99 protein-coding genes and 3 tRNA genes (1 of these 102 running past the window's edge) are annotated in these 115,343 nt (G+C 70.1%); 65 read left to right on the top strand and 37 right to left on the bottom strand.

All coding sequences use genetic code 11. The features are described 5' to 3' along the window. Both AAF430_04040 and AAF430_04035 read right to left on the bottom strand, forming a co-directional pair. On the bottom strand, positions 1 to 341 hold the 5' end (the start) of the coding sequence (locus tag AAF430_04040) for an NAD(P)/FAD-dependent oxidoreductase (GenBank protein MEM7409390.1). It extends 1,189 nt beyond the left edge of the window; 341 of the gene's 1,530 nt are visible here — the first part of the coding sequence; its start codon is at positions 339 to 341; its stop codon lies off the left edge, out of view. Between the two features lie 6 nt (positions 342 to 347). After that, a complete protein-coding gene (locus AAF430_04035) occupies positions 348 to 1,574 on the bottom strand; it encodes an NAD(P)/FAD-dependent oxidoreductase (protein ID MEM7409389.1) in 1,227 nt (408 codons plus the stop codon). Positions 1,575 to 1,687: 113 nt separating this feature from the next. Here AAF430_04035 and AAF430_04030 point away from each other — a divergent pair, with 113 nt between their 5' ends. The 4 genes from AAF430_04030 to AAF430_04015 are packed head-to-tail and all read left to right on the top strand — an operon-like array spanning position 1,688 to position 6,021. Next, positions 1,688 to 1,948: an acyl carrier protein gene (locus AAF430_04030; GenBank protein MEM7409388.1), complete on the top strand. Its 261-nt coding sequence runs from the start codon at positions 1,688 to 1,690 to the stop codon at positions 1,946 to 1,948. Further along, positions 1,932 to 3,284, top strand: coding sequence for a hypothetical protein (locus AAF430_04025; protein MEM7409387.1), 1,353 nt, complete (start codon positions 1,932 to 1,934; stop codon positions 3,282 to 3,284). Before AAF430_04030 ends, AAF430_04025 begins: the two co-directional genes overlap by 17 nt. Continuing rightward, positions 3,281 to 4,573 carry an FAD-dependent oxidoreductase gene (locus AAF430_04020; GenBank protein MEM7409386.1) on the top strand — a complete coding sequence of 431 codons (1,293 nt, stop codon included), beginning with the start codon at positions 3,281 to 3,283 and terminating at the stop codon, positions 4,571 to 4,573. Before AAF430_04025 ends, AAF430_04020 begins: the two co-directional genes overlap by 4 nt. Continuing rightward, positions 4,570 to 6,021: a class I adenylate-forming enzyme family protein gene (locus AAF430_04015; protein MEM7409385.1), complete on the top strand. Its 1,452-nt coding sequence runs from the start codon at positions 4,570 to 4,572 to the stop codon at positions 6,019 to 6,021. Before AAF430_04020 ends, AAF430_04015 begins: the two co-directional genes overlap by 4 nt. Before the next feature lie 21 nt (positions 6,022 to 6,042). Here the strand turns inward: AAF430_04015 and AAF430_04010 are convergent, their stop codons facing one another. From AAF430_04010 to AAF430_04000, 3 genes are read right to left on the bottom strand one after another with little or no spacing between them, the layout of a single operon-like run. Next, positions 6,043 to 6,519, bottom strand: coding sequence for a DUF3261 domain-containing protein (locus AAF430_04010; protein MEM7409384.1), 477 nt, complete (start codon positions 6,517 to 6,519; stop codon positions 6,043 to 6,045). Then, a complete protein-coding gene (locus AAF430_04005; GenBank protein MEM7409383.1) occupies positions 6,516 to 8,909 on the bottom strand; it encodes an MMPL family transporter in 2,394 nt (797 codons plus the stop codon). Before AAF430_04005 ends, AAF430_04010 begins: the two co-directional genes overlap by 4 nt. After that, positions 8,906 to 9,568, bottom strand: a complete 663-nt coding sequence (locus AAF430_04000; GenBank protein MEM7409382.1) for an outer membrane lipoprotein carrier protein LolA — start codon at positions 9,566 to 9,568, stop codon at positions 8,906 to 8,908. The genes AAF430_04005 and AAF430_04000 overlap by 4 nt, the downstream gene beginning before the upstream one ends. A 388-nt stretch (positions 9,569 to 9,956) precedes the next feature. Here AAF430_04000 and AAF430_03995 point away from each other — a divergent pair, with 388 nt between their 5' ends. From AAF430_03995 to AAF430_03955, 9 genes are all read left to right on the top strand, one after another. Continuing rightward, entirely contained in the window at positions 9,957 to 10,676 is a 720-nt protein-coding gene (locus AAF430_03995) for a lysophospholipid acyltransferase family protein (GenBank protein ID MEM7409381.1), read from the top strand. Then, positions 10,663 to 10,941, top strand: coding sequence for a phosphopantetheine-binding protein (locus tag AAF430_03990; GenBank protein MEM7409380.1), 279 nt, complete (start codon positions 10,663 to 10,665; stop codon positions 10,939 to 10,941). Before AAF430_03995 ends, AAF430_03990 begins: the two co-directional genes overlap by 14 nt. Positions 10,942 to 11,022: 81 nt before the next feature. Continuing rightward, positions 11,023 to 12,780 (top strand): AMP-binding protein, encoded by a 1,758-nt coding sequence (locus AAF430_03985; protein ID MEM7409379.1) that lies wholly within the window; start codon positions 11,023 to 11,025, stop codon positions 12,778 to 12,780. Beyond that, positions 12,777 to 13,520: a glycosyltransferase family 2 protein gene (locus tag AAF430_03980; GenBank protein ID MEM7409378.1), complete on the top strand. Its 744-nt coding sequence runs from the start codon at positions 12,777 to 12,779 to the stop codon at positions 13,518 to 13,520. Before AAF430_03985 ends, AAF430_03980 begins: the two co-directional genes overlap by 4 nt. Beyond that, positions 13,517 to 14,470 (top strand): hypothetical protein, encoded by a 954-nt coding sequence (locus AAF430_03975; GenBank protein ID MEM7409377.1) that lies wholly within the window; start codon positions 13,517 to 13,519, stop codon positions 14,468 to 14,470. The genes AAF430_03980 and AAF430_03975 overlap by 4 nt, the downstream gene beginning before the upstream one ends. Positions 14,471 to 14,487: 17 nt before the next feature. Next, positions 14,488 to 14,919, top strand: coding sequence for a hypothetical protein (locus tag AAF430_03970; GenBank protein ID MEM7409376.1), 432 nt, complete (start codon positions 14,488 to 14,490; stop codon positions 14,917 to 14,919). Next, the gene (gene fabG / locus AAF430_03965) at positions 14,916 to 15,647 is read left to right on the top strand and encodes a 3-oxoacyl-ACP reductase FabG (protein ID MEM7409375.1); all 732 of its coding nucleotides are present in this window, start codon (positions 14,916 to 14,918) and stop codon (positions 15,645 to 15,647) included. The genes AAF430_03970 and fabG overlap by 4 nt, the downstream gene beginning before the upstream one ends. Beyond that, positions 15,644 to 17,212 carry a tryptophan 7-halogenase gene (locus tag AAF430_03960; GenBank protein ID MEM7409374.1) on the top strand — a complete coding sequence of 523 codons (1,569 nt, stop codon included), beginning with the start codon at positions 15,644 to 15,646 and terminating at the stop codon, positions 17,210 to 17,212. Before fabG ends, AAF430_03960 begins: the two co-directional genes overlap by 4 nt. Beyond that, on the top strand, positions 17,205 to 17,915 hold the full coding sequence (locus AAF430_03955) for a hypothetical protein (protein ID MEM7409373.1): 711 nt from the start codon (positions 17,205 to 17,207) through the stop codon (positions 17,913 to 17,915). Before AAF430_03960 ends, AAF430_03955 begins: the two co-directional genes overlap by 8 nt. 4 nt (positions 17,916 to 17,919) lie before the next feature. Here AAF430_03955 and AAF430_03950 read toward each other — a convergent pair whose 3' ends face one another. From AAF430_03950 to AAF430_03930, 5 genes are all read right to left on the bottom strand, one after another. Then, positions 17,920 to 18,378, bottom strand: coding sequence for a DUF1203 domain-containing protein (locus AAF430_03950; protein MEM7409372.1), 459 nt, complete (start codon positions 18,376 to 18,378; stop codon positions 17,920 to 17,922). An 89-nt stretch (positions 18,379 to 18,467) separates the two neighbouring features. Further along, complete coding sequence (locus tag AAF430_03945; GenBank protein ID MEM7409371.1) at positions 18,468 to 19,199, bottom strand: beta-ketoacyl synthase chain length factor; 732 nt, start codon at positions 19,197 to 19,199, stop codon at positions 18,468 to 18,470. After that, positions 19,196 to 20,395, bottom strand: coding sequence for a beta-ketoacyl-[acyl-carrier-protein] synthase family protein (locus tag AAF430_03940; protein ID MEM7409370.1), 1,200 nt, complete (start codon positions 20,393 to 20,395; stop codon positions 19,196 to 19,198). Before AAF430_03940 ends, AAF430_03945 begins: the two co-directional genes overlap by 4 nt. A gap of 18 nt (positions 20,396 to 20,413) precedes the next feature. Continuing rightward, positions 20,414 to 21,643: an alpha/beta hydrolase gene (locus tag AAF430_03935; GenBank protein MEM7409369.1), complete on the bottom strand. Its 1,230-nt coding sequence runs from the start codon at positions 21,641 to 21,643 to the stop codon at positions 20,414 to 20,416. Between the two features lie 37 nt (positions 21,644 to 21,680). Next, a complete protein-coding gene (locus tag AAF430_03930) occupies positions 21,681 to 22,862 on the bottom strand; it encodes a cytochrome P450 (GenBank protein ID MEM7409368.1) in 1,182 nt (393 codons plus the stop codon). Between the two features lie 206 nt (positions 22,863 to 23,068). On the opposite strand from AAF430_03930, the gene AAF430_03925 reads away from it, so the two are divergent. Beyond that, on the top strand, positions 23,069 to 23,863 hold the full coding sequence (locus AAF430_03925) for an SDR family oxidoreductase (protein MEM7409367.1): 795 nt from the start codon (positions 23,069 to 23,071) through the stop codon (positions 23,861 to 23,863). Here the strand turns inward: AAF430_03925 and AAF430_03920 are convergent. Then, positions 23,860 to 26,052: a molybdopterin-dependent oxidoreductase gene (locus AAF430_03920; protein MEM7409366.1), complete on the bottom strand. Its 2,193-nt coding sequence runs from the start codon at positions 26,050 to 26,052 to the stop codon at positions 23,860 to 23,862. The two genes, AAF430_03925 and AAF430_03920, sit on opposite strands and share 4 nt — an antisense overlap. A 108-nt stretch (positions 26,053 to 26,160) precedes the next feature. Here AAF430_03920 and AAF430_03915 point away from each other — a divergent pair, with 108 nt between their 5' ends. The 6 genes from AAF430_03915 (at position 26,161) to AAF430_03890 (ending at position 32,003) form a co-directional block, all read left to right on the top strand. Continuing rightward, positions 26,161 to 27,237 carry an aminoglycoside phosphotransferase family protein gene (locus tag AAF430_03915; GenBank protein ID MEM7409365.1) on the top strand — a complete coding sequence of 359 codons (1,077 nt, stop codon included), beginning with the start codon at positions 26,161 to 26,163 and terminating at the stop codon, positions 27,235 to 27,237. Positions 27,238 to 27,340: 103 nt separating this feature from the next. Then, positions 27,341 to 28,012, top strand: a complete 672-nt coding sequence (locus AAF430_03910) for a hypothetical protein (protein ID MEM7409364.1) — start codon at positions 27,341 to 27,343, stop codon at positions 28,010 to 28,012. 2 nt (positions 28,013 to 28,014) lie between these two features. Further along, a complete protein-coding gene (gene hspQ, locus AAF430_03905) occupies positions 28,015 to 28,338 on the top strand; it encodes a heat shock protein HspQ (GenBank protein ID MEM7409363.1) in 324 nt (107 codons plus the stop codon). Between the two features lie 56 nt (positions 28,339 to 28,394). After that, complete coding sequence (locus AAF430_03900; protein ID MEM7409362.1) at positions 28,395 to 29,285, top strand: hypothetical protein; 891 nt, start codon at positions 28,395 to 28,397, stop codon at positions 29,283 to 29,285. A gap of 77 nt (positions 29,286 to 29,362) precedes the next feature. Next, positions 29,363 to 30,136, top strand: a complete 774-nt coding sequence (locus tag AAF430_03895; protein ID MEM7409361.1) for an SDR family oxidoreductase — start codon at positions 29,363 to 29,365, stop codon at positions 30,134 to 30,136. Positions 30,137 to 30,248: 112 nt separating this feature from the next. Beyond that, entirely contained in the window at positions 30,249 to 32,003 is a 1,755-nt protein-coding gene (locus AAF430_03890; GenBank protein MEM7409360.1) for an amidohydrolase family protein, read from the top strand. Positions 32,004 to 32,156: 153 nt separating this feature from the next. Here AAF430_03890 and AAF430_03885 read toward each other — a convergent pair whose 3' ends face one another. Beyond that, entirely contained in the window at positions 32,157 to 32,378 is a 222-nt protein-coding gene (locus AAF430_03885) for a hypothetical protein (protein MEM7409359.1), read from the bottom strand. Between the two features lie 200 nt (positions 32,379 to 32,578). On the opposite strand from AAF430_03885, the gene AAF430_03880 reads away from it, so the two are divergent. After that, entirely contained in the window at positions 32,579 to 34,171 is a 1,593-nt protein-coding gene (locus tag AAF430_03880) for a sigma 54-interacting transcriptional regulator (protein MEM7409358.1), read from the top strand. Between the two features lie 61 nt (positions 34,172 to 34,232). Beyond that, complete coding sequence (locus AAF430_03875) at positions 34,233 to 35,228, top strand: NAD-dependent epimerase/dehydratase family protein (protein ID MEM7409357.1); 996 nt, start codon at positions 34,233 to 34,235, stop codon at positions 35,226 to 35,228. Here AAF430_03875 and AAF430_03870 read toward each other — a convergent pair. Further along, complete coding sequence (locus AAF430_03870) at positions 35,225 to 37,378, bottom strand: STT3 domain-containing protein (GenBank protein ID MEM7409356.1); 2,154 nt, start codon at positions 37,376 to 37,378, stop codon at positions 35,225 to 35,227. The genes AAF430_03875 and AAF430_03870 overlap by 4 nt on opposite strands. Positions 37,379 to 37,562: 184 nt before the next feature. On the opposite strand from AAF430_03870, the gene AAF430_03865 reads away from it, so the two are divergent. From AAF430_03865 to AAF430_03835, 7 genes are all read left to right on the top strand, one after another. Then, positions 37,563 to 38,900 (top strand): cytochrome P450, encoded by a 1,338-nt coding sequence (locus AAF430_03865; GenBank protein ID MEM7409355.1) that lies wholly within the window; start codon positions 37,563 to 37,565, stop codon positions 38,898 to 38,900. Position 38,901: 1 nt separating this feature from the next. Then, positions 38,902 to 39,108 (top strand): ferredoxin, encoded by a 207-nt coding sequence (locus AAF430_03860; GenBank protein ID MEM7409354.1) that lies wholly within the window; start codon positions 38,902 to 38,904, stop codon positions 39,106 to 39,108. A gap of 58 nt (positions 39,109 to 39,166) precedes the next feature. Continuing rightward, on the top strand, positions 39,167 to 42,211 hold the full coding sequence (locus AAF430_03855; GenBank protein ID MEM7409353.1) for an AAA family ATPase: 3,045 nt from the start codon (positions 39,167 to 39,169) through the stop codon (positions 42,209 to 42,211). A gap of 139 nt (positions 42,212 to 42,350) precedes the next feature. Next, positions 42,351 to 43,148 (top strand): Coq4 family protein, encoded by a 798-nt coding sequence (locus AAF430_03850; protein ID MEM7409352.1) that lies wholly within the window; start codon positions 42,351 to 42,353, stop codon positions 43,146 to 43,148. Positions 43,149 to 43,163: 15 nt separating this feature from the next. Continuing rightward, a complete protein-coding gene (locus tag AAF430_03845; protein MEM7409351.1) occupies positions 43,164 to 44,078 on the top strand; it encodes a bile acid:sodium symporter in 915 nt (304 codons plus the stop codon). An 83-nt stretch (positions 44,079 to 44,161) separates the two neighbouring features. After that, the gene (locus tag AAF430_03840; GenBank protein MEM7409350.1) at positions 44,162 to 45,250 is read left to right on the top strand and encodes a PEP-CTERM sorting domain-containing protein; all 1,089 of its coding nucleotides are present in this window, start codon (positions 44,162 to 44,164) and stop codon (positions 45,248 to 45,250) included. A 60-nt stretch (positions 45,251 to 45,310) separates the two neighbouring features. Next, positions 45,311 to 46,195, top strand: a complete 885-nt coding sequence (locus AAF430_03835) for an SDR family oxidoreductase (protein MEM7409349.1) — start codon at positions 45,311 to 45,313, stop codon at positions 46,193 to 46,195. Positions 46,196 to 46,210: 15 nt separating this feature from the next. Here AAF430_03835 and AAF430_03830 read toward each other — a convergent pair whose 3' ends face one another. The 3 genes from AAF430_03830 to AAF430_03820 all read right to left on the bottom strand — a co-directional run bounded on the left by AAF430_03830 (position 46,211) and on the right by AAF430_03820 (position 49,896). Beyond that, positions 46,211 to 46,900 (bottom strand): DUF2490 domain-containing protein, encoded by a 690-nt coding sequence (locus AAF430_03830; GenBank protein MEM7409348.1) that lies wholly within the window; start codon positions 46,898 to 46,900, stop codon positions 46,211 to 46,213. 103 nt (positions 46,901 to 47,003) lie between these two features. After that, positions 47,004 to 48,392, bottom strand: coding sequence for an alginate export family protein (locus tag AAF430_03825; protein MEM7409347.1), 1,389 nt, complete (start codon positions 48,390 to 48,392; stop codon positions 47,004 to 47,006). 163 nt (positions 48,393 to 48,555) lie between these two features. Further along, a complete protein-coding gene (locus tag AAF430_03820) occupies positions 48,556 to 49,896 on the bottom strand; it encodes an MFS transporter (GenBank protein MEM7409346.1) in 1,341 nt (446 codons plus the stop codon). A 161-nt stretch (positions 49,897 to 50,057) separates the two neighbouring features. Here AAF430_03820 and AAF430_03815 point away from each other — a divergent pair, with 161 nt between their 5' ends. Then, on the top strand, positions 50,058 to 50,984 hold the full coding sequence (locus tag AAF430_03815; GenBank protein ID MEM7409345.1) for a class I SAM-dependent methyltransferase: 927 nt from the start codon (positions 50,058 to 50,060) through the stop codon (positions 50,982 to 50,984). A gap of 3 nt (positions 50,985 to 50,987) precedes the next feature. On the opposite strand, the gene AAF430_03810 is transcribed toward AAF430_03815, so the two are convergent. From AAF430_03810 to AAF430_03800, 3 genes are read right to left on the bottom strand one after another with little or no spacing between them, the layout of a single operon-like run. Next, positions 50,988 to 51,827 (bottom strand): class I SAM-dependent methyltransferase, encoded by an 840-nt coding sequence (locus tag AAF430_03810; GenBank protein ID MEM7409344.1) that lies wholly within the window; start codon positions 51,825 to 51,827, stop codon positions 50,988 to 50,990. Between the two features lies 1 nt (position 51,828). Then, positions 51,829 to 52,833 (bottom strand): phytanoyl-CoA dioxygenase family protein, encoded by a 1,005-nt coding sequence (locus tag AAF430_03805; GenBank protein MEM7409343.1) that lies wholly within the window; start codon positions 52,831 to 52,833, stop codon positions 51,829 to 51,831. After that, positions 52,830 to 54,071 (bottom strand): MFS transporter, encoded by a 1,242-nt coding sequence (locus AAF430_03800; GenBank protein MEM7409342.1) that lies wholly within the window; start codon positions 54,069 to 54,071, stop codon positions 52,830 to 52,832. Before AAF430_03800 ends, AAF430_03805 begins: the two co-directional genes overlap by 4 nt. 375 nt (positions 54,072 to 54,446) lie before the next feature. On the opposite strand from AAF430_03800, the gene AAF430_03795 reads away from it, so the two are divergent. The 7 genes from AAF430_03795 (at position 54,447) to AAF430_03765 (ending at position 61,324) form a co-directional block, all read left to right on the top strand. Beyond that, on the top strand, positions 54,447 to 55,463 hold the full coding sequence (locus AAF430_03795; GenBank protein ID MEM7409341.1) for a 3-oxoacyl-ACP synthase III: 1,017 nt from the start codon (positions 54,447 to 54,449) through the stop codon (positions 55,461 to 55,463). A gap of 4 nt (positions 55,464 to 55,467) precedes the next feature. Then, complete coding sequence (locus AAF430_03790) at positions 55,468 to 56,370, top strand: alpha/beta fold hydrolase (GenBank protein ID MEM7409340.1); 903 nt, start codon at positions 55,468 to 55,470, stop codon at positions 56,368 to 56,370. Between the two features lie 13 nt (positions 56,371 to 56,383). Beyond that, entirely contained in the window at positions 56,384 to 58,069 is a 1,686-nt protein-coding gene (locus AAF430_03785; GenBank protein ID MEM7409339.1) for a fatty acid CoA ligase family protein, read from the top strand. Beyond that, on the top strand, positions 58,066 to 59,085 hold the full coding sequence (locus AAF430_03780) for an NAD-dependent epimerase/dehydratase family protein (GenBank protein ID MEM7409338.1): 1,020 nt from the start codon (positions 58,066 to 58,068) through the stop codon (positions 59,083 to 59,085). Before AAF430_03785 ends, AAF430_03780 begins: the two co-directional genes overlap by 4 nt. Beyond that, positions 59,082 to 60,032 carry an ArsA-related P-loop ATPase gene (locus tag AAF430_03775; protein ID MEM7409337.1) on the top strand — a complete coding sequence of 317 codons (951 nt, stop codon included), beginning with the start codon at positions 59,082 to 59,084 and terminating at the stop codon, positions 60,030 to 60,032. Before AAF430_03780 ends, AAF430_03775 begins: the two co-directional genes overlap by 4 nt. After that, positions 60,029 to 61,156, top strand: coding sequence for an ArsA-related P-loop ATPase (locus AAF430_03770; GenBank protein MEM7409336.1), 1,128 nt, complete (start codon positions 60,029 to 60,031; stop codon positions 61,154 to 61,156). Before AAF430_03775 ends, AAF430_03770 begins: the two co-directional genes overlap by 4 nt. Before the next feature lie 78 nt (positions 61,157 to 61,234). Beyond that, positions 61,235 to 61,324, top strand: a tRNA-Ser gene (locus tag AAF430_03765). Between the two features lie 35 nt (positions 61,325 to 61,359). On the opposite strand, the gene AAF430_03760 is transcribed toward AAF430_03765, so the two are convergent. Genes AAF430_03760 through AAF430_03750 form a run of 3 tightly spaced genes read right to left on the bottom strand, consistent with a single transcriptional unit; the run spans position 61,360 to position 66,119 of the window. Further along, complete coding sequence (locus AAF430_03760) at positions 61,360 to 64,491, bottom strand: efflux RND transporter permease subunit (GenBank protein MEM7409335.1); 3,132 nt, start codon at positions 64,489 to 64,491, stop codon at positions 61,360 to 61,362. Further along, the gene (locus tag AAF430_03755; protein ID MEM7409334.1) at positions 64,488 to 65,618 is read right to left on the bottom strand and encodes an efflux RND transporter periplasmic adaptor subunit; all 1,131 of its coding nucleotides are present in this window, start codon (positions 65,616 to 65,618) and stop codon (positions 64,488 to 64,490) included. The genes AAF430_03760 and AAF430_03755 overlap by 4 nt, the downstream gene beginning before the upstream one ends. A gap of 3 nt (positions 65,619 to 65,621) precedes the next feature. After that, positions 65,622 to 66,119, bottom strand: a complete 498-nt coding sequence (locus AAF430_03750; protein MEM7409333.1) for a MarR family transcriptional regulator — start codon at positions 66,117 to 66,119, stop codon at positions 65,622 to 65,624. Positions 66,120 to 66,232: 113 nt separating this feature from the next. On the opposite strand from AAF430_03750, the gene AAF430_03745 reads away from it, so the two are divergent. Next, positions 66,233 to 67,678, top strand: coding sequence for an aspartate aminotransferase family protein (locus tag AAF430_03745; protein MEM7409332.1), 1,446 nt, complete (start codon positions 66,233 to 66,235; stop codon positions 67,676 to 67,678). Here the strand turns inward: AAF430_03745 and AAF430_03740 are convergent. Then, positions 67,675 to 68,334, bottom strand: a complete 660-nt coding sequence (locus tag AAF430_03740; protein ID MEM7409331.1) for a hypothetical protein — start codon at positions 68,332 to 68,334, stop codon at positions 67,675 to 67,677. The genes AAF430_03745 and AAF430_03740 overlap by 4 nt on opposite strands. Before the next feature lie 182 nt (positions 68,335 to 68,516). Between AAF430_03740 and AAF430_03735 the strand changes: the two genes are divergently transcribed. The 7 genes from AAF430_03735 (at position 68,517) to AAF430_03705 (ending at position 82,013) form a co-directional block, all read left to right on the top strand. Continuing rightward, positions 68,517 to 69,941: an HAD-IB family hydrolase gene (locus AAF430_03735; GenBank protein ID MEM7409330.1), complete on the top strand. Its 1,425-nt coding sequence runs from the start codon at positions 68,517 to 68,519 to the stop codon at positions 69,939 to 69,941. 2 nt (positions 69,942 to 69,943) lie between these two features. Further along, the gene (locus tag AAF430_03730) at positions 69,944 to 70,945 is read left to right on the top strand and encodes an NAD(P)H-dependent glycerol-3-phosphate dehydrogenase (protein MEM7409329.1); all 1,002 of its coding nucleotides are present in this window, start codon (positions 69,944 to 69,946) and stop codon (positions 70,943 to 70,945) included. 79 nt (positions 70,946 to 71,024) lie between these two features. Next, entirely contained in the window at positions 71,025 to 72,362 is a 1,338-nt protein-coding gene (locus tag AAF430_03725; GenBank protein MEM7409328.1) for a hypothetical protein, read from the top strand. A 99-nt stretch (positions 72,363 to 72,461) separates the two neighbouring features. After that, on the top strand, positions 72,462 to 77,948 hold the full coding sequence (locus AAF430_03720) for an alpha-2-macroglobulin (GenBank protein ID MEM7409327.1): 5,487 nt from the start codon (positions 72,462 to 72,464) through the stop codon (positions 77,946 to 77,948). Then, a complete protein-coding gene (pbpC, locus tag AAF430_03715) occupies positions 77,948 to 80,302 on the top strand; it encodes a penicillin-binding protein 1C (GenBank protein ID MEM7409326.1) in 2,355 nt (784 codons plus the stop codon). Before AAF430_03720 ends, pbpC begins: the two co-directional genes overlap by 1 nt. Before the next feature lie 76 nt (positions 80,303 to 80,378). Then, entirely contained in the window at positions 80,379 to 81,842 is a 1,464-nt protein-coding gene (gene pap, locus AAF430_03710; protein ID MEM7409325.1) for a polyphosphate:AMP phosphotransferase, read from the top strand. An 83-nt stretch (positions 81,843 to 81,925) separates the two neighbouring features. Next, positions 81,926 to 82,013: transfer RNA gene (locus tag AAF430_03705), tRNA-Ser, on the top strand. Between the two features lie 39 nt (positions 82,014 to 82,052). Here AAF430_03705 and dmeF read toward each other — a convergent pair. Next, a complete protein-coding gene (dmeF, locus tag AAF430_03700; GenBank protein MEM7409324.1) occupies positions 82,053 to 82,967 on the bottom strand; it encodes a CDF family Co(II)/Ni(II) efflux transporter DmeF in 915 nt (304 codons plus the stop codon). A gap of 12 nt (positions 82,968 to 82,979) precedes the next feature. Further along, complete coding sequence (locus AAF430_03695) at positions 82,980 to 83,414, bottom strand: MerC domain-containing protein (protein ID MEM7409323.1); 435 nt, start codon at positions 83,412 to 83,414, stop codon at positions 82,980 to 82,982. Positions 83,415 to 83,594: 180 nt separating this feature from the next. On the opposite strand from AAF430_03695, the gene AAF430_03690 reads away from it, so the two are divergent. The 6 genes from AAF430_03690 to AAF430_03665 all read left to right on the top strand — a co-directional run bounded on the left by AAF430_03690 (position 83,595) and on the right by AAF430_03665 (position 89,247). Beyond that, on the top strand, positions 83,595 to 85,556 hold the full coding sequence (locus AAF430_03690; protein MEM7409322.1) for a multiheme c-type cytochrome: 1,962 nt from the start codon (positions 83,595 to 83,597) through the stop codon (positions 85,554 to 85,556). A gap of 8 nt (positions 85,557 to 85,564) precedes the next feature. After that, positions 85,565 to 86,020, top strand: a complete 456-nt coding sequence (locus AAF430_03685) for a hypothetical protein (GenBank protein ID MEM7409321.1) — start codon at positions 85,565 to 85,567, stop codon at positions 86,018 to 86,020. A gap of 124 nt (positions 86,021 to 86,144) precedes the next feature. After that, a complete protein-coding gene (locus AAF430_03680) occupies positions 86,145 to 87,125 on the top strand; it encodes an FKBP-type peptidyl-prolyl cis-trans isomerase (protein MEM7409320.1) in 981 nt (326 codons plus the stop codon). 185 nt (positions 87,126 to 87,310) lie between these two features. Continuing rightward, positions 87,311 to 88,216, top strand: a complete 906-nt coding sequence (locus AAF430_03675; protein MEM7409319.1) for a formylglycine-generating enzyme family protein — start codon at positions 87,311 to 87,313, stop codon at positions 88,214 to 88,216. A 37-nt stretch (positions 88,217 to 88,253) separates the two neighbouring features. Continuing rightward, complete coding sequence (locus AAF430_03670) at positions 88,254 to 88,856, top strand: hypothetical protein (protein ID MEM7409318.1); 603 nt, start codon at positions 88,254 to 88,256, stop codon at positions 88,854 to 88,856. A gap of 64 nt (positions 88,857 to 88,920) precedes the next feature. Then, positions 88,921 to 89,247, top strand: a complete 327-nt coding sequence (locus AAF430_03665; protein MEM7409317.1) for a hypothetical protein — start codon at positions 88,921 to 88,923, stop codon at positions 89,245 to 89,247. A 33-nt stretch (positions 89,248 to 89,280) separates the two neighbouring features. Here the strand turns inward: AAF430_03665 and AAF430_03660 are convergent, their stop codons facing one another. From AAF430_03660 to AAF430_03635, 6 genes are all read right to left on the bottom strand, one after another. Further along, entirely contained in the window at positions 89,281 to 89,625 is a 345-nt protein-coding gene (locus AAF430_03660) for a hypothetical protein (GenBank protein ID MEM7409316.1), read from the bottom strand. Positions 89,626 to 89,752: 127 nt separating this feature from the next. Beyond that, the gene (locus AAF430_03655; GenBank protein MEM7409315.1) at positions 89,753 to 92,371 is read right to left on the bottom strand and encodes a spermidine synthase; all 2,619 of its coding nucleotides are present in this window, start codon (positions 92,369 to 92,371) and stop codon (positions 89,753 to 89,755) included. A 12-nt stretch (positions 92,372 to 92,383) separates the two neighbouring features. Beyond that, on the bottom strand, positions 92,384 to 93,277 hold the full coding sequence (locus AAF430_03650) for a type II secretion system F family protein (protein ID MEM7409314.1): 894 nt from the start codon (positions 93,275 to 93,277) through the stop codon (positions 92,384 to 92,386). Beyond that, positions 93,277 to 94,119, bottom strand: coding sequence for a type II secretion system F family protein (locus AAF430_03645; GenBank protein MEM7409313.1), 843 nt, complete (start codon positions 94,117 to 94,119; stop codon positions 93,277 to 93,279). The genes AAF430_03650 and AAF430_03645 overlap by 1 nt, the downstream gene beginning before the upstream one ends. Then, positions 94,116 to 95,153: a hypothetical protein gene (locus AAF430_03640; protein MEM7409312.1), complete on the bottom strand. Its 1,038-nt coding sequence runs from the start codon at positions 95,151 to 95,153 to the stop codon at positions 94,116 to 94,118. Before AAF430_03640 ends, AAF430_03645 begins: the two co-directional genes overlap by 4 nt. A gap of 133 nt (positions 95,154 to 95,286) precedes the next feature. Next, positions 95,287 to 96,072, bottom strand: coding sequence for a PEP-CTERM sorting domain-containing protein (locus AAF430_03635; GenBank protein MEM7409311.1), 786 nt, complete (start codon positions 96,070 to 96,072; stop codon positions 95,287 to 95,289). Between the two features lie 305 nt (positions 96,073 to 96,377). Between AAF430_03635 and AAF430_03630 the strand changes: the two genes are divergently transcribed. The 10 genes from AAF430_03630 to AAF430_03585 all read left to right on the top strand — a co-directional run bounded on the left by AAF430_03630 (position 96,378) and on the right by AAF430_03585 (position 106,152). After that, positions 96,378 to 96,749, top strand: a complete 372-nt coding sequence (locus AAF430_03630) for a hypothetical protein (protein ID MEM7409310.1) — start codon at positions 96,378 to 96,380, stop codon at positions 96,747 to 96,749. A gap of 117 nt (positions 96,750 to 96,866) precedes the next feature. Next, positions 96,867 to 97,436, top strand: coding sequence for an RNA polymerase sigma factor (locus AAF430_03625; protein MEM7409309.1), 570 nt, complete (start codon positions 96,867 to 96,869; stop codon positions 97,434 to 97,436). Further along, positions 97,436 to 99,454 carry a pilus assembly protein N-terminal domain-containing protein gene (locus tag AAF430_03620; GenBank protein MEM7409308.1) on the top strand — a complete coding sequence of 673 codons (2,019 nt, stop codon included), beginning with the start codon at positions 97,436 to 97,438 and terminating at the stop codon, positions 99,452 to 99,454. The genes AAF430_03625 and AAF430_03620 overlap by 1 nt, the downstream gene beginning before the upstream one ends. A gap of 61 nt (positions 99,455 to 99,515) precedes the next feature. Then, a complete protein-coding gene (locus tag AAF430_03615; GenBank protein ID MEM7409307.1) occupies positions 99,516 to 99,920 on the top strand; it encodes a hypothetical protein in 405 nt (134 codons plus the stop codon). A gap of 4 nt (positions 99,921 to 99,924) precedes the next feature. Further along, on the top strand, positions 99,925 to 100,809 hold the full coding sequence (locus tag AAF430_03610) for a TadE family protein (GenBank protein MEM7409306.1): 885 nt from the start codon (positions 99,925 to 99,927) through the stop codon (positions 100,807 to 100,809). Beyond that, positions 100,809 to 101,741 (top strand): hypothetical protein, encoded by a 933-nt coding sequence (locus tag AAF430_03605; protein MEM7409305.1) that lies wholly within the window; start codon positions 100,809 to 100,811, stop codon positions 101,739 to 101,741. The genes AAF430_03610 and AAF430_03605 overlap by 1 nt, the downstream gene beginning before the upstream one ends. Positions 101,742 to 101,748: 7 nt before the next feature. After that, on the top strand, positions 101,749 to 102,795 hold the full coding sequence (locus AAF430_03600) for a hypothetical protein (protein ID MEM7409304.1): 1,047 nt from the start codon (positions 101,749 to 101,751) through the stop codon (positions 102,793 to 102,795). Then, the gene (locus tag AAF430_03595; GenBank protein MEM7409303.1) at positions 102,792 to 104,018 is read left to right on the top strand and encodes an AAA family ATPase; all 1,227 of its coding nucleotides are present in this window, start codon (positions 102,792 to 102,794) and stop codon (positions 104,016 to 104,018) included. Before AAF430_03600 ends, AAF430_03595 begins: the two co-directional genes overlap by 4 nt. Next, entirely contained in the window at positions 104,015 to 105,430 is a 1,416-nt protein-coding gene (locus AAF430_03590) for a CpaF family protein (GenBank protein MEM7409302.1), read from the top strand. Before AAF430_03595 ends, AAF430_03590 begins: the two co-directional genes overlap by 4 nt. Continuing rightward, positions 105,427 to 106,152 carry a hypothetical protein gene (locus tag AAF430_03585; protein ID MEM7409301.1) on the top strand — a complete coding sequence of 242 codons (726 nt, stop codon included), beginning with the start codon at positions 105,427 to 105,429 and terminating at the stop codon, positions 106,150 to 106,152. The genes AAF430_03590 and AAF430_03585 overlap by 4 nt, the downstream gene beginning before the upstream one ends. A gap of 117 nt (positions 106,153 to 106,269) precedes the next feature. Here the strand turns inward: AAF430_03585 and AAF430_03580 are convergent, their stop codons facing one another. Further along, on the bottom strand, positions 106,270 to 107,043 hold the full coding sequence (locus AAF430_03580) for a PEP-CTERM sorting domain-containing protein (protein ID MEM7409300.1): 774 nt from the start codon (positions 107,041 to 107,043) through the stop codon (positions 106,270 to 106,272). A 308-nt stretch (positions 107,044 to 107,351) separates the two neighbouring features. Next, entirely contained in the window at positions 107,352 to 108,383 is a 1,032-nt protein-coding gene (locus AAF430_03575) for a DUF4097 family beta strand repeat-containing protein (protein ID MEM7409299.1), read from the bottom strand. Between the two features lie 279 nt (positions 108,384 to 108,662). Between AAF430_03575 and AAF430_03570 the strand changes: the two genes are divergently transcribed. Genes AAF430_03570 through AAF430_03560 form a run of 3 tightly spaced genes read left to right on the top strand, consistent with a single transcriptional unit; the run spans position 108,663 to position 111,072 of the window. After that, the gene (locus AAF430_03570; protein ID MEM7409298.1) at positions 108,663 to 109,238 is read left to right on the top strand and encodes an RNA polymerase sigma factor; all 576 of its coding nucleotides are present in this window, start codon (positions 108,663 to 108,665) and stop codon (positions 109,236 to 109,238) included. Then, complete coding sequence (locus tag AAF430_03565) at positions 109,238 to 109,831, top strand: hypothetical protein (GenBank protein ID MEM7409297.1); 594 nt, start codon at positions 109,238 to 109,240, stop codon at positions 109,829 to 109,831. Before AAF430_03570 ends, AAF430_03565 begins: the two co-directional genes overlap by 1 nt. Next, positions 109,828 to 111,072: a DUF4097 family beta strand repeat-containing protein gene (locus AAF430_03560; protein MEM7409296.1), complete on the top strand. Its 1,245-nt coding sequence runs from the start codon at positions 109,828 to 109,830 to the stop codon at positions 111,070 to 111,072. The genes AAF430_03565 and AAF430_03560 overlap by 4 nt, the downstream gene beginning before the upstream one ends. A 7-nt stretch (positions 111,073 to 111,079) precedes the next feature. On the opposite strand, the gene AAF430_03555 is transcribed toward AAF430_03560, so the two are convergent. The 4 genes from AAF430_03555 to AAF430_03540 all read right to left on the bottom strand — a co-directional run bounded on the left by AAF430_03555 (position 111,080) and on the right by AAF430_03540 (position 114,814). After that, the gene (locus AAF430_03555) at positions 111,080 to 112,309 is read right to left on the bottom strand and encodes an alpha-hydroxy acid oxidase (GenBank protein ID MEM7409295.1); all 1,230 of its coding nucleotides are present in this window, start codon (positions 112,307 to 112,309) and stop codon (positions 111,080 to 111,082) included. A gap of 58 nt (positions 112,310 to 112,367) precedes the next feature. Continuing rightward, the gene (locus AAF430_03550; protein MEM7409294.1) at positions 112,368 to 112,922 is read right to left on the bottom strand and encodes a cytochrome c; all 555 of its coding nucleotides are present in this window, start codon (positions 112,920 to 112,922) and stop codon (positions 112,368 to 112,370) included. Next, positions 112,909 to 114,153 carry a sulfite dehydrogenase gene (gene soxC, locus AAF430_03545; protein MEM7409293.1) on the bottom strand — a complete coding sequence of 415 codons (1,245 nt, stop codon included), beginning with the start codon at positions 114,151 to 114,153 and terminating at the stop codon, positions 112,909 to 112,911. The genes AAF430_03550 and soxC overlap by 14 nt, the downstream gene beginning before the upstream one ends. Before the next feature lie 67 nt (positions 114,154 to 114,220). Next, positions 114,221 to 114,814: a TetR family transcriptional regulator gene (locus AAF430_03540; protein MEM7409292.1), complete on the bottom strand. Its 594-nt coding sequence runs from the start codon at positions 114,812 to 114,814 to the stop codon at positions 114,221 to 114,223. 261 nt (positions 114,815 to 115,075) lie between these two features. On the opposite strand from AAF430_03540, the gene AAF430_03535 reads away from it, so the two are divergent. Then, positions 115,076 to 115,163, top strand: a tRNA-Ser gene (locus AAF430_03535). The last annotated feature ends 180 nt before the right edge of the window (positions 115,164 to 115,343 follow it).

Below are 115,343 nucleotides of genomic sequence, written 5' to 3'. Positions count from 1 at the left end.
GCGTCGAGCCCGAACCCGGGCCACTCCACCCGGTAGCAGGGATCCACGCGCACGAAGTCGCAGCGATCGCGCACCTCGAGGCGTTCGAGGATCCGATGGAGCAAGCCGCCGCCCTCGAAGGCCACGGGTTCACAGCCGCTCACCAGGTGGACCGCCGAATCGAAGCGGTAGCCGCGGCGCCGGAAGGCGTGGGCGTAGCCGCCGGGCCGGTCGTGACGCTCGACCACGAGGACGCGCTGGCCCTGCTGTGCGAGCAGGGCACCCGCGGTCAGGCCACCGATGCCGCTGCCCACGACGACGGCGTCGTAGGTGTCCCGGCGGGCCTCTTCATGAAAGCGCATGCGCGCCTACCGCACCGCGAACTCGGCGGGGTCCCGGTCGAGCAGCGCGTTGTTCACCATGAAGTCGAGCAGGCCCATGCTGTAGGGGTGGGTCGTCGCCTCTCCGGTGATGACCCGCGGCATGTGCTTGCGGAAGTGGAAGTTCATCGGCTTCGAGAACCAGCGGTCGCTGAGATCGTCGCCGATCTGGAAGAGCGTGAACAGCCGACCGTCGTAGAAGTAGCGGACGACGCGGTGCCAGTTCGTGAGCTGTTTGCGCACGTGGGCTTCGTAGCGCGCGAGTGCGTCCTTGCGCTTGCTGAGCAGCGCGCGCGAGAGCGTGTAGGCGCCGTCGAGGCCGATCAGGAGGCCGCTCGAGAAGACCGGGTCGACGAAGCCGAACGCGTCGCCCACCAGCGCCCAGCCCGGACCGAAGACCTGCTGGGTCTGCAGCTGGTAGTTCGTGTAACGCATCACGGGCGTGATGCGCTTCGCCGTGGCGCCCCAGTCGTTGAGCAGCGGGTCGTGGCGCAGCACGGCTTCGAACTGCTCTTCGGCCGTGTCACCGAACTCGCGGAGCACGTGCTTGTCCATCACCAGGCCCACCGAGACGCGGCCGGGCAGCGGGATGCGCCAGCTCCAGCCGTGATCGAGGCGATCGGTGTGGATGACGTTCTCGTCGATCAGCGTGACTCCTTCGAAATGGGCGTGGAGCGCCGCGTCGCGTCGGTCGCCCTCTTCGGTCGGCAGGTCCAGCAGGCGCGCCAGAACCCGGGCGCGGCCGCTGGCGTCGATGATCCAATCGGGCTGCGCGCGGAACCCGCCGGCGGCCAAACTCTTGGCACTCAGCCGGACCCGATCTCCGTCCCGCTCGAGCTTCGCGTGCTCGGGCACGAGGCGCGCACCCGCGCGCTCGGCGGCCCCCCGAATCGACGCGTCCAAGCGGTCGCGGGGGACGTTGTAGGCGTAGAGCGTCTCGGCGCCGCGCACCTCGCCGAACCGGAAGTCGAGCAGCCGATCCTCGGCGAAGCGGAAGATGGCGCCGGGCTTGTAGAGCCCGTACTCCTTGACCTCGTCCTCGATTCCGAGGCGCTTCAGGAACGGGATCACGGCCGGGACGAGGGATTCGCCGACGATCAGCGGCGGGCGCTCGCCCCCATCGAAGACCGTCGCGGAGACGCCCTGGCGTGCGAGGTAGGTGGCGAGAGATGCGCCCGCGGGGCCACCGCCCAGGATCGCGACGTGAAGGTCCATTCGAGCCAGAATAGCCAGGGGCCTCTCTCGGTCCAGTCGGCGGCATGGGGCCGCACGCACCGCGCGCGCCAGCGCTTGCTGGGCACAGCGAGCTGCGAAAACATGGCCCCCCCATGGAAGGCTGGACCCCGGAAACGCTGACCGAGTTGATCCATCGCATCTTGCGGGACGAGCTCCTCCAGTCGAGCGAAGGCTTCACGCCCACGTCGAACCTGGTCGAATCGGGGCTCGACTCGCTGGCCGTGACCCAGCTGATGCTGGCGATCGAAGAGGCCACCGGCGTGTGGACCGACGAGAGCCTGCTGACGCCCGAGAACCTCGAGACCGCAGAGACGCTGGCCGCCTGCATTCACGCGCATGCCTCCGGCGGTTGAGCGGCTGCCCCTGACCGGGGCCGATGCCTTTCTACTCGCTTTCAACGCCGAGACCCGGCGACGCAATCGGGCGAGCCACCTGTCCCAGATCGTGTTGCGGCTGGGGTCCGGCTTCGACGACGCCGGCTTCGAGCGGGTGCTGGCCGACGTGGTGCGCGCGAACCCGATCGTGACGGCGCCGATCCGCCGCCCGGGTCTCCTGGGGACGGGTGCCGCCGAGTACCGCCTCGATCTCGCTGCGCGCGCGCCCGGACCCGAGTTCAGCGTGCACCGGATGAGCGGCCCCGCGCCCGCTCCCGACGCCGTCTCGGTTCCCGCGCAGGTGACGAAGCGGCTCAACAGTCTCCACTCGGAAAAGGTCGGGGGCCTCTTTCACGTGGACGCGCTGCGCTACGACGACGGCGCCACGGATCTGGTGATCACCTGGCTCCACATGCTCCTCGACGGCTGGGGCAGCGAGCGCTTCGTCGAGTTCCTGGAGGCCGTGTACGGCGGAACCAGTGCTGCGGCGGTGCCCGCGGCGGACGCACCCGACGCGCCCCCGGACGTCGCCCTGCCGGCGACGCAGCGCGAGCGCGGTGCGATGGCGATGTCCTGGCAGAACTGGATGTCCAACCTCGGGAAGCTCCGCGTGCGTTCGATCGCAGGCCCCGAGTGCGGCGCCCGGCAGGATCTCGTGGTAGCGCGCAGCCGCTACGACGCGTCCCAGAGCGAGAGCATCACTGGACGCGCGAGTCAGCTCGCGGGCTTCTTGACGCCGATGATCTTCTATCTCGCCGCGGCCATCCGCGCGCACCACGCGGTGCTCGAGAAGCGCGGTACGCCGAGCGAGAGTTACGTGGTGCCGCTGCCGGTCAACCTGCGTCCGAAGGGCGGCGAGGGAGGCATCTTTCGCACCCGGGTCTCGCTGCTCTGGTTCCAGGTCGAGTCGAAGCTCGCAGGTGACCTCGAGGCCCTCCTGCAGGCACTCAAGGAACAGCGGCGCCGTGCGATCCGCACCCACCAGATCGAGAACGGGGTCGCCGCGATGGACTTCGCGCGCTTCGCGCCGAGCCGCATCTACGGCAGCATGGCGCGCCGCGCGCTACGCGGAGAGCTCTGCTCGTTCTTCTTCGCCTATACCGGGGAGTTCTGCCCCGGACTCGATCGTTTCTTCGGCGCGCCGGTGCACGACGGCTACGGCGTTCCCTCGGTGCCGGCGTCGCCCGGGAGCGGCCTCGTGTTCGCGTTGCGCGGCGGTCAGCTGGGCGCCACCCACGTCTACCAGCGCGACGCCTGGACGGACGACGATCTCGGCATCTTCCGCGGCCAGCTCGAACAGGACCTCCTCGGTTGAGTTCGCAGAGCGACGTCGCGGTGATCGGCGGTGGACCGGCCGGGATCGCGGCCGCTCTCGCCGCCGCGACCAGCGGTGCGCGCACCCTGCTCGTCGAGCGCGACGCGGCCCTCGGCGGCAATGCCAGTCAGGCGTTGGTGCACACGATCTGCGGTCTCTACCTGCCCAACCTCGACCATCCCCAGCCCGCCCACCCCGGCTTCCCGTCCCAGTTCGCCGAGGCGCTGGTCCGCGCGCGCGGGGCCACCGCACCCGAGCCCGCCGGGCGCGTGCACTACCTGCCGATCCAGCCGCCAGCCTTCGCCGCGCTCGCGCGACGCGCCTGCGAAGCGGCCGCGCCCCTCGAACTCGCGCTCGGCACGACGCTGCGCGGGCTGACCTGGCCCACGTCTTCGTCGGACGAGGCCGAACTCGAACTCGAGGGCCCGGAGGGCCCGACGACCTGGCGGGCGCGGATCGTCGTCGACACGACCGGCGAAGCGGGAGCCGCAGCGCTCGCGTCTGCCGACACGGTGATGGAGCCGATCGACGCGCTGCAGCGGCCCTCGTTCATCTTCCGGATGCGCGGCGTGGATGCGGCGGGATTCGATGGCTTCGAGCGGCTGCGCATCACGACCGCGATCGGACGAGCGGCGCGCACCGGCGAGATCCCCGAGGCGTGCGAATCGTTGGTCGTGCGCGGCGACGGCCGCCCGGGCTCTCTCTACGCGACCCTCACCCTGCCCCAGCTGGCTGACCGTCCCTACGCGCCGCTCGACGCCGAGTATCTCGCCGTGTTGCACCGGGCGGCGCAGTCCCAGGCCGAAGCGGTGGTCGCGTTCCTGCGTCGCGAGCGCAAGGGGTTCGCACACGCGACGGTCGCCGACTGGCCCGCGCGCGTAGGGATCCGCGAGACCCGACGTGTGGTCGGGCTCGAGGTGATCGAGCGCGAGGACATCCTCGAGGCCCGTGCGCACCCCGACGAAGTCGCGCTGTCGACCTGGCCGATCGAGCTCTGGAGCGACCATCGTCGTCCTTCCTACGAGTACCCGACCGGCCCGGCGTCGATCCCGCTCGGCGCTCTCGTGAGCCGGACCCATCCCCAGCTCGGGATGGCGGGACGCTGCCTCTCGGCGAGCCACGAGGCCCTGGGCGCCCTGCGTGTGATCGGCACGGCGCTGGCGACCGGGCAGGCGATCGGCGTGGCGGCGGCACTGGCCGCCGACTCGGGGACATCGCTCGCGAAGATTGCGTCCGACCGCGTCCGAGACCAAATTGAGGTCTTGGGCGAGGTCGATCCTTTTTCATGAACGTCGTCGACACCCTGCGGCGCCACGCCGAGGCGCGTCCGGAGCACCCGGCGCTTTGCGTCGACCGCGGAGGCTCGTCTGAAACCATCGGCTACGCCGCGCTCCTCGAGCGCGTGGACGCTCGCGCCGCCGCGCTGCGCGACGAGGGCTTGTCGCGGGGGGAGCGCTGCGGCCTGGTGGCGCGGCCCGGGCCGGCCTTCATCGAGACGGCCCTCGCGATCCTCGAGGCTGGCGGGTGCCTGGTGCCGGTCCCCGACGACGCCGGCGACGAGGCCCGCACCCGCTTCGCAACCCAGGCGAAGCTGCACGCCTGGTGCCGCGAGTCCGAGGCGTTTCGCCTCGAGCGGCTGCCGGAAGTCGAGTCCAGTTCGTCCGCAGTCGAACCCGGCTCGTCGGAAGCCGAACCCAGCATCGACGAAGCTGCCTTTCGCGCGCTCGATCCGGCCTACCTGCGCTTCACCTCGGGCACCACGAGCACGCGAAAGGGCGTGATCCTCTCCCACGCCCGGATCCTCGAGCGACTCGACGCCGCGAACGCGGGCCTCGAGATCGGCCCGCAAGATCGTGTGCTCTGGCTGCTCCCGATGGCGCACCACTTCGTGGTGTCGATCCTCCTGTACCTCCGGTCGGGCGCGACGGTGCTCCTGCCCCAGAGTGCGCTCGCGAAACCCGTGCTCGCCTTCGCCGGACGCGAACGCGCCACCGTCTCCTACGCCTCTCCCTATCATTACCACCTGCTCTCGAAGGACGCGTCGGACGCGCGCTTGCCGCTGCGTCTCGCCGTGTCCACCGCCGAGGGGTTGCGGGCCGAGGTCGCCGAGCGCTTCCAGGCGCGCTTCGGGTTTCCCCTGTCACAGGCGCTCGGGATCATCGAAGTGGGGCTGCCGGTCTTGAACCGCGACGAGGCCGCCACGAAGCCCACTGCGCTGGGGAAGCCGCTGCCTGCCTACGACGTGTGGCTGCGCGACGACGAGGGGAAGCGCATTCAGGCGCCCGGAGCGCCGGACCGGACGGGCGAGGTGTGCATCCGCGGCCCCGGCCTCTTCGATGCCTACCTCGACCCCTGGACGCCTTCCGCGTCGTTGCTGGGCGAAGACGGCTTCCGGACCGGCGACCAGGGCTGGTTCGATGCGGACGGCACGCTGCACCTCGCCGGACGTCGTCACAACCGCATCAACATGGCCGGCATGAAGTTCTTCAGCGAAGAGGTGGAGAGCGTGCTGCTCGCGCACCCGGCCGTGCAGGAGTGCCGCGTGTTCGCGCGCACCCACCCGCAGCTCGGTGAGATCCCGGTGGCCGAGATCGTCGCCGACCCGGCCGGCGACGCACCCGACCGAGCCGACCTCACGCGCCACTGCCGCCGGTCGCTGCCGAGCTACAAGGTGCCGCGCGAGTTCCGCGTCGTTGACGCCCTCGCGCGCACTGCGACCGGCAAGCTCCAGCGCTAGCCCGCAGCGTCGATCGGACGGCTAGCCGTTCGCGACGCGCTCGATCTGGACGAACACGCTCTGGTGCGAGCACCCCGGGCGTCGGATCTCGATGCGTTCTCCGGCTTCGGGACGCGATAGCCGTGCGGTCTGCCAGTCGACCCACAGGGTCTCCGGGTCGAGTTGGAGTGCGCCGCCGAGATCCGATTCGACCTTCACGCGCCCGCCTTCCTGGACGAGGGTGAAGAGGGTGGCACCGAACTCGTTCAAACCGATCCCGACCATGCGTCCGCCGCGTCGTTCGACGACCAGCGTGAGTCGCACCTCGACGTCTTCCGCGGTCATGCGCACCTGCTCGCGCACCCGAAAGTCGCCACCGGGGAGCGCTGCCGCGGGAAGCGCGACACCCGAGCACGCCGGCACCTGGGGCAGCCCCCAGGCGGCGCGCAGCGTCTGACAGCCCCCGAGCAGCAGCGGCGCGGCAACCGTGGCGAGGATGCGCACGAGACGCGACTTCATGCCGCGGGTTCCTCCGACGTGGAGCCCGAGCGCGGTGGCTCCGGGCGCAACAAGATGAGGGTCACCGGGGCGAGGACGAAGGACAAGAGCACGCCCACGCCCGTCGTCGCGCCGATCGCGCGCAGCGCGCCGTGTTCGGAGATGGCGAGCGTGCCGAAGACGAAGACCGTCGTCAGGCAGGAGAGCAGCAGCGAGAGCAGGGTGGCGTCGAGGTGGCCACGGCGACCGGCGCTGTCGACGATGAAGACGCCGTAGTCGACGCCCATCCCCATCACCAGGATCAGGCTCGTGACGTGGAGCAGGTTCACCTCGACGCCGAGCGCGGCGAAGCCGGCGAGCACGGTCGCGGCGACGAGCACCGACGGCACGAACGCCGCCAGCACGGGCCGCACGCGTCGGTAGCGGAGCCCCAGCACCAGCAGGACGAGCAGGCAGCCCACGCCGATCTGTTGGAGCGTCGTCGTGCGGAACTCGCGGAAGATCGCGTTCATGAAGCTGCGCTGGTCGAAGACGTGGACGCGCGCCAGGCCATCGAGCTCGGCCTCGAGGGCGGCGACGTCGGTCGCGCCGCGCAGATAGGTGACGGCGGCCGCGCGGTCGCCGAGATCGAGGAGCAGCGGGGTCACCAGAGCGCCGAGGGGCGACGCGCGCAGCGCCTCGGGCGAGAGCGGTTCCGGGGGCGGCTCGGCCAACGCGGCTCGGAAGGGTGCGAGGCCCTCGGGGCGAAAGCCTTCCGCCGCGAACGCGGCTTCGACGCGCTCCGCCGCGTCGGGAATCGCGGCCACCGCGGCGGCGTTGCGCTCTTGCAGCGACGCCGACCACAGGAGCGAGTGCAGCGAGCGGAAGTCGCCCACCCGCCCCGCGGCACGCGCGGCATCGAGCCGCAGCGCGACGGCGTCGTTGGCGGCGATGGCGGCTTCGAAGTCGTCTCCCAGCGCGAAGATCACGCGGCCGGATTCTTCGCGCGCGACGCGGGCGCGGACCCGCTCCTCTTCTGCCCGCAGCTCCGGGTCGAGGGACATCAGACGCGACAGGTCGTCCTCGAAGCGCAGCTGGGGAAGCAAGGTGGCGGCCGCACCGACGCACACGAGCGGGATCCACAGCAGCTGGCCGCGCCGGGAGCGCCAGCGGGTCAGCGCGTTCCCCAACCCGGAGGCCACGCGGGACGCCAGCGCCGGGACCGGGCGCGGGCTGCCGTCGTTCGACAAGAACGCGGGCAACACGAAGAGCGTGACGAGGAGCGCTGACCCGACGCCGAGCGTCGCGAAGATGCCGATCTCGCGGAAGCCCGGGAAGCTGGTGAGGGAGAGCCCTGCGAAGCTCGCCATCGTCGTGAGTGCGCCCACCGCGAGCGAAGGCCAGAGCCGCCGCACGATCGCGCGCCCTGTCTCGTCGGGATGGAGCCGGTAGTGATCGAGCACGTGGATCGAGTAGTCGATCGCGACCCCGATCAGCGACGCGCCGAAGGCCATGGTCACGCCGTCGAGCCGTCCCGTGGTCGCGCGCAGTGCGACGGCGGCGACGAGGATGCCCGTCACCGCCGGGAACACGGCAAGCAGGAAGAAGTGCCCCGAGCGCAGGAACGCGAAGAAGACGAGCGCCACTCCGAGGAAGGATGCGGCAGCGATCCAGTTGACGTCGCGGCGGATGCTGCGCTCGGCGGCGACGGCGAAGCGGTTTGCGCCACTCGCTTCGAGCACGATCGGCCCTTGGGCGTCGGCCGCGACCGCCGCGAAGGCCGCGTCGATGGCGGCGAGCAAGCGGGCCTGGGGCGCCGAGTCGAAGGCCGAGTGGTGGGTGGTGAGGAAGAGCACCGCGTGGTCGCGCTCGCGCGTCACAAAGTGGCCGTCGTGGCTCTCGAGGGGCGGGCGCTGAGCGCCCAGCCGCTGGAGCACCCGCTCGAAGCCGCCGATCGGATCCGCGGGGATCAAGCGCGTTTGCAGCGTGGAGCTCGGCAATGCGAGCGTGGCCTTCAGCTGTCGCGCGCGTTCGCGCAGCGCCGCGTCCTCGAAGAGTGCCGGGACGTCGGTCTCGGGCTGAGACGACAAGAACAGCAGGCGGCGCGGGAAGTATAGCTGGTAGACCTCCTCCATCCGCTCGGGTTCGAGTTCGCCCTGGAGGCGGGCGATCTCCGGGTGTCCCTCGAGTCGCTCGGCGAGCCCGCGTGCGGCCGCGACGGCGTCGTCGATCTCGGGCCCGCGCAGCGTCAGGATCATCGTGCGCGTCAGTTCGCTGTCCGACAGCCGCGATGCCAGGACCGCGATTTCGGCCTCACTCTCCGACGGCAGGAAGTGGGTGACGTCGGTCGAGAGTTCGAGATGGGTGACGGCGTAGGCCGCGAGCAGGGCCACGACGGCGCCGAACGACCAGCGGATCGCGCGATCGGTCATCGCGCGTCGGGGCGATCTCCGCGCGCGAAGACGCGCTCGAGGGTCGCGGGCTCGAGCTCCACGTCGGTGCGCACGTTGTCGAACCAGGTGGTGGTCTTGTCGCCGCCGGTTTCGACGAGCTCCATCTTCGCCAGAGCGCGGCCCTGGCCGTGGAGGGTCACCGACGCGACCACGTCCGAGAGGGGTCGGCCGCGCGGCACCAGCGCGAGGGTCCAGCCGGCGTCGGTGGTCTCGAAGCGGGGTTCGTAGCGCTCGCGCAGCGCTTCGAGGTCGCCGTTGAACAGCACGATGAAGTTCGAGACGACTTGAGCCGCCACCGGATTCGACGAGAGGTCGAGAGCCTCTCCCCCGGTCGCGTCTTCCAGGAAGAAGCGGTCTCCGTCGACGACGAGGCGCGACGGGCTCGGGGCCTCGGTCAGCCGGGCCAGGCGATCGGGCGGCACGAAATAGAGGACGCCGCGCGAGTCCAGCGGCGCGGACAGCAGCGCGAGTTCCTTGCTCTCGCGAAACTCGGCCACCACGCCCGAGGTGCCGGCCATCCCTTGCATCACCCGCTCGAGGGTGGCCTCCACGCCCTCGGCACCCGCCGAGGCGACGTGCAGGGCCACCAGACCGGCGAGAGCCGTCCAGCCTGCGCGCCGGCACCGGACGCTGCGCACGCCCGGCCGGTCGCCGGACGCAGAGTCACCGCACGCAGGAGCGGGGCGCCGCAGAGACACCGGCGATCGCTGGGGCATATCACCTCACGGGCCGGGGCGTGATCCGCACGCGAAGCCGGACGCCGCGGATACTAACGCGTTCCCGACCGGGGTCTTTCCGTCGATTGCCAGAGGAAACCGCCGCACCCTATACTCGATCTCGCAAGTGCCGACCTTGATTGAGGAAAACGCGCAAGCGACGTTGCCCGAGCGACCCGTGCCGCAGATGGAAGACGACGCAAACGAACCGGTTTGGACTCCTGGCGAGCGCGCTCATCCCGCACGTTCTGGGCTCGATCGGGGGCTTTGGCGCGTCCGAGCGGCGATCGGATTCGCGAGCTATTTCCTCTTGTCGATCGGCCTCGGTTGGTGCGTGCTCCCGATCCAGCACGCGTTCGGTCGCTTGCGTGGCGAGAGTCAGCCGGAGCGCGAGGTGCGGTCGCAGCGTTGGGTCCACCGCGCGACCCGCCGCTGGGCGAGGTTGGTGACGGCATTGGGCGTGTTCCAGGCCCGATACGAAGGGTTGGAGCGGTTGACGCGGCGGCCGCTGCTGATCGTCGCCAACCACCCGTCTCTCGTCGACACGCCCGTCCTCACCTGTTGCCTGCCTCAGGCCGACTTCGTCGTGAGTGAGGAGTGGCTGACCAACCCCGTCCTGCGTGAGACGATCCGCCGGTCGGGCTACTTGAAGGCCGAGAGCGGCCCACTCGTCATTCGCGACGCGGTCCGGCGTCTGCGCGCTGGCCGCACCCTCGTCGTGTATCCCGAGGGCTCACGCACTCCGGAAGAGGGGCTGCGCGAGTTCCAGAAGGGCGCGGCCTTCATCGCCCTGGCGGCCGGCTGCGAGATCGTCCCCGCCCTGATCCGGGTGACGCCCCGGGCGTTCATGAAGGGGCAAGGCGTCTTCGACTACCCCGAGGTGGCCCCCCTCTGGAGCGTTGCGTTTGGCGATCCGATCGATCCCGCCGATTATCTAGCGGGCGGCGAGGGCCGCAGCGCGGCGGCGGCGCGACTCACGGCCGCATTGCAGGACGATTTCGAGAAGAGGTGGGAACGTGGCAGCGGCTGAGCTGGAAGCAGAGATCAAAGGGCTGATCGTCGACTCCCTGGCGCTCGAGGACATCCAGCCCGAAGAGATCGAGACCGAAGCTCCGCTCTTCGTGGAAGGGCTCGGGCTCGATTCGATCGATGCCCTCGAGCTCGCGATGGCGCTCGAGGAGAAGTACAGCGTCCACATCGAGGACGACCCCGACCGCAACCAGGAGATCTTCGCTTCGGTGCGAAGCCTGGCGACCTTCGTCGCGGGACAGCTCGGAAACGCAGAGGGCGCCTGAGATGCGCGCCGCGGCGCGGGCTGCGGAAAACGCTCCGATGCCTCCGCCCCCGACGAACGGGTCGTGCGCGAGGTCGAGCGCGTGAGCGCGATCGCTCGCTGGTTCGAGCGCGCGGCCGGTTCCGACCGCGTCGTCGCGTTCGGCGCGGAGGGGCGTCGCAGCGGGGAGGATCTCCACGCCGACGTGTCTCGGTTGGTCCCGGCGCTTGCTTCCGCGCGCGAGGGGCGGGTGCTGCTGCACTGCGAGGACAGCTACGCCTTTCTCGTCGGCTGGCTGGGGGCGCTCGCCGTACACGCGACGCCGGTGCTCCCGCCGACGCGACAGGCGGGTGCGCTGCGTCGGATCGCTGCCGACGTCGCGGTGGCACTGATCGACGGCCCGGACGCGCCCGAGCTCCCGACAGGCACGCCCTGCTTCTCGCCGCTCCACGGGGCGGGCCCTGTCGAGTCGATCGCCTTCGAGCCGATCGCCCGCGACGCCCCCGTCGCCGAACTCTTCACCTCGGGCACCACCGGGGTCGGACGCGTGGTGCCGAAGGCGCTGCGTCACCTGGCCGACGAGGTCGACGTCCTCGAAGCCCGTTTCGCGGCCGAGGTGCCTGCCGACGCGTCGGTGCTGGCGACGGTCTCGCCGCAGCACGTCTACGGGCTGCTCTTTCGCGTCCTCTGGCCCCTCGCGAGCGGGCGTTCCTTCCTGCGCACGCCCGTGCTGCATCCCGAGGAGCTGGCGGCGCACGTGCCGGCCGGGTCGCCTTTCGTCATCGCGAGTACGCCCGCCACGCTGCGCCATCTCGCGGAACGCGGGGACGCCTTTGCGGACGTCTCGGCCGTCTTCTCGTCGGGGGGGCCGCTCCCGGGCGACGTCGCCGCTTCTTGTCACGCACGCGTCGGCGTCTGGCCCTTCGAGGTGTATGGCTCGACGGAAACCGGCGGCGTGGCGACACGCCAGCAAGACCGTCCCGACGCGCCCTGGCAGCCGATGCCGACGGTGCGCGTCGAGCGTGACGCCGACAGCGACTGCCTCGCCATCGCGTCGCCGTTCGTGAGTGCAGGCGAGCGGCTGGCGGACGGTCAGCAGCGCTTCGTGACGGCCGACCGCTTTCGCGTGACCGACGACGGCTTCCACCTGGCGGGTCGCGCCGACCGCGTGATCAAGGTCGGCGAGAAGCGACTCGCCCTCGCCGACATGGAAGCCCGGTTGGCGGAACACCCGAGCGTCGACGAGGTCGCACTCGTCGCCCTCGACCGCGAGGCGGGCGTTGCGCGCGTCGCGGCCGCGGTGGTTCCGGCGGCGGCGGCCTGGGAGTCCATGCACGCGGGTGGCCGTCGCAGTCTGACGAAGCTGCTCACCGAGCATCTCGCCCCTGACTTCGACCGTGTGCTGTTGCCGCGCGCCTGGCGCTTCGTCACCGCACTGCCGCGCAACGCCCAGGGGAAGCTGCCCCAGGCCGCGCTCCAGGAGCTCTTCGAGGCCGAGCCCTCGCCGCAGGTGCCCGAGCGGCTTTCCGTGGAGCGCACCGCGACGGCGCTCGACGTGCGGCTCCGCATTCCCTGGGATCTCTCGTTCCTCGACGGACACTTCCCGGGTGCTCCCGTCGTGGCGGGGGTCGTGCAGGTGCACTTCGTGATGCAGGCGCTCGAGGAACTCCTCGGCCAGTCGCCCCGTGTGGATCGTCTCGAAGCCCTGAAGTTCCACGAAGTGCTGCAGCCCGGTGACGAAGCGCGTCTCCAGGTGGCGTTGCGCGAGGACGGGCAGCGCTTCGACTTCTCGCTGGTCGATGCCGAGCGGCCGTCGCGCCGCTTCTGTTCGGGGCGCGGTGCCACGAGGACCGCCTCGTGAAGATCTGCACCCTGGTACCGATCTTCGACCACGGCGAAGCCGTGGGTGCGGTGGTCGAAGGGCTCGCGGCCACCGGGCTCCCCTGTTGGATCGTCGACGATGGCAGCGCTGCGGCGACCCGAGAGACGCTCGCGGGACTCGAAAAACGACACGCGTTCGTGTCAGTCTTGCGGCTTCCGCAGAACGGAGGGAAGGGTGCCGCGCTGAAGGCGGGCTACCGACACGCGCGCGAGCTCGGCTTCAGCCACGCGATCCAGCTCGACGCCGACGGGCAGCACGATCCGGCCGATGTCGCTCGCTTCGTCGCGGCGATCGAAGAGTCGCCCGAGGCGCTGGTGCTCGGCGTGCCGGTCTTCGACGAGAGCGTCCCCTTCGTGCGCCTGGCGGCGCGACAGCTCTCACGCGGTCTGGTGTGGCTCGCGTGTCTCTCGCGGGTGGTGCCCGATCCGCTCTGTGGTTTCCGGGGGATGCCGCTCGACGCGGTGGTGCCTCTGATCGAGGCGACCCCGACCGGCGATCGTATGGAGTTCGAACCCGAGATCGCGGTGCGGTTGGTCTGGGAGGGGACACCCGTCGTGAGCTTGGCGACCCGGGTCGTGTATCCCCGCGGCGGGCGTTCCCATTTCAGTCTGCGCCGCGACTACCCGCTGCTGGCGCGGGTCTACCTCCGCCTCGTCGGAGGCATGCTGGCGCGCCTGCCCGAGCGCTGGAGGGCGCGCACCGCTATCCAGGGGGCATGAGCGACCGCCCCAGGAACCGCGATTGGTCCCAGCTGGCCGAATCCGGTTCGATGGGGGCGATCCGGCTGTTGGCCTGGATCTACCGGGTCTTCGGACGCCGCTTCTGTCAGCTCCTGTTGTTCCCGATCGTGGCGTATTTCTACGTGCGCGAACGCGCCTGGAACGGAGCTTCGCTGCGCTACCTGCGTTTCGTGTGGTCGCGTCCCGAAGGACGGGAGCGCCTCGTTCGGCCGCCGACGATCGCGACGCCCTTCCGTCACTACCACGAGTTCGCGTCCCAGGTCTTCGACCGACTGGTCCTCTGGGGAGGCGGCTTCGATCAGTTTCGCGTCGACCATGCCGGATCGGAGCACCTGTTCGAGCTCAAGCGAGAGGGACGCGGCGGGATCCTGCTCGGCGCCCACCTCGGCAGCTTCGACATGGCGCGCAGCCTGGCCCGCGAGTACGGCCTCGTGCTCAACATCGTCATGTACACGGCCCACACCGAGCGGCTGAATCGGTTCTTCGAGGAGGTCGATCCCGACAGTCGCTTGCGGGTGGTGTCGTTGGATCCCACCTCGATGCGCACCGCCTTCGAGATCAAGGCCTGCCTCGACCGCGGCGAACTGGTCGGGATCCTGGCCGACCGGGTCCCGGCAGGCTCCCGCGAGCCGGTCTTCTGGGCCGACTTCCTGGGCCGGCCGATGCCCGTCCCCAGCTCTCCGTTCCAGTTGGCCTGCCTGCTCGGCTGCCCGGCCTTCGTCTCGACCTGCGTCCGCGTCGGCAACGGCCGCTACTACGCCAGCGTGACGCCGCTGGGACCGGGCCGGAAGCTGCCCCGCCGGGAGCGGGAAAAGGGTGCCGAAGAGCTGGCGCGCCTCTACGTTCGAACCCTGGAAGCGATCTGCCTCCGCTATCCCTTCCAGTGGTTCAACTTCTTCGACCCGCCGGAGAAACCCGACGCCGCATGACGGCCGATTTTCCGCCCATGTCCGCGCTCCTGCCCCAGCAGGGGCCGATGCGCCTCTTGTCTCGGGTCGTCTCCCACGACGCCGAACAGACGCGCTGCGCGGTGGCGCCGGCCGACGCAGCCCTCTTCCGCGGGGCTGAGGGTCGCATCCCGAGCTGGGTCGCCCTCGAGTGGATGGCCCAGTGCGCGGCGGCCGATGGCAGCCTGCGCCTGCGCGAGGAAGGGTCGCCGCTGCGCGCCTGTCTGTTCCTCGGCTCGCGGCGCCTGCAGTTTCACTGCGACCACTTTGCACCCGACGCCTCGTTCGAGGTCTCGGCCCGACACACCGCAGGCCGCCAGCGGACCCACCGCTTCGACTGTGCCGTCTACGACGGGGATCGCATCCTCGCCGAAGGACAGCTCAACGTCCTGTTGAGTGACGACCCGCGCTTGCTCGGAGCCTCCGCATGAGCGACGGGCGCCGTGTGTTGGTGACCGGTGCGAGCCGGGGGATCGGTCGCGCGATCGCCGTGGCCCTGGCCGACCAGGGCTTCGATCTCGCCCTCCACTACCGCAGCCAGCGGGAAGCCGCCGAAGCGGTGGCGAAAGAGGTCGAGGGGAAGGGCGTGCGCGCGACGCTCCTGTGCTGCGACGTCTCCGACCGCGACGCCACGCGCGCGGCGATCGAAGCCGACCTCCAGGCCCACGGTCCCTACTGGGGCGCCGTGCACAACGCGGGTGTCACCGCCGATGCCGCCTTCCCCGCGATGAAGGGGGAAGACTGGGACCGCGTGCTGCGCACGAACCTCGACGGCTTCTACAACACCTTCCAGCCGCTGGTGATGCCGATGGTGCGGTTACGTCAGGGCGGCCGCATCGTCGCACTGTCCTCGGTGTCGGGGCAGGCGGGCAACCGGGGCCAGACGAACTACGCAGCCTCGAAGGCGGGCCTGATCGGCGCGGTGAAGTCGCTCGCTCTAGAGCTGGCGAAGCGCAAGATCACCGTGAACTGTGTGGCGCCCGGCCTGATCGAGACCGACATGATCGACGTGGAGCTCGCGAAGTCCCACGCGGGCCTGATCCCCCTGCGACGCCTCGGCCAGCCCGAGGAGGTGGCCGCCACCGTCGCCTTCCTCTTCTCGGAAGGGGCGGCGTACATTACGGGTGAGGTCATCTCAGTGAACGGAGGGCTGCGATGAGCGCGCCCCACGACGTCGCGATCCTGGGCGGCGGCATCGCCGCGACCCTGCTGGCGCGCCAGCTGCGCAAACGCATTCCCGAGGCGCGGATCGTGCTCTTCGAGAACGGCGCGGGGCGGCGCGGCGGGAAGCCCGAGCCGAAGGTGGGCGAGTCGACCGTCGAGATCGCCAGCCACTACCTGCTGAGTCGCCAGCAGCTGTCCGGCTACCTCTACGAACACCATCTCCCGAAGAACGGCCTGCGCTTCTTCTTCGATACCCCGGGTCGCGACACCCCGCTCACCGAGATGAGCGAGATCGGCACGATCAACCTGCCCTTCCACCAGGCCTTCCAGCTCGACCGCGCGCGCATGGAGCCTGACCTGCTCGAGATGTGCCGCGCCGAGGGGATCGACGTGCGGCTCGGTGCCACGGTGAAAGGGGTCGCGCTTTCCGACACGGACGCGCCCCACCGCGTCACCGTGACCGCGGCCGGAGCCGACGCCGTCTTCGACGCGCGCTGGGTCGTCGACGCGACCGGGCGACGCGGTTTGCTGGCCCACCAGGAGGGTTTGCGCCGCCCCGAGCCCGACCATCAGATCGGGTCGGTGTGGGGGCGCTTCGAGGGCGTCACCGACATCGACCAGCTCGGCGACGAGGCCTTCCGCGCGCGCGTGCGCCACACCACGCGCGGTCTCTCGACGGTGCACTTCCTCCACCCGGGCTACTGGGTCTGGGTGATCCGCCTGCGCGGTGGGCTCACCAGCATCGGTGTGGTGGGCACCCCCACCCGCGACGCGAAGCTCCGCACCGCCGACGGCTTCCGCGCGTTCCTCGACGAACACGCCGCCCTGCGCACCCTGCTGGCCGACGCGAAAGCGGTCGATCACGGCAGCATGGCGCGCATCGCCTACGGCACCGAGAAGTTCCTGTCGCCCCAGCGCTGGGGAATGATCGGCGAAGCCGCGACGGCGACCGACCCCTTCTACAGCCCCGGCCTCGACTTCGTCGCCCTCGAGAACGACTTCCTGACCGATCTCGTCGCGCGCGATCTCGGGGGCGAAGAGGCCAGCAGCTGGGCCGAGTCGCTCGCGCTCTACGATCGCTTCCTCGAGTTCCGCCACCAGGCGGTCATGCGGCTCTACCGCGGGCTGTATCCGATCTTTGGCTCCTACGACCTGATGCGCCTGAAGTGGGACTTCGACATCGCGTCCTACCACAACCTCTGGGTGTCGCCGTACTTGCAGGGACTGCACCTCGACGCGGCCTGGCTGAAGCGTCAGCTGCGGCTCGAGGGCTTCGTGCTCCAGGCGATGGACCACTTCGCCGCGCTCTTCCGTCGCGTCGAAGAGAAGCTGCGCGACGACGACGCCTACTATCAGAAGAACCGCGGGGTCTTCTCCTACGGGCTCGAGAACATTCCGTTCCTGCCCGAGATCGGAACTCCGCGCAGCCAACGCACGACGCTGAAGCAGGCGCAGGAGACGTTCAACATCGTGCGCCGCGACGCCCTGCGGTTGCTCGACGATCCGGCCGCCGAGGAGCCCTGGTCGCTCCAGTCGTTCGCTACGCGTCCACTTGCCTGAACCGCCGAAGCTGCGACCGCCTCCCGGGCTCGTGAGCCTGGCCGGATTGGGATTGCTGGTGGCCACGGTGTACCCGATGGCTGCCGAGCGCTGGCTCGCGACGTCCGGAGTGCGGCCGGTCGCGGGTGTCCTGCTCGGGGTCGGGCTCGCATCGCTCCTGCTGTGGCGGGGCGTTGTCAAGGAGACGCCGGCGCCCTGGGCGCTGCGGCTCGGGCTGCTGTCCTTGCCGGCGCTCGCCCTGCTCACCGACGACGCGCTCTACCTGCGGCTCGTCCCGGTGGCGATCCAGTTTCTGATCGGAGCCTATTTCCTGCTTTCCCTGCGCGGGGGCAGCTCGATCCTGCAAGAGACGGCGAAACGCATCCACCCCTACGCCCCCGACTTCATCGGGCCCTACTGCCGCAAGGTCACCGTGGTGTTCGCGGCGTTCTTTGCCTTGCAGGGCCTGGCCGTCGCGTGGATCGCCTTCGATCCGCCGACCGAGGGCTGGGGCTTCGCGAGCGGCATTCTCGCCTGGGCGCCGGTGATGGCGGCGACCGTGGTGGAATGGGGCGTCCGCAAGTCCCACTTCCGCTACTACGGCACGGGGCCGATCGATCGCGTGTTGTCGAAGTGGCTGCCGTCCGAAGCCACCGAAGTCGGGCGCCGCTCGCTCGACTACGTGCGGCGCATGCGCGCCGAGCTCGGGATGCCGCCGCCGTGAACGGCTAGCTCCGCGCGATCTCGAACAGGAAGCAGCCCCAGATCGATCGCACCTGGAGCCGGCCGACCTCGGGGTCCGCGAGCAGCGGTGCGGCGCTCGCCAGGAGCTGGCCTCCCTCGCACATGCGCACGTCGCCGTAGCGGATCCAGTCGTCGGCACCGTAGGCGCGGAGGAAGAGCGGGTTCCAGCGCGCGAACAGGGGCGGCAATGCGTCCGACGTGTAGGCCGGGCAGGCGTCGGCGTGCAGCAGGATCGGTCCCTGTTCGGCATAGGGCTGACAGGTGTCAAAGGGACGGTGCGAGAGCACCAGGAAGTCGGCGCCGGCTTCGATCGGACCCAGGCAGTGGCGACAGGGCAGCCCCGCCTGGTCGGCGCGACGTCGCACCGGCACCTGCTGGTGCGCGTCGAGGGCACCGGCTTGCCAGGCCTGGACCTGGTCGCTGTCGATTCCATGAATCCGCATCGGTGGCTCCTCGTGGGTTCGCGAGGAGGGTGGCGGTTGCGGCGCGCGCAGCTGGCGGAAACCGGACGCTGCGGCGGAAACGCGCCGGGCTAGATCCGCCGCCAGTGGAAGCGTCCGACGGACAACGCGTCGTCGGTGGAGCGCAGGAAGCGCAGGAACTCGGCTGCGTGGGGCCAGCCGAACTCGGGCGCGGGGTCTCCGCCGGCGACGTCGAACTGCAGCTCGGTGCCGTCGGCGCTGCGGGCCAGCAGGAAGGCCACGGCGTAGGACCGCGGCGGCTCGTCGACGAGGGTGGCGAAGTCGGGCGCGAGCTGAACGTCGCCCATCACCAGCAGCACCGGTCGCTCGGGTTCGCGCTCCAGGTGTCCGAGGGCTTCGAGGTAGCCGCAGCCGAAGGTGTCCTCGCGTCCTGCCAGTGAGCTCGACGCCTCACGGTTCTGGGCGGCGATGCAGAAGAGGCCGGCCTGGGCGTTGTGGACCGTGTGACTGAAGCGCATGGGCGACAAGCGCGAGCCCTGGGCGATCTGTCCGAGCATGTCGATCGATTCGTTGACACTGCCGTGCCGCGAAGCGAACACGGTCCGAACGTTCGGAAGCGCTTCCTCGCCGACGCACTCGAAGGCGGCGGTGAGGATGATCCGCGTGAGCGGGGAGCAGCGACGGCGCAGCATGGCCGGCAGGAAGGCGGCCTTCGGATGGCCTTCGGCGGCGAGCGGCTCGGGCTTCTCGCACCAGGCCTCCCAGGCGCCGCGCTCTTCCAGGCCCGGCGCCCAGGCCGCCCACGCCCGGACCGACGCGCGTCGCAGGGCTTCGGCACTCATTCGGCGGTTCCCAGCACGAGCGAACAGTTGTTGCCGCCGAAGCCGAAGGAGTTCGTCATCGCGACCAGCGGCGACGCGCCGTCGCGGCTCTCTCCGGGCGCGACGAAGTGCAGCGTCGGGAGCTCCGGGTCGGCGGCACCGTCCCACAGGTGCGGCGGCAGCGCGGCCGCCGCGTCGCGGCTCTGGTGGACGGCCAACCAACAGAAGGCGGCTTCCATCGCGCCCGCGGCACCCAGGGTGTGTCCGACCAGGGGCTTCGTCGAGCTCACCGGGAGCGCTCCGCCGAACACGCGGTCGACGGCCAGGCACTCCATGCGGTCGTTCAGGGGCGTGCCGGTGCCGTGGAGGTTGAGGTAGCCGATTGCTTCGGAGGGCAGGCCGGCATCGGCCAACGCCCCGCGCATCGACGCTTCCGCGCCGGCGCCCGTCGGCTCCGGCGCCGACATGTGGTGCGCCTCGCTCGACTCGCCCACGCCGAGCAGCGCCGGGCCCGGGCCATCGCGCGTCACCAGGAAGACGGCCGCACCCTCGCCCAGGGTGATGCCCCGTCGGTTTACGCTGCAGGGGTTCGTCGGCTCGGGCGACAGCGCCTGGAGCGCCGAGAAACCGTTGGTGGTGAGGCCGCAGAGCGTGTCTGCGGCGCCGGCGACCACCGCGTCGCACACGCCCAGTCGAAGCAGCGACCGCGCCGAGGCAAGGGCGCGCGCGCCCGACGAGCAGGCGGTCGACATCGCGTAGGCCGGGCCGCGCGTCCCCAGTATCTCGGCGACGAAGCTGGCGAGCCCGCCGAACTCGAGCTGGGCATAGTCGAAGCTCGGGTCGAGGCCGTCGCCGGCGAGCTGCCGGCGGATCGCGATCTCGGCATCGGAGACGCCGGAAGTACTCGTGCCCATGACGACGCCGACGCGCTCCGCGCCGAACTGCTGCACCGCGTCGCGTACCGCGTCTTCCACCTGGGACAGGGCCGCCAGCGCCATCGCGTTGTTGCGACAGTCGTAGGCCGCGAGGGACGCGGGAATCTTCGGCAGCGGCGTCGTCACGGCGCCCACCCAGAGCGTGCGGTCGACGACGAAATCGTCGCGTTGGGTGAGTGCGTCGGTGACCTGCCCCTCGAGCAGGCGCTTCCACACGGTCTCGGCGTCGTCGCCGAGCGCGTTCACGAGGCCAAGGGCCGAAAGCCGACAGTCCGAGGGCATGGGGGGTAGGGGTGCGGGCTAGGCCGCGGCCTGCTCGCGATAGCGTGCGTACTCGTTCTCGAGGAAGGACACCACGGCGCGCACCGCGTACTGGCTGCGCACCGAGTGGAAGATGTCGAAGGCGTGCTGTGCGCCTTCCATCTCGAGGTAGTGGACGGGCGCCTGACTCTTCTCGCGGAGCACCCGCACGAACTCGCGCGCCTCCTCGACGTAGACGAGCGTATCGTGGCTTCCCTGGATCACCAGGAAGGGAGGCGCGTCGGCGGTCACTCGCAGCATCGGGGTCAGCGAGTCCCACAGCTCGGGCTGATCTTCCGGGGAGCACTGGAACACCCGCTCGGCGACCATCTTCTCCATCGACGCCTTGCCGCGGACGCCCAGGCGATCCCGGAAGTCGTACACGCCATAGAAGGGCACGGCGGCCGAGACGCTCGTGTTGGCGTCCTCGAAGCCGGGCTGGAAGGCGGGGTCGTTCTGGGAGAGGGCGGTCAACGCCGTCAGGTGGCCGCCCGCCGAACCGCCGGTGACGCACAGGAAGTCCGGGTTGGCGCCGTACTCGTGGGCGTGTTCGCGGATCCACTGGATCGCCCGCTTCACGTCGACGATGTGGTCGGGGAACTTCGCCTGGGGCGAGAGCCGATAGTTGATCGCGAAGCACACCCAGCCACGGCTGGCGAGACGTCCCATCAGCGGTGCGCCTTGCTCGCGCTTGTCGCCGATCATCCAGGCACCGCCGTGGATCTGCAGCAGGATCGGCCGATTCTCGCCGGGCGCTTCGGGCAGGACGATGTCGAGCAGGTTGCGCCCGCCCTGGTCGCCCGGCAGCGACGGGCCGTAGGGCACGTTCTTGATGCGCTTCACGCCGGCGACCTTCATGTCGAAGGGGCGGAGGAAGCCGTGGGTCGGCGTGACGTCGCCTTCGATGGCCAGACCGCTCTCCTGGGCCAGTCGATCGACCTCGGCCTTCGCACCCTGGGCCCTCAGGTGCCCCGCGATCAGCACGCCCCACGCGACGAAGGCGAGCCCCAGCCCGAGCACGCCGAGGGGCTCATCGAAGGCACCGCCGAGGGCGAAGGCGACGGTGAGGACGCCTCCGATCGCGACCACCTGAAGCGCGAGCTCGCCGGCGACCCAGCCGCTGAAGAAGTAGAGCGGCACCAGCGGCCCGGCGCGTCGCACCTGGAACCAGGTGGAGGCGGCGACGGCCAGGATGAACAGGGATCCGAGGAAGTAGACGGTGGCGGCCATGCCGGCAGTATGCCCGGGAACCGGCGCCCCCGCCTCGCTAGCCGCGGGTGTGGATCGGCAGGTTCTGGTAGCCCCGCACGTGGGCCTGATAGGTGCGCACCATGCCCGCTTCGTCGACGGCGTACTCGGGGAAGCGCACGGCGATCTCCTCGAGGGCGATCCGGGTTTCGAGGCGGGCCAGGCTCTTGCCGATGCAGACGTGGTGCCCGTGCCCGAAGTAGATCTCGCGCCCGGTCGGGCGTTGCGCGTCGAAGCGATCCGGATCCGGGTACTCGCGCTCGTCGCGACCGGCGGCACCGGTCACGAGCGCCACGCGTGCGCCCGCCGGGATCGTGACCCCGTGCCACTCCGAGTCGCGCAGCGCCACGCGTCCCTGGAACTGGGAAGGCGCTTCGTAACGCAACACTTCTTCGATGGCCTGGGGGATGCCGTCGGGCGCCTCGAAGAGCGCCTGGCGCTGGTCCGGGTGCTTCCAGAGCAGGACCATCGCATGGGTCAGCAGCTTCGCCGTGGTCTCCGCACCGGCGGCGGCGAGCAGCGTCATGAACGAGGCGCACTCGTCGTCGGTGAGGCGTCGGGTGGTGCCGTCGATGTCCTCGAACTCGGCCCGCCCCAACACCGTGGCGAGGTCTTCACGCGGGGTCTCGCGACGGGAATCGATCAGCGCCGTCATGTATTCGCGCGCGTTGATCACCGACGCGTGCTTCGTGGCGTCGAGACCGCCCTCGGGATCGCGCGCGAGGCCCTGGTCGATGGCCGTGCGGTAGGCGTCGCGATCTTCCGGCGGGATGCCGACCAGCGCGCTGATCACGTCCATCGGGAACTTCACGGCGAACGCCTGGGCGAAGTCGAAGGAGGGTTCGCTGGCCAGTTCCTCGAGGTAGCCCTTCGCGATGCCGCGGATCTCGTTCTCGAGGGCCGCGATGCGGCGCGGCGTGAAACCGCGGCTGATGATGTTGCGCAATCGCGTGTGGCGCGGCGGATCCATTCCGATGATCGAGAACACGTCGGAGGGCATCTGACCGCGGTTCTCGAGGACCGGACCCAGCGACGAGCTCATCGTCTCCCAGTCGAGCGTCGCCTTCCACACGTCCTCGAAACGGAAGAGTGCATAGAAGTCCATGTCCGGGTTGTGTGAGCACGGCTCTTCGTCGCGGAAGTGCTGGTAGAGCGGGTACGGATCTTCCTGGAAGGCGCGCGAGTAGGGGTCGTAGATCACGGGGCGTCTCGGTTTCGGGTCTCGGTTCCGGCCCGTCGGCCTCGGCGGGACCGCGTGTGGCGAAAGGCTATGGTGCCCACCCACGAGCGCCGGTTCAATCGACGCGTTGGCGTCGGTCGAAGAAGACGCGCCCCGTTCGAACCGCGAAGAGTCCAGGCAAACCTGACGATCGCCGGCCTTCCTCCGTGGCCGGCAGGAGAACCCCCATGAGCAGCATTCTCGACCGCTTCCGCATCGACGGGCAGGTCGCCATCGTGACTGGCGCCGGCCGCGGCATCGGTGCCGCCACCGCCCTCGCCTACGCCGATGCCGGCGCCGACGTCGTCGTCGCCGCTCGCACCGTGTCCCAGATCGAGGAGACCGCCGAGCAGGTGCGCGCACGCGGACGCCGCGCCCTGGCCATCCCCTGCGACGTCCTCGAGGCCGACCAGCGCGAGAACCTCGTGGCGAAGGCCCTCGACGAGTTCGGTCGCCTGGACATCCTGGTCAACAACGCGGGCGGCTGGCCGCCGAAGCCCACCCTCGACACGAGCGAGAAGGAGTTCGAGACCTGCTTCCGCTTCAACGTCACCACCGCCTTCGAGCTCTCGCGGATCGCGGTGCCGAAGATCGCCGCCACCGCGGGGACCGGCTGTGTCGTGAACATCTCGTCGGTGGCCGGGCGCTGGAACGCGGCGGGCTTCGCCGCCTACGGCACGGCGAAGTCGGCGCTCTCCTTCTTGACGCGGCAGCTCGCCCAGGATTTCGCTCCGAAGGTGCGCGTCAACGCGATCGCCGTCGGTTCGATCAAGACCGAGGCGCTCGGCACGATCCTGAACGACGACCTCGAGCAGGCGATGGTGAAGATGACCCCGATGGATCGCCTGGGAGAGGTCGAGGACATCTCCGCGTGCGCGCTCTACCTGGCGTCGCCGGCCGCGAGCTACGTGACGGGTGAGATCTACGGCGTGAACGGCGGGCTCACCACCCTCAACTTCGACATGCCGCGGGCGGCGATCTAGCGCGCGGGTTCGGGCGCTTCGCCTTCCCACTTCTCGACCGCCACCGGGATCGCGCTCATACGCGGGATGCCGGTGTGGGGGTCGAAGTGCTGGGTGGTGTCGACCAGACGGCCCGTGTTGCTGCCGAGTGCGCGCGGGTCTTCTTGCGCGTCGGCGTCACCGAAGCAGTGGGACATCGACAGAACGCCGCGTCGGAGCTCCGGCGCGGCCGCCGCCACACCGAGGATCGCGTCGCGCTCGGAGGCGATTCGAATCATGTCGCCCGGAGCGATCCCGAGGGCGTCGAGATCGTCGGGGTGCAGGTAGGCCGGGTTGTAGCGGCGTCCGCGGTGCAAGGCCTCCACGTCGCGCCCGGACGAGTTGTAGACGTTGGGCATGCGGCGGGAGATCAGCTGGAAGCCGCCGCCCGGCGCCGCGTCCGCTTCGAAGCCAGCGAGCTCCGAGAGCAACGCCGCGTTTCCGATTTCGAGACGCGCGGCGGTCTCCGGATCGGCGGGCGCGGCGACGACGGGCTCGTCGTCGAAGACGGCGCCGTGGGGGTGCGCTTTGACCGTTTCGAGCGGGACGCGCGAGCCTTCCATCAGCCAGGCCAGCACGTCGTCGGTGGAGGGGCGCTTCTCGAGATCGACCTCGATCCGGCGGCGTGACGCGCGCTGCATGCCGGTCTCGGCGCGCACGGGGTAGAGCGTGAGTGGCAGCTCCATGCGCTTCGAGAGCTCGAAGAAGAACTCCCACTCTTCGAGCACGTCCGCGCCGGCCGGCGGTTCCACGAGTGGAGGCGCGTACTGGGCGTAGGGCTCGCTGTAGCCGTGCGCGACGTAGGTCTGTTCCAGCGCCTCCATCGAGACGGAGAGGCCCGGCACTTCGAGGGAGAGCTTCGGCGCGATCACGTAGTCGGCGAGCTTCGCGGTCGCCGACATCTTCATGTCGACGCTGACCAGCAGGTCGAGCGACTCCATCGCCTCGCGCGTCCGTCGCTGGTCGGGCCAGGCGGCGATCGGGTTGCTGCCGACGCATACGAGCGCACGGATCTGCCCTTCGCCCGGCGTGAGGATCTCCTCGGCGAGCGCGGCCGTCGGCAGACCGGCCGCGCAGCTCGTGAGATCGCGCACCCGCAGTCGCTCGCCGAAGCCCCAGCCCTTGCGCGGCGCTTCGGCTTCCGCCCGCGGCCGCCCCGGCGGCAGCAGCGCACCCGGGTTGGGGACGGCCTCGCCGGCGCGGCGCCACCGACCGCAGAGCGTGTTCAGACACAGGAGCAGGTACTCGGTGAGGTTGCCGTGGGGCGCCATGTTCGGCCCCGTCCCGGCGACGGCGCAGCCGCGCGCGGCCTCGGCGAACACCCGGGTCGCGCGTTCGAGGTCGCGGGCCTCCACGCCAGCCCGTGCCGCCGCGTGCTCCAGCGTGAACGGCGCGACGGCGGCTTCGAGGGCGTCGACGCCGGCGACGTGATCGGCGACGAACTCCTTGTCGTAGAGACCCTCGGACAGCACCAGCCGCAGCATCGCGGCCAGCAGCGTCGGGTCTTCGCCGGGACGCGGCTGCAGCGCGACATCGGCGAAGCGCGCCACCTCGGTGCGGCGCGGATCGATCACCACGAGCCGCATCCCGCGCGCTTTCGCCTCACGCAGGCGCCGGCCCGGGTTCGCGGGTGGGATGCCGCCCGAATTCGAAATCAGCGGGTTGTTGCCGACGAGCATCCAGACGTCGGATTCGTCGAAGACGTGGGAGCCGGCGAGCCAACGACCGTGCAAGGCGTTCGCCACGCTCTTCCCGGGCTGGTCGATCGTGCTGGCGGTGAAGACCATGCGCGAGCCCATTGCCAACAGCCAGCCGATCGAGAGGGGGATCGTCGCGGGATGGGGCCCGGCGTAGGTGCCGACGTAGAGGGCGACGGCCCGCGGCCCGTGCTCGGCGACGATCGCCTGGAGCCGCTCCGCGATCTCGTCCATGGCGAGGTTGCTCGCGATCGCTTCGAAGCCCTGCGCGGTGCGCTTCTGCGAACGGAGCAGGCGGTCCGGGTGGGCGTGCACCGCCGGAAGCTGGCGGCCCTTCGCGCAGGTGTAGCCGTGGTAGGCCGGGTTCTCCGGATCGCCCGTCACCTTCACCGGCCGTCCGTCCTCGACGGTGACCAGGATCCCGCAGTTCGCGTGGCAGAAGCGGCAGATCGAGGGCGCGACGTGCGACGGCATCGCGCCCAGCTTATCCGAAGCGAGCCGGGTTCTGGGGCGCCCGTCGCGCGACCTCGGGAGGTCCGGCGACTTGACGACGGCGCACGCCGCCCGTACGAAGAACGCGTGGTGTCCATCCCCGATCGCGCCGCAGACATCGACGCCGCCTGGCTCGGCGCGGCCCTCGCGGAACGTCACCCGGGTGTCCGGGTCGGGGCCGTCGAGATCGTGGAGCAGACCGACGGCACCAACGCCCACGCGCGCCTGCGCGTGCGCTACGACGCGGACGCCGGCGCGCCCGAGCGACTCTTCTGCAAGCTCCTCCCCCAGGCGCCGGGTTGGCGCGAACCGATTGCGGCGTCGGGGATGGGTCCGCGCGAGGTGCGTTTCTACCGACAGCTCGCGCCCGAGCTCGGCATGCGCGTTCCGACCATGCACGCTGCGCTGCATCGCGAGGAAGACGGCGCCTTCCTGCTGCTGCTCGAGGACATCCTCGAAGCGGGCTGCACGATCTCACCGGGACCGCCGGGCGTCGCTCCCGATGCCGCCGCCGGCGCCCTCGAAGACCTCGCCGAGCTGCACCAGCGCTTCGAAGACCGCGCGCGGCGCGCCCGCGAGGCGAGCTGGGTCGAGCCGCCGCTCTACGATCCGAGCTACGGCGGGCGCATGCTCGATCACGCGCTCACGCATCATCGCGAACGACTCGGCGCGCCGTTCGCAGCGGTGGCCGAGTGCTACCTCGCGGCGGCACCGCGCATGCACGCTCTCTGGGAGGAAGGACCGACCACGGTGATCCATGGCGACACCCACATCGGCAATCTCTTCGACGACGCCGGGCGCACGGGCTTCCTCGACTGGGGCATCCTCTCGACCGGGCCGGCGCTGCGCGACGTCAGCTACTTCCTCAACATGGCGCTCAGCGTCGAGGATCGGCGCACCCACGAGCGCGCGCTGCTGCGCCACTACCTCGCGGTGCGTCGCGCCGCGGGCGGGACCCCTCCGTCCGAAGACGAAGCCTGGGCACTGCACCGCCTGCACGCCGCCTACTGCGTCGTCGCGTCGTGTCAGATCGTGATGTTCCCTGACAATCTGTCGCCGGCCCGGGAACGCTTCTCCGAGGCTTTTCTGGCGCGGGCCCAGGCCGCCGTCGACGACCTCGACGCCATGGCGGCGCTCCGTGCGGCGGGGATCCACACCGACGGCTGAGCCCCGACCCGCCCCGGGGGAGCGGAGTCGGTGACCCGCGGTCGCTGCGACCGTGCTTGCGACCTGACGGACCCGACGGGGCTCTTCGAGTACCCTGCCGGCCATGCACCGGCTCCCCCGATGGTCCTCGTTTTCCCGCTGGCTCGTTCTCACGACGTTCCTGCTCTCCGGCGCGGCGCTTGCCGACGGAAGCTGGAGCTCGGAGGGCAAGAAACAAGGCAGCGGCTTCCGCTACGAGGTGTTCTCCCAGGCGAACGACGGCGAAGAATTCGTGCGCTACCGGGTACGCGGCACGATCGACGCGACGCCCGAACGTCTGGGTCGCTCGGTGCGCGTGATCGCCTCGGACCCCGAGCGCGCACCCGAGGGACACACCCGACGCGTCCTCGACGACGACGCCGACGCGTTCGTCGTCCACACCCACATCGATCTGCCCGCGCTCTTCTCGGACCGCGACATCGTGACCCGCGGCGAGAACATGATCGACCCCGCGACCGGCGTGCGACGCGTCAACTGGAAGGCGATCGAGGATCGTCGCGCACCGCCGAGCGAAGACGTCGTGCGCATCCAGCGGTCGGCCGGGTTCTGGGAGTTCACACCGAAGGGCGAAAGCCTCTCGGAGGTCGTGTACGAGACCTACATCGACCTCGGCGGTTCGCTGCCGGCGTGGCTGGTGCAGCCGATGATGGCGGACATGGTCGGCACCAACTTCGAGGATCTGGCCTCCGAGGCGATGTCGCCGCGTCCCGCGGTCGCGTCCCCGCCGGCACCCTGAGCATGTCCACTTCGACGGCTGCACGGTTCTCCGTCGGTGAGCTCGTGCAGCACCTCCGCTTCGGTTACCGGGGTGTGGTCTTCGACGTCGACCCGAACTTCCAGGGAAGCGACGACTGGTACGAGCAGGTCGCGCGCTCCCGCCCGCCGAAGGACGCGCCCTGGTACCACGTGCTGCCCGACGGCGCGTCTCACACCACCTACGTGGCCGAGCGTCATCTCGCCGCCGATCCATCCACGGAACCGATCGAGCACCCGCTCCTCGAGCGCTGCTTCGCCGCCTTCCGCGACGGTCGCTACCACGTGCGGGACCAGCCGCTGCACTGACGGGCGGGGGCCCGGGCCCTGGCAGCCGTGTGTCGCAGCCCCGCTAGGCTCGGGCGATGCAATGGCGCAAGACCCGGCTGGCGCTCCTCGCGACCTGCGCGCTCGTCGCGGCACTCGCGGCCGGGGCTTCGGCGATCACGCTCGCCGAAGCCGACGCGGCGTGGACCGCGCGGTCCGAGGGCGCCGACGAAGCGCGCGCCGAATCCGAGCGCGTGAGCACGCTGGTCGCGGAACACGTCGCGCTGCTCGACGCCGATCCGGAGGACCTGGGGAGGCGCTGGCGGCTACTGCGCGCGCTGCATTTCGCAGGGGACTTCGGCGCCGCTACGCCCGCCGCCGCCCGCACCAGCTTCGACCGCGCCCGGGAAGTCTCGGAAGCGGGACTCGCTGCGCTGGCCGCTTCGGTTGCCGAGCTGGATCCCGACGACGCATCGCCCGAGGCCTGGGCGCGCGCGCTCGCGGGAGCCGGCCGCTACACGCGCACCGACCTCGCGCGCGTCTACTTCTGGTCGGCGATCAACTGGGGGGCGTGGAGCCGCAGCGAGGGTTTGCTGGCCACCGTGCGCCAGGGCGTGGCCAACCGGCTCGAGCGCTATGCCCGCATCACCCTCGCCCTCGAACCCGCCTACGAATCTGGCGGCGCCTACCGACTGCTCGGCCGCCTGCACGGCGCCCTGCCCCGGGTGCCGCTGATCTCGGGTTGGGTGGATCGCGACCGCGCGCTCCCGCTCCTCGACGAGGCCCGTGCCGTCGACGCCGAGCATCCGGGCAACCGTCTGCTCACCGCCCTCACCCTCCTCGACCTCGCGCCCGACCGGCGCGACGAGGCTCTGGCTCTGCTCGAGGCCGTGGCCGCGTCGGAGCTGCGCGACGACATGCGCGTCGAGCACGCCGCCATCCGGCGCGAGGCGCGCGCGGCCCTCGAGGAGCAGAGAAACCCGTCCTGAGCCCCGGTGTCGCCCTCCGTCGGGCGGTGACGCGATAGAATGCGCGCTCCCCGCCAACGCGACGACAGGAGAAACGCATGGGCACCATCGCCATCACGGGAGCGAGTTCGGGAATCGGCAACGCGCTGGCCGAACGGCTGAAGCGCGACGGTCACCGGGTGATCGGCGTGGACGTCCAGCCGACCGACGTCGTGGCCGACCTCGGCACGCCGGAGGGCCGCGCCCAGGCGGTTCGCGAAGTGACGGAGCACGCCGGCGGCGCGCTCGACGGTCTGGTGTCGGGCGCGGCGCTCGGCCCCTACTGCGAGCCCGGTCCGGTGATTCGCGTGAACTACTTCGGGGCGCTCGAGGTGCTCGATGCGCTGCTCCCGCTCCTGGCGAAGGGCCGCGAAGCGGCGGCCGTGGCGATCTCCTCGATCGGCGCGATCTATCAGGAGGTGATTCCCGAGCAGGCGGTGCCCGCCGCCCTCGACGCCTGCCTCGCCGGTGACGAGGAGGGCGCCGTCGCTGCGATCCAGGGGCACGACGGCAACGCGGCCTACTGCATCGCCAAGCGCGGCCTGGCCCTCCAGGTGCGCGCCCGCGCCCAGGCCTGGGGCGATCGTGGCGTGCGGTTGAACGCGCTCTGCCCGGGTCGGATTGCGACGCCGATGCTCGACAAGATCTACGACACGCCGGTGATGAGCGAGGCGGTCCAGGCCATGCCGATCCCCCTCGGTCGCAGCGCTCCGCCCGAGGAGATGGCGAGCGTGCTGGCGTTCCTGCTCGGCCCCGACGCGCGCTACGTCCACGGCTCGGTGATCCACGCCGACGGCGGCAGCGACTGCCTGATCCGACCCCAGGCGCTCTAGCCGGACGCGTCCGGATCGCTCCCGCCGGCCCCGGGATTCCCGGCGGCGGACGGGTGGTAGACTGCCTACGCCCCCATCCCGACGCTCGCGCCCGCGTCGACAGGAGACCTCCATGTACGATCTCGTGATCCGCGGTGGCCGCGTCTACGACGGCAGCGGCAGCGCCCCCGTCGATGCCGACGTCGCGACCTGTGGCGATACGATCGTCGCGGTCGGCCGCCTCGACGAGAGCCAGATCGGCCCCGACACCCGACGCATCGATGCGACCGGCAAGATCGTGACGCCGGGCTTCGTCGACGCCCACACCCACTACGATGGCCAGGTCACCTGGGATCCCTACGTCTCGCCGTCGACCCATCACGGGGTCACCACGATCGTCACGGGCAACTGCGGCGTGGGCTTCGCGCCGTGCCGTCCCGAGCAGCGCGACTGGCTGATCGGTTTGATGGAAGGAGTCGAGGACATCCCCGGCACGGCGCTCCACGAGGGCATTCGCTGGCGCTGGGAGACCTTCCCCGAGTACCTCGACGCGCTCGAGACCTCACCGCTGGCCATCGACGTCGGCGCCCAGATCCCTCACGGCGCGGTCCGCGCCTACGTGATGGGCGAGCGCGGACCGGCCCACGAGGTCGCGACCGACGACGAGATCGCCGGCATGAAGACGGTCGTGCAAGAAGCGATCGAGGCCGGCGCCCTCGGCTTCACCACCTCGCGCACCGAGAAGCACCGCGACGCGAGCGGGGTGCTCACGCCGACGATCACCGCCCACGAAGAGGAGCTCGTCGGGATCGCCAAGGCCCTCGGCGAAACCGGCAAGGGCGTGCTCCAGGGCATCTCCGACTTCTACGACTTCGATGCCGAGTTCAAGATGTTCCGCCGCATGGTGGAGGAGTCGGGCCGACCGTGCTCGATCACCGTCGAGCAGCAGGACGCCCGCCCCGAGTGGTGGAAGCAGCTCCTCGATGCCGTCACGACCGCCCAGGCCGACGGCCTGCCGATGCGGGGCCAGGTGCCGCCGCGCGCCACCGGCGTGCTGCTCGGGCTCACGGCGACCCTCAACCCCTTCAGCTTCTGCACCGGCTTCCGCGACGCCTGCTACGACCTCGAGAAGTTCGAGGCGCTGCCCCTGGCGGAGCGCATCGCGAACCTCGAGAAGCCCGAGGTGCGCGCGCAGATCCTGGCCGAGGCCGAGAGCGCAGATGGGCCCGAGGGTCTCGTCGGTGAGATCATCACGAGCTTCCACAAGATGTTCCCGATGAGCGATCCGGTCGACTACGAGCCGGCGTACGAAGACTCGGTGGCGGGCATCGCAGAGCGTGAGGGCCGCAGCCCGGCCGAGGTGGCCTACGACGCGATGCTCGAGCAGGACGGCCGCGCGCTGCTCTACCACCCGCTCTTCAACTACGGCTCGGGCAACCTCGACTTCGTCGAGGAGATGCTCGAGCACCCCCACACCGTGTTCGGCCTCTCCGACGGCGGCGCCCACTGCGGCGTGCTCTGCGATGCGAGCTTTCCGACCACGCTGATCCAGCACTGGGGCCGCGACCGCAGCCGCGGCAAGCGGCTCCCGCTCGAGCGGCTCGTCCACATGCAGACCCAGGCCACCGCCGAGCTCGTCGGGCTCTACGACCGCGGGCTGCTGCGCCCGGGCTACAAGGCCGACGTCAACGTGATCGACTTCGACGGCCTGACCCTGCACCCGCCCACCGTCGTCTACGACCTGCCCGCGGGCGGCCGCCGCCTGGTCCAGAAGGCGACGGGCTACGAGCACACGATCGTCTCGGGGAAGGTCGCTTTCGAGAACGGCGAACCCACCGGCGAGCTGGCCGGGCGCCTGGTCCGGGGCAGCCAGCCGCCCCCGGCCTGACGCCCCCGGCGGCGGGCGCACCAGCGATTCCGAGAGACCCCGATCGGGGCACGGGAGCGAGTTTCCGTCGCGTTCGAGGCGACGAAGCGAAGCTTTAGTGAACTACAGCGAGCTTCGGGAACGAAGAAGGCGGCGGAAAGCCGCCCCGTGCGGCTAGCTCTCGTAGAACTTGTCGGGCACGGCGCAGAGCGCCGCGTAGACGCCGAAGGCCATGCCGCCGAAGACGCCCACCCAGGGCGTGACGTCCTCGAACAAGAAGTGGACGACGAGGGGGCCGGCCGCGACGAAGGCCAGGATGATCCCGTAGCCGTAGCGGTGGTTCTGCCATTCGCGGCGGATCGTGGTCGCGGCGCGTTCGCGAATCGAGACGGACATCGAATGTTCCTCCATGCGAATGGGAGAACCCGTTCGCAAGCTTCGGGCCAACCCGCCGAGCGCACCGCAAGCTAGCGAATTCAAGGGGTTGCAGCGTCTCCCGGCCCCCACCCGAGCCTCCGACGGGGCTCCGAAGAAACGGTTTTTCGTGGAATCACGAAATTTCGGGCTATCGCCTTCAGCTGGTCTAGGCTCTCGGGATGGGTCAATCGGCGCTCCCCGCGGCGGCTCTCGAAGCCCTGCAGATCGAGCTGGCCGGCGAGCGCTCGCTCGACCGACTGCTGAGCACCATCACCCGACGGCTCGCCGAGCTGCCCGGCACGGCCCTGGCCCGCCTGTGGCTCGTGCGCCGCGATGCCGAGTGCGAGATCTGTCGCGGGTCCCTCGGCGCCGAGTCGGGAGTGCCCTGCCTCCACCTCGTCTCGAGCGCCGGGCGCTCGCGCAGCCCGGGCGCCGACTGGGGCCGACTGAACGGGGCCTTCCACCGCTTCCCGATCGGGGGCCGCAAGGTCGGCCGGGTAGCGGCCACCGGGCAGCCGCTGGTCGCCAACGACCTCGCCTCGGACCCCGACGCGCTCCAGCACCCCGAGTGGGCGCGCAGCGAACGATTGGTGGCCTTCGGCGGCCAGCCCCTGCGCTTCCGCGACGAGGTCCTCGGGGTGCTCGGCCTTTTCCTGCGCGTGCCCTTCGACGAAGACGACCTCGCGCGGCTGCGGACGATCGCCGACCACGCCGCCGCGACGCTGGCCACGGCCCGCGCCTTCGAGGAGGCCGAGCGCCTGCGCGCCCAGCTCGAGGTCCAGAACGCGATCCTGCGCGACGAGGTCCGTGAGGTCGCCGCCTTCGGCTCGATCCTCGGAGAGAGCCCTGCGCTGCGGCGGGTCCTCGACCAGGTGGCGTTGGTGGCCGAGAGCGACGCCACCGTCGTGGTGCGTGGCGAGTCGGGGACGGGGAAGGAGCTGGTGGCGCGCGAGATCCACGCGCGCAGCGCGCGCGCCGAAGGGCCGTGGGTGCGGGTGAACTGCGCGGCGATCCCATCGGAGCTCTTCGAGAGCGAGTTCTTCGGCCACGTGCGCGGCGCTTTCACCGGGGCCACGCGCGACCGGATCGGCTTCGTCGCCGCCGCCGACGGGGGCACCCTCTTCCTCGACGAGGTCGGCGAGATCCCCCTCGCGCTGCAGGCAAAGCTCTTGCGCGTCCTCGAGCAGGGCGAGGTGCAACGGCTCGGGGAAACGAAGGTGACGCGCGCCGACGTGCGGGTCGTGGCGGCGACCAACCGCGACCTCGAGGCCCAGGTGCGCAGCGGCGGCTTCCGCGAAGACCTCTACTACCGGCTGAACGTCTTCCCGATCGAGATGCCGCCATTGCGCGATCGTGCCGGCGACGCTGCGATCCTGGCCCGCCACTTCTTCGAGCGCGTTCGCCACGGCGAGGCGGTGTACCTCTCGCCCGAGAACCTCGCGGAGCTCGCCGACTACGACTGGCCGGGCAACGTGCGCGAGCTCCGCAACGTGATCGAGCGGGCGGCGATCGTGACACGCTCGGGGCCACTGGCCCTGCAGCTGGGCCCCAAGCGGCGACGCCCGCAGCCCGGCGTGCTGCGCGAAGAGGACCTGCAGGCGCTGATGCGCGACAACCTGATGCGCGCGTTGGAGGAGACCGGCGGGCGGATCTACGGCCCCGATGGAGCGGCCGCGCTATTGGGGCTGAAACCGACGACCCTGCGTTCGCGGCTCGAAAAGTACGGGATCGATCCGAAGCGCTCGTCACGCGCGCCTGACGCTTCGCTCTAGCCCGCGCGCTTTCGATACCCTGGCCCGCCGCGACGGCGTCGGCACGTCGCGCGGAGACGACGTGAAGATTCTCGTGACCGGCGCTACCGGCTTCATCGGCTACCACGCGGCGCGTGCGTTGCAGGACGGCGAACACACGCTGCGCGCGTTGGTGCGCGACGAGGGGAAGGGCGCGCGCGTGCTCGAGCCGCTCGGCGTCGCGGCGACGGATCGCGTCGCCGGCGACATGACCGACGCTGCGTCCGTCGAGAAGGCCCTCGATGGCTGTGACGCGCTGGTGCACGCAGCAGCGGGGGTGTCGGTGACGACCGGCGCCCAGGACTTCGCCGCAAACGTCACCGGCACCGAAGTCGTGCTCGGCGCCGCCTTCGCGCGCGAACTCCCGTGTGTCTACCTCTCGAGCCTCGAAGCGATCATGCAGCCGGGCCGACCGACTACCGAAGCGTCCGAGCCCGTGATGGGCGCCACCCACTATGGGCGCTCGAAGGCGCGCGCCGATCGCTGGGTGCGCGAGCAGGCGCAGGCGGGCGCCGGGGTGACGATCCTCTATCCGCCCGGCGTCGTCGGCCCCGACGATCCGGGTTTCAGCGAATCGGTGAAGGCGTACCGCAGCTTCCTGCGAGGAACCCTGCGGGTGGGAGCCACCCAGTTCGTCGACGGCCGCGATCTGGGCATCCTGATCCGCCGCCTGCTCGAGACGCGCCATGCCGGCCGCGTCCTCGCCGGCGGACACTTCTTCACCTGGGACGCGCTGACCGATCTCCTGGTCGAAGTGACCGGTGCGCGTATCCCCCGCATCTCGGCCCCCGGCTGGCTCTTGCGCGGGGCGGCGCGCACGATGGACGTCATCGGGCGGGTCACCGGGCGCAAGATGCCGATGACCGGGGAAGGCATCGAGATCGCCACGCGCTGGCAGCGGGTCGCCGACTCGCCGGTAGTCGCGGAGCTCGGCGTCGGCTGGCGCGACCCGGAAGAGACCCTGCGCGATCTCTTCCGCTGGTACGTCGAAGCCGGACGCTTGCCCGCGAAGGCGGTGCCGAAGCTCGGTGGTTCCTAGTTCGCTGCTTCCGGCGGCGCGAAGTCGGGGCCGTCGACACGCTGACCCTGGACCACGGCGGCCTCGCTGACGTCGAGCGAGAAGTATTCGCCTTCGCTGTAGAGGCGATACGCCCCTTCCGGCGTCGCCGCCGCGCCCCAGTCGACGGTGGGGTAGGGGACGACCAGCCGGTAGCGACCGCGCGCATCGGCCCGCGTCGACGTGCGGAACCCGAAGCCCCCTTCGCCGGTCCGCAGCGCGAGGTCGGCGATCACACCCGCACCCGGCGTCGCGCTTCCCTCGACCCGCGCTCCCGCGACCCGTTCGAACACCCGGAGTGGCCCGTCGCTTCCGGCCGATTCGTAGATCAGTCGGTGTCGCGAGAGCGCCGGGACGACGGGTGCGTCCGGGCCCTCTCCCAGCCGCGCCTGGGAACCGCGCAGGCCCACGAGACGCCGGATCATCGAGCGCGGCGGTGTCGCGACGGGGACGCCCGAGCCCCAGCGGTCGGCGATGATGTACCGCAGCCGCAAGCGGTCGAGGATCGCCAGCGCGCGCGCTTCGGTTTCGGCCGCGAAGTAGCGGTCGGCGTCGTCCATGTTCTGTTGGGCGCCGCCGTAGATGCCGAAGTTGTCCTGCAGGACGGGCCGTCCCGCGTAGTAGCGGACCTGGTGCCCGTAGCCCCAGGCGGCCAGGACGCCGTAGTCGAGGGTTCCGTCGGGACCTTCGGCGGGGGGCGTGTGCTCGGCGAGGTAGCGCGCGGCGCGTCGGAAGTGCACGGCGCGCGTGTCGTCGGCGCTTCGCGCGAACTTCGCGGCCTCGTCGCGGTAGTAGCCATAGACAGGGATGGCGGCGAGGCCCACGGCGACCGCAGCACCGATGCCGATCGACCGGCGCGCGATGCCGCGTTCGGCGAGTTTGCGCGCGATGTCGACGAAGGCCACCGCCCACACCAGGCTGAACGCCACCGCGAAGCTGTTCATGAAGCGGAGCTGGGTGAGCGTCATGACACCGAACACGAGGCTCCAGGCGGCGAGCATGAGACGTGCCGGGTCGCGGCGGTCGCTCATCACGAGGACGAACCACGCCAGCGGGAAGGCGAACAGGAGCGGCGAGAAGAAGCGGGCGCCGCGTTCGGGCTGGGACGTGCCGGCGCCCAAGAGCGGCTCGAGCTCGGCAACGAGGCTGTGGAAGCGTTCGTCGCCGGCGAACCAGTCGGTCGAGCGCAGCAGGCTCGCGCGCAGTTCGGGGATGGCGACGAAGGTCGCGACCAGGACACACGCCCCGACGCCGATGGCGATGCCCACGCGCGACGGAAGCCCCGCGCCGAAGCGGGTACGGCGCCAGGCAAGGGCCGAGCCGCCGAGCGTGAGGGCGGCGCACGCGAAGTAGACGGGCTGGAACGAGGTGAGGTCGAGGGGTGTGAAGCTCCCCCAACCGAGGAAGCTGCGGCCGTAGCCGTAGAGCGCCACGAGCCCGGCCGCGAGTGCATGGGCCGCCGCGAGCCGCCCTGCCCGCGCCACCGCCGTGTCGCGCGTAGCCGCGCCCAGCGTCCAGACGAGCGCGCCCGCCTGGGCCAGCACGAGCAGCACGAGCGATCCAGGCCAGACGTAGAGGTTCGCGGCGACGAGTGCGCCGGCGAAGAGCGGCCAGAGTCTGGGCCCCACGTCGCGCCAGCGCACGAGGGTGAGCACGCCGCCCAGGACGAGGGTTACCAGGAGGGTGACCGCGGCGTGGTGATCGAAGAACCCGAGACGCGTGTAGCTGTAGCTGGCGGGTAGGACGGCGAGGCCGAACGCGGCGGCGACGCCGGCCGTCGGTCCCGCCAGCCGGCGCCCGACGAAGGCCAGTGCGACCACGGCGAGCGACGCGAACACCACCGGCACCACCGCGGCCCAGCGCTCGGCCGCGGCCACGTCGTCCCCCACGAACGGCCGCAGGATCGCCGCGAGCGTCCAGTCGAAGCCCGGCGGCCAGTGGGGCTCGGTCCCGCGCGGGTAGTCGAGGTAGGGGTCGAAGAAGAGGAAGTCGGGGAAGTGCTGCAGCGCGTGGGCGACCCGCCGCATGTGGTAGTACGAGTCGCCGTCCCAGAGCAGGGCGCCCTCGCTGGTGAAGACGCTCGACCCCGGCAGCAGGCGCAGCAGCGCAGCCAGGGCGGCGGCGCCCGCCAAGGCGGCGGTGTGGGCCGCAGAGAAGCGGCGCGCTCGAGCGCCTTGCCCTTCTACCGACACGCGCCCAAAGCCCACCCAACACGAGACCCGCCGGATCGCACCTCGCGGAGGATGGCATGGGGCCTCGGTCGCCGCACCGACCGCTCCCTCCGAGGCCCGCGGTATGATGGCGCGCGGACACCCCATGAGCGCGATCGAACGTCACACCGTGGGCGGTGCGAAGCCCGAGACCGGCCACTACGAGGAGTTCCTCGCCAACCCGTCGCGCTTCCTCTTGCGCGCCTGGCGCGAGTGCGGGCCGCTGGCCGACTTCGACCTCGGCGGCACACCGCACACCCTCGTCGTGGGCTCCGAGGGTCAGGAAACGATCTTTCGCGCGCCCGACGACGTGCTATCGACGTCCGACGCCTACCAGTACATGGTGCCCGTGTTCGGCGAGGGCATTCAGTACGGGGCGCCTCTCGAGCGCGAGCGCCAGCAGGTGCGGTTCCAGGCGAACGCGCTCAAGCCCGACAAGATGCGCGGCTACGCCCAGGTGATTGCGGAGGAGGTCGAGGCCTTCGTACGCAACTGGGAGCCCGCGGGCGAACGCGACTTCTACGAGACCTTCAAGGAACTCGTGCTGCGCACCTCGACCCACTGTCTGATGGGCCGCGCCTTCCGCGAGAACCTCACCGACGAGTTCGGCCGACTCTTCGCCGACCTCGAGCACGCGATCTCCCCTCAGGCGGTCGTCGACGCGCACAGCGAGTCCGAGGTGTTCGAGAAGCGCGACGTGGCGCGCGCGCGTCTGCAGGACCTCTTGATGGAGACCGTGCGGGAGCGGCGCCGGCGCACCGAGGCCGGCGAGCGCGAGCCCGACATGCTCCAGACCTTCCTCGACGCGCGCTACGCCGACGGCTCCCCGCTCCCCGACGCACACATCCCCGGCATGATCGTCTGGATCATGTTCGCGGGCTTCCACACCAGCTCGAACACGGCGAGCTGGGTGGCGGTGGAGCTGGCGCGCAACGGGGCGTACCAGGCCGAGATCGCGGAAGAGGTCGACGCGATCTACCAGGGGGGCGGTGACCTCTCCTTTGCTGCGCTGCGCGAGATCCCGAAGCTCGAGGCCTTCACCCATGAGACGCTGCGCCTGCACCCGCCGCTGATCACCCTGGCGCGCGTGGTGCGCGAGCCGATCGAGGTGCTGGGCCACACCTTCCCACCCGGTCACGTCTTGATGGTGTCGCCCTACGTCGCGCACCGCGTGCCGAAGCATTTCCCTGACCCCGAGCGCTTCGACCCGAGGCGTCCCGAGCCCGCCGAGGTGTTCGCGTCGATCCCGTTCGGGGGCGGCAAGCGCAAGTGCGTGGGCAACGCCTTCGCGCTCCTGCAGGTGAAATCGATCTTCGTGGCGCTCTTGCGACGCTACGCGCTGGCCTGCGTCGACCCGCCCGAGAGCTACGTCGACATCATGCCGTCGCTGATCCTGCGGCCGAGTGAGCCCTGCAATCTCCGCTACACGGCGCGGCGCGCCTAGCATGCGGGTGAAGGCCGACCTCGGTCTGTGTCAGGGTCACGGCGTCTGTGCCATGGAAGCGCCCGCCGTGTTCCGCGTGGTCGATTCCAAGGACGGCACCTATTCCGAGGTCGAGGTGCTCGAACCGGAGCCCGGCGAAGACCAGCGCGCCGCCGTCGAGGCCGCCGTGCGCTACTGCCCGAACCGGGTGCTGTCGCTGGAGGGTTAGCCGCGCGCGCGGAGCCTTCCGGACGATCGGGTGCAGGGTCGTCGGATATAGTCACCACGTGAAGTGGCGCTTCGCCGATTGCCTTCTCGATGCCGAGCTCTTCGAGCTCCGGCGAGACGGGGAACTCCGTCCCATCGAGCCGAAGGTCTTCGACGTGCTGCGCTATCTCGTCGAGAACGCCGAGCGCGTCGTGTCGAAGACCGAGCTCCTGGACCAGGTCTGGTCCGGGGAGACGGTAAACGAATCGGTACTTCCTCGTTGCATCGCCCTAGCACGACAGGCACTCGGTGACGATCGAACCGCGCAGCGTGTGATCCAGACCGTCCACGGGCGCGGCTATCGAATCGTGCCGACGCCAACTCGTCTCGAGGGACCCGCGGTGTCCGCACCACCGCCGGAGACCGACTTCGTCGGTCGGCTGGCGGCGCTGGAGCGCACCGAGCAGGCACTGGGGGAGGCAGTCTCGGGGAGGGGTCGCGTCGTTCTCTTCGTCGGGGAGCCGGGCATCGGCAAGACCCGCACCGCCGAGCGCACGATCGATCTCTTCGCCGATCGAGCCACAGCGCATATCGGACGTTGCTTCGAGGGAGACGGGGCGCCGGCGTATTGGCCCTTCGTGCAGATCCTGCGCTCCCTGCTCGAGCGAACGGGAGGGGCCACCGCATCGGACGAGGGGGTCGGGTTGGAGGCCGACCTCGCGGCGCTACTGCCGGAGCTTGCCGACGCCGAGGGCGCCGTGCCGCCCGCGCGCTACCTCGAGGAAGAGCAGGCGCGGTTCCGCCTCTTCGACACCCTCGCGAGATTCCTCGCCCAGCGTGCCTCCGCGCGAACGCTGCTGCTCGTCGTCGACGATCTGCATCGGGCCGATCGGGACTCGCTCGAGCTCTTCGGCTTCCTCGCCCGCACATTGCGCGACGTTGGCGTGCTGCTGCTCGGAACCTACCGCGATACGGAAGTACGACGCGATCACCCGCTTCGAGGATTGCTCGGCGAACTCTCCCGCCTTCCACACTGTGAGCGCGTGGCGCTGCGCGGTCTGCCGGACGACGAGGCTCGGGATCTCGTCGATCGCGTGGCAGGCGGTGTTGTCGGGGACGAGTTGAGCAAAGCGATCGTCGAGGTGACGGAAGGCAACCCCTTCTTCACGCGCGAGATGGCACTGCTCGTGGCAAGCCGTGGGCCTTCGGAGTACGAGGCCGCCAGACTGACACTCGAGCTACCCCAGAGCGTCCGGGATGCGGTCGGGCACCGGCTCGACTCGCTCTCACCGGAATGCAACGCGCTGCTCCAACTTGCGTCCGTGATCGGTCGCGAGTTCGACAGCCGTCTGCTGGCGGAGATCCGGGGCGAATCGGTCGACTCGCTGCTCGCACGGATCGACGAGGCTCTCCGCGCGGGCATCGTCACGCGGGCGCGATCCGCGGGCTCCTATGCGTTCGCGCACGGTCTCGTCCAGCAGACGTTGTACGAGGAGTTTCGGGTTCCCGACCGGATCGCGGCGCATCGTCGGACGGCGGAAGCGCTCGAGCGATTGCATGGGAAGGACTCGACGAAGCACCTCTCGGAGCGCGCTCATCACCTCTTCGAGTCAGCGATCGGTGGGGACGTCACCGAAGCGGTGGACGCCGGGGTGAAGGCCGCGCACTTCGCGCACCAGCGCTTCGCCTACGGAGAAGCGGCTCGCCAGTACGAGCGTTGCGGTGAGGTCCTGGATGCAACGGCGACACCGGAGTCGACGCAACGCTGTGAACTGCTGCTGGCCGAGGCCGAATCGAGGTGGGCGGCAGGCGATCGTGATCTCTCACGGGATCGCTTTCGAGCCGCCGCAGGGATCGCGCGCGGGTTGGGTCGTCACGATCTGTTCGCCCGAGCCGCAGTCGGCATGCGGGGGTACCGCTATCTCGGAGCGGCGATCGAGTCGGACACGGTCGATCTTCTCGAGGAAGCCCTCGAACGCGTGGACCGTGACCATCCGCTCTGGCGGGCACGGCTGCTGTCGCGGCTCGTGTTCAGTGAACCCCACTGCTTCTCGATCGAGACGCGACGTCGCCTGAGCGACGCTGGCGCTCGGGCCGCCGAGGGCACGGCTGAGCCCGCGGTGATCTTCGACGTCATGACGGCCCGCTATTGGGCGAACCTCGGCCCGGATACTCCGGGCGATCGTCTCGCACTGGGACGCGAGGCCATCGACCAGGGTCGTCGGCTCGAAAGCTCCGAACTCGTGCTGTTGGGGAATGAGATCCTGATCGGGGCGAACCTCGTGACGGGAGATCTCGGCGAGGCTTCGCGCCATGCCGCCGCCTTCGAGCGGATCGCCAGCGAGCTCGGCCAGCCCGTCTTCGAGTTCCTGGCGTGGATGCAGCGGTGCGCCTGCGCGATGAATCGGGGCCACTTCGATGAGGCAGAGGCATACCTCGCCCGCAGCATCGAGCGCGGCCGTGGGGCGATCCAGCAGTCGGAGTCGCTGACGGCGGGAGCGTCCTACTGGCTGCGCGGGATGCGTGGTGAAGCGAGTGTGCCTTCGGAGTACGACGACTCTTTTCGTACGCTCCTCGAACGATCGCCGCACCGGGGCAACGCAGAGATCATCCGGGCGGGAGCGCTCTCGATCCTCGCGCGGTTCGGCGCGAGTGACGAAGCACGAAGGCAGCTGCGCAGTCGCGCAGCGCGTATCGGCGATCTCGAGCGGGATGAACACTGGCTGATCACGCTCTCGCTGTTCTCGGAGGTCGCCGTCCTGCTGGGGGAGGCAGAGATCGCTGAGACGCTCATCGAACATCTGCTTCCCTACGAGCCCCTGCTTTTCACGCACGACCTGATCCCGGCCACGAACGGGTCCGTCCGCTCCGCGCTGGGGGCGTTGGCGGGCGTGTGCGGCCGGGAAGACGAAGCCGCGGAGCGGCTGTCAGCGGCAATCGAGTGGGAGGAGGGCATCGGCGCCGATCCGGCGGCGTTGAAGAGCAAGGTCTGGCTCGCGCGGCACTGGCAACGCGCCGGCCGCCTCGATCTCGCGCAGGCCGCCCGGGAATCGGCCGAGGCGGCAGCCCGACGGATGAATTGTCCGGGTCAGGTGCCTCGCGAGCTACTGGAGCTCGCGGACTGACCCTTCGGCGCCAGGCCACGGACCCTTCGGAATCAGGGGGTTGGAGGCCCATCGAAACCTCCACAGAATCCTAAGGAGGCCATCGAGACTCGGTGGCCGGTTTCCCGGATCTTGCTCCTGCCCCCGCGCAGGAGATCCCATGGAGACCGCAAGTTCCGTCCGAACCGAGACACAGCGTGCTGACGCCGAGCACGCGCTGGAGGTCCCGCCGCCGCCTCCGCCTACCCGCGACCTTCGCCACGCCTGGCGCTTGCTGCGCCGAATGCGCGAAGACCCCACCCAGACCTCGCTCGGCATGGAGCTCGTGGACGCCCTCGGTGGCTACTTCGACGACCTTCCGTTCCAGCGTTTCGCGACCTCCGAGTTCGGGAAGCGGCTGCTGCGAGAGCAGCCGGATCTTCCTGCGCTGCTGGCTGACCGGGATGCTCTGGCAAGTCTTCCCGAGGACAGCTTCGGGCGCGCCTTCTTGCGGTTCGCAGAGCGCAATGGGATCTCGCCTTCCGAGTTGGTCGAGATGGCCACCGAGCGGAGAGCGGCCGCAGGAGGGCTCGATCCGCTGCGATCCTGGTTCGCGGATCGGCAGACCGTCTCTCACGATCTGTGGCATGTGCTGACCGGCTACGGGACGGACCCGATCGGCGAGAACGCCGTCCTGCTGTTCACGCGAGGACAAGGAGTCGCCGGTCCTGGCCTGCGCATCCTCACCGTGTTCATGCTCTTGCGCCAACCCTGGTCCGTGAAGGGTTTCATCTGGTCCGCCTACCTCCGCGGTCGCAGGGCGACGCCGTTGATCCTGGCGCCCTATGAAGAGCTGTTGCCGCTTCCGATCGGCGTCGTTCGCGAGCGCCTGACGCTGGGCGATCCGCTCGAAGCACATCCCGGCGGAATCCTTGCGCAACACGATGCGGGCGTGGTCCGTCTCACCGAAACCCACTGACGCGTCGGGATCCACATGACTCGAGAACTCGCCGAGTGGCTCCTGCCCTGCGCCATGTTCAGCTTGATGCTGGCCATGGGGCTGACATTGCAGACCGCCGACTTCCGACGCGTCTTCTCACAGCGCGTTTCCGCGAGCTGCGGGCTCGTTCTTCAATTGGTGCTCATGCCCATGATCGGGATGGGGCTCGCGCTGGGCTTCGATGCTTCAGCGCTCATCGGCGCGGGGATCGTGTTACTGGCAGCGTGCCCGGGCGGCATGTTGTCGAACCTGCTCGTGCATCTCGCACGCGCCAACACCGCGCTCTCTGTTTCCCTCAGCGCGAGCGCCACGCTGCTGACGTTGTTGACGATGCCGCTGTGGGTGCGACTTTGGTTCTCGTTCTCGGGAGAAGCCGAGGTCGCGATCCAGATTCCCTTCGCACGGACGGCCTTCGAACTCTTTCTGCTGACACTGGTGCCGCTCTGGTGCGGCATGCAGCTGCGCTCACGCTGGCCGAGGCTCGAATCCTTCGAGCGTCGGCTCTCGCGACTCGGTTTTATCGGGATCGTCGTGGCGATGATGGCCGACTTCCGCGACCGCGAGGTTCCCTCGGATGCTTTCGGGGAGGCGTGGGTTCCCGCATTGGGCCTCGCGCTGGCCGGGGCGGCGTGTGGGCTCCTGGTCCCGTCGCGATTCGGAGTCGGCAGCCGAGATACCGCCACGATCGCGGTCGAGCTGGTCGCGAAGAACGGACTCCTGGCCCTCGTGGTCGCTCGCCGTTCCTTGGGTTTCGAAGCGATGCTCCCGAGCCTCGCCTTCGCGATGTTCCAGGCGCCCGTCGCGCTCGCGGTCCTGGCTGGGTGGCGCTACGCCCGACGCACGGGCCGGGACTCGGAATCCGCAGCTCCAGCTCCCCGGGGCGACGTCCGTCGCTTCGCCCAGCGGTAGGACGCGAAGGCACGAGTTCCCCGGATGCCGCGCATCTCGACATCGGCGTATCCCCGCCGCAGCGAATGTCGCATGATCGTCGGATGCGCTGGCTCCTCCCCCTGGTCTTCGTCTGGGCCGCCGCCGCTGCCGCCGCCCAGCCGGCGTCGTTCACGCCGCTGGGCGATTTCCCGGGAGGGATCGTCAACAGCGAGGCACGCGCCGTGTCTGCCGACGGCTCGGTCGTCGTCGGTCGCGGAACCACCGCGGTGGGGCGGGAAGCGTTCCGCTGGGACGCGACGAACGGAATGCAGGGCCTCGGGACTCTGCCCGGCGGCGGTGCGAGCGAAGCGGATGACGTGTCGGACGACGGCACGATCATCGTCGGATTCGCGTTCAACGCGGCGGGAGAGAAAGAGGCGTTCGCCTGGGATGCGCTGAACGGCATGCAAGGGTTGGGCTTTCTCCCCGGCCACGACGCGAGCGGGGCGAACGGGATCTCGCCCGACGGCGTCTACGTGCTGGGAAACTCGCGAGGGGCTTCTGGCCCCGTCGCTTTCCGCTGGAGCGCGGCAGCCGGCATGGAGGCCCTCGACGCTCCCGCCGGCGCCGCGAGCGCGTCCTCTCTGCACGGATCCGTCGTGGTGGGTCAGGCGGATGTACACGAGCCCTTCCGATGGGACGCGGTCGGAGGCACGCAGCTGCTCGGCTCGGTTCCGGGGAACAACCGCTCGTGGGCCACGGCGGTCACGCTCGATGGGAGTACCGTGTTCGGAGGCGGTCAAGCGACCGCCGATGGAAACGCGTTTCGGTGGGACGCCGCGTCGGGCCTCCAGAACCTCGGCTGCTTGAGCCCGTTCCCCGCGATCTGTCTCTCCATCGTCCACGACGTTTCGGCCGACGGACAGCGGGCCGTGGGGGGGCCGCTGTGGGCATTCGTCTGGGAGCCGCTTTCCGGAATGCGCTTCCTCCAGGACCTGCTCGAGGACGAGGGAATCGACCTCAGCGATTGGACGTTGAGGGAAGCGGAAGGAGTTTCGCCGGACGGCACCATCATCGTCGGCCACGGGACGAACCCGAACGGCGACACGGAGGCCTTCGTCGCCGTGCTGCCCGAGCCCGGAGCGCTCCTCGGCTTCGGAGCGGGCGCTTCGCTGCTGGCGGGCCTGGCACGCCGGCGCGCGCGGGGTTGACTGCCTCCCCGTTTCCCGCGCTGCGGACTATCGTCCCAGCGCGACTTGCGAGGAGGGCACATGACGCTGCGAGACAAGGTCGTCTTCATCACGGGTGCCGCGCGCGGGATCGGCGCGGGGCTGGCGCGCGAAACCGCGGCACGCGGTGCACGGGTCGTGCTCACCGGCGTCGAGACCGGCGAGCTCGAGGCCCGTGCGAACGAGCTCGGGAAGCCCCATATCGTCGTGCCCTGCGACGTCACAGACCCGGCGGCCCTCGAAGCCGCGGCCCAGACGGCGGTCGAGGAGTTCGGCGGCATCGACGTGGTCGTGGCCAACGCCGGCATCGCCACCTACGGCACCGTCGAGAAGGGCGACGCCGCGGCCTGGCTGCGCACGGTCGACGTCAACCTGCACGGCGTCTACCACACGGCGCGCGCGACGCTCCCGTCGCTGCTCGCCCGCAAGGGCTATTTCTGCGGGATCGCCTCGGTCGCGTCCTACATCCCGATGCCGGGCTCGTCTTCCTACGGCGCGTCGAAGGCCGGGGTGGAGTCGCTGGTGGGTGCGCTGCGACTCGAAGTGGGCCACCGCGGCGTGGACTGCGGCACGGCCCACCCGTCCTGGATCGACACCGACCTCGTGCGTGAGAGCGACGCCGATCTTCCCGCCTTCCGCGAGCGGCGCGCGTCGATGCCCTGGCCCCTGGGCGTGACCACCGACCTCGACACCTGCGTGCGCATGATCACCGACGGCATCGAAGCGCGTCGCCACCGCATCCACGTGCCCCGCTCGGCCGGTGCGATCTATTGGCTGCGTTCGCTGCTCGGCCGCCTCGCCGCCAGCCGCCGCGCCCTGCGCGAGGCCGGCGAAGGGGTCGCGCAGATGGAAGCCGACATCGAGAAGCTCGGCCGCGCGGCCTCGGCCCGGACCCACGAGATCAATCAGGGCTCGGCCGGAAGCTGAACGCCGGCTGCGGCTTCAGGGCCCGTTCGCGCCGAGCCCCGGGAGCGTCACTGCGAAGCCCGCGGTGAAGGTGTGGTTGTAGAGGTCGTCGTCGCCGCCGTCGAGGAACTGCATCAGGTAGCCCACGTCGGCACGCAGCCACGGGTTGATCCGGTGCTGCAGTTGGGCCACGAGCTGGTCCTCCCCGAACTTCCGCGCCGGGATGCGGGAGGTCGGGTTCAAGTCGAAGAAGAACTCGTTGCGCAAGACGAAGGCCGTCTCATAGGGGAGGTCGACGGCGCCCTCGATCGCCCAGCGCATGCGAAACGCGGTCGATTCGCCGGGAAAGAAGCGCTCCTCGAGCCATAGGTGCGTGAGCGCCCGGAAGCCGCCGAAGTCGTAGCGGTAGGCGATGCGCTGCCAGCCTCGCTGCTCCGCGAAGGAGCGCGGTTCGGCGAAGAGGTGCGCGTCGTAGCCGACGGCGAGTTCGAACCCGTGGGGCAGGTTCCAGGCGAGCCAGGGGCGCAGCACGGTCCGCTGGTAGACGTCGGCGTCGCCCGTGAACCGGTTCTGCACCATGCCGTGAAACGACAGTCCATTCCCGAGCGGAACGGCAGCCTGGTTGACGATCCAGACGGCACCCTCACTGCGGTCGCCCGCCTGCGCGACGCCCGCCGCGCACAGAAGGAGGGAGAGAGCCAGGAATGCCGTTCGCAGGGGACGCATGGGGGCTGTGCGCAAGGGCCGACAGGTCTCGGGAGACATCGCGCGCGCATTCTAAGACAGAGTCGACACACTTTGCTGCCGGCCCGGCCGAAGACGCGGTTTTCTAGAACGAGATCGTCGTCTGCCCGTAGACGTAGGTCGGCGCGCCTTGACCGTTTGCATTCGGCGCGCCGCGCAGGAACTCTCCGCGGAACAGGTGGGCGATCCCGGCCTCCAGACGCAGATTCCGGGGCAGAACGTCCCAGCGGACGCGCGCCCAGACCTGGTGGCCCACGAAGCGGCGGGTCTGGCCGCTGGGGTCGCGCACGCCCGACGTCGTCCACGTGTCCCGCTCCGACGCGAGCCAGTACGCGCGATAGGCGACGAAGGCCGAGACATTCTTCCACGGAACGACCTCGAACTTGGCTCCCGGCGTGTTGATATTCGAGCGGGCGAAGGCGCCGAACAGGCTGGTCGGGCCGAAGTCGAAGGCGCGGGCTCCGAAGAGGGTGTCGAAGCGCTCGTTGCGGCCATCGCCGGGGCTGTTGTCGCCCGTGGCCCAGTCGTACTGCGCGGAGATCCGCGGGGAGAAGGCGCAGTCGAAGAGGTAGCCGATCTCCCCATGATAGAACTGGGCGAAGTGCTCGAGGTCGTTGCGTGCGCTGCTCGACGCACGCGTCTCGCCGAACTGCAGCGCGGCCTCGACGTTGAAGTCGAACGCACCGGCTTGGGGTTTCCTCAGGAGCCGAAACCCGGGCGTGTACAGCTCGCGGTTGCGGCTGGGGCGCCGTTCGCGATCACGCTCCTTCAAGCCGTAGAAGTAGAACTCGGCCGCATCGAGACCGACGAGGGGCGTGGAGAAGAAGGCGCCGTAGAGCTGGAGGTCGAAGCTCTCTTCGTCGAACTCGATGTCGTTGTCGCGGAGTTTGTCGAGTTCGGTGGGCTGGCGCTGCACCGGGAGCGTGTAGAAGCCGCGCAGGGTCTGGCCCGAGTCGGAGGTCCACTCGGCTTCGACGCCCGTGAACGCGTTGATGGTGTTGCGGAAGCGGTTGCGTGCCACCAGGCGTCGGCTGCCCAGATTCATCGTCATGCGGCCGCCGCGCACGCGGAGCTTCCCGACCTCGGGAATGTCCGTCGCGAACTGGGCGTACCCCTGGAGGAGCTCGGCGGTGTTCACCAGGGTGGTGTCGCGCGTGACGCTGCGGTCCGCCGCCCAGATGCGGGAGTCGATCAGCTCAGCCCCGAAGGTGAAGTCGCCCAGGCCCCCGACGTCGGCGAGGTGGATGCGCGCGTGCGCGAGGGTGCGCGACGCCCAGGCCCGGTCGTGTCCGTGACGACGAATCCGGAACTGGTCGTCGAGGGACTCGATCCGGAAGCGCTGCTCCACCGAGAGCTGCAGCGCTTCGGGAAAGGAGAGTGCTTCTTGGAGTCGCCAGGGAGCGTCGCTCTCGGCGTGCGCGGGTAGCGAGCCGCAGGCCAGGAGACAGAAAACGAACCACACCAGTCGCCGCATCGGGCGCGCACGCTAGCAGTCCGCTTCGTGGGGCGCGAGCGCCGCGGGCGTCCACTCGCACTCCTTCCGCGATCGTCGCGCGGCAGAGGTGGGTGTGATTCGGTCCGCGCGGCACGTGTGAGCGCAGCCCAGGTTCTCCCCACCAGCAACCCGACGAGTGCGACTACTCGCGCGCCTCGCGTGCGGCCGGCGGGACGTCTCGCGGGTGGAGTGGGACGATCGCGCACGCGCCGACGACGAGCGGCAACAGCGCTGCGGCGTGCAGTGCGGGCTGGTAGGAGCCGAGGGTCGCTCGTGACAGGGCAAGGGCGCTCGGCCCGAGGGCGCTGCCGACCACGACGACGCTCGTGCTGGCCGCTGCAATGGATCCGAGGTGTCGTGTGCCGAAGAAGCGCGGATGTCCCACCACAGACAACACGCTGAAGTGTCCACCCGCCACGCCGAGGCAGATCGACGCCAGCCAGAAGCCCGCGGGATCCCCGACGTGAGCGCTCGCCGCGAAACCGACTGCCTCCCAGAAGAGCAGGCTCAGGACGAGCGAACGCATCGAGGTGCGATCGGCAAGCACGCCGACCAGAGCGCCGGTCGCCGTGCTGAAGACCGCCATGGGCAGGAACAGCGAGACGGCGCGGGTGCGTTCGAGCCCGGCCTCCGTACCGATGTCGACGATGTGGAGCGTGATCCCGGTCAGAACCGCGCCCTGGAGGGCGAGACTCAGGGTGAGGACCCAGAAGGCGCGTGTCCGGAGAGCCTCGGCGCGGGTCGAGGCGGTGGCCTCCACCGGTGGGTCACTCTTCTCCAAGGAGTCCGTGGCTCCGTCGGGATTCAGTCCGCAAGACGCCGGATTCTCGCGGTAGAAGAGCCACGCGAGCAGACCCATGCCCACCACTTCCAGCAACGCGATCTCGAGCCAGGCTCCGCGCCAGCCCGCCCGCTCGATCCACGCGTCGAAGAGCTGGGGCGCGTAGCCGAAGCCGAAGGCGACGAAGAGTCCGCTCGTGGCCGCGGCGATGCCGCGCCGTCGCTCGAACCAGCGTGCCAGCATCGTGTTGCTCGCGAGGGTGAGAACTCCCTGCCCGAAGAAGCGCAGGTTCACGAAGAGGAACGTCAGTACCACGAAGGCCACGGTGCTCGCGCTCAGTGCCGTGGCCGAGGCGGCGGCGCGGACCACCCGATCGGTTTGCGACAATACGGCGACTACGATCCCGAGGGCGAGCGCTGCAGTCATGGCGGACACGCGAACACCCCGGCGGTCGATCCATACCCCGGCGCGCGGCAGCAACAGAGCGGAGGCGAGGGTTCCGAGGAGATAGGCGTTCGAGAAGGAGAGCCGCCCGAGGCCCGTCGCGTCGAGCAAGGAGTCGGTGAAGACGCTCACTCCCATCGTCTGGCCGGGAATGCTGAAGAGCACCCCGGCGGTGGCCGCCGCAACCACCACCCAGCCGTAGAAGAACGGGGCGCGCCGCGGGGCGAAGGGGACGTCGGGCGGAAACCACGCGCGCACGTCACCGAGTCTCGTGGCAGGGGCGGCCGGGGGCAACGCGCGATGGCCTCGGATTCGGCCTCCGAGCCAGCGGGAGAGCCACGGGTGGCGGAGCCCGACGCATTCCGGCAACGTCTGCGGCTCGCCGCCTCCGGCTCCTCCTGGAGCCACCACAAGCTCCCATGGCCGCACAGGCGCACTGGAGCCAGGGAGCTCCTCTGACCACCCCGATCCCGACGGCCGTCGAACTCCGGGAGCGGGAGCGCGAGCGGCTCCTCGCTCTTCTCGACGCCTCCCTCGCCGAAATCGATGCGCTCGTCCCCCTGGACGAGGCGCGATTTCTCGAGACCCATGCCCTCTACGAGGGCCGCTCGGACCAGCGTCAGCGCATCATCGAGTGGTTCGCCCGGGAGATCACGCCTGCCCGGCGCCGCGATCGTCCCTTCCAGATGCTCAGCGTCGGCTGCGGCAGCGGACTTCTCGACCTACCGATCCTGCAGGGGCTCTCTTCCCGTTCCGCCGAGGTGCACTACGTCGGTGTCAACCCGAACCGGGTGGAGTGCGCGGCGTTCGAGCGGCTGTTCCGCGAAACCGCGCCACAGGGCGTGAGCGTCGAGCTGGTTCCCGCCACTTTCGAAGCCTTCCAGACCGACCTCGTTTTCGATCATATCTACTTCGTCCACTCGCTCTACTACATGCCCGACCCGGCAGCCGCGCTCGAGAAGGCGCGCAAGTCTCTCGCGCCGGGGGGGCGGCTCATCGTCTTCCACGCACCGTGCGAGGCGTTGAACGATCTCGCCGAGCTCTTCTGGAAGAAGGAGCACTCCCGGCCCACGCTCTTTGCGGAGGGCTTCGCGAAACTGCTCGACCGTTGGGGTTGGAACTACCAACAGAGTCGGGTGGAGGGGGCTGTAGAGGTCACCCCTTTGCTGGAAGGCGATACGGATGCCGGGCTCGCGCTGCGCGACTTCATCATCCAGTTCGACGGGAGGAGCCTGCCCGCGTCCGTGCAGGAGCAGGTCGCTCGCTACCTTCGCCTCGTCGCCTTCGAGCACCAGGGCCGGAACTTCATCTCACACCCGGTCGACGTCTTCTCGATCGCGGGCTGAAGCTCAGCGCCAGACGAAGATCATCGAAACGTCTTGCCGGAAGCGGGAGCGGCCTTCCGCGTCTCGGCGTTCGTCGAGATAGGCGCCCAGCACGGGATCCCGACGCATGTCGTCGAGGCTCAGCTCGGAATCGAAGAGACAGCGTTGGAGGAAACCCTCGAGCACCGCGTCGTCTTCGATCACCTGCTCGTAGACCAACGGCCTCACCTCGACTTTCGCACCCGCGTCGCGGAAGGCATCCGCGACAGCCTCACCGCACGCGTAGGGCGTGTCGTCGGCTCGGTAGCGGGAGAGGTACGCCTCGTAGAACGCCAGGTAGTGCGCCGAGCGCGTGGCGTGGGCGACGAACCCAAGACCGTCGCTGGCAAGGGCGCCGAGAAACGCCTCGACGCCGGCGGGTAGCTCGGCCTCGGGGAGCGCGTAGAGGGCATGCACGGCCCAGACCACGTCGTAGCCCGTGGCATCGGCGGGAATCGCCTGCAGCGTGCACTCGAAATCGCGACCACCGACCATCGGAGGTGCGAGGGAAGCGCGCGCCTCACGGAGGGAGAACGCGCTGGGATCGAGCAGGTCGAGGACGAAGCGGCTTCCGTCGAGGGATCCGAGGGCCGTGTGAGCCCGAAGCGCAGTGGGGAACTTGCCGCTGCCGCACGCGACGTCGAGGATGCGGACCGTTGAGCGCGCTGCCACGCGCTGCCGCAGGAACGTGTCCCAGTCCCAGGCTTGTGCGAGCTCTCGGTAGTCGAGGCTCGCCACCCGGTAGAAGGCATCCATCTCGTCCCGGCCCTGCTCACTCCAGTGGGCGAGGCTGCGCTCGTGGGTGTCTCCGGCTTCCCGACTCACGCTAGGACTCTCCTTCGCTGTCGTAGAGGATCGGGTTCAGCCGGCTCGCGATCGGATCGCCCGGCGCGACGCCGGGCATGAACTTCTCGAAGTCGCCGCTGATCAGCGTGGGCGAGTCGACCAGCCGGGCTCCATCCTCGAGATAGGTGGTCGCCAGCGCCATCCGTGCTTGGTTCGTCCGGTTCGGTCCCGCCGTATGGAGGCTGCGCGTGTGGTGGAAGCTCACTTCCCCGAGCTCGAAGGGGCCGTCGTCGACAGGCACCCCGCCGTCCCGCAACGCGTCGGCGATCCCGCGATCGTATGAGTCGTCGTACTTGCTGAACGGCAGATCGGCGACCCGTCGCCAGGCCTCGATCCCGCGCGCGAACGCCAAGGGTCCCATCGCCTCGGGCGTCGGCTGGAGCGGCACCCAGACCGTCACCACGCTCTCGGACGCGATCGGGTAGTGGTGAGCGTCGTAGTGCCAGGGTGTCCGGCCGCAGCCCGGCAGCTTCGAGAGCGCGTTGTCGTGGTAGAGGCGTACCGCGCGTACCCCGAGGAGCTCGGCGGCGATCCGGGCGAGGCGACGGCTCCGCACGAACGCAGCGACGATCGCATCGGTCACCCACATCATTTCGAGGCTCGGGAACCGCATCGCTGGCGCATCGGCGAGCGTTCGTGCGAAGAGGACCTCGAAGTGGCGACGTAGGAGCAGCAGCGCCTCCGGCGAGCAGACGTCCCGCAGCTTCACGTAGCCGTCGCTCCGGAACCGCTCGACGGCCGCCGGAGCCAGGCGGTAGGGCGCGTCGAGCTCCGATTCCAGCTCGGGAAGTGACGGGGCGGGCAGCTCGGGGAGGGGCGGTACATCGACGGAAGGGCGCGCCGGGCTCCCATCGTCATGGGCGAGGGACAGATACCAGTTCCACCACTGCTCGTTGCTCGCCACCCATTGCTCGTCGATGCCGTCGCTTGCCGCGTTGGCGGCGTCGAGGAAGGCAAAGGCACTGACGCGTTCGGGCTCGGTCATAGGTCGCTCCTGCGCTTCCGACGATGCAGGGCAGCGAGGAACGCCCCGAGGAGGGAACTCACGGCCAGCGAGCCGAACAGCGTCCGGTAGCCTGCGGCACCCGGTCGGGCATCGAGCAGGACGCCCCATAGGTAGGGCGTCAGCACATCCGGGGTGTAGCCGATCAGTGCGACAACGCCCACGGCCGTTCCGGTGAGATGCGTCGGCAGGCCTCCTTCTTCGAGGAGCGCGTAGTACACGCCGCGCAGCGCGAAGGCGGCCGCCGCGATCGTGGCGGCCTGGACGTAGAGCAGCCCGATCCCCCCGACCTCGGGGCGGAGCGCCGCCATGCTCGCGAACGCGACGACGAGCACCGCGAAGCTCGCCACGATCACGTTCCGCGAGCTCGCGCGGTCCGCAGAAAGACCTGCAACGACGGGCACGAGCGCGCGCAGCCAGCCACTCGCGACGCTCACCGCGGCGCCACCCGCTGCGCTCTGGCCGTGGGCGGCCATGGCGAAGCCGGCGAAGTAGAAGGTGCCGTAGTACGCCGTGTAGGCGCAGAAGATCACGCCGCCGAGCAGCCAGACGTTCGGCAGGCGCAGCACGGCGCGCAGCTTGGCGCCGCTGCTGGCATCGGTACGCTCGCCGGGCGGCTCGGGTTCTTCGGATCCACCCGGTACCGCGAACCAGGTGGCGACCGCCCCGATCAGGCACGCTGCCGTGTACAGCGCGATCACCGCGCGCAACCCCGTCGCGCCACCGCCTTGCGCGGCGAAGAGCTGGAGACCGACGGAGGCCGCCACCGCCGCGACCAGGCCCCGGCCCCCGTCGAGCAAGCCGAAGGCGCGCCCCTGCTCCGAGTCGCCGCCCCAGGCGCGGGTTGCCTTGATGAGGGCAGCCCAGAACGTGAGGATCGTGGAAAACGCCCAGAGCGCGAACAGCGCGTAGAGCACCATCGGCGACGTGGGGAAGGTCGCCAGGATTCCGCCGCCAATCGCCGTCAGCGCCAGCGAGAAGGGCAGCAGGACGCGCGGCGAGACCCGATCTGCCAGCCACCCACCCGCGACATAGGCGCCGAGACAGAGCGCGCCGAAGACGCTGTAGATCGCGCCCAGCGCCGCCTCGTCGGGAAGCTGGAGCACTTCGATGAGCGTGCCCCGATAGTCCCGCCGCAGGGTGTACGGCAGCAGATAGATGCTCTCGCCCGCCCAGACGAAGGCGGAGAGCGCGAAGACACGGCGGGATCGTTCTCGCACGGAAGCCGCGCAGTATCCGATGTTCGCGATGGTTTCGCCGGTGCCGACGAGCAAGACGATTCGGGTTCACCGAGGTGACCGGCCCTCGACGCGGACTGCTCGATCCCCTGCGCCCACCTGGGTCGAACCCCTTGCTCGCGGATTCCCCTTGGGGGGTACCGATCGGATTCCGAAACGGGTGTCCGATCCCCCGATCGTTTCGGTTTCCGGCTTCTCCGAACCCGCGCGCATCGGGTTCGGGCCCGGGGTCTGGCGCAGGTCGCCTACCCACAGGGCGCTACGCTTCGGCTTCCCGAGCTCTTCCCCGGAGCCTCCCGTTTTCCGCCTCGGGGACCGCTGCCGATCGCTTGCCACCTCGGCGAGCCAAGGAGCCCCATGAACTTCGAGAACCTTTCCATCCTGAGCGTGCGCCACGTCGACGCACCGCATCGGGTGACCTCCGCCGAGATCCAGGATCAGCTCAGCGAGACGATGGCCAGGCTCGGACTGCCGCCGAACCTGCTCGAAGCGGTCGCCGGGATCCAGGAGCGCCGTTTCTGGAACGAGCAGACCCAGCCGAGCGACGCGGCGACCCAGGCGGCCGAGCTCGCGCTGGAAGATGCCGATCTCGATCGCTCGAAGCTCGGCGTGCTGATCAACACGTCCGTCTGCCGCGACTATGTCGAGCCTTCGACCGCCTGCCTCGTGCACGGCAACCTCAAGCTGGCCGACACCTGCATGAACTTCGACGTCGGCAACGCGTGCCTCGCCTTCCTGAACGGGATGGAGATCGTGGGCAACATGATCGAACGCGGTCAGATCGACTACGGCATGGTGGTCGACGGCGAGTCGAGCCGCTTTCTGATCGAGTCGACGATCGCGCGCCTGAAGCGACCCGAGACCGACATGGCGACCTTCCGCGAGGAGTTCGCATCGCTGACGACGGGATCCGGGGCGGTCGCGATGATCCTGGCGCGCGCCGACCTGGCTCCGGACGGGCACCGCTTTCGCGGCACTTTCTCTCGCGCCGCCACCGAGTACAACCATCTCTGCGTCGGCCAGGTCGATCGAGGCGTCACCGATACGAAGGGCTTGCTCGTCGCGGGCGTCGGCCTTTCGAAGGAGACCTGGGCTGGCGCGCAGGAGGCGTTGGGCTTCGACGAGACCGAGGTCGACGAATACTGCATCCACCAGGTGAGTGCGCGACACGCGGAGCAGCTGGCCGCCAATCTCGAGGTGGATCTCGAGCGGGCACTGATGATCGTCGGGGAGTTCGGGAATATCGGTCCGGCCTCGGTGCCGATCGTGTTGTCGAAGGCGCGAGACCTCGGCCGCATTCGCCGCGGCGACCGCGTCGTGCTCGCCGGGATCGGAAGCGGGCTCAACTGCTCGGTCGGCGAGGTCATCTGGTGAAGCGGTGAGCACCCTGCCCACCGTGCCCCACGCGCTCTATCCCTTCGAAGGACGCTTCTTCGACCGCGACGGGCTGCGCATGCACTATCTGGACGAGGGCGCGGGCGAACCCGTGGTGATGGTCCACGGGAATCCGACCTGGTCCTTCTACTACCGCGACCTCGCCCGCGCGCTCGCTGCGGACCATCGGGTACTCGTGCCCGACCATCTCGGCTGCGGCTACTCCGAGAAGCCCGACGACGCGCGCTACACCTACACCCTGTCGTCACGGATCGACGATCTGGAAGCGCTGCTCGCGGACGTCGAACCGGAGCGCAAGCTCACCCTGGTGGCCCACGACTGGGGTGGCATGATCGCGATGGGCTGGGCGGTACGTCACCCCGATCGCGTGGCGCGCCTCGTGCTCATGAACACCGCGGCCTTCCATCTGCCCGACGATATGGCGATGCCGGCGTCGCTTGCCTTCGTACGCGGCACGCGACTCGCCTCTTGGATGGTGCGGCATCTGAATCTGTTCGCCCGCGGTGCCGCTTGGATGGCTCCCGCACGCCCGCTGCCGAAGGCACTGCGCGACGCCTACTGCGCTCCCTACGACACCCCGGAACACCGCATCGCGACCCTTCGCTTCGTGCAGGACATCCCGCTCGCGCCTGGCGATCCGGCCTACGCCACGGTCAGCGAGATCGAACACGGGCTCTCACACTTCGCCGAGGTGCGGACGCCCACGCTGCTGCTCTGGGGGGAGAGGGATTTCGTCTTCAAGCCAGCGGTGCTCGACGTCTTCGAGCGCATCTGGCCCCACGCCGAGTCGCATCGCTTCCCGCGCGCCGGCCACTATGTCCTCGAGGAAGCGAGCGGCGAGATCATTCCGCGGGTGCGGGACTTCCTCGCGAAGCACCCGGCGTGAGCGGGGGGCGGACATGAACGTCGCCTCCTTCGTCCTCGAACGGGCCCGTCGCGCGCCCGAGGCGGCGGCGATCCACACTCCGGCCGGACGCGGCTCCGGGGGGCGGGTTCGCTACGCGTCGACGACGAACGGCGAACTCGATCAGCTGAGCGACCGGATCGCGCGTGGTCTCGAGAGCGTCGGCATCGGCCGCGGTGTGCGCACGGCGCTGTTGGTGAAGCCGAGCGTCGAGATGTTCGCGCTCACCCTCGCGCTGTTCAAGACGGGTGCGGTCCCCGTGCTGGTGGATCCGGGCATCGGCATCCGCCGTCTGAAGCGCTGCCTCGACGAGGCCGAGCCCGAGGCCTTCATCGCGATCCCCCAGGCCCAGATGGCGCGCCTCGCGCTGGGGTGGGGGCGCGCGAGCGTGCGGATCGCCGTGACGGTCGGGCCGCGCTGGGCCCGAAACCTCGGCGACGTCACGCTCGACGAGCTGATCGCACGCGGTGGCGGCGACGAACCCTATGCGGTCGCGGAGACCGACGACGACGAGATCGCGGCCATCCTGTTCACGAGCGGGAGTACGGGGCCGCCGAAGGGCGTCATGTATCGCCACGGCAACTTCGCCGCGCAGGTCGAGGCGATCCGAGGCCTCGCGGCGATCGAGCCCGGTGAGGTCGATGTCCCGACCTTCCCGCTCTTCGCGCTCTTCGATCCCGCGCTCGGCATGAGCTCCGTGGTACCGGACATGGATGCGACGCGTCCGGGCGACGTCGATCCGCGCGTGATCCTGGACGCTGCGGAGGCCTTCGGGGCCACCAATCTCTTCGGGTCCCCCGCGCTGCTCGACACGGTCGGGCGCTACGGCGACGTCCACGGGAGCAAGCTGTCGACGCTGCGCCGCGTGGTCTCGGCCGGCGCGCCGGTTCCGGCGGAGGTGATGGCGCGCTTCCTGCGGATGCTGCCCGACGGTGCCACCATCTTCACGCCCTACGGCGCCACCGAATGCCTGCCCGTGTCGTGCATCTCGAGCCGGGAGGTGCTGACCGACACCGCCGCGCGAACCGAGCAGGGCGCTGGCATCTGCGTCGGTGCGCCGGTCCCCTCGATCGAGCTTCGGATCATCCGCATCGACGATCGGCCGATCGCGGCGTGGGACCTGGCGGTCGTGCTTCCGCCGGGCGAGATCGGCGAGATCATCGTGCGCGGTCCGCAGGCCACGAGTGGGTACTACGGAAGGCCCGAGGCCGACGCGATCGCAAAGCTCCCGGCGTCGGACGGCGGCGGCAGCTGGCACCGGATGGGCGACGTCGGGTACCTCGATGCGCACGGACGCCTCTGGTACTGCGGCCGCAAGGCCGATCGCGTGCCGACGGCCGCGGGAACCCTGCACACCGCTCCCGTCGAGGCGATCTTCGACGCTCACCCGAAGGTGCGGCGCACCGCTCTGGTCGGGGTTCCGCGCGCGTCCGGCGGCGAAGACCGGGAGCCCGTGCTCTGCGTCGAGCTCTTGTCGGGCACGCCGCGGCGTGAGCGTGACGCAATCGAACGGGAGCTGCGCGCGATCGCCGAGACGCACGAGGGAACGCGCGCGGTCGCCACCTTCTTCTTCCACCGCCGCTTCCCCGTCGACATCCGCCACAACGCGAAGATCGGGCGCCCCGAGCTCGCGCGCTGGGCGGCCCGTAAGCTCGGCCGCCGTCGTCCGGTTTCCCCGTGAGAGCGCTCGTCACCGGGGGGGCGGGCTTTCTGGGCCGGGCGATCTCCGAACGGCTGGTCGCGCGCGGGGATCGGGTGCGGAGCTTCTCGCGCGGCGCACACCCCGAGCTCGAAGCCCTGGGCATCGAATCCGTGCGCGGCGATCTCGCGGACATCGACGCCGTCGCCGGGGCCGCGCGCGACCGTGACGTGGTCTTCCACGTGGCTGCGCGGGTGGGTGGCTGGGGAGCACGGGCCGAGTATCGGCGCACGAACGTCACCGGCACCGAGCACGTGATCGAAGCGTGTCGGCGAAACGGCGTGGGTCGGCTCGTCTACACCAGCACCCCCAGCGTGGCCCACGCGGGGGGCGACATCGAAGGCGCCGACGAGTCCCTCCCCTACGCCACGCACTTCGAGGCCGCGTATCCCGAGTCGAAGGCGGCGGCCGAGCGGATCGTACTGGCCGCCAACGACGCCACTCTCGCGACGGTCGCCCTGCGTCCGCATCTCGTGTGGGGCCCCGGCGATGCCCAGCTGGTGCCGCGCCTGCTCGAACGCGCCCGTGCGGGGCGGCTGCGTCTGGTTGGCCCGGAGGACAAGCTCGTGGACGCGACCTACGTCGACAACGCCGCCGAGGCCCACCTCCTCGCCGCGGATCGTCTCGCACCCGGGGCCGCGTGTGCGGGACGCGCCTACTTCATCGCCCAGGGCGAGCCCGCGCCGGCGCGGGAGTGGATCAATGCGGTGCTGGACGCCGCCGGTCTGCCGCCGGTCGAGCGCCGCGTGTCCGCGCGCCTGGCGTGGTGGGCGGGGCTTGCCGCCGAGACGGTCTACGCCCTGCTACGCCGGCGGGAGGAGCCCCCGATCACGCGCTTCGCGGCCAGGCAGCTCGCGACCGCTCACTGGTACGATCTCACGGCGGCGCGGCGCGATCTCGGCTACGTCCCGTCGGTTTCGACGGCCGAGGGCATGGCGCGCCTGCGCGAGTACTTCGCTCGCGCGGACGCCGTCGCGCAAGGGAACGGCCTCCCGTGACGCAGGATCTTCACGCTGGGCTCTCCCACCGCATCCACCTCGTGACGGGGAAGGGAGGCGTGGGCCGCACGACGGTGGCGGCGGCGCTCGCCACGTTGGCGGCCCAGCGCGGCAAGCGGGTGCTGGTTTGTGAGATCGGCGATCCCGAGGGAGGGCCTTCGCCGCTCGGGCGGTTGTTCGGCCGCGAGCAGCTGACTCCCGACCCCGAGCCGCTCGGACCCGAACGGCTCTTCGGCTGTCACGTCTGGGCCACGCGCGGTCACGAGCTCTTCGCCCACAGCGTGGTCCCGGCGGGCCCCTTGATCCGGACCGCACTGCGCTCGAAGACCCTGCGCAAGTTCGTCGCTGCCGTGCCTTCCCTCTACGAGCTCGGGGTCTTCTTCCACCTGCTGACGCTCCTGAAGGAAACGCGCGAAGACGGAGCACCCCAGCACGAGGTGATCGTCGCCGACATGCCCGCGACCGGTCAGACGCTGGCGCTGACGAGTCTGCCGGAGATCCTGCTCGACGCGCTCCCCGACGGACCGATCCCGCGCTACATGCGCGAGGGCCAGTCGTACCTGAACGACCCGGCGCAGTGCGCGGCCTGGGTGGTCACGCTTCCCGAGATCCTCCCGGTGACCGAGGCGGAGGAACTCATCGAGGGATTGCGCGCCACCCACGTTCAGCCGGCAGGCGTCTTCCTGAATCGCGTGCCCGAGGATCCTTTCGATGCCGAGGAGCGCGCGGCGCTCGAGGAGCTCCTCGCCCGCGAAGAGATCCACGGCGAACTGGCCTTCCGTCGCACCAGCCTGGCCCGGGACGCGCGGCGTCGTCTCGTCGAGGCGAGCGACCTTCCCGTGGTCGAGCTCCCGGACCACCCCGACCTCTCCGCGAACGATACGGATGCACTGCAGAAGGCCCTCGTGGCGCGGCTCGGCGAGCGCCTGGATCGGAGCCCGTCATGACGAACCACGCTGCAGAGATGCAGGCGTTGCTGCACGACCGGCGCATCGTCGTCGTGTGCGGTGCGGGTGGCGTCGGGAAGACGACCACGTCCGCCTCGCTGGCCCTGGCGGCGGCCCGCGCCGGAAGGCGCGTGCTCGTGATCACGATCGATCCGAGCAAGCGCCTGGCGCAGACGCTGGGCGTCTCGCCCAACGACCGCGACCCCACGCTGCTCTCCCCCGAGCGGCTGCGCGCGGTCGGCATCGATCCGCCCGGCAGCCTGTCCGCTTGGATGCTCGATCCCCAGGCCGTGTCGGACGAGATGGTGCGTCGGATCTCGAGCGACGCCTCGAGCGCGCAGCAGCTGCTGGGCAATCGCGTCTACCGACACATCACCTCGATGATCGCGGGCATGCAGGAGTACATGGCGGTCGAGGCCCTGCAGGGCTTCGTCGCAGACGAGCGCTACGACCTGATCGTCCTGGACACCCCGCCGTCGCGCGACGCGTTGCGCTTTCTGGACGCGCCGTCGCGAGCCGGTGCCTTCCTCGACCGACGCGTGCTGCGCCTCTTTCTCCCGTCCTCGGAGAATCGCCTGCGCCAGGCCGCGACCCGGGTCTTCGAGCGCCTCCTCGACCTCGCCTTCGGAGAGCGCGCGAGGGCGGAGATCCAGCAGTTCTTCGTACTCTTCGAGCACGTGCTCCTGCATCTGTCTCGCAGCCAGGGAGACATGCGTGCGTTCTTCGGTGGTCCGCAGGTGGCCTTCCTGCTCGTATCGTCGCCGACGGCGGCCGCGCAGGAAGAGGCGCGCTACTTCGCGAAGCGGACGCGCGAGCTCGAGCTCCCGCTCGCCGGCACCGTTCTGAATCGAAGCCGGGCGTGGACCGTCGATCGGCCGCTTCCTTCGGAGGCCTACCCAGACCTCGAGAAGTCGAAGGCGCCGGACGCCCTCGTACGCGCGCTCGCGAAGCTCGATCCCCTGGCCCGCGCCGAAGCCGACAGCGCGCGCCGACACCAGGCGCTCGAGACGGAGTTGGGCGCACGAAAGGGCGCGGGCTTCGTGCTCGCGTTGCCCGAGCTGCCGGAGACCGCATCCGAACTCGAAGGGTTGGGCGCGCTCGCCGCGGCATTCGAACGCGCCTGAGATCGACGCGGGGAGGCCCCAGCTGCTCGCGCTTTCCTCCGCCGATCGGCAAGGCGCTACCCTGTGGCTTCGAAACGCGGAGAGGTGGCCGAGCGGTTGAAGGCAGCGGTCTTGAAAACCGCCAGGGGTTTACGCCCCTCGTGGGTTCGAATCCCACCCTCTCCGCCAAGCCGGGCCCACCCCGCGGCTCCTGCAGCGCGCGTCTAGGCGGCGGCCTCGAGCGGGCGGGTCCCACCGGTCGGCACGGGTTCGACGGCGGGCCTCACCCTGCGGCCCACCAGCAGCACGTAGCTCGCCGGGACGAAGAGCACGGCAAGCAGTGTCGCTCCGGCGACTCCCCCGGCCAGCACCACCGCGAGCGGCGGCCAGAAGTCTCCGCCGACGAACACGAGCAGCGGCAGGAAACCGCCGATGGTCGTGAGGGTGGTCGAGGTGACGTGTCGCCCGCAGCCGAGCACCGCGTCGACGATCGCGCTGCGCTCCCCGCGTAGGGCGCGTGGGTCCTCGCGGATCGCAGCGAGCACGACGATCGAATCGTTGAGCGCCACGCCGATCAGGCCGGCGATCCCCAAAATGGAGTTGAAGCTGAACGGGAACCCGGCAATCCAGGTGGCCAACAATCCGACACCGGCCGAGAGACCGGCCACCGCGAAGAGCACCGCGGCGAGCAAACCGCTCCGGAACGACAGCACGACGGTGGCGATCATCAGCACGCCCAGCACCGGCGCGTAACGCAGCAGGCTCGAGATCGACTTCTGCTGCTCCTTGGAGCTGCCGGCCGTGCGCAGGGTGTAGCCGGTGGGCAGGGTGAACCCCGAAGCGTCGAGCCGTTCGAGCAGCGCGTTCGAGACCTCGATGGGCAAGGTTCCCGGTCGCAGGTAGGCCTGCACGCGGTTGCAGCGTTCGCCTTCGCAACGCGTGATACCACCCAGCTCGGGCCGTAGCGTCAGACCACCGAGGGCGCTCAGCGGCAGCCATTCGCCGCGCGCCTCGCCGAGGAGTGCGGTGTTCGCGAGGCCCCCCCGGTTGCGCCGCGTGGCGTCGACGGTTCGAACGCGCACGGGCAGCTCCTCGTAGCCCTCGCGCACCGATCCTCCGGTCCGGCCCTCGAGGCGGTGCTCGAGTTGGCGCGCGACGTCGCGGAGCGAGAGCCCGGCGAGCCGCGCTTCGTCCTCGTCGACGTCCACCCACAGCTTCGGCGCCCCACTCTCGAGCGACGTCTTCGTGTGCAGCACCTCGGGTCGCTCGATCAAGCGACTGCGGACCTCTTCACCGAGTGCCTGGAGCACGGGCAGACTGGGCCCGACGATCTCGAACTCGACCTCGGCCTCCACCGGGGGGCCCTGCCCGAAGGGACGCATCACCACCTGGGCCGAGGGCACCTGGCGGTCGATCTCGGCCTGAAGCACGGGCAACAGTGCCTTCACCTCGGCGGCCGTGCCCGTCTCGACCATGCCGCGGGCGTAATAGGCCGCATCGTCCCGGTTCATCACCAGGTTGTAGAAGACGCTCGGGAAGCTCCCTCCCACCAGCCAGGCCACGCGCTTCACTTCGTCATGGCGCCGAATGCGCGCCTCGATCTCTGCGGTGACGGCGCGGGTGTGCTCGAGGGAGGTGCCTCGCGGCAGCCACACCTGGACGTCGAACATGTTGCGATCGACCGCCGGAAAGAACTGGCTGCCGAGCAGCGGCGCAACGGCGAAGCCCAGGGCGGGGAGCGCGGCGGCGACGGCGAGGGCGCGCCAAGGGCGGCGCAGCCCTGCATCGAGGGCCGTGCGGCTGAGGGCCGCGATCCGTGGCAGCTGGAGCCCATGGTGCCACCAGCGCCTTGCGCGCTCGCCGGGCTCGGGCCGCCGCAGGAAGAGCCCGGCCAGCGCCGGCACGAGGCTCATCGAGATCGCGAAGGAGGCCACCAGCGCCAGGATCACCGAGACGCCGATCGGCCCGACGAAGTCGCCGACGTTGCCGATCAGGAGCGGGATCGGAGCGAAGGCGAGCACCGTCGTCAGCGTCGAGGCGAACAGCGGACCGAACAGGTGCCGCACGGCGCCCGTTACGGCCTGGTCGCGCTCGTCGCCGCGTTGCAGGCGTGCACTCACCTCGTCGACGACGACGATCGCGTTGTCGATGAGCAGGCCCAGCGCCATCATCATCCCGAAGATCGACATCTGCTGGAGCGAGCCCCCGGTCAACAGCAGCCCGAAGAGCGCAAGGGCCACCGTGAGAGGCAGGGCTGCCCCCACCACCAGGCCGGCGCGCAAGCCGAGGGTGAGCAGCACCACGACCATGACCACCGCGGCGCCGAGCAGCAGGTTGGCGCCCAGCGATCCGAGTCGTTCGGTGGTGTAGTGGCTCTGGTCGAAGACGATGTGCTGCGCGATGGGTCCGCCGACTTCCGTCTCGAACTCCGCCACGATCGCGCGCGAGCGTTCGGCCCAGGCTCCCGCGCGCTCGCCCGGCTCCATCCGCGCCGCGACGAAAACGGAGCGGTCGCCTTCGTAGAGCGCAGTCTCGCTCGCGGGCTCCCGCCAGCGGCGCGTGATCTCCGCGACGTCGCCGACCCGAACCAGCGCGCCGTCGGACGCGCGTCGCAGTGGAACCTCGCGCACGCGCGCGAGAGAATCGAGTTCGCCCTGCACCTCCAGGACCAGGTCGCTGCTCGCGCCTCGCAATCGACCACTGGGTGTCTTCGCATCCGCGGCGCGGAGCGCCGCCGCGACGTCGGCCGGTGTGAGGCCCAGCGCGGCGAGCTCGTCATCGTCGACGAGTGCGGTGAACTCCTCTTCGGGCTCGCCGTAGAGACGGACCAGCTCGGTCCCGGGAACGGCGCGCAGCCGGTCGGCCAGGTCCTCCGAGAGCCGAGACAAGATGCCGAGCAAGGCCTCGTCTCGACTGGTGAGCGCCACGATCAGCGAGAAGGCGGTGGCACCGCGCTTCTCGTCGAAGACCGGCGCGCCGGCTTCGGCGGGCAGCTCGGGCACCGCGGCGGCGAGTTGGTCGCGGATCTCGGCGAAGACTTCGTCGTTGTCGTAGACGTCGTCGTGGAGCGTGATCGAGACGATCGAGATGCCCGCGCGCGAGGTCGAGTCGACCTCCCGGATTTCCGCGATCTCCTTGAGCTTCTCTTCGATCTTCTCCGAGACCAACGCCTCGACCCGCTCCGGCGAAGCACCCGGAAGGGCGGTGAGCACCAGCGGGTTGCGTCCAGTGATGCGCGGGTCTTCGGTGACCGGGAGCGACAGCATCGAGCTGCCACCGGCGGCGAGCATCACCAGCAGCACCATCACGATCAGGTGGCGGTTGCGCAGCAACGATTCGGCGGGACGCGTGATCACGACGGGTCGCCCCCCGCCACGCGCACGTGCTGATCGGGAACGAGCCGGTGGACGCCTTCCTGTACGACGTCTTCCCCGGCCTCGATGGCCCCGCGTACGAAGACGCGCCGGTTGCTCTCGTGAAGCACCTCGACCGGGCGTCGCGCGAGGCGGCGATGCTGCGATTCGGACTCGCCGGGCGCGGCCACGTAGACGGCCCAGAGCCCGCGCGTCCCTTCGGTCAACGCGCTGCGGGGCAACCAGAAGCCCGGGGTGTCGACCGGTCGCTGCCAACGCAGCTCGGCGAGGTCGCCCTCCCGGAACGTCGCGTCGGTCTCGGAGGCGTCGGGAAGCGCGATGCGGACGGCGACGGTGCGCGTCTCGCTGCGGCGCTCGGGCAGCACCGCGATCACACTTCCTTCGATCGGCACGTCGTGAATGGCCACCGTCACGGCCTCTCCCGACGCCAGCGCCGCCGCGACTTCGGGGGAGACGCCCACGCGCACTTCGGGTCGGGCGCTCTCGAGCAGGCGGAGCACCGGTGCTCCCGGGTCGACCACCACGCCCGAGTCGACGTGGCGTGCCGCCACTTCGCCGGCGAAGGGCGCGCGTAGCTGAGACTTCTCGAGATCGACGTCGAGGCTCGCGATCTGAGCGCGCACCCGCGCCACCGAAGCGCGCCGAGCAGCGGCTTCGAGCCGGGCGTCGTCACCCTGCTGGGGAGAGATCACGTCTTCGGAAACGAGCGCCCGGGCGCGGCGGTCGCGTAGCCGCGCCAGCTCGAGCTGGGCCTGGGCTTCGCGACGCGCAGCCACCAGTTCGGTGCGGCGTGCCCGCAGACGCGCCGTATCCAGCTCGGCGAGGACGTCCCCGGGCGCGACGCGGTCGCCCTCGTCGACGCGCAGCGCCGCGAGCTTTCCAGCGAGCTCGAAGCTCAGCTCGGCTGTCTGGGCGAACTCCACGCGACCCACGAAGCGTTGGTCGCTCGTGTAGCCCGCCTCGATGCGTGCGGGGGCGACGCGGACGGCGAGCGACGTGGCGCTGGAGTCAGAGGGGGGAGCTGCCCCGCCGCTGCGCAACCCGAGCGCGCCGGCTCCGGCGAGAAAGAAGAGAGCGCCGAGCAGGGCGCCCCGCTGTCGTAGTGACATGACTCATACCGATCCGGGCGCGCGAGGGAACAGGGTGTCGTTGGCGAGTTGGGTGAAGAGCAGGGCACCGTCGGCGCCGAGCAGCGTGCGAGCCTCTTCCTGGGACTCGCGCCAGCGCTCGACGGCCTGGGCATAAAGCGACACACCCGCGTCGGTCAGGCGGATCCGGCGGGCGCGTTCGTCTTCGGGATCGGGGCGGGACTCGACCCAGCCGTTGCGCTCCATGACGCGCACGATCCGAGAGAGGGACGAGGGCTCGAGCGAGAGCATCTGGGCCAGGGTGGTGAGCCGCGCTTCGCCCTCGCGCAAGCCGATCACAGTCATGACGTTCACCTGGGTCGACTTGAGTCCGAGCGGGCGCACCGCGTCGTCGTAGAGCGACGTGAGCTTCCGGGATAGCGCCCGCGCGCGGAAAAGCAGGCACGAACGACCCAGCTCGCGCGCGAGCTCATGCGAGGTCTCTCTCCTGGACTGCGGGGTCTTGGCGGAACGTCGGGCCACGGGTCCATATTAGTTGCATATACAAATAATGCAAGGCCCCGCGCAGGCGGCCGTCTCCGGTAGGCTGGCGTCCCCCGCGCCGGGTTCACGGCGCGTTCCAAGGAGGCCTGGCCGTGGAGATTCCGAAACAGGGTTGGAGCCGCGACCAGGTCTTCACGCAGCTCGAGCGCTACCGCGAGCACGACACGCCGTGGCGCGAAGGGCGCACCTGGGCCTACGTCTACGATCCAGGCCCCGAGGCCGAGGGCGTCATCAAGGACGCCTTCGCGAGCTACCTCTCCGAGAACGGTCTCGACCCGACCGCCTTCCCGAGCGCGCTCCAGATGGAGAACGAGGTGGTCGCGATGGCCGCCCACCATCTCTCGGGCGACGCGGAAACCGTCGGCAGCTTCACGAGTGGCGGCACCGAGAGCCTGATCCTCGCGGTGAAGGCAGCGCGCGACTGGGCCCGCGAACAGCGCCCGGAGGTCGGGGTGCCCGAGATGGTGCTGCCCGAGACCGCGCACGCGTCGTTCCAGAAGGCCGGGCACTACCTCGGCGTGAAGCCGGTGCTGGTGCCCGTCGATCCCGAGACCTTCCGCGCCGACCCGAACGCGGTGCGCGACGCGATCACCGACAACACGGTGCTCCTCGTCGGATCTGCGATCTCTTATGCCCACGGTGTGGTCGACCCGATCCGCGAGCTCGGTGCGATCGCGCTCGAGCACGACCTTCTGCTTCACGTCGACGGCTGCATGGGGGGCTTCCTGCTTCCCTACTTCCAGCGGCTCGGCGCGCCCGTACCCGACTTCGACTTCCGCGTGCCGGGCGTCACCTCGATCTCGATGGACCTCCACAAGTACGCCTTCGCAGCCAAAGGCGCCTCGACGATCCTCTACCGCGACAAGGCGCTGCGGCGCTACCAGATGTACGCCTGCTCGAACTGGAGCGGCTACACGGTGATCAACCCGACGGTGCAGAGCACGAAGTCGGCGGGACCGATCGCCGGAGCCTGGGCCGCGCTGCACTTCATCGGTGACGACGGCTATCTCGACATCACCCGCAAGGTGAAGCAGGCCACCGATGAGATCGTCACCGCCGTCGACGCCATGCCCGAGCTGCGCATCCTCGGCCGGCCGGACATGAACCTGGTGGCCTTCGCCGGCGAAGGCGTGAGCGTCTTCCACATCGCCGACGAGATGAAGGAGCGCAACTGGTACGTCCAGCCCCAGCTCTCCTTCCGCGACTCGCCCGAGAACATCCACCTCTCGATCAACCCCGAGAGCGTGAAGTGGGTGAAGCCGATGCTCGACGATCTCCGCGTCAGCACCGACGCGGCGAAACAGCTCCCGAGCGGTGAGCTCGCTCCGAAGATCCAGGAGGCTTTCGGGAACCTCGCCCCCGAGGACCTCACCGAAGATGTCTTCGCCGGGATGCTCGCGATGGCGGGCGTGACCGGGAGTGCACTACCGGGACGCATGGCCGAGATCAACGAGGTCTTGAACGCCCTGCCCGTTCCACTGCGCGAGCGACTCCTCGTCGAATACCTGAACGAGCTCTACCGCGCGCCTGGGGTCTAGTCGCGTGCGCGGCGGCGCAGGGCCACCCAGCTCCCCACGAGCAACACCACACCCGCAGCGAGACGCGTACCGAACGGCGGGTGCAGGCTCGGGACCGGCGTGGGCGACGAGGCGGTCGCCCCGGGCACACCGACCGTGCCGCCGTTCTGCAGCGGCTCCGAGGTAAAGGTCTCCCAGAAGTAGCCGCAGTGGATCGTGTCGATCACGGGCGTGCAGACGGTGCGCGACGGGTAGTAGGTCTCGAGCCCACAGACTGGGTGGAGCGAGTCGCCGCCGATGCCGCTGCCGAGAAAGGCGCCGGTGCCGTCGAAGAAGTGACCCTCGCTCTGGTTCAGTCGCTGCTGCAGCAGGAAGCGGCGATTGAGTCCCAGGCACGTGCCTTCCACGAGACCCAGGGTTCCGAAGAGGTCGTCCCCACACCCGTCGGCCGCGAGCTCACCCAACCACTCGGCCCGCTGGTCGGTGAGGTCGTCGTAGGCTTCGAAGGGGATGTCGTTCGGGCACGTCGCGATGCCCGACGTGTCGCACTGGGAGCAGCAGACGTCGGCCGGGTCACAGCCCGGCGCCTGCGCGCGCGCCTCGGGTGCCACGGCCCAGACAGCGGCGAGACCCACGACGAGCACCAGATGCTGTGAGGCCGGCGTGAGGGAAGGCATGCCAATACCTCCAACGCGCGCCAGCCTATCACGGGCGCCGAGGCCGGGTGCGCACGGGGTGCATGTGGCCTGCGCGGAGATCGCCAGTCCACTTGCAGGGGAACGGCCCACTCTTTCCGCGCTGCTTCGGGTGGGATTCCCAGAGGGCCCGTCGTACACTGACCCACGGGGGGGCACCCCAGGTGTCCGTGCTCTACGACAAGCTGACCCAAGAGATTCGCGAGAGTCCGAGCGGCCCGAAGGTCGGCGCGTTCTTCGACGTCGACCGGACGCTGCTCGCGGGTTTCTCCGCCGTCTCTTTCATGCGCGAGCGCATCACCAGCGGTCGCGCGGGCCCGCAAGAGCTCGCCCAATCCCTGCTCGGGACGCTGTCCTTCGCCCTGGGGCGCACGGGCTTCTCGGGGTTCGTCGCCGCCCACACCGCGGCCTATCGGGGCCTCGAAGAGAGCTCCCTGGATGAACTCGGCCAGGAAGTCTTCGACAAGCACCTCGCCACCGAGATCTACCCCGAGTCGCGTGCGCTCGTCCGCGCGCATCAGGAGCGCGGTCACACGGTGGCGATCGTGTCCTCGGCCACTCCCTATCAGGTGGACCCGGTGGCGCGCAGCCTCGGCGTGGAACACGTGCTGTGCACCCGGCTCGAAGTCGAAGACGGCACCCTCACCGGCCGCGTCATCCACCCGACCTGCTTCGGGCGCGGGAAGCTGACGTCGGCGGAGCAGCTCGCCGAGGACCACGACATCGATCTCGACGCGAGCTTCTTCTACACGGACAGCATCGACGACCTGCCGCTCCTCGAGAACGTCGGCCATCCGCGTCCCACCAACCCCGATCGTCCCCTTGCCCAGATCGCGAAGGAACGCCGTTGGCCCGTGCGCCGCTTCCACAGCCGTGGCACGCCCGATCTCGAGACCATCGGCCGCACCGCGCTCGCCTACGCCAGCCTCGTGCCGTCGGTGCTCACCGGGCTGGGCGTGGGGCTGCTGAACCGTTCCCACCGCGACGCGGTGAACACCACCGGATCGCTCTGGGCGGATCTCTCCACGGCGTTGGCGGGCGTGGACCTGCGCGTGGATGGCGAAGAGCATCTCTGGTCCCACCGTCCGGCCGTGTTCATCTTCAACCACCAGAGTGGGCTCGACGCGCCCCTCATGATGAAGATGATCCGCCGCGACGTCACGGGTATCGCGAAGCAGGAGATCAAGTCCAACCCGGTCTTCGGCCCGCTCTTCTCGGCCGCCGGCGTGGTGTTCGTCGACCGTTCGAACACGCGCAAGGCGATCGACGCGATGGAGCCGGCACTCGAAGCGCTGAAACAAGGGCGTTCGATCGCGATCGCGCCCGAGGGAACCCGTCAGCCGACGCCGCACCTCGGAGCTTTCAAGAAAGGCGCCTTCCACCTGGCCATGCAGGCCGGTGTGCCGATCGTGCCCGTCGTGTTCCGCAACGTGCTCGACGCGCTCCCGAAGAACGCCCTGGTGATCCACCCCGCGACCGTCGAGGCCGTCGTGCTGCCGCCGGTCGATACCAGCGGCTGGACCGTCGAGAACCTCGACGAGGAGATCGCGGCGGTCCGCGATCAATACCTGGAAGTCTTGGAGGGCTAGGCGTGCAGCTGCGGGTCGCGGTGCTGGGAGGGGGATCGTGGGGCACGACCGTGGCGACGCTGGCGTCCCACAACGCGCCCACCACCTTGTGGGCGCGCCGCCCCGAAGTGGTGCAGGAGATCAACGAAGCCCACACCAACGCCCGCTACCTCCCCGACGCCGAGTTGCCCCGCACCCTGCGCGCGACCGATTCGATCGAAGAGGCGGTGCGCGACGCGGACGTCCTCGTGATGGGGGTTCCGTCCCAGAGCGTGCGCAGCACCCTGGCCGAAGTGAAGAAGTTCCTGCGCCCCTGGGTCCCGATCGTGAGCCTCGCAAAGGGTCTCGAGCAGGACAGCCACCTGCGCATGACCGAGGTGATCCAGCAGGAGGTGCCGGACCATCTGGCGGGCGTGCTCACCGGGCCGAATCTCGCACGCGAGATCATGTCCGGCTTCGCGGCGGCGAGTGTGATCGCGATCGACGACGCGCGCGTCGCCCGGCAGATCCAGCGGGTGTTCCACTCCGGGCTCTTCCGCGTCTACACCAACCAGGACGTGGTGGGTTGCGAACTCGGCGGTGCGCTCAAGAACGTGATCGCGATCGCGACGGGCATGGGCGACGGACTCGGCGTCGGCGACAACACCCGCGCCGCGGTGATCACCCGCGGCCTCGCCGAGCTGACCCGGCTCGGCGTCGCGATGGGCGGTCAGGCCGGGACCTTTGCCGGCCTCGCGGGCATGGGCGACCTGATCGCCACCTGCGTCAGCCCCCAGAGCCGCAACCGCCACGTCGGCGAGCAGCTCGGCCGCGGTCGCACCATCGACGAGATCATCGAAGAGATGCACATGGTGGCCGAGGGCGTGAAGACCTCGAAGGTGGTCCTCGAACTCGCCGACCGACACCACGTCGAGCTGCCGATCGCCAGCGAGGTGAAGGGCGTCGTCCATGACGGCCACACCGCCGAGCAGGCCTACCGCGGCCTCACCCGACGCATGCCCGGCGCCGAAACGGACGACGGTTAGCCCTCTCCTCCGGGCTCGGCCTGGGGCGCCCGTTCGCGATGCACGCCGGCCCAGGAACGGAGCGATATCCTCGCACGCCATGCCCCCGCTCCTTTTCCAGCTCGCCCTTGGCGTGGCGCTGGTGCTCCTTCCCTGGGCGCTGCTGGCCGAGGACGCCGCGCCCTCGGACCGCATCCACGTCTACTACGAGGGCGCCGCCTGCCCCGATCCCCAGATCGATATCCAGGTGTTCGATCGGGTCGAAGAGCTCTGGAAGCCCCACCCGGAGCACCCGCTGGTGCGCATCCCGAGCTGCCAGGTCGAAGAGGCCGGCGGGCTCCTGAACGAGCTGCGCTGGAGATGCTCCGCCCGCCTGGGCCAGCTGCCGGGGCCCTGGCGTCCCCTCGACGTGTTCAACCCGTCCGTCACCTCCCACTGCGCCGTGGTGCCGATTCCTTCCGAAGGGCGCGCCTCGGCGATCAGCGTGACCTCGCCCGAGGAGGGGGTGCCGGTGCGGGCGCCCACACCCGAGATCACGCTGGAGGGCACGGTCGCCGTCGATGCGCGCGAGGGCACCCGCTACGAAGTGGTCTGGCTGATCGATCGTTCGGCGCCGGCCGAGGCCGTGGCGGCTCAGGTCGCGGCGGGCCGCGCCTTCCTGCACCGGGTCCGGCCGCGGCTCGGGGCGCTGCGCATCGCCGTCCTCTCCTACCCGAACGTCCCGCCCGGCCCCGGAGAGTTCGCGAGCTTTCGCCAGGAGTTGGGGCTCAGCGCGGACGCGGCGGCGATCGACAGGGCGCTCTACCGGCTCCGCGACGCGGCGGTGATCGCGCCGCCGAGCCTGCCCGAAGCCATCGACGCGGCGCTCGTCGAGTTCGAGGCTGGCCGCGACGACGCCCGGCGCGTACTGGTGTTGGGGATCGACGGGGACCAGCTCGACGACAACGCCGAGCCCTCCCCCGACCACCCTTGGCTGAAGGCCGCCGAGCGGATTGCCGAAGCCGAAGCGGAACTCCATTGGTTTGCGCTGGGCGGTTTCGCCGCCGACGACCCGGCCCTCGCCCGTCGTTCGCTCGATCGGGTACGCGGCAGCTTCCGGCGGATCGCGCCGCGTTCCTACGGATCGGCCTACGCCTCGGTGCTGGAGTTGCCGGTCGCGGAATCGGTCTGGGTCGAACTTCCCGACGGCCGCGGGCGCATCGAAGCCGAGGTGACACGTGAGGGGCGCTTCGTCGCCCATGTCCCCGTCGTGCCCGGGATCAACGCGTTGGAAGTGCGCGCGCGGATGAGCGGTGGGCGCGAAGCGGCGTTGCCCTTCGAGTTGGTCTTCGACGACTCGGAGACCTACGACAACATTCTCGCGCGTGAACGCGCACGCATTCGGGCAGCCCAGGACCGCCGGCTGGAAGTACACGCAGAGGAGTCGCCCGCGCCCTAGTGCAGCTGGGATCGGTTGCGTCCGGAGTGAGGCGGATCACGGACACCCGCAGGCGTCACCTGGTTAGAATCGCGCTCTCGGAAGGTTGGGGGGGCAGGCTTGGCGGACGACACTTCGAATCAAGATCCGGAACGGACTCCCGGCGCCGCTGGCGCCGAGCCGGAGGGTGGACCGGCGGAAAGCGCGAAGACCTGGGGCCTCGTGGTGTTCGCGGGCCTGGCGTTGCTCTTTGCGGTGCTCTGGATCGGCGAGCGCAACCGCAACCCCAAGGCGGGGCCGCCTCCCGCGGAAGCCCTGCTCGATCGCGAACCCGTCACCTGGGTCGACGTGCTCGTCGACCGCGAGCACCGGCGTCACCTCGATCTGGTGTTCGACCGGCCCCTCGGCGACGACCAGCTAGGCGAGGTGTTGGCGCCGCCCCCCGTCCGATTGACTCCCCACACCGGCGGCATCTGGTCCTGGAACGCGGCGAACGTGCTGCGCTTCACGCCGACCCACCGCCTGGCACCGGCGACGCGCTACGAGATCGAGCTCCTGACCGACGCACTGCTGGGCCCCGAACGCGCACTGCTCGGTGATCCACGCGTCGAAGTCGAGACCGACGCCTTCCAGGTGGAGCGCGCGCTCTCCCACGAAGAGCCCGTCCCCGACGCCGCCCACCGCGTCCGCCTGCGCGGGGAGCTGCGCTTCAACTACGACGTCGAACCGCGCGAGCTCGCGCCGTTGCTCGTGCTGCGGGATCCCGAGGGCTCCGGGGAAGACGTCCCGATCGAGCTCGAACTCTCGTACGCGTCGCGCATCATCGGCTGGCGCAGCGCGCCGGTCGAGAAGGGGGCCGCCTCTCGCGAGCTGGTGCTGGCCGTCGGACCCTCGCTCACCCCGGCCGAGGGCAACGTCGAACTCGGCGCCGAGTGGAGCCGGACCCTGCCGCTCGGGTCGCGGGGCGTACTCGCGGTGCGTGGCATCCGCAGTCGGCCTGGCGAGTCGGAGAGCCGCATCGAGATCGAGCTCAGCTCGGCGGTCGATCTCGAACTCGCGCGCGATCACCTCGAAGTCGAGCCGGCGGTGGAATTTCGCGCAACCGCCGAACGCAACCAGTTGAACCTCGTCGGCGCCTTCGAGCCCGGCGAGCGCTATCGCGTCGCCTTGCTCCAGGGGTTGCGTTCTCGCGACGGTGCGGTGCTGCGCGGGAAGCACGAAGAGGAGGTGCGACTTCCCGATCTCCCGGCCTCCGCCCGCTTCCACGGCGAGGGGATGTTCCTGTCGGCCCGCGGTCGTCGCAGCCTGGGCATCGAGACCATGAACCTCGATCAGGTGACGGTCAGCATCGACCGGGTCTACCGCAACAACGTGCTCTACCTGGTGCAGCAGCGCGGCTATCAGGTGTACCGGAACCGCGGCTACGGAGGTGTCGACCGCGTCTTCGGCGATCGGATCGTCGAGAAGAAGCTCAGCATCGAAGGTCCGCGCAATCAGACGCAGACGACCGAGCTGCGTATCGATGACTGGCTCGAGGACGGTGAGCCCGGCTTCTACCGCGTGGGTCTGCGCCGCGAGGGCAGCTATCACCTGGAGCAGCGCTGGGTCCTGATCACCGACCTCGGTCTGGTGGCGAAGCGCGGCACCGGCGATCTGCTGGTCTGGGCGTCGTCCTTCGACGATCTGGCGCCGATTCGCGGGGCGCGGGTGCGGGTGGTCAGCGATCAGAACCAGGAGATCGCGTCGGGCCGCACCGACCCGCGCGGGATGCTGCACTTCCGTGGGCTCGAGGAGCACTTCGCAGAACACCGCCCGGCCTACGTGCTCGTGGAACGCGGCGACGACTGGAGCTTCCTCGCGCTCGACCGCACCCGCATCGAGACATCCGGGCTCGACGTCCACGGGTCCTCCGAAGCGCCCCACGGCTACGACGCCCTGCTCTACGGCGAGCGCGATCTCTACCGCCCGGGCGAGACCGCCCGGGGCGTCGCGCTGTTGCGGGACGCCGAGCTGCGCGTGCCTCCCGACATGCCCCTGCTCCTGCGCCACAAGGACCCGATGGGCCAGGAGCGCAGCACTCAACGCCTCGCGCTCGGTGCGCAGGGCGCCGCCGAGTGGAGCGTGTTCCTCGAAGAGACGAGCTTCACGGGTGCGCATCGCCTCGAGCTCGTCGTCGGCGAGGACGTGGTCGGCCGCTACCGCTTCCAGGTCGAGGAGTTCGTTCCCGATCGCATCGCGGTCGAGATCGACTCGGAGGGCGAAGCACTGCCTCAGCCCGGAGCGGCGCTCCGCTACCAGGTGGCCAGCCACTACCTGTTCGGCGCGCCGGCCTCGGGGCTGGCCGTCGAGAGCCGCGTCTCGCTCGAGGCGGCGCCCTTCGTACCGCCGGGTCACACCGGTTTCTCCTTCCGCAACGACGACCGCAAGTTCTCCCGTCGCGAGCTACTGGCCCGAGAGGGGTCGCTGGACGAAGAGGGGAAGCAGCGCTTCGAGGTGGCCGTTCCGGATGGGCTCGAAGTGCCGTCCTCCCTCGTGGCCGTCGTCACGGCGCGCGTGCGGGAGAGCGGCGGCCGCGGAGTCGCCGCCCATACGCGCATTCCCGTTCATCCCTATCCCTACTACCTCGGGCTGCGGCAGCGCGAAGCGGGCTACGCCGAACCCGGGCAGCCGGTCTCCTTCGAGCTGGTGGGCGCGGCTCCCGACGGCAGTGAGGTCGACACCGGCACGCTGCAGGTCGAGTTCCTGCGCGACGAGTGGCAGACGGTCCTGCGCCGCACGGCGTCGGGCAGCTATCGCTACGAGTCGGTCCTCGAGGCCCACGTCTTCGGCCGCCAGACCCTTCCCGGTGGTCGCACGCGACATTCCTTCGAGGTGACCCCACCCGAGTACGGTCGCTACCGGGTCGTCGTGACCGACCCGAAGACCGGCGCTTCCTCGCGGCTCACCTTCTACGCCAGCGGCTGGGGCTTCGCGCCCTGGGCGGTCGAGAATCCGGGCCGCGTCGAGCTCGACCTGGAGCGCGACGATCTTCGGCCCGGCGAGTCGGCGGTCGTGCAGGTCCGCGCTCCGTTTCCCGGGAAGTTGCTCGTGACGGTCGAGCGCAACGGCGTCTTGCACAAAGAAGTGCGTCAGCTGGAAGGGAATACGGCCCGGCTCGAACTCCCGGTGCGGGCCGACTGGCGACCGAACGTCTACGTCACGGCGACCCTGGTGCGCGGCGCCGATCAGCTCGAGCCCGGCAGCGCCGCACGTGCCTTCGGAGCCGTGCCGCTGTCCGTCGATCGGGAACGCCATCGGATGCCCGTCGCGCTCGAGCTCCCGAACGAACTGCGCCCGAGCGCACCCCTCGAGTTCGCCGTCACCGCGGCACCGCGCAGCTGGGTCACGGTGGCGGCCGTCGACGAAGGGGTCCTGCAGCTGGTGGGTCAGGAGTCGCCCGATCCGTTCGGCCACTTCTATCGTCGACGCGCCCTGAGCGTGTCGTCCCATGACGTGTTCTCGTTCCTGCTGCCCGACCTCGATCTCGAGGGCGAGGCGGACGCCGGCGGCGGCAGTGGCGGCGCCGGGCGTACCCAGTTCCTGCGCACCGAGGGCATTCGCCGGGTGAAGCCCGTCGCGTTCTGGTCCGGGCCGCTGCAGACCGACGCGAGCGGACGCGCCCAGGTGCGCTTCGAGCTGCCCGAATTCCAGGGCGCCCTGCGGGTCATGGCCGTCGCCTATCGCGACGCGGACTTCGGCGCCGCCACCGAGCTCACCCGGGTGCGGCAGCCCTTGATGCTGACGCCCACGCCCCCGCGCTTCCTCTCCTTCGGCGAACGCGTCGAGGTCCCGGTGACGGTGCGAAACGACACGGGCAAGGACGCGGAGGTCCAGGTGCGTTTCGAGGTCGAGGGCCCGGTCACCTTCGAGGGCGAGGCGCTCCAGACGCTGGCGATTGCCGACGGCAGCGAGACCACCGTGCGCTTTCCGCTGGATTCCGGCGAGGCCGAAGGCGAGGTGGTGTTGCGCGTCTTCGCCGAGGCTGGCGACGAGGAGGCGCGGGTGGAGCGCAGCTTCGGACTGCGCCCCGATCTTCCGAACCGCACGTTGGAGACCGTGGGCGCCGTGACCCAGTCGGGCGTCTTGCTGCGCAGCATCGACGACGGTCTCCGCAAGGACGGCCGCACCCGCAGTCTGTGGATCGGTCCCCATCCGGCGGTTCAGCTCTACGGACGGCTCGGCGATCTGCTCCGTTACCCCTACGGCTGCCTCGAGCAGACCGTGTCGCGCGCGTTTCCCCTGGTGGGTCTGGGCGAGTGGGCCGAAGCGATGGAGCCCGGCCTCTTCGAAGACCGCGACCCGGCGCTGTGGGTCGAAGCGGCGGTGCGCCGCATCGCATCGATGCAGCTGGCACGCGGCGGGTTCAGCCTATGGCCGCGCGGCCGAGAAGCGCACCCCTGGGCGAGCGTCTACGCGGCTCACTTCCTGGTCGAGGCGGAGCGCGCCGGGCACACCAGCGCCCAGACCGCGCTCCCCGGCGCCCTCGCCTACGCGAAGCGCGAGGCGGTGGCGAAGCCGCGCTACTCCGCCCCCGAACTCGAACGGGTGGTCTACGCCCTCTACGTGTTGGCGCGCGCCGGCGATCCCGATCGCGCGACGATGGATTTCCTGCGAGAGCGCCACGCAGACGCCTTGACCGCGACGTCGCGCGTGCTGCTCGGCGCGGCCTACGCCGCGAGCGGAGATCCGAGCGTCCTCCCCGAACTGGCGACGGCCCTCGACGACACCGAGACCGTGCGCCGCCAGACCGGGGGCAACTTCGCGTCCACCACGCGGAACCGTTCGCTCTTCCTGCTCGGGCTGCTCGACGCGGCGCCCGAGGATCCGCGGATTCCGAAGCTCGCCAGTCAGCTGGGACGAGACGCCCTCGACGAGCGTTGGAACACCCAGGAGTCGGCGCTCGCACTGATCGCGCTGGGGCAGCTCTTCCGCGAGGCCGGCTCGGCGGTCTACCAGGGCAGCGTCTTCGTCGGCGGCAAGCAGATCGGTCAGTTCGATCAGGACACCCGGGTCTTCGAGTGGTTGCCCGAGGGCGACATCGAGATCCTGATCGACGGCGGCGACGCGCGGACACGGGCCTACTACGTGCTGCGACATCGGGGAACGCCGACCGACGCGGCCTTCCAGACCGAGTCGCGCGGTCTCGAGATCGAGCGCAGCTGGCTCGATCGCAACGGCGTGGCGATCACCGACAACACGGTGTCCCAGGGCGAGCTCGTGGTCGCGAAGCTCCGCCTGCGGAGCGTGCGCGGGCGCATCGAGAACCTGGTGGTGCAGCAGCTGCTGCCCGCGGGCTTCGAGGTGGAGAACCCGCGGCTTCAATCGAGCGAAACCCTGCCGTGGGTCGCGAACCAGAAGCAGCTGTCGTCCCAGTATCTCGACGCGCGCGACGACCGCATCCTGCTCTTCACGCGCATCGGTCGCGGCGACTGGCGCGAGGCCTATCTGCTGCTGCGCGCGGTGAACCCGGGCCGCTTCCGGCTCCCGCCGGTCCAGGTCGAGGCGATGTACGCGCCGGGCTTGCGCGCGGTCGGGCCGCGGGGCGAGTTCGTGATCCAGGCGCGCTAGTGACGACGGCTGCGGTTTCGTCGAGAAGCAGGCGCGCGCTGCGCTTCCTCGCGCTCGGCGTCCTGTCGTTGCTGGGGATCGAGATCGGGTTCCGGGGGCTCGATGCGGCCTTCCCCTTCCCCCACGAACGCCTCGAGCGGTCGCCGGCGCGGGTGGTGACCAGCGCCGACGGTGAGCCCCTGCGTCTCTTCCTGGCTCCCGACGGAAGTGCGCGCTGGCCGGTGCCCCACGATGCGGTATCGCCGAAGCTGGTCCGGTCGTTGCGCGAATCCGAGGATCGCTTCCTCGGGTGGCACCCGGGCGTGAACCCGCTCGCCGTCGCGCGGGCGGCGCTCGCCAACCTGCGCGCGGGGCGGGTCGTGTCGGGCGCGTCGACGATTCCCATGCAGCTCGCGCGGCTGGTGGAGCCGCGCGCACGCACCTGGCGGGCGAAAGCGATCGAGGCCTTTCGGGCCCACCAACTCGTGCGCGCCTACTCGAGCGAGGAGCTGCTCGCGGCCTATCTCGGGCTGGCGCCCTTCGGTGGCAATCTCGAAGGCGTCGGCGCGGGCGCCTGGTTCTGGTTCGGGAAGTCGCCGGCGGAGCTGTCCCTGGGAGAAGCCGCGTACCTCACCGCGCTACCGCGGGCGCCCGTTGCCTACGACGCGCGTCGACACCCCGACGCAGCACGACGCGCGCGCGACCGGGTGCTCGACCAGCTCACTGCGCGTGGCGTCTTCGATGCGGCGGGAGTCGCGCGCGCGAAGCGCCAGTCGCTACCCGAGCGCTGGCAGCCCACGCCCTTCACTGCGCCCCACTTCGCACGCTGGGCGGCGGGTCAGTCGGCCTCGCGCGCGGTCGCGACCACGCTCGACGCCGACCTCCAGCGCCAGGTCGAGGGGCTCGTGACCGACGGCGTGCGCGCCCTGCGCAAGAGCGGCATCGGCAACGCTGCGGTCGTCGTGCTCGACAACCAGACCCGGTCGGTGCGTGCCATGGTCGGCTCGGCGGATTTCTTCGACACCGAGCGACCCGGTCAGGTGAACGGCGCGCTGGCCCGTCGCTCGCCTGGCTCGACCCTCAAGCCCTGGGTCTACGCCCAGGCCTTCGCCCAGGGATTGGCGGTGCCGGACACCATCACCCTGGACATCCCCGTCGACTACGCTGGCTACCTGCCCGAGAACTACGACGGCAGCTACCGCGGCCGCATGACCCTGCGAGAGGCCTTGGCCGAGTCGCGCAACGTGCCGGCGGTGACCACCCTGGCCGAACTCGGTGTCGCGCCGTTCCTCGCGCTGCTCCAGCGCGCGGGTTTCGCCACCCTCGATCGACCGGCGGCGCGCTACGGGTTGCCGCTCGTGCTCGGCGGGGGCGAGGTGACCCTGCTCGACCTGACGAACGCCTACGCGACGCTCGGGTCCCAGGGTCTCCACCAGCCGGTGCGCTGGCAGCCCGGCCCCGCCGCGAAGCCCCAGCGCCTGCTGCCCGCGGCGGCGGTCGCTCTCGTGACCAACGTGCTGCGCGACGTGCGACGCCCCGACTTCCCGCCGGCGGCGGTGGCACTGGCGCGCGACGTTCCCGAGGTGGCCTGGAAGACGGGCACCTCCTACGGCCACCGCGACGCCTGGGCGGTGGGGTACTCGACGCGCATGAGCGTCGGCGTCTGGGTGGGCAACCTCGACGGCAGCCCGCGGCCGGGCATCTCCGTCGCCGAGCACGCGGCGCCGCTGCTCTTCGACGTGTTCCGCGCCGTCGAGCCCGAAGGCGCTCGGCTGGCGAAGGTGCATCCCCGCATCGTCGACACGGAAGTGTGTTCCGTGAGCCACGAGCTGCCCGGGGCCTACTGTCCGGCGAGGATCCGCGTACCGACCCTGCCTGGCGTATCGCGGCTCGCGCGCTGCACCCACCATCGCCGCGTGTTCGTCGACGCCGAGTCGGGCGAACGTCTCGAAGGCGCGTGTCTCGAGCAGCGGCCGCACCGTCCGGAGGTGCTCACGGTCTTCCCGGCCGCACTACGCGCCTGGTGGCTCGCGACGGGTCAGCCGTCCCGGGCCCTGCCGTCCCTCCACCCGGAATGTCGCGAGGTCTACGTGGCATCGGGTCCGCGGATCTCCTCGCCCGACGCGAAGACCCCCTACCGCCAACGGCACGATGCGCCCGCGGCCTACAGCCAGCTGCGACTGGCGGCCGACGCGGCGCCGGGTACCGAGACCCTCTACTGGTATCAGGACGGGTCGCTCGTCGGGATCGCGCCGCCCGAGCGCGCGGTCTTCGTTCCCCTCGAGCCCGGGGCGCATCGCGTCGTGGTGATGGACGACGCCGGGCGTTCGCATCGCGTGGAATACCACGTGGAAGGCCGCCGGCGCTCTTCCTGAACGTTCTTCCGGGGCGCCATTCCTGACGCCCTTCCTGCACACCGGGTCGCGGCGCGTCCCGGTCTATACTGCGCCCGTGCTCGAGTCGGTGCCGGAAACGCGGCTGTCGAAGAAGGAATTCGAGGCGCGCACTCCCGAGCTGCGCGTCGCCCTGCTCATGGCGCAGCGGGCGTTGCGCGAGGCCGCCGAGCGGTCGGTGCTGCTGATGATTGCCGGGGACGACCGGCCCGGCGCCACTTCGGTCTTCAACCGCCTCCATGAGTGGCTCGACGCGCGCTACCTGGTCTCGCGTGCCTTCGGGCCCGCCTTCGCCGGAGAAGACGCGTACCCCGCGTTCTGGCGCTACTGGCGGGACCTCCCGGCGAAGGGGCGTGTCGGCGTGTGGTTCGGTGGTTGGCCCCAGGCCCAGCTTGCGAAGCGTGTGCGGGGCGAACTCGACGACGCCACCTACGCGCGCGAGCTCGAGCACTTCGAGGCGTTCGAGCGCGGCCTCGCGGCCGACGGCGTCGAACTCGTGAAGCTCTGGGTGCACCTGCCCGCCGAGGATCACGAGAAGCGCCTGAAGGAAGCGGAGACCCCGAACGGCGAGTGGCGCCTCGACGAGCTCGATTGGAAGATCTGCGACGACTTCGAAACCCTGCGGCCCGAGGCCGAAGCGCTGCTGCTTCGCACCGACCGCGCCGAGTCGCCCTGGCAGGTGCTGCATGGGGGAGATGCCCAGGGGCGCGATTGGCGGGCTGGAGAGATCGCCCTCGCCGCCCTCGAGCGCGCGGCCGTCGCCCAGGCCCCGCCGCCGCCCTCACCGTCTCCGAACTCCTCCCCATCGCCGACGGTGCTCGACCGTGTGGACCTGTCGTCTTCTCTCGAGAAGTCCGACTACCGCGAACGCCGCGACGCCGCCCAGCGCACGCTCTTCGAGTTGGTGAATCGCGCCGAACACGGGGGTCTGCGCACGGTGCTCGTCTTCGAAGGCTGGGACGCCGCCGGCAAGGGCGGTGCGATCCGCCGGATCACGCAGGCCGTCGACGCGCGGGATACCCGGGTGTTTCCGATCGCGGCACCGAGCGGGGAAGAGCATCGCTATCCGTACCTCTGGCGCTTCTGGCGTCGGCTCCCGCCCGCTGGGCGGCTCGCGATCTTCGATCGCAGCTGGTACGGGCGCGTGCTCGTGGAGCGGATCGAGGGGTTTGCCCAGGAAGCCGACTGGCGCCGCGCCTACGCGGAGATCAACGACTTCGAGGCACAGCTCGCGGCGGCGCCGTCGGTGGTGTTGAAGTTCTGGCTCCACATCGATCCCGAGGAACAGCTGCGTCGTTTCGAGGCCCGCAAGGACACCCCCCACAAGCGCCACAAGATCACCGACGAGGACTACCGCAACCGGGAGAAATGGGCGGCCTACACCGAGGCCGTGCACGAAATGGTGGTGCGCACCGATACGCCGGCGGCGCCCTGGCACCTGGTGCCGGCGAACGACAAGCGCTTCGCCCGGGTGGCGGTTCTGGAGCACGTGGTGCGGGCGCTCGGGGAGTCCCTGGGCTGACCGCGCCAGGGGCCGGGCCCGGGTCGGAGCCAGCGCAGGAACGGGTGCTGGCGGCCCGGGCGCGCGGTATCCTGCGCCGTCCCGGAGAGGTGGCCGAGTGGCTGAAGGCGCTCCCCTGCTAAGGGAGTATGGGGCAACCCATCGAGGGTTCGAATCCCTCCCTCTCCGCCACTCTGGCTCCGCGGGGCTCGTCCGCTTCCCGGAAGCGCCCTAGCCGTCGCCGCAGTCGTGCACCTCGATGGTCACGTGCGAGAGCGGAACCGCCTTCAAGAGGCGACCCCGGTAGTGATCCGGTGATCGCGGGTGGTGCGCCACCACCGAGATCGCGGCCGCCAGATGCGCCGGGCCCATCCGCCAGAGGTGGATGTCGGCGACGCGCGCATCGCCGTCCGCTTCGATGGCTTCGCGCGCCAACTGCGTCTCGCGTTCCTCGTCGACGCTGCAGTCGAGCAGGATGCTCGAGGTGTCCCGGATCAGCCCGAGCGACCAGCGCGCGATCACGATCGACCCGACCACGCCCATCACCGGATCCATCCACACCCAGCCGGCGTACTTCCCGGCCGTCAGCGCGACGATGGCCGTCGTCGACGTGAGCGCATCGGCCAGTACGTGCAGGTAGGCCGCGCGCAGGTTGTGGTCGTGGCTGTGAGCGTGGCCTCCGTGATGATGGTCGCCGCGGAGCATCCAGGCGGAGACGAGGTTGACGGCGAGGCCCAGGAAGGCCACCACGATCGCCTCGTCGAAGCGAATGGGGACCGGCTGCACGAGCCGCGTGATCGACTCCCAGGCGATCGAGATCGAGATCACCCCGAGCACGACCGCGCTGGTGAAGCCTCCGAGAACGCTGACCTTGCCGGTCCCGAAGGTGTACTCCGGGTTCCCCGCGTGACGGCGCGCGTACCAGTAGGCGAAGGCCGTGATGCTCAGCGCCGAGGCATGGCTCGCCATGTGCCACCCGTCGGCGAGCAGGGCCATGGATCCCCAGGCCGTGCCGGCGAGGATCTCGACCACCATCATGACCGCGGTGAGCGCGATTACCCGCCGGGTCTGGCGCTCGCTGTGGCGGTGGCCGTGCGGCAGGTAGTCGTGCTCGTGCTGCCACTGGGAGAGCTCGATCGTGTGCATCGGTCGCCTCTGCTAGCCCGCCCCGGCTTCGTGCGCCTCGGTTTCGTGGTCGCATCCCGTGTCGCGGCACCGACGGAAGTTCAGGAGGTGGCCCGCGATCAGGATACCGGCGGACGCGAGGGTCAGCGCACGCTCGCCCCCCTCGCCGACCCAGTCGTGCGCGACCACCGAGGCGGACAGTCCCAGGAGCCCGAGGATGCCCAGGGCGAGCACGCGCGGGTCCTTGTGCTGCCAGCACCCCAGGCCGAAGGCGAGCGCCGACGCAGGCAGCGTTCCCCAGAGCAACAGCTGGTGGAATTGCTCGCCCGAGAGGAAGGAGGCCGGAACCGCCGTACCCGCCACCAGCAGCAGCGGTGCACCCACGCAGTGCAATGCGCAGATGGCCGAGCCCGCGATGCCGACCCCGTCGGCGAACGACCGGAGGCCGGGTGTCCTCGTTTCTTCCAACGGGTGCTCTCCCTTCCAAGCAAACCTTCGACGCGCAGGGGTCGATCGAAGGGCAGTACCCGGAGGGTGCCGGTCGGCGGGAACCAGTTCCCAGAATTCCAGGCCCGGTTGCGCGCCCGCCCGAGGGCGGAACGCCGGGTGCGGACTACTCTCGAAGGCTTGTGAGGCGACGATCCGCGCGTGGCGCATTCCGATCCCGAACCGGCTCTCGGCGAGGAAGACCGCGATGATGCCCGTGGGTACGCCGACGTGAGACGCGAACGCGTGGGGTCGGTCCTGATGCTCGCGGCGGCCCTCGGCGCGGCCGGCCTGGGCGCTGGCTGGAACGCGTGGTTCCTCCCCGATGCCGCGTCCGAGACGAGCACGGCCCATCGACCCGTGGCCGTGGACGAGGACGGCTACGTCGCTTCGGAGACGTGTCGCGCCTGCCATCCCAGCCAATACGAGACCTGGCACGCGTCCCACCACCGCACCATGACCCAGGTCGTGTCCGAGGACACGGTGATCGCCGACTTCGACGATCGCAGGCTCGTCCACTTCGGTCGGGAGTTCCGCTTCTACCGCGAAGGGAACGGCTTCTTCATGGAGATGAAGGCGGCACGTTCACCGACCTCAGGGGAAGCGCTGCCGGGCCGGACCTTCGAGCTGGTGCTCTCGACCGGCGCCCATCATCAGCAGGCCTTCTGGTTCCGGACCGGGGAGGGGCGCAACCTCGGGAAGCTCCCGTTCATCTGGATCACGTCCGAGCAGCGTTGGGTTCCCTACGGATCGATCTTCGTTGCTCCTCCTTCGCGCCCGAACATGCAGACGGGCCTGTGGAACAAGACGTGCATCAAGTGTCACGTCGTGCGAGGCCAGCCGCGCTGGGAGGCGGAGCCGAGCCCCGATACCCGGGTGGCGGAGTTCGGCATCGCCTGCGGAGCCTGCCACGGGGCGGCCGAGGAGCACGCGGCGATCCACCGGAACCCGCTGCACCGCTACCGCGAACACTTCTCGACCGAGGACGACCCGACGCTGGTCAACGTCGCGGACCTCGACCACCAACGGTCGTCCCAGGTCTGTGGCCAGTGCCATGCAGTCTTCGACTTCTTCGACGCCGAGAGTGAAGCCGCCTACGACCACCAGGGTTTCGCGTATCGACCCGGGGGCGATCTCCACGCCTCGCGCCACGTCTTCCAGTTCGGCCAGGACCGTGCCGACCCCGTCGTCGCGAGGAACCTCGAGAAGACACCGCAGTACTTCGAGCGTCGGTTCTGGTCCGACGGCATGGTTCGGGTGAGCGGCCGCGAGTACAACGGCATGCTGGAGACGCCCTGCCATCAGCGTGGCACGATGTCGTGTCTCTCGTGTCATTCCATGCACCCGGGAACCGACGATCGCCGTCCCCGCGGTGAGTGGGCGAACGACCAGCTGAAACCCGGGATGCGAGGGAACCCGGCGTGTCTCCAATGCCACGAGCAGTACGAGGCGGAAGCCGAACTCGTTCGCCACACCCACCACCCGGCGAGTTCCGCGGGCAGCCGCTGTACCAACTGCCACATGCCCCACACGACCCTCGGCTTGATGAAGGCGATGCGCAGCCACACCGTCGACAGTCCCGACGTGGCGACGACGATGGCGACGGGCCGGCCCAACGCGTGCAACCTCTGCCACCTGGACAAGACCCTCGCGTGGACGGCCGACCACCTCTCAGCGTGGTACGAGATCCCGCCTCCGGCCTTGAGTGAGGAGCAGCGCAGCGTGGCGTCCTCGGTGCGTTGGATCCTCCAGGGCGACGCGGGGCAGCGCGCGATCGCCGCTTGGCACTACGGCTGGGAACCGGCCCAAGAGGCCTCGGGAACGGAATGGATGGGGATCTACCTGGCCGAGCTCCTCACCGACCGCTACGACGTGGTGCGATTCATCGGCCAGCAGTCCTTGAAACGGCTACCCGGCTACGCCGACTTCGAGTACGACTTCGTCGACCCCGAAGCGTTCCGGAGTGCCCGACGCCTGCGGGCCGAAGCGAAGTGGCGGGAGGGCGCCGATCGGCCCAGCGCATCGGAGGCGCTGCTGATCGACGCCGAGGGCCACTTGATGGACGATCGTTTTCGTGAGCTGCGGGGCCGACGGTTGGATCCGCCGGTGATCCTGGCGGAATAGGACACGACGTGAGTGAGAGCGAAGACGGATCTCTCGCGCTGGCGGAACGCGTTCGACAGCGCCACCTGCTCGTGGGCTGGTGGGCGCTCGCTGGCTTCGCGCTGCTCGGGCTCGCGCTCGAAGGGCTGCACGGCTTCAAGGCGCCCTGGTTCCTCGACCCGGCCTTCGAGACGCGTCGGCTGCTCTGGCGGCTTGCGCATGCCCACGGCGCGCTGCTGTCGCTGGTGCAGCTCGGGTTCGCCGCGACCGTGTCGTCCTGGCCGCAGGATCGCGGTGGCCTCGGCCTGACTTCCCGCTTGCTGTTCGCCAGCTTCCTGCTTTCGCTCGGGTTCTTCCTCGGCGGCGTCTGGATCTATGGCGGGGATCCGGGCCCGGGCATCCTGCTGGCACCCGTGGGTGGCGTCTGCCTGGTGGTGGCCGCCTTCCGCACCGCGTGGGCCCTGCAGCGCGGCCGCAAGCCCTAGGGCGGCGAGGCCGTACCGCCCGCCGCATCCGCGGCCACGGCGCGCGCCGCCTGACGTATGCTGGTGTCGCGGACCGATCGCGCGACGCCTTGCATCGCGTCGTCGGGCGCACGGGGAGCCCTCGATGTCCCGACGTCTCGCCCTCGGCGTGTTGTCCCTGTTCGTCTTGTGCGGCGCGCCTGCGCGGGTCGAGGCCGAGGACGAGGTCGGCGCGGCGACCAAGGCGCTTGCCGACGAGCTCGTCCAAGACGCCTGGCTCCACGTCGCGAGGCAGAGCGAGCCCGCGCGCCAGAAGGCGCTGGCGGGGGACGAAGCATTTCGGCAGGGCGACGTGGCCCTGGCCGAGCAGCGCTACGCAGAGGCCATCGCACTCGCTCCCGACGTGCCGACGCTCTACCACCGCCACGGCACGGCCCTCATGGTCCTGCAGCGCACGGACGAAGCGCTCGCCGCCTTCGACCGTGCCCTCGCGGGCCCCGACCCGGGCTACAGCTGGATCTACGAGGCCCACGCGAACCGCGGCAACATGCTGCTGCAGCTGGGTCGAACCGAAGAAGCGCTTGCGGCCTATGTGACCTCGCTCTCCCTGAAGCCCAGCGTCGGAGCACACCTCGGTCGTGGGCTTCTCTACGCCCGGCAGGGGAACTTCGCGAAAGCGGCGCCCGACTACCGCGCAGCGGCACGGCTGGCGCCGGAGAGCGAGCAGCTCGAGCTGTACGCGGCAACCGCCGAGGAGCTGGTCGTTTCCGAGGCCTTCGTCGACCAGGAGGCGAAGAAGCCCGGCGCCGTGCGCACGGCTTCGGGTCTGGTCTTCACCGACGTCACACCGGGCAGCGGTGCACAGCCCCAGCCGACGGATCAGGTGCGTGTGCGCTTCCGCGGCACTCTGCGGGACGGCAGCCTGGCCCACGAGGTGGACGAGCCGATGGCGTTTCCTCTGGATCAGGTGATTCCCTGCTGGACCGAAGGGATCGCGCGCATGCGGGTCGGCGGCAAGGCTCGCCTCGTGTGCCCGGCCGCGATCGCCTACGGCGAAAGGGGCGGGCCGAGGATCCCGCCCGGCGCAGCGCTCGCCTACGACATCGAGTTGGTGAGTATCGAGTAGGGCTTCAAAAAGGACAGCGGCGTGAAGCGCTTCACGGGCCGTCGCGCTGGGACGCGGGACTCTCGAGGGCGGAAGGGGAAGGTCGCATGCAGAGTCGTCGGAATCCGCGCTGGGCAGGCTTTGGCAGGTTTGCCGCCGTTCTCCTCTTCGCGGTGTCGCCCCCGGTGTCTGGCGAGCCCGGCTCCGTGCAGCTCGACACCTACTACCAGGACACGCTGCGAGACGGCGGAAAGGCGCCCGTCGTCGTGAACCTGCCCGCCGGATCGTTCGTGATGGGGTCCGAGCACGAGGTCGCGCTCGACAGCTCCGCGCCGGAGCACACGGTCACCTTCGCGCGGCCCTTTGCGATCATGGTCACCGAGGTCACCCAGGCCCACTTCGCGCGCTTCGTGCAGGCCACCGACTACAGAACGGAAGTCGAGCGCACGGAACTCGACTGCTACCCGTGGAACTTCAAGCAGCGGGACCCGCAGTACTCCTGGCGCATCATGCCCTTCAAGCAGAACCTGCGTTGGCCCGTCGTCTGCGTCACCTGGAACGACGCCGAGGCCTACGCGCAGTGGCTCAGCGACCAGACGGGGCATACCTACCGGCTGCCCTCCGAAGCCGAGTGGGAGTACGCGGCGCGCGCGGGCACCCGAAGCCTCTTCTCCTTCGGCAACTCCCAGGCGGGTCTCTGCGTTCACGCGAACATCGCGGACGCCGAGACCGAGTTCAGCTGGAAGATCCCCTGCAACGATGGGGTGGGCTTCGGAACCGCGGAGGTGGCCTCCTACGCACCGAACGCCTGGGGACTCTTCGACACCACCGGCAACGTCAGCGAGTACACCCAGGACTGTTGGCACGACAACTACGGGAAGGCGCCCACCGACGGCTCCGCCTGGCGCACGGTGACGAAACGGTTCCTGTTCGGGGCCGACGGCGACTGCAATACACGCCCGACACGCGGCGGCTCCTGGATCGCGTCGGCCGAACGCGCGACCGTGGCGCGCCGCACCAAGACCGAGCTCGACGCCCGGGGTGATACCGGCTTCCGACTGGTGCGGGAGATCCCCGCCGAAGGAGCGGGTGCATCCAGCGGAACCCAATGACGGGTCTGGCGATGTCCGCACCCAGGGGAGGGACGAAATGACTACACGAACGAACCGCGCGCTTCGGCTCGCCGCCTGCGCCGGGTTCCTGCTCTTCGGCGTCGGCTGCGCGACCTTCGAGCTGGACGACCACCACAGCTTCGCCGACTGGTACGTCGGAGATCCGGGGTTCGACGGCGCCTTCGGCACCAAGACGATCTACGCAGAGCGCCCCGCGATCTACGGCCACTTCCGCCTTCCCGAAGTCGTCTTCCAGCCGGTCGGAGGGCTGCATTATCCGCGTCGCCGGGTAAACACGGATCGCGGACAAGCGGCGGCGATGGAAGCCTGGGAGAAGGCCCAGCGAACCGGCCAGGCGGTGCAATACCAGCGAGAGACCACCGTCGTGGGCGGACACGAGAAGTCCTTCTGGTTCGACACGATCGACGCGGGCGTGATCGAGATCGTTCCCTACCGGCTCTGGGCGTCGGACGCCTCTGCCGGCGAGAAGGTCGTCTACACGCTGCTTCAGCCCGGGGTGACCCTGGTCAACGCGTGCATGACCTTCGTGCGCGCCCCGATCTACGCGTACCTCGACGTCGACAAGCTGCTCAGCGTTCCGGTCGCGCTGCTCTACTACGGGTCGGAAGAAGAAGAGTAGAGCGACGCCCGCTGCCCCCACCCTCGCCGCGCACGGGCCCACCCCGAGAGCAGGAGAAACGCGCATGGAGCTCGTGATCGTGCTCGCGGCCCTCGTCGGGGGTCAGCTCTTGCTGGGAACCGCGATCTTCTTCGTGTCGAAGCGGCTCTGGTCGCACCTTGCCGCGCACCATGCGGCGGTGTGGGAAGAGCTGGGACGTCCTGGCTCTTCGCTGGGTGCCGGCGATACGGAACGGATCCGACGTTTCGTGCGTGCGAAGGAGCACCGCGCACTCGGCGACCCGCGGGTCGACCGCGTGGTCGGCATCCTGCGCGCTATGAACGTCGCGTTCTTCCCCCTGGCGCTCGCAGCCCTCGTGGTTGCGATCGCCCTTGGGATGGACGCGAACTAGGAAGGGGGAGGCGCCGCGTGAGGCGGCCCGGCGCTAGCCGACCTGAACGGCGCCGTGATCGTCGCAGTGACCGCCGTGCGGGTGGTGCAGATGCCCGCCGACCAGGTAGTCGTGGTGATCGCCATGGGGAACGGCTTCGTGGCCGCAACCCGGTCCGTGCTGATGCCCAGCGTCGTGACCGGAGCAGGCATGGCTCGGTGTGCAGGTGTCGGGGTTGGCGTCGCCCACCGCGAGACTGTGTTCGTCCACGTGGTCCTCATGCGGATGATGCAGGTGCCCGTCATGCAGGTAGTCGACGTGACCGTCGTGCTGGATCGCGGTGTGGCCGCAGCCGGCTTCGTGACGATGGTCGTGCGCGTCGTGGATCTTGTGGCTCATGGTGTCCCCCTGTGACTCGCTCCAGGGTACGGGACACCCGGCATCCCCGGCAAAGGGAACCGGGGGAGCATGCAGTGACAAGGCGTGGGTATTTGCCCTCGATCACGCCGTTACCGCTGCCAGGGAGTCAGGGAACTCCGGCCGCATCACGCCGGGGCGCCTCGCGCAGCAACGCTTCCAGTCGAGGGACGCCGGGGCGCGCCTTGGCCAGCTCCTCCAAGAGGGCGCGACCTCGCGCGGGGTCCGTCTGCATCCATGCGCGTCCCACCGCGAAGAGCTTCGCGAAGCTGGTCGTGAACGCCGTACTCGCCCGCACGCTCGCTTCGTAGAGGGGGAGCGCGCGCTCCCAACCTTCCTCTCGCTCGGCGATCAGAGCGCGCAGGTACAGGTCGCGGGCCTCTTGGTAGCGGCGCACCTCGGCGGCGCGGCGCGTTCCGGTCGCCGTTTCGCCGGCGGCGGGAGCCGACCCGAGCGCGCCCTCGACGTCGACGGAACCGCGATCGAGGAGCCAGCGCAGCTGTCGGTACGAGGGCACGTCGCGCTGGTAGGTGAAGCGCGGCGCTTCGAAGAGCACATGGGGGTGATCGTCCGTGTTCGGGGAGACGTCTTCCGCCAGCTCCTTCAGGTCGTCCGGGCCCAACAGCATCAACCCGAACAAACGCCGCTCGTCGTGCAGCAGTGTGCTGCGCGCGACCGGGGCGAGCGCCGGGTGGGAGAAGCGCTGACGCACGTAGTCGGGCGGGAAATCGCCGGGTCCCCGGCGACCGATCAGGCCCAGCGCGGGGTATCGGATGTCGAGGTCGGCCATGACGGCGAAGCCCCAAGGAAAGACCTCGCCGAAGCTCGCGATGATCGCGCGCAGCATCGGCGTGTCCAGCTGAAAGAGCGGTAGCCACTGACAGAAGAGTCCATCCTCGGCGAGCCGCGCTTCGATCGCGGCGAAGTGCTCCCGCGTATACAGGAATCCGCTGCCGTCGCGTCCGGGATGGAAAAGGTCGGCGATGACGACGTCGTACTGATCCGTGCTCGACCGCGCAAAGCGTCGCGCGTCGGCCGCGAAGAGTCGGACGCGTTCCCCGTAGTCTTCGCTGCGATTCTCGGGCGCGAAGTAGGGCAACATCTCGAGCGCTTCGGGGACGAGTTCGACGGCGTCGGCGCGCAGATCCGGATGTTCGAGCGCGGTGCCCACCGTGACCCCACTCGCGACGCCCAGGAACAGGGCGCGTTTCGGGTTCGGGTGGAAGAGCAGCGGGAGGTGCGTTTGCAGGCGCTGCACCCGAATCCCGTCGGGTGTGGTTCCGCCCATCTGGAAGCGGTTGTTCACCCGGAGGTTCCGACCCTCCTCGCGCTCGGCGACCGCCACCGACGCGAGGGCGCCCTCGCGGTAGGCGAGCACTTGCTCGTCGTCGCGCAGCGTCACGATCCGCAGCGCCGGCGGCAGGACCGCGACGAGCAAGAGCGCCGCGGCGGCCGCGACCCGCATCGCTCCACTCGAACTCGGCCACGACACGAGACCGAGGTAGCCGAGCGCCGTCGCGACGAGTGCCCACTTCGCGCCCACGAGGGGCAGTACGGCGAGCACCGCGATCGCCGGGGCGAGCGCCGACCCGAGCGTGTTCCAGGCGATGCCCCAGCCCACGCCCTTCCCGGTGTCTTCCGCGGCCTGGACGAGATGGCAGAACAGGGCGCTCATGAACGCACTGGGCAGGAGCAGGATGGGCAGGGCCATCGTGAACTCGGCCGTCGCCACGGCGGGCAGCGTGTCGCCGAGAGCCAGGCGCAAGCTTCGGTAGAGGTCGAAGGCGCCGTAGAGCGCCGCGATCCCGGCCGTGATGGTGAGCGCGGTTCCGAGCGCGAGCCATCCCTGGGTGCGCGCGAAGTCCCGGGTGCGGCGGCCCCAGCGCTGGTAGGCGCCGGCCCCCAGCACGGTCCCGAGCAGATACACGGAGAGCGCGGCGGCGAAGCTGTAGATCGCGCCCTCGAAGACCTGGGACATGACCCGCACCACCAGCGACTCGTAGGCGATGCCGAGAAACCCGGTGGTGACGAGGGCCAGCCCGAGGGCCACCGTGCCGAGGGTCGCGACCGATGGTTGTGCATCGCTGTGCTCGGGCGCTTCGTCCCGCGTCTCCCGAAGCAGCCGACGCGCGCCGACCGCGCCGAGCGCCGCCGAACCGAAGCTGAGCGACACCAGCGCGAAGGTGGCCGCGCGAAACCCGAGCGCGGGGATCGCCCAGAACGTGAAGCCGAGCACGCCCACGAGGGCGCCGAAGGTGTTCACCCCGTAGATGAGGGCGATGTGACGCGCGCGCGCCGACTGGGTCAGCAAGCGCTCCATCGCCGGGACCGTGGCGCCCATCGCGACCGTGGCGGGTGCGAAGGCGAGGGCCGGCAGCACGAACACCACACCGAGCTGCTGGGCCAGCGTCGGTGTCGCGCCGAGCCAGAGGGGCGACCGATCGACGATCCAGGAAAGGATGGGCAGCAGCGCGAGTCCCCACACTCCCACGGCGATCTCGAGCCCGACGTACCAGCGTCCCGGCACCGCACTCGACCGGACCCGGCCGCCCAACGCCCAGGCGCCGAGGGCCAGGCCGGCAAAGAACGCGCTCACCACCGCGAGCAGGGCAATGATCTCGTGGCCCAGGCCGACGCCGAGGGTACGGGTCCACACGATCTGGTAGCCGAGGCCTGCGGCTCCGGAGATCGCGAGCGCAATGGCGCAGAAGAAGAGGCCCGCGGACATGGGAGCGAAGCCTCAGCCCAGCGCGGCGTCGAGCATGCCGAAGAGCTGATGGAAGGCCGGGCCCAGGGTCCAGACCATCAGGCCGGGCAGGAAGCCCACCAGCAGCGGCAACACCAGCTTCTCGGGGAGCGCTTCCGCGCGCGCGAGTGCGCGTTCGCGCTGCTGCTGTCGCAGGTCTTCGGCCTGGGGACGCAGGATCCCGGCGATGCCGCTGCCCGTCTCTTCGGCGTGGGTCAGCGAGCGCACCAGGTCGGTCATCTGGGTCACACCGACGCGATCGCTCAGGCGTTCGAGGCAGCGCGCGCGGCCCGCGCCGGTCTGCATCTCGAGCTGGTATACGCGCAGCTCCTGCGGCAGCGGGCGATCGCTCGCCTGGGCGTCGAGCAGCTGGGCGATCGAGGAATCGAAGCCCGAACCGGCTTCGGCCAGCGTGGCCAGGATTTCGAGGGCGAGCGGCAGATCGCGTTCGACCGAGGCGACGCGCTCGCGGCGCTGACGTCGCACCCAGAGGATCGGGGCCGCCGCCAGCGCGATTCCCAGGAACCAGGGCAGCAGCCCGATCACGGTGGCCGCGCCGCCCCCGACCACCGGCAGCGCGAGCAATTGGTTCGCGAGCGCCGGCACCACCGGCGACTGCAGCGCCAGCAGGATCGTCCCGACCGCGGCGACGAGGCTCGTCGCCAGCGCGGCGATGAAGGTGAGGGGCGCGCTGCGATCGCGGTAGCCCGCGCGGACCAGCCAGGTGCCAAGGCGCGAGCGGTCCTCGAGGAGCGTCGGCTCGATCTCCTCGCTGGCGTCGTCCTCGAAGAGGCGGCGACGCACCTGCGCCCGCCGCCAGAGCTCGAGGCTCGACACGCCGGCCGCGGCCAGCAGGGACCCCCCCGCGATGGCGCCGAAGAGATCCATCAGCCGTTCTCGAACCGGCTCAGGTTCCACATCCAGAGGAACGAGAGCCCTTGCAGGCCGAGACAGATCGCGATCCCCAGGTTGCCGACCGACGACGCGACGAAGCGCTCGATGTTGAGCGGGTCGTTCGACCAGCTCAAGAACGCCACGGCGGCGGTGGCCCCGGCGAGGATCAATACGGAGGAACGCGTCGGTGCGATCTGGCTCTCGATGCGGCGCTGCAGCTCGACACGGTCGCGCACGAAGGCACCGACGGTGGTCAGCGTGCGCTGCAGGCTACCGCCGGCGCGCCACTGGACGGCGAGGGCCTGGGAGAAGAGGCGCAGCGAGTCGAGGTGGCTCTCGCGACCGAGGGCGCCCAGGACTTCCTTCGCGTCTTCGCCGAGGCGCAGCTTGCCGGCGGCCTCCGCAAGACGCGGCCCGATCGGCGCACCCACCTGGGCCGCGGCGCGTTCGAGGGCGTCGTTCGGGCTGGCCCCCGCACGCAGCGCTGCGGTCATCAGACGCAGGGCATCGCCGAGCTGCTGCTCGGAGCGCAGTTCGCGGCTCGAAGCGCGCACCGCGAAGCCGACGTAGACGAGCGCGGCGAGGTCGAAGCCGGCCGCGAGCGCGATCATCACGGACGTTCCGAAGAACACCGACGCGATGCTGAAGCCGACTACGGCGCCCACGCCCGCCGGCACCCAGGCCGGGATCGCGCCGTCCTGAAGTGAGGTCGTGAGCTCTGCGCCTTCCGCGTCGAGGCGGCGCACCGCCCGCGTGCGCACCCAGATGCGGTGCGCCGCGAACGCCCCCGCGCCCACGAGGAGCGCGAACGCGAGGGCGGTCAGCGCGTCGTTCACGCGCCGCGCGCGCGCTGTGAGCGACGCCGTCCGAGCAGCCCGACCAGGCCGCCGCCGGCGAGCAGGCTCACGGCGACACCCGGCTCGGGCATCTCCGTGCCCGTCGCCGTGACGCAGTCCGGGTCGTTCGGGTGGTCGATCAGACCGTCCATGTCGTCGTCGAGGCCGTTGTCGCACTCGTCGATGACGTCGCGCTCGGACATGTCGTTCGCATCGGTGCAGCCGCCGTCGGCGGGGAAGTCGATGTTGCCATCGCGATCGTTGTCGATGCCGTCGCTGCAGAGCGGGAACAGCAGGTCGGTCTCGACGTCGCTGATCGCGAGGGCGACGGATGAGGCACCGCCGGCGAATCCCTCGAACAGGATCCAGAACGGAACCCACTCGGCGTATTCATCGAACGTCCCTTCGAGCATCATCAGGTAGACGCCGTCGGCGCCGCTGTCCGGATCCAGCTCGAAATCGATATGGGTGTGAATACTGCCGGCGCCGTCGGAGGCGGAAATGACGAAACCCGGGATGTCGCTCGTCGATCCGTCCGCGGTGGCCATGGGCAACATCGAATTGCTGCGGTCGACGCTGATGGTGATGCCGTCGGTTCCCGCGGGAAGCGGGCCCCAGCTGACGCTTCCCGAGCCATCCCAGTAGCTCAGGTTCCGGCCACCGAGCTCGGTCAGAAACGAGGGCGCGGCCGAGATCTGGAAGTGGAGGTTCTCGTTGGGGACAGGCGGATCGAGGAAGAACGGATCGATCTCGGGGCCGAAAGCCGATGCGGTGAAGCCCGGGTCGTCCTGTACCAGCGTGTTGCCCGAGAGCAGAAAGCTCCGGCCGAACACGCGCTTGCCGTTGACGTGGCGGAACGCCGGCAGCTGATCGAAGTCGCGTCCGTGGACGCTGAGGCGCCCGTCGGATTCGTTCTCCTGGAACGTCACGTCGATGTGCTGAGCGGACGCGCTCGCGGCGACGAAGATCGCGGCGACGAGGGTCGAGACGAATCGCGTCCAGTCGATGGGGCCCCACATCTGCTGGCGAAGCATCGAGATCTCCTCCTGGCTATCGGGTCGCGGCTCTGCGCCGGCGCCCGGAAAGTAGCGGAGGCCCGGGCCGAATCTCGGCACCGGGCCTCCGCATTTCGAGAGAAACGCCCCGCCCGAGGGCGGGAGCGCTGGCCTAGGCGCGCTGTGCGCGACGGCGGCCGGCCATGGCGAGCATTCCCAGGCCGACCAGCAGGGCGGTGCTGGGCTCGGGCACGAGCACCGTCTCGGTGTAGAGGATCGCGGCCTCGATCTGCTCCTCGATGCTCACGTTGAACGCCTCCTGCATGGCGTTGCACGTTTCCGTCTCTTCACACTCGTCGATGGTGCCGAAGACGATCCAGAAGGGGTTCGTCGGGGCACCGAAGCCGTCGACGCTCGCATCCCCGTATCCCAGGAACACGCCCGTGCCGGCCGCGGTCGACAGCTCGTAGTCCGGGTGATCGTCGAGGGCGCCGGTCGCCGAAGTGGGCCCGAGCAGCAGGTTCAGGACTTCGGAGGTGCCGTCGATGCTTCCGCCCGGATCGAGCAGCGTGTCGAGCATGATCGACTCGCCGGCGCCGGGCGCCTCGAACATGCCGAGGCCGTCGTTCCAGCGGGCGAAGCTCAAGCCCAGCGTCGGCTCGACGCGGAAGTTGAGGCGGACGTCCGCACTGCCCGGCAGGTTGTCGGCACCCGCGGGGAAGCCCACCGGCGGGCCGCCCACGGCCGTGTCGGAGTAGCTGAAGAACCCCGGCTCGTCTCCAACGAAGGTCGGCGTCGGCAACAGCGTATCGCCGAGGAGCTCGGCCTCGAACACGTTTTGGTTCGGGAACGCCTCAGCCGTATCGACGTCAGAGCCGCCTGCCGCGAGGTTGCCGCCGGCATCCTCGTACAACAGCACGTCGAAGTGCTCCTGGGCCGTCGCGGCCCCCGAAATCATTCCAAGCGCGGCCATCGCGCCCAGCAACTGCGCGAACCTGCGCGCGAATCGCCCATTCCCAGTCATGACAACAACTCCTCCAACTTGGGTCAAAAATGGCGCCTAACATGGCACCACGAGAGTCTTCTTAGTGGGTGTGTGCCGCCCCGGCGTTCCGAGTTCCGAGATCCCCGTCGGTGGGGCACGTTTCTCCAGCACGTCCGCCCGTCGGTGGTCGGCTGCCTACCTCCCTCCGTCGGGGAGTTGCGTTCGGGCAGGGCCATCAGATAGTTTGCCGAGTTCGAAACCCCGGCTGGGAGCACCCCGTGATCACGGGATCTCTGCGAAAAAACCAAACGGCGTTCGTGTCCTTCCCCCAGATCGTGGCGATGCTGCTTTCGTTTGCATTGCTGGCCTCCTCGGCCACCGCGGTCGTGCACACCCACGCCCACTGCGGCGAGCCCGCGCACGCCAGCGAAGTGCTCGAGCCGGGGACGTTCGAGCCGACGGCCGGACACGCGACCACTCCCTGCGCCCTTTGCGCGGCAGGCGTTCGCGACGAACTCGCCTGCGCGCCGGAACGATCGATCGACGTCACGCCGCAGCGGACGCCGTCGGTTTGGATCGGAGCCTCCGACGGAACCGTCGCGCGCTTCGAGGCGCGCTCGTCTCCGCCGCGCGCTCCTCCCGCCGACTGACCCTCGCTCAGGACCCGACGCGCTCACCGCGCGCCGACGGGGTTCGCGCGCATGACCGCCGCGAGCCTGCCTTCGTCCATCGCATCCGCCGCCCCCCCGCGGCGGAGAGGTCAGACCATGAATTTCGCGCAGTCTGCGCGGGGCGCCGCCCTCCTCCCGGTTCCCGACTCCGACACCACCCGTCCGTCCGCGGCCGAACCCTGCGACGACCTGCACCAGCTGGTGGCTCCCCACCTCGGACGTCTCGTCGAGGTGGCCGAGCGCATCCTGGGTTCCGGGGCCGAGGCCGACGACGCCGTGCAAGAAGCGCTGGTGACGCTGTGGAAGGCCGAGGTCACGCCGCCCAACCCGCGCGGTTGGCTCGTCCGCACCGTCGTGAACCGCAGCCTCCACGCACGCCGCACCGCCCAGCGCCGTCGCAAGTGGGAGGAGCGCGCCGGGATCGATTGGGTCACGACCTGCCCGCTCTGTGATCCGGAAGAAGCCTTCGAGAACGGCGAGCTGCAGCAGGAGCTCGACCGCGCGCTCGATGCGCTCTGCGACGAGCACCGCATGGTCGTCGCCTTGCGGGTCGAGGGCCTCGAGTACCACGAGATCGCCGAGCGACTCTCGCTCCCGGTCGGGACGGTGCGGTCACGGCTCAACCGCGCGCGCAGCGCGCTACGCGCCGAACTCGAGACGACGTAATGCGTCGCCTCGCCCCCCTCCCCACCTTCATCGCCGGCCTCACGCTGCTGGTCGTTCTGGCCGGCGCGCTCGCCGCGAGCGCCGAGTCGCTGCGGATCGTGCTCGGGTCCCAGCGTCGCGTCGCGCTTCCCTCCGACGTCACGCGCGTGGCCGTCGGAAACCCGCGCGTGACCCAGGTGCATCTGCTCACGAGCCGCGAGCTCCTCGCGCTCGGGAGCAGCGTCGGGCGCACCAACGTCCTGCTCTGGACGGCCGACGGCAGTGTCGAAGAGCTCGTCCTCTACGTGCAGCGCGACCTGTCGATCCTCGCCGCGGCGCTCCGCGACATCCATCCGGGCATTCGCGTCTCTGCGGCGCCGGATCGAGACGCCGTGGTGTTGCGCGGCCGCGTGCCCGAAGCGCGCTACTCGAGTGCGGCCGAAGCGATGGCCCTCGATTATCTCGGTGAGTCGCGCGGACGCTCGGACGGCGAACTCTACGTCTCCACGCGCGGGGGCGATGGCAACGCCACGACGTCTGCCAGCACCAGCGGGAACGGCAACGGCAACGGGAATGGAAACGGCAACGGCGCGTCGGACGGCGGCGCCGAAGCGAACCCGATCTTCCTGAACGCCGACGACCGTCGCGGCGACGCCGACGTCGTCAATCTGATCCAGATCGAAGGGCTGCCGCCTTCTCTCGAAGCGCGGATCCAGGCCGCGATCGGGCCGATCGGCGGCAAGAAGGTCCGGGTGCGGCGGCTCTTCCAGGGGAGCATTCCGAACGACGGCAACGACACCTTCGTGCTCGAAGGCGAGGTGCGCGGACAGGTCGAGCTGGTGCGCGTGTTGCTCGCGGCGGCGCGCCTGGTCTCCGGACGCAACGTGTCCGAAGCGTCGATCGAGGTCGTGGCCAACGAGGCGGGCTCCCTCGCCACCGGCAACAACGCTGGCGAGCCGGGCTTCCAGCTGAACAGCCTCGGCGGCTTCGGCGGGGGGGGTGGCGGACAATCGCTCGGCAGTAGCGTCGGCAACGATCTCTCGTCGAACGTCGCGCGGGCGAAAGCACTGTCGGTGGCCGATGGCCGCATCCTCGCGTTCATCGACGTGACGGACCTGCCCCAGGTGCGGCTCGAGACGCGGATCTACGAGATCAGTCGGTCTCGGCTGCGCACCTGGGAGCCGAACCTCAACGTGCTCTTTGGCGACGAGCTCGACGACTTCGCGCTGATTCCCGGGCCGACCTCCCAGATCCTGCAGGGCGACGCGGCAATGCCCGTGACGCCCACCCAGGTGCAGGCGGCCGCTTCGGTGCTGCAGGGAGGAGCGGTTGCGACGGGCGTCCAGTACGTCGCCGAGCACGTCGCGCTCGACGCGACGCTGACCCTGCTCGAGGACGCGAGCATCGCGCGCAGCCTGGCGCGACCCGCTCTGACCGTGCTGTCGGGCGAGGTGGCGCGCTTCAACGCCGGCGGGGTGATCCCGATCAACGTCACCATCGATACGCAGACCTCGGCCGCTTCCGACACCCTGATCTCCAGCACCGTCTTCGCCAGCTTCGGCGTCGACGTGTCCGTCCGGGCCATGGTCGCGGAAGACGACATGATCACGCTCGATGTGACCCCGTCGGTCTCGCAGCCCGACTTCGAGCTGACGGCGGACATCACCAACGCCACCGGGACGGGCCAGAACACCGCGGCCTTCGAGACCCGCTCGCTCACGACCACTACCCGGCTCCGGGACGGTCAGAGCTTCCTGATCGCCGGTTTCGTCCAGTCTTCGTCGACGAACAGCTCGCGCTTCACGCCCGGGCTCCACCAGGTGCCGGGCCTCGGCTGGACCGCGAAAAGCCGCCAAGATGCCGCCGACGATACGGATTTCGTGATCGTGGTGAGCCCGTCGATCGTCCGGGAGCGGCACTCCCGGTCCGAGCTGTGGGTCTTTCCGGACCCGGCCGAGCTCCTCGGAGTGGCCGTGGCCCGGGGGCCGAGCCGACGCCAGGGGGAAACTCCGGTAGCCTCGCGGGCACCTAGGAGATGATTTCGACTCGTGTGCCTTCCGCCACGAGTGAGAGACACCAGAGATGAAGGAGGATAGGAACATGAAGCATTCCAAGGGGGCTTCGGATCTGCGCACCAACCGCCGCAAGCGCGGGGCGGCACTCGCCGAGTACGGCCTGCTCGTGGCCGGCGTGACGCTCGCCGCGCTCGTCGCCGTGTCGGTGCTGGGCGGCAAGGTGGGTGGCCTGGTGGCGTCGGTCGCGACGCTGCTGCCGGGCGCCACCGCCGAGGACAACGGCACCGTGCAGGTGGGTCGCCTGATCGAGACCCAGACCTCCTCGGGCGGCAACGGCGGCACCGTGATCAAGCTCGACGAGCAGATGCTCCACGAAATGGGACCGAGCGGTGGACGCCCCACCAGCCGACTGGGCGCCGCCATGGGTCTCGACGACCCGAGCGAGGCTTCGCACCTCTACCAGCTCGGCGATCGCAACGTCTCCAACTAGGTCGATGCGCGGGAGCCAGGAGGTCTATCGGGACGCAGGGTTCGCGACACGCGGCACGCGTCGAGAACGCGGCGCGGCGATCGCGGAGTTCGCTGTGGTCTCGATCCTCCTTTGGCTCCTGCTGGCCGGAATCCTCGAGCTGGGCCGCGCGTTCGCGGCCCAGCACGTGTTGCAGAACGCGGCTTCGTCGGCGGCGCGGGATCTGGCGTTGCAGGCGCTGCCGGCCAGCAACGACTTCACCGCAGCCCGGGGCCGCATCTTCGACGACGGATTCCTGGTCGCCGACGCGGCGCTGTTGGCGCGCTGCGTGACCGATCCGCAGCGGCAGGAGCTGTCGCTGAATGGGGTCCGCGCCTACTTCCAGGAACACAACGCGCCGATCCTGAACCAGCTCCTGCTGCCCTTGTGGGTGCGCGACGTCGTCAACGGCGTCGAGATGCTCCGCTACCCGGGGGCGGTGCTGGTGCGGCCCACCGCCACCGGCGGCTGTGATGACGGCTCGCCCTACACCGTGCAGATTCCCGAACGGGACGCGACGGGCGGCTACCAGTGGCGCGCGGTCGTCGAGCCACTGCCTGTTGATGGCCGGCAGGATCCGTTCGCGTTGGCGAACGGAGGCTGGGCCGCGCTCGAGGTGCGGTACCCCTTCCAGGCCGTCGGCATGCAGGGCTGGCGCACGGGCCCGAGTGGCGGGCAGAGCATGATCGACGCCGTCGATCCCGCAGATGGGCCGCCGTTGGGCTTCGATTTCGTGTCGTTCCCTTCCGAGGAGGGTGCCTACGCAGGCCGGTTCGGGCTCGGCCGACTCTTCGCGATGGGCCGCGAGGTGCGACCCTTTCGCCGCGTCCTGACCGCGAGCGCCGCCTTCCGCCGTGAGGTGTTCGAGTAATGGCTGCGCGACCCCGTCGACAGGGCGCGCGCGGCGCGCCGATCCCCTGGGCTCCGGTGCTCGGCCTGGTGGCCGTCGCGGTGCTGGGCGGCGTGCTGCTGGTACGTTCCTTCGGTGGCTTCGGGGACGACTCCGCGTCGTCCGCGCCGCCGCCGGGAACCGTCGCCGTACCCGTCGCCGGTCGGCCCGTCGCGGCCTACCAGGCCCTCGAGCTCGAAGACCTGCTCGACCCGCGCACCTCGAAACTCTCGGTGGTGCACCTGCCCGAAGAGTCGATCCTGCCCGAGACGGTCACCGAAGCGCGCGATCTCCTCGGCCGCGTCCTCGCCCGCGACAAGCAACCGGGTCGCGTGTTCCGCAATCCCGACTTCCTGCCCGAGGGCACCCGGCCCGGGCTCGTCGCGGGCATCCCCGCTGGCAAGGTCGCGCTGCGCATCGAAGCGCGGAAGGTGACCGGCAGCGTCGGGCTCCGACGCGGTGATCGTTTCGACCTGGTGGCGACCTGGCGTCGCGACGCGAACGCCGTGGGCAGCATCCCGGGCAGTGCGACCGGCGCTCGCGCCGACGTGGACCTCGTCGCCGAGAACGCCGCGGTCGTGACGCCGCTCTCCGAGCGCCAGCTGCCCGCCGGTGCCGGGGGGCGTCCCGGCGCGACCCTCGAAGAAATGGTGATCGCGGTGAACCCGGACGAGATCGCCCGCGTCACCGAAGCCCTCGAGCTCGCTACGCGCGTCGACTGTGTGCCCCGCTCGGGCCGTCCCATGACCGATCTCGCCAACCAGGACGCCATCTCGCGCAGCGCCTCGCGCGTCGATCGCTCGGCGTTCGGCCGCCAGCGACGCGTGATGGTCGACACCATCCAGGGCGGCGAGCGCAGCTTCCTCGAGGTCCCGGGCGCGGTCTCGGCAGGCCCGCCCGAGCCCGGCTCCTGATCTTCCGATGCTCCCTTTCTTCGCAGTGATTCTGTTCGCGGTGATGGGCATCGCCGCGCTGACGATCGACGCCGGCCTGGCGTTCACGACCCAGGCTCAGCTCGAGTCGACGGGGCGGACGCTCGCGCTCGAGTACGAGCGATTTCGGGTGGAGGCCGCGACGAACCCCGCCGTCGATCTCGCGGACTGGCCCGACCGCGCCCGCGAACTCGAGATCGCTCTCTTGGGCCCCGACGCGCAGGGAGCCACCTGGGAAGATTGGGAGGCGGCCCCCGGTGTCACCGCGGGTGCGACCCCGCTGGAGTCACGCTTCGCCTTCGCGGCGCTGCTTCCCCAGGCCGTCGGCCCGGACGGCCGCCTGGAAGACGGCCTCTCGGTGACGGACCTGCTCGACGCGCGCGCGTCGGGCGAGCCGAACGCGACGACCACCACCGGCGGCCTGCGCGCCAACGGGTTCCGGCCTCAGACGGAGCTGACCGTCCGCTTGCGGCCGGCGGCACGCGTTGGGCCGCCGGGAGTCGCCCCGGGATGGCCCGGCGTCGGGGGGCGGGTCGCGATCACCGCACAGGCCTATGACCCCGACTTGCCGTTGTGGCGACCGGGCTTCCCGTTGGAACTGGATGAAGACGAAGTGCGCGTCGTTGCGACGGGAGAATGCGTCGGTCGCACGATCGCCCCGATCGTCGGGGGCGCCGCCCTCGGCATCAACGAAGTCGAGTCGATGGACCCGGGCGCCTGGACCCTCGACCAGCTCGACCCCAACCAGGTCTACGTCCCCGTCATCGACGGGAACTGCACGAACACCACCTTCCGGGTCGTCGCGTTCCTCAACCTGCGCCGCGGGCTGAACCTCGGGGCGAGCGGCACCACCATCGAGGCATCGAACGCACCCTCGGCGCGCAACGCGAGCGCCGTTCCCGATGCCGGCGGCGCGCCGGTCCCGGCCTCGTTCAGCTGTGGTGCCAACGGACTCCTGTGCGTGCCCGCCATCGTCAGCGCCCGCACGCCGATCGATCCCCCGAGAACGCCCACCGGTACCGGGGGCACCCCGTGAGCGCGCTCCACTCGCTCTCGGTGCTCGTCGTCGGCGACGACCCCCAGCTCGCGCAAGAGGTGGAGGTGGCCCTCGAGAGTGCGACCCCCGCCCGTACGGTCGTGCGTTTCGCCGACAGCTTCCACGAGGGGGCCGGCGCCTTCCGCACCGTGTCGCCCGACCTCGTTTGTGTCGCGCTCACCGGCAAGGTCGCGGACTTCGCCGGCTTCGTGCGCGACGTGCGCGCCCTCGATCCCGACGCCCAGCTGGTGGGCGTGCGCGATCCGCGCCTCGACGAACGCGACGAGTCGCCGCTGCTCGTCGAAGCCGTGCGCTCGGGCCTGGCCGACGTGGTGGAGCGCCCAGTCTCGAGCCGCGACCTGCTCCCCGCGCTCGCGCGCGTCGGCGAGGGCGGTCGTAGTTCCGCGGGCACGGGCCACGTCACCGCCTTCCACAGCACGAAGGGCGGCGTCGGCAAGTCGACGCTCTCGATCAACACGGCCTGCGCCCTGGCGCTGCGCAACCCCGACGACGTGCTGCTCGTCGACTGCTCGCTTCAGCTCGGCGTTTGTTCGGCCGCCCTCGATCTGCCCGGCGCGAGCAGCGTGGCCGACGCGGTGCGCGAACAGGACCGCCTCGACACCCGACTCCTGCGCGAGCTCGCCGAGCCGCACCCGAAGACGGGCCTGCGCATCCTCGCCGCTCCGCGCGACGCCATCGAAGCCAGCGACGTCGACGACCAGGGCATGGCCCGGGTGCTGGGGCTGGCGCGACGCGCCTTCCGCCACGTCGTCGTCGACACCCTGCCGATCGTCGACGGCGTGATGCTCACGATCCTCGACCTCTCCGACGCGGTCTACCTCGTGAACCAGGGAACCGTGCCCGACGTGATCGGTGCCGCGCGCCTGCTCGAGGTGCTCGACGAGATCGGCGTGGATGCGAGCCGCCGCCGCATCGTCTTGAACCGCACCATGCCGCGCTTCCCCGGACGCCTCGCCGCCTCCGAAGTGTCGGCGCGACTCAACCAGCCCGTCGACTTCGAAGTGCCCTACGACCGCAAGGTGTTCACGGCGCTGAACCTCGGCCAACCCCGGGTGCTCGAAAGCAGCCGGCTGCCCTGGGCCACCTGGCCCCGCGTGTTGAATGCCATCGCCGACGACATCGAGGAGCGCGCCGCTGCCCTCGCGGAAGAGCGCCGTGGTGCCGACGCCCGCGACTTCGCCGACCTGGGAGAGCGCCCGTGAGCGTCGAGGGAAACGATCGCGCCGCCGAGCTGCGGCGACGACTGCGGGCCTCGAAGTCGGTCGAGCTGCGCAGCTGGGACCGCGAGCGCACGAAGCCGACCGAACGCTCGTCGTTCCAGCGGGCCACCAAGGTCGCGCGCCCGACGTCGGGTCGGCAGGGCGACCTGCTCGGCTTCCGCGCCGAGCTGCAGGGGCGACTCCTCGAGGAGATCTCGCGCCAGGATCTGCTCGGCGGCTCCGATTCGGACATCGCGGCTTTCGTCGCCGAGTTCGTCGAGCAGGTGCTCGCCGAAGAAGAAGTCCCGCTCAACGAGTCGGAACGCCGTGTCCTGGTCGAGGAGCTCTCGGAAGAAGTGCTCGGTGTCGGGCCCCTGGCGCCGCTGCTCGCCGACCCGGCGGTCACCGACATCCTGGTCAACGGGCCCGACGAGGTCTTCGTCGAGCGCCATGGCCGGCTCGAGCCCGCCGACCTGCGCTTCCGCTCGGCCGAGCACGTGATGCGTGTGATCGAACGCATCGCCGCCCGGGTGGGTCGTCGCATCGATGCATCGTCGCCGATGGCCGACCTCCGGCTCCCCGACGGCAGCCGCGTCAACGCCACGCTTCCGCCGGCTTCGCCCGACGGACCGACCCTCTCGATTCGCCGCTTCGCACGCAGTCGCCTGCGCGCCGGCGACCTCACGAAGAGCGGCAGCTGGTCGGACACGATGGCGTCCTTCCTGGCCGAGTGCGTCCACTACCGCCGCAACGTCTTGATCAGCGGCGGCACCGGCGCCGGGAAGTCGACGCTGCTCGGCGTGCTCGCCGATGCGATCCCCGCTGGTGAGCGGATCCTCACCGTCGAAGACACCCTCGAGCTTCAACTCGATCAGCCCAATGTGGTGCGCCTCGAAGCCCGACCGCCGAACGCCGAGGGCGAAGGCCGCATCACCCAGCGCGAGCTCGTCGCCAACAGTCTGCGCATGCGCCCCGACCGCCTCGTCGTGGGCGAGGTGCGCGGCGGCGAAGCCCTCGACATGCTCCAGGCCATGAACACGGGCCACGACGGCAGCCTGAGCACCATTCACGCGAACTCCCCGCGCGACGCCCTCTCGCGCCTCGAAACCCTGGTGCTAATGGCAGGGATGGACCTGCCCTCGCGCGCGATCCGCGAGCAGATCGTGGCGGCCCTCGACCTGATCGTGCACCTGGAGCGCAGCGAAGACGGCCGCCGCCGGGTCACCCACGTGGTGGAAGTGGTCGGCATGGAGAGCGAGACACCGCTCCTGCAGGAGATCTTCCGCTTCGAGCGCAGCGGGATCGAACGCGGGCGGGTGCATGGCGAGTTTGCATCGACGGGCATCGTGCCCCAGTGCGCCGCCGCGCTGCGGGAACGCGGCGCCGACCTCCCGGTGGCCTGGTTCCGCGCATGAGCTTCTTTCAGCCCCAGCGTCTTCGCGGGCTCACCGCCTGCGTGATCGCGTGCCTCGGGGTCGCGTGCGCGTCGAACCCCAACCAGAATCCCTACGACTCGAGCGAGCGCCTCGCCGAGCTGGTGGCCCGCTGGCGTCATGTCCAGGAGAACGGCTGGGCCTGCGAGGAGAACGCGGCGCGCGAGACGCCCGTCGTCGACTGCGAGCGCATCCGGATCGACCTCGAGAGGCTGGCCCTCGAGTTTCCGCGCGACGTGCCGGTACTGCTCGCGAACGCGGTCGTGTCCTACCAGGTGAAGCGCTACCAGCGCAGCCAGATGTTCCTGGACGCGCTCTTCGACTTGGAGCGGGTGCACGCCGATGCGGCCGTTCTGCGCACCCGTCTCGCCGTGCGCGAGGGCAACCTCCGCTTCGCGCGGCGCTTCGTCGACGAGCAGATCGAGCTGACGCCCGACCACGGCGAGCTGCGCGAGGCGCGCGCCGCCGTGCGCTACCTGGCGAAGGACTACGACGGTGCGGCGCGTGACCTCGAAGCGGCGCTCGAACTCGGCGTGCCCGAGAGTCGCATCGCCTACCACCAGGGCCTGGTGGCCGAAGCCGCCGGTCGGCTCGACGACGCGAAGTTCTACTACGGACGCGCCGTGAGCCTGAACCCGGGTGGCTCACCGGCGGCGTCTCGGCTGCGCGGCCTGCGCTTGGAGTCGACGCCCCGCAGCCGCTAGCGCGGCTCGCTTCGTCGGCGTCGGACGCTCCCCCAAAGCAGAACGGCCGCGCCCCGAAGGACGCGGCCGTCGAACTGCCGTGTTCCGCAGCCGAGGGCCGCGGGTGTGTTCCGCCGGCTAGGCCTTGCGGCGCACCCAACTCATCGCGACCAGGCCCAGGCCCAGCAGCGCTGCCGTGCCGGGCTCGGGAACGATCTCGACCTGGAAGATGCTGTTGTAGGTGGCCTGGTCTCCGGGACTCAGGTTGAACCGGTTGAGCACGCCGATCGAGACGTTGCCGGCCGGGCCGGGGATCGTCGGCCCGGGCAGACCGAGGGTCTCGGACGCGCTGTCGGTGATCGGGACGAGGTTGAAGGTGTCGAGCAGGGTCAACACTTCGATCCCGTCGATCAGACCCGCGAAGCCCGAGGCGCCGCCGGTGACGTTCGTCATGCCGCCGCCGTTGAGGTTCGCGTCGACGTAGGAGAGCACGGTCGACCCGCCGATCAGCGAACTCGGTGCGACCGGTACGATCGGGATGCTCGTCTGAACGAAGAAGTCCTGGTTGACGCCCGAGAGGTTCGTGAGCCCGCCGACGATCGACACGATCGGGTCGGGGTCGAAGGTGATCTCGGAGATGTCGAGCGACCAGGCACCCATCGCGAACGTCGTGTTGCCGGACAGCGTGATGGTGCCGTCCGGGTTGTTCGTCAGGGCCAGCTCCTCCGCGTCGATCCGGCCCTGGATCATCGCGTCGGTGATGGTCATCTGCGCCGCCGGGTTGTCGACGATGCCGGCCTGGATGGACAGGCCCGTGATTCCGGCTGCGGACGCGAGGCTCGGGAGAACCCAGAAGACCAGCGCGATCGGGAGCAGCCAATGCGTCCGGAGGGATCGGACAACGAGAGACATAGGGACAACACTCCTTCCCAGAAGTGAGGGCTCCCTATTAACAAGCAAGTCGCATGCCAGATGCAACCGAAACCGGACCCGAAAAGCGAAGTGAAATCAGGGGCTTTCGAAGGCGCCTGCGTGCTGGAAACGGCACATGGCAGGCCAGCCGGGGGAAGACGCTTCGCTTCTTCCACGATCGCGGAAACCCGTTTCCGTCTCGACCCGAGGGGATGCTCTTTCGCTCGGCGCGAACGCGCACCCGACCGCGCGATTCCACCCGAAATGGGTCGAACGGGCCGTGCGCGTCTCGGCCCATCCGTGTCGCGTTAGAGCTCGCGCACCCGCACCGAGCCGCCGCCGGTTCGCAGTTCGAGGGCTCCACCGCCGCCGTTCACGTCACCGGCCAGCGCGCCCTGCACCGCGGCGCCGTTCAGGTGCAGCGGGTGCTCCACCTCGATCGGGCCACCGCCTGCCGCCACCTCGAGCGAGGCTGCTTCCCCGGCCGGGAACCAGACCTCGATGTCGCCCCCCGACGTTTCGAGGTTGCCCTCGGGCCCGTCTTCGAAATGCACGTGGATCGAGCCGCCGCCGCTGTGGGCCACGACGTTTCCCTGGGCCCCGTCGATGCGAATCGAACCGCCGCCGGTGCGGAGGTCGAGGTCGCCCTGGGCATCGCGCACCCGTACGCGTCCACCCTGGGTGTGGGCCGTGATGTCGCCTTCCACGTCTTCGATGTCGATCGCCCCGCCCCCGGTCACGAGGTCGACGCTGCCGCGACACTCGTCGATCTCGATGGCGCCGCCCTGGCTACGTGCCTCGAGCGTCCCCTCCAGGTTCTGGAACTGGACCCGCCCATGCCCCGTGCGCGCTTCGATGTGCCCCGCCGCATCCTCGACGGTGATCGAGCCCCGACCGGTCTCGATCTCGATCGAGTAGTGCGCCGGAACCGTCACCTCGAAGCGCACGCGACGTCCGGCCCAGGCCGGCAGCCAGTCGACGACGGGGACGTCGCGGGACTCGATGTAGACGTCGCCACCTTCCTGGCGCATCTCGAGATCGGGGAGCGGGAAGGGGCCGCGCCGCGCGACGAGCACTTCGACCTGGTCGCGGTCGTGGGTCTGGACGTGGACCGAGCCGATGCTGGCGTCGAGCACCAAACGGCCGCCCTGGCTCACGTCGAATTCGCGCTCGGTCCACTCGGCCTGGGCGTCGCTCCCCATCAAGAACAGGGCGAGGGCGCCGCCCACCCCGAGGCCGTTCTGGATTCCGCGCCCGCGCCGCGCCCGCCTCGGCGGCGTGGCCCCGGCCAGTGTCGGTCGCAGGTGGGAGAGCATGGGCAGGGTGAGTGAGCTGGTCATGGCATCCTCCGGGCTCCGTCGCGAGGGGTCGTCCAGTCCCTGCGCGGGCAATCGACAGTCCGACGCCGCCCGCGGCGCCTGGGTTTAACCGGGAAACCACCCGGGCGTAGAATTTCCGGGGCCGGGGTTGTCGCGGCCCCGACCGTCGCCCCTCGGCGGCGGCCGGACCGTGGAGTTCCCGGAGCCAGAGCGCGGATTTCTCGGGTCGGGGGTTAAACCCTCGGCCCACCTGCCGCGTCGGACCCCTGTCCGGGAACGCCCCGGTGACCGAGAAGGCGCTTGAGCGAGACCTCCATCGAAGATCGCGACCCCGCAGAGGAGTCGTCGCGGGATCGCTCGGGCAGCGACGCCGAGGTGGTGCGCCGCGCTGCCGCCGGCGACGTGGAGGCCTTCGAAACCCTCTACCGCACCCACGTGCCCCGCATCCACGGGCTCTGCCTCCGGATGGCGCGGGACCGCAACGAGGCCGACGAGTTGACCCAACAGACCTTCGTCCGCGCCTGGGAGCGCTTGGGGTCGTTTCGCGGCGACGCCGCCTTCTCCACCTGGTTGCACCGCGTGGCCGTGAACGTCGTGATCAGCGAGATGCGCGCGCGCGGACGCTGGCGCGAACGCCACACCGACGAGGTGCCGACGGATCTGGTGTCGCTGCCAACCGGCGCCCTCGAAGGCACGGACCTGGACCTCGAACGGGCGATCGCGGGGCTGTCGACCCAGGCGCGCCTCGTCTTCTGGCTGCACGACGTGCTCGGGTACAAGCATCAGGAAATCGCCGACACGACCGGTCTCGCCGTCGGGACGTCGAAGGCACATCTGCATCGCGCGCGCCGCTTGCTGAGAGAGGAGCTGTCTTGATGGGTTGGTTGGATCGCTGGCGCACGCCGAACGAGGAACCCCTCGACGACGCTCTGCGGGAGCGTCTCTCCCAGTTGCCGCGCGAGGCCGAGCCCGAGCGCGACCTGTGGTTGGGCATCCGCAATCAGATCACGGCCGATGCGACTTCACGAGAAGCCGAACCCGACGCCGCCTGGCGTGGCGGCTTCCGAATCCCGGTCTGGGCGGCGAGCGCGGCGGTCGTGCTGCTCGCCGTCACCACCGTCGGTTCGGCGCTCTGGCTCACTTCGCCCCAGATTTCCCTGGATGATCCGGAAGCGGTGCGCATGCTCGCTGCCGAGCTGCGAGAACGCGATGGCACCGGCGAGGTGCACGCAAACCTGCAGGCGCTACTCGCCGAGCGCCGCGACCGGTTGCCGCCCGAGGTGGTGACCTCGATCGAGGCGAATCTCGCGCAGATCGATCGCGCGATCGCCGAGCTCCATCTGGCTTTCCAGGAGCATCCCGACAACCCGACGCTCCAGTTCTTGTTGGCTGAGGCCTACCGCCACGAAGCCGAGCTCCTCGAGCGGCTCGAATGGTGGACCCAGACGCGCGAGGAGGCGCGGTCATGAAGCAGACGCTCACCCCCGCCTGGCGAGGCATGGCCCTCGGCATCGGCATCCTGCTGCTGGGGTTGGCCCCGGCGCGGGCCGATCGCTTCGAGGAGCTCTACCCGGTCTCGCCCGAACCCCACATCGACATCGAGATCCTGCACGGTCGCGTCGAGGTGCAGGGGTCGCCCAGCCCCGTCGTACGCGTGCGCGCGCACGGGGGCGACCTCGAAGTGGAGGGCGACGAAGACCAGCTCTCGATCCGCGTCCCGGTGCGGGGCTTCCGTCCCTGGAACTGGAAGCGGCAAGGCGTGCGGTTGCGCCTGGAGGTGCCCTACCAGAGCGACCTCACGGTGAAGACGGTGCACGGCCCGATCGAGGTCGAAGACGTCGACGGGGTGCTCGACCTCCACGCGGCGAGCGGCCGCATCGAAGTGACCGGCGCTCCGCGTGAAGCGCGCCTCGAGACGCTGAACGCCGAGATCGACTACGAGGGCGATGGCGGTGAAGTGGTGGCGCGCAGCATCAACGGCAACATCGAGCTGCGCGGTGTGGGGGGAGAGGTGGACGTGTCGACCATGAGTGGTCGCATCGAAGTGGAGGGCGAGGAGCTCGAACGCGTCGACCTCGAGACGATGGCTGGGAACATCGAGCTCGATGCATCGCTCGCCGAGGACGCGCGGGTCCACAGCAAGAGCTACAGCGGCCGGGTGCAGATGCGGCTGCCGAAGGACACCTCGGCGCGCTTCTCGATCGAGAGCTTCAGCGGCGAGGTGCGCTCGGAGTTCGCGGGCACCTTCGAGCCGCCGCGGGGCCAGCGGGTGCGGAACACGGTGGGGGAGGGCAACGCGCGCATCGACATCGAGAGCTTCAGCGGTGGCGTGCGGATAGAGGAGGACGACGGCAAGGCGCGCGAGCGCCGGCGTGAACGTCGTGAAGATCGCCGTGAACGACGCCGGGAACGTCGCGAAGCCCGAGCCGAACAGGCCCTGGAGCGCGCCGAGCGTGCGCGTGAGGCCGAAGAGAAGGCGTTGGAAGCGCGACGGGAAGAAGACGAGAAGGTGCGTGAAGCGCGGCGCGAGGCCGAGGAGAAGGCCGAAGAGGCGCGCCGCGAAGCCGAGCAGAAAGCGGACGAGGCCCGGCGCAAGGCCGAGGAGAAGGCGGAAGAAGCCCGGCAGAAAGCCGAAGAAGCCCGCCGCAAGGACTGGGAAGACGCCGAGCCCGATCCTTGGCTCGAGCCGATGACCCGCGACGTGCCCTAGCTGTTTCTCACGCCTCGAGCGCGACCTCGCGCCAACGCACGTGATCGCGCGTCAGGTCGGAGACGCGCGAACAGCCGAGCAGCGTCAGTGTGCGGCGTAGGCTCTCGTCGAAGTCGGCGAGCAGCCGTGCGACCCCGCGCTCCCCGCCGACCGCCACCGCATAGAGATAGGCGCGCCCGATCCAGCCGGCGCGCGCGCCCAGCGCCAGCGCTTTCGCCACGTCGCTGCCGCGTCGCACGCCGCCGTCGCAGATCACTTCGAGGCGGTCGCCCACCGCGTCGACGACGGCTTCCACGAGTTCGAGGGGCGGCGGTGCATGGTCGAGCTGGCGTCCGCCGTGGTTCGAGAGCGCGACGGCCGGGATGCCGGCGTCGGCGGCGCGCACCGCATCGTCGACGCACTGGATGCCCTTCAAGACGATCGGCCCGTTCCACACCGACTGCAGCCAGGCGACGTCACCCCAGCCGAGGGACGAATCGAACTGGGTGTTGATGTAGTCGGCGAGCGAAACCGGATCTGAGCCGTCGCCGACGGCGCGCCCGGCGACGTTCGCGAACACGATCGGTTCCGAGCGCAAGAGATCGAAGGTCCAGCCCGGGTGGAGCACTCCGTCGAGGAGGGTCTCGGGGCCCAGTTTCGGCGGCAGTGTGAAGCCGGTGCGCACGTCGCGTTCGCGGCGACCGAGCACCGCCGTGTCGACGGTGAGGAGCAGGGCTTCGTAGCCCGCGGCCGCCGCGCGCTGGACCATCTCCTTCACCATGCCGCGGTCGCGCCAGGCGTAGACCTGGAACCACTTCGGCCCGGACGCGACTTCGGCGACCTCTTCGATCGAGCGCGTGCTCAGCGTCGACAAGCTGTACGGAACCCCCGCGGCGCTCGCGGCGCGGGCCACCGCGAGCTCGCCGGCGAGCGGATCGGCCATACGGGTGAAGCCCGTCGGCGCGAGGGCCAGCGGCATCGGCAGGGGCTTCCCGAGCAGCGTCGTGCTCGGGTCGATGCTCTCCAGGCCCTGCAGAACGCGCGGCGAGAACTCGAGGCGGTCGAAGGCCGCGGTGTTGCGGGCGAGGGTGTGTTCGGACTCGGCGCCGCCGTCGATGTAGTCGAAGACGCCTTGCGGGAGTCGCCGCTTCGCCGCCGCGCGCAGATCTTCGACACTGGCGCAGCGGAGGAGCCGTCGCTCCACCGGGTCGAGTTCGAAGCGGCGGAAGCGCAGCACGGATCGCAGGGTGTCGAACACGGGTCTTCCGATGGCTCGCTTCGCGCGCCACGCCGGGGTGGCGCGGCGTCGGGTCAGACTAGCGTGCTGCCGCGTCCGGATGGGCGGCGGGCGCCGGGTCGGGGAAGCGCGCGCGACCGGGCATCACCACCTGGGGCAGGGTTTCCTGATCGAGCACCGCGTCGTCGGCGACGATGCCGTTCTCGGCGAGCAGGTAGGCCGTGAGGGCGTAGAGCGCGTCGTTGTCGAGGCTGCCCGGGCGGTCGTAGGGCATGGCGCGGCGCAGGTAGTCGAAGAGGGTGGGCGCGTAGGGCCAATAGTTGCCGACGGTGAGCCGCGGCGCGCCGCCTTCGCGGGTGACGAGCGCGTCGGCGGGCCCGTCGTCGCCGGCGAGGCCATGGCAGCGCGCGCACTGGCTCGCGTAGAGGTCCTTCCCTTCGCGCGCGCTGCCGCTGCCCGGCGGCAGTCCTGCGCCCCAGGCGTCGGCGTCGATGTCCCGGGCGGCGATCGCGTCGGCGCTCACCGGCGTGCCGAGGCCGGGGCCGGTGGCGTGGCTTGCAGGCGCGACCGCCGGCGGTGGCGCTGCGCACGCGACCGCGGCGAGCGCGATCCACGCGCCGCTAGACGAACGCATTCGTCACCCGGCCGTCGGCGTGCACCTGCCAGGCGCCCACTGCGTTGTAGTGATAGATCTGCCCCGCCGCATACCCCGCGCGCCAGGCGTCGCGGGTGGGTTGCACGGCGCCGGTCTCGTCGGTGGCCCGCGACACGATCTGGCTGGGCGCACCGTTCCACCGCCAGGGCAAGCGGAAGCGCACGAGACAACGCGGCAGGTTCGGCTCTTCGAGGACGGCGTCGGCCCAGCTGGCGCCCCCGTCGGCGCTGACTTCCACGCGGCGCACGCGCCCCGCGCCCGACCAGGCGAGGCCCGAGAGCTCGTAGAGCCCCGGGCCGGCGAGCCCGGCGCCCGGCGAGGGGTGGGTGACGATCGACTTCACGCCCATCTCGAAGCTGAACTGCCGCACGCTGCCGTCGGCCATGCGGTCGCTGTACTTCGACGTCTCTTCGCGCGAGTGCACCGGCGTCGCGCGCAGCTCGAGCCGGCGCAGCCACTTGATGCTGGTGTTGCCCTCCCAGCCGGGGAGGAACAGCCGCAGCGGGTAGCCCTGCTCGGGCCGCAGCCGCTCGCCGTTCTGGTAGAGCGCGACGAGCGCATCGCCCAGGAGCTTCGCGCGCGGGATGCTGCGGTTCATGCGCGCCGCGTCGCCGCCTTCGGCGATGCCCCAGGCCGCGTCGGGACGGATGCCCGCTTCTTCGAGCAGGACGCCCAGGCGCACGCCGGTCCACTCGCTGCACGAGAGGAGCCCATGGATGACGCCCGACGGCACCTCGGGCACGGCGTCGCCCGCGAGCAGCAGGCTGTTTCCCGAACATTCGAGGAAGGCGAGTTCGGACTCCATCGGGTAGCGCAGCAGGTCTTCCACCCGGAACGCGAGCGGCCGGTCGACGGCGCCGTGGATCACCAGCTGGTGTTGGTCGGCGCCGATGGCGGGAATGCCCGCGTGGTGTCGTTCGAAGTGGAGGCCGTTGGGTGTCAGCCGCCCGCGCAGTTGGTGCAGCGGTGTGAAGGAGACGCCAGCGCCGGGAGCAATGCCCGGGTAGTCGGTGTGGATCAGCCGCGCGACGCCGCCTTCACCCGGAGCCGGGTTGCCGTAACCGCTCGGTGGCGTGCCCGGGCGTGAAAGCCAGGGCTCGTTCGTCGGCGCGGCGCCCAGCGACAGGGCGCCCGGCACGGCCAGGCTCGCGGTCAGAAAGGCCCGCCGGTCGAGCAGGCCACCGCCGGCGATCGCACGCCATTCGGTCACGCGGCCATCCTATCCAGGGCGCGCGCGGCCGGGCAAGCGCGGCGCGCGCGGGGAGGGGGCGGACCGACTACGCGTCGAGGCGGGAGACGACCGCGAGCGCCGCGGTCTCCATCGCCGCCTGGGCGCGCTCGGTGCCCAGGCGTTGGTCGTGGCGCAGGCGCATCCACGCTTCGAAGGACACCACCAGCTCGAAGGCGGCCTGGAGGTCGTCATCCGCGTCGCGCAGCTCGGGCAGCACCACGAACAGGCTGCGCCGCAGCTCGCGCACGAGCGTCTCGTGCTGGGTTTGGAGGTAGTCGCGGCGCCAGCGCTGGGCGTCGCCCGAGCGCTTGTAGGGCGCGGCGCGCTCGAAGGCGGCGGCGCGGTGCTGGACCAGCTCGCGGGTCCGCGCGGCGACGTCGCCGGTGGGCTCCCACTTCAGGAGCGGCATCACCTCGCTGCGGATGCGGCGGTCGAGCTCGGCGTTCAGGCCGGCCATGTCGTCGAAGTGGCGGAACACGGTGCGCACCCGGACGCCGGCGCGCTCGGCCACCTGCTCGGCGGTGGGCTGGATGACGCCCTCGCCGATCAGCTCGAAGAGCGCCTCGACGATGGCCTCGCGGTTGCGCGCACCACGTCGCACCCGCCCATCGGAAATCTCCTCGGCTCCACCCAGACTCATGTTCGACCCAGAATCATGCTCGTCCCAGACTCATCCTCGATCCGGCACCGCGGCCCGCTCCTGCGCTTGCGCGTCTCGCGGGCCCCGACGGCGGGGGCGAAGGGTCGAGTGTACGGCACCGGGCCCGCCGGTCAGCCCGGCCCGAGCGTGCCGGGGCCGCGCCCGGTGGGGTGCAACCCGGCAGCGGGGGGCGGCAAGTCGCCCGAAGATCACCGGTCAGGGTGCCCTGCCCAACCGGCGGAGTTATCCTGCTGCGTCCGCGGAGAGATGGCCGAGTGGCTTAAGGCGCACGCTTGGAAAGCGTGTGTAGGGCAACCTACCGTGGGTTCGAATCCCACTCTCTCCGCCATGGCGTCTTGCGCTCTCCGAGGGATCGTCCGGGTCGGTTGCCGTCAACCAGCCCGCAGACGGGAAGAACGGATTCGGGCTTGGCTGTCGACACGGGCATCCTGGAGCTCCCTCTGGTCGCCTCTAGTGGCCATGCGGCGACCTAGCTCAATCGCTGCGGGTCGCGCCTGGTACGCGGCTG

This window comes from Myxococcota bacterium, assembly GCA_039030075.1.
Taxonomy (GTDB): domain Bacteria; phylum Myxococcota_A; class UBA9160; order UBA9160; family SMWR01; genus JAHEJV01.
The sequence above is the reverse complement of the archived record's forward strand: the minus strand, read 5'-3'. Positions and strand labels throughout refer to the sequence as shown.

Excerpts from the sequence above, each read along its gene's own strand:
- AAF430_04035 (MEM7409389.1), bottom strand. The coding sequence starts at position 1,574 with ATGGACCTTCACGTCGCGATCCTGGGCGGTGGCCCCGCGGGCGCATCT.
- AAF430_04030 (MEM7409388.1), top strand. The coding sequence starts at position 1,688 with ATGGAAGGCTGGACCCCGGAAACGCTGACCGAGTTGATCCATCGCATC.
- AAF430_04025 (MEM7409387.1), top strand. The coding sequence starts at position 1,932 with ATGCCTCCGGCGGTTGAGCGGCTGCCCCTGACCGGGGCCGATGCCTTT.
- AAF430_04015 (MEM7409385.1), top strand. The coding sequence starts at position 4,570 with ATGAACGTCGTCGACACCCTGCGGCGCCACGCCGAGGCGCGTCCGGAG.
- AAF430_04010 (MEM7409384.1), bottom strand. The coding sequence starts at position 6,519 with ATGAAGTCGCGTCTCGTGCGCATCCTCGCCACGGTTGCCGCGCCGCTG.
- AAF430_04005 (MEM7409383.1), bottom strand. The coding sequence starts at position 8,909 with ATGACCGATCGCGCGATCCGCTGGTCGTTCGGCGCCGTCGTGGCCCTG.
- AAF430_03975 (MEM7409377.1), top strand. The coding sequence starts at position 13,517 with ATGAGCGACCGCCCCAGGAACCGCGATTGGTCCCAGCTGGCCGAATCC.
- AAF430_03970 (MEM7409376.1), top strand. The coding sequence starts at position 14,488 with ATGTCCGCGCTCCTGCCCCAGCAGGGGCCGATGCGCCTCTTGTCTCGG.
- fabG (MEM7409375.1), top strand. The coding sequence starts at position 14,916 with ATGAGCGACGGGCGCCGTGTGTTGGTGACCGGTGCGAGCCGGGGGATC.
- AAF430_03960 (MEM7409374.1), top strand. The coding sequence starts at position 15,644 with ATGAGCGCGCCCCACGACGTCGCGATCCTGGGCGGCGGCATCGCCGCG.
- AAF430_03950 (MEM7409372.1), bottom strand. The coding sequence starts at position 18,378 with ATGCGGATTCATGGAATCGACAGCGACCAGGTCCAGGCCTGGCAAGCC.
- AAF430_03945 (MEM7409371.1), bottom strand. The coding sequence starts at position 19,199 with ATGAGTGCCGAAGCCCTGCGACGCGCGTCGGTCCGGGCGTGGGCGGCC.
- AAF430_03940 (MEM7409370.1), bottom strand. The coding sequence starts at position 20,395 with ATGCCCTCGGACTGTCGGCTTTCGGCCCTTGGCCTCGTGAACGCGCTC.
- AAF430_03935 (MEM7409369.1), bottom strand. The coding sequence starts at position 21,643 with ATGGCCGCCACCGTCTACTTCCTCGGATCCCTGTTCATCCTGGCCGTC.
- AAF430_03925 (MEM7409367.1), top strand. The coding sequence starts at position 23,069 with ATGAGCAGCATTCTCGACCGCTTCCGCATCGACGGGCAGGTCGCCATC.
- AAF430_03920 (MEM7409366.1), bottom strand. The coding sequence starts at position 26,052 with ATGCCGTCGCACGTCGCGCCCTCGATCTGCCGCTTCTGCCACGCGAAC.
- AAF430_03910 (MEM7409364.1), top strand. The coding sequence starts at position 27,341 with ATGCACCGGCTCCCCCGATGGTCCTCGTTTTCCCGCTGGCTCGTTCTC.
- hspQ (MEM7409363.1), top strand. The coding sequence starts at position 28,015 with ATGTCCACTTCGACGGCTGCACGGTTCTCCGTCGGTGAGCTCGTGCAG.
- AAF430_03900 (MEM7409362.1), top strand. The coding sequence starts at position 28,395 with ATGCAATGGCGCAAGACCCGGCTGGCGCTCCTCGCGACCTGCGCGCTC.
- AAF430_03895 (MEM7409361.1), top strand. The coding sequence starts at position 29,363 with ATGGGCACCATCGCCATCACGGGAGCGAGTTCGGGAATCGGCAACGCG.
- AAF430_03890 (MEM7409360.1), top strand. The coding sequence starts at position 30,249 with ATGTACGATCTCGTGATCCGCGGTGGCCGCGTCTACGACGGCAGCGGC.
- AAF430_03885 (MEM7409359.1), bottom strand. The coding sequence starts at position 32,378 with ATGTCCGTCTCGATTCGCGAACGCGCCGCGACCACGATCCGCCGCGAA.
- AAF430_03880 (MEM7409358.1), top strand. The coding sequence starts at position 32,579 with ATGGGTCAATCGGCGCTCCCCGCGGCGGCTCTCGAAGCCCTGCAGATC.
- AAF430_03865 (MEM7409355.1), top strand. The coding sequence starts at position 37,563 with ATGAGCGCGATCGAACGTCACACCGTGGGCGGTGCGAAGCCCGAGACC.
- AAF430_03860 (MEM7409354.1), top strand. The coding sequence starts at position 38,902 with ATGCGGGTGAAGGCCGACCTCGGTCTGTGTCAGGGTCACGGCGTCTGT.
- AAF430_03850 (MEM7409352.1), top strand. The coding sequence starts at position 42,351 with ATGGAGACCGCAAGTTCCGTCCGAACCGAGACACAGCGTGCTGACGCC.
- AAF430_03845 (MEM7409351.1), top strand. The coding sequence starts at position 43,164 with ATGACTCGAGAACTCGCCGAGTGGCTCCTGCCCTGCGCCATGTTCAGC.
- AAF430_03840 (MEM7409350.1), top strand. The coding sequence starts at position 44,162 with ATGCGCTGGCTCCTCCCCCTGGTCTTCGTCTGGGCCGCCGCCGCTGCC.
- AAF430_03835 (MEM7409349.1), top strand. The coding sequence starts at position 45,311 with ATGACGCTGCGAGACAAGGTCGTCTTCATCACGGGTGCCGCGCGCGGG.
- AAF430_03830 (MEM7409348.1), bottom strand. The coding sequence starts at position 46,900 with ATGCGTCCCCTGCGAACGGCATTCCTGGCTCTCTCCCTCCTTCTGTGC.
- AAF430_03825 (MEM7409347.1), bottom strand. The coding sequence starts at position 48,392 with ATGCGGCGACTGGTGTGGTTCGTTTTCTGTCTCCTGGCCTGCGGCTCG.
- AAF430_03815 (MEM7409345.1), top strand. The coding sequence starts at position 50,058 with ATGGCCGCACAGGCGCACTGGAGCCAGGGAGCTCCTCTGACCACCCCG.
- AAF430_03805 (MEM7409343.1), bottom strand. The coding sequence starts at position 52,833 with ATGACCGAGCCCGAACGCGTCAGTGCCTTTGCCTTCCTCGACGCCGCC.
- AAF430_03795 (MEM7409341.1), top strand. The coding sequence starts at position 54,447 with ATGAACTTCGAGAACCTTTCCATCCTGAGCGTGCGCCACGTCGACGCA.
- AAF430_03785 (MEM7409339.1), top strand. The coding sequence starts at position 56,384 with ATGAACGTCGCCTCCTTCGTCCTCGAACGGGCCCGTCGCGCGCCCGAG.
- AAF430_03770 (MEM7409336.1), top strand. The coding sequence starts at position 60,029 with ATGACGAACCACGCTGCAGAGATGCAGGCGTTGCTGCACGACCGGCGC.
- AAF430_03755 (MEM7409334.1), bottom strand. The coding sequence starts at position 65,618 with ATGTCACTACGACAGCGGGGCGCCCTGCTCGGCGCTCTCTTCTTTCTC.
- AAF430_03740 (MEM7409331.1), bottom strand. The coding sequence starts at position 68,334 with ATGCCTTCCCTCACGCCGGCCTCACAGCATCTGGTGCTCGTCGTGGGT.
- AAF430_03725 (MEM7409328.1), top strand. The coding sequence starts at position 71,025 with ATGCCCCCGCTCCTTTTCCAGCTCGCCCTTGGCGTGGCGCTGGTGCTC.
- dmeF (MEM7409324.1), bottom strand. The coding sequence starts at position 82,967 with ATGCACACGATCGAGCTCTCCCAGTGGCAGCACGAGCACGACTACCTG.
- AAF430_03680 (MEM7409320.1), top strand. The coding sequence starts at position 86,145 with ATGTCCCGACGTCTCGCCCTCGGCGTGTTGTCCCTGTTCGTCTTGTGC.
- AAF430_03670 (MEM7409318.1), top strand. The coding sequence starts at position 88,254 with ATGACTACACGAACGAACCGCGCGCTTCGGCTCGCCGCCTGCGCCGGG.
- AAF430_03665 (MEM7409317.1), top strand. The coding sequence starts at position 88,921 with ATGGAGCTCGTGATCGTGCTCGCGGCCCTCGTCGGGGGTCAGCTCTTG.
- AAF430_03660 (MEM7409316.1), bottom strand. The coding sequence starts at position 89,625 with ATGAGCCACAAGATCCACGACGCGCACGACCATCGTCACGAAGCCGGC.
- AAF430_03655 (MEM7409315.1), bottom strand. The coding sequence starts at position 92,371 with ATGTCCGCGGGCCTCTTCTTCTGCGCCATTGCGCTCGCGATCTCCGGA.
- AAF430_03650 (MEM7409314.1), bottom strand. The coding sequence starts at position 93,277 with ATGGATCTCTTCGGCGCCATCGCGGGGGGGTCCCTGCTGGCCGCGGCC.
- AAF430_03640 (MEM7409312.1), bottom strand. The coding sequence starts at position 95,153 with ATGCTTCGCCAGCAGATGTGGGGCCCCATCGACTGGACGCGATTCGTC.
- AAF430_03635 (MEM7409311.1), bottom strand. The coding sequence starts at position 96,072 with ATGATTTCGGGGGCCGCGACGGCCCAGGAGCACTTCGACGTGCTGTTG.
- AAF430_03625 (MEM7409309.1), top strand. The coding sequence starts at position 96,867 with ATGAATTTCGCGCAGTCTGCGCGGGGCGCCGCCCTCCTCCCGGTTCCC.
- AAF430_03620 (MEM7409308.1), top strand. The coding sequence starts at position 97,436 with ATGCGTCGCCTCGCCCCCCTCCCCACCTTCATCGCCGGCCTCACGCTG.
- AAF430_03615 (MEM7409307.1), top strand. The coding sequence starts at position 99,516 with ATGAAGCATTCCAAGGGGGCTTCGGATCTGCGCACCAACCGCCGCAAG.
- AAF430_03610 (MEM7409306.1), top strand. The coding sequence starts at position 99,925 with ATGCGCGGGAGCCAGGAGGTCTATCGGGACGCAGGGTTCGCGACACGC.
- AAF430_03605 (MEM7409305.1), top strand. The coding sequence starts at position 100,809 with ATGGCTGCGCGACCCCGTCGACAGGGCGCGCGCGGCGCGCCGATCCCC.
- AAF430_03600 (MEM7409304.1), top strand. The coding sequence starts at position 101,749 with ATGCTCCCTTTCTTCGCAGTGATTCTGTTCGCGGTGATGGGCATCGCC.
- AAF430_03585 (MEM7409301.1), top strand. The coding sequence starts at position 105,427 with ATGAGCTTCTTTCAGCCCCAGCGTCTTCGCGGGCTCACCGCCTGCGTG.
- AAF430_03580 (MEM7409300.1), bottom strand. The coding sequence starts at position 107,043 with ATGTCTCTCGTTGTCCGATCCCTCCGGACGCATTGGCTGCTCCCGATC.
- AAF430_03575 (MEM7409299.1), bottom strand. The coding sequence starts at position 108,383 with ATGACCAGCTCACTCACCCTGCCCATGCTCTCCCACCTGCGACCGACA.
- AAF430_03565 (MEM7409297.1), top strand. The coding sequence starts at position 109,238 with ATGGGTTGGTTGGATCGCTGGCGCACGCCGAACGAGGAACCCCTCGAC.
- AAF430_03560 (MEM7409296.1), top strand. The coding sequence starts at position 109,828 with ATGAAGCAGACGCTCACCCCCGCCTGGCGAGGCATGGCCCTCGGCATC.
- AAF430_03550 (MEM7409294.1), bottom strand. The coding sequence starts at position 112,922 with ATGCGTTCGTCTAGCGGCGCGTGGATCGCGCTCGCCGCGGTCGCGTGC.
- AAF430_03540 (MEM7409292.1), bottom strand. The coding sequence starts at position 114,814 with ATGAGTCTGGGTGGAGCCGAGGAGATTTCCGATGGGCGGGTGCGACGT.